Consider the following 113,382-nt stretch of genomic DNA (forward strand, 5'->3'; position numbering starts at 1 on the left):
AATCCGCCGGACTTCAGTTCGCACTTGGAAATGTAGTGAGGGGATTTCGCCCATCGCCGAGTGAGACTGAGTGTTGTCGGCGATTGGCAGCAGCTGTTTGCCTATTGAGATTTGCTATGACCTGCAAAGAGTTTCTTATTTCCCAGCCCGAGTGAAGCTTGGCTACTCCAATGACATGATTTCCGTATTAGGGTTGAGGTGAAACGGATGCTCGAACCTTCCGAATCCAAGAAGTCTTATCTCAGTTTCGTCGGTGGACGTGACGTGCCTGCCCAGTCGGGTGAGACGATCGAAGTCATCTGCCCGTCCAACGGCCGGGCCTTTGCGACGATCCCTCGCTGCCGCGAAGCTGATGTGGATTCCGCGGTTCGGACCGCCAGGAAGGCGTTTGACGAGGGCCCGTGGCCGCAAATGTCGGCGACCGATCGCGGCCGCGTTCTGGCGAAAATGTCGGAGCTGATCTTGCGCGACCGCGAGAAGCTGGCTCGCCTCGAGGCAATGGATGTCGGCAAGATCTATAAGTCGACGTTTTCCGACGTCACGGTTCTGGCGCGATATTTCGAATTCTATGCCGGCGCAGCCGACAAGCTGGGTGGCGATGTCATTCCGGTCGCCAATGGCTATACGGCCTTTACCTTGCGCGAGCCGCTGGGCGTGGTTGGCGGCATTCTGCCGTGGAACGCGCCGACGCAGATGTTCGGCCGCAGCGTCAGCCCGGCTCTGGCCATGGGAAACACAGTTGTCCTCAAACCAGCGGAGGATGCCTGCCTGACGACGCTGGAACTGGCCAAGCTGTTGATGGAAGCGGGATTGCCGGAGGGGGTCCTCAACGTTGTGACAGGCCTGGGCTCCGAAGCGGGCGCGGCCTTGTCGGGGCATCCCATGCTGGATTTCATCACCTTCACGGGCTCCCCGGAAGTGGGTGCGATGGTCCAGCAGGCGGCGGCGGCGAACCATGTCGGTGTGACGCTGGAACTGGGTGGCAAGTCGCCCCAGATCGTCTTCGCCGATGCGGATTTCGAGGCTGCGCTGCCAGTCATTGCCAATTCGATCATCGTCAATTCCGGCCAGACCTGCGTTGCCGGCAGCCGGCTTCTGGTCGAAGAAGCCGCATTGGGGCCGTTGCAGGAACTGTTCAGCGTCTATTTCAGCAAGCTTGCTGTGGGCTCCCATGACGCCGATTGCGATCTCGGGCCGTTGATCAATGCCAAGCAGCATCGCCGGGTGACAGGCATGATCGCGGCGGCGCGGGAGGACGGCATAGCCGTGCTGGCAGAGGGGTCGGTTGCGGCGGGCAGTTCCCCGGATGGCTTTTTCGTACGGCCGACCCTTCTCGGCCCGGTGCCGCGCGACAATGTCCTGGCAAGACGGGAAGTGTTCGGCCCGGTTCTCTCGCTTCTGCCGTTCAAGGACGAACGTGATGGCATAGCCCTCGCCAACGACACGCCCTATGGGTTGGCGGCCGGCGTCTGGACGCGTGATGTCGGCCGGGCGATGCGCACGGCCAAACGGGTCCGGGCTGGCCAGGTCTATATCAATGGCTACGGCGCTGGCGGTGGCGTCGAGTTGCCGTTCGGCGGGTTCAAGAAATCGGGCCACGGCCGTGAAAAAGGCATGGAAGCATTGCACGAGTTCTCGGCGACCAAGACCATCGTCCTGACCCACGGTCAATAGGTCACACATTGCCCATGACAGACGATTTCGAAACCCTGCGCGTCGACCGGCCGGCCGAATATATCGAGGTAGTCACGCTCAATCGACCGAATGCGGCGAACGCACTGAACACGCAGATGGGCCGCGATCTTGTCGCCTATTTCGAGGCGTTGTCGCTTGATCCGGGCCGGGCGCGCTGCGTGATCCTGACCGGGGCGGGCGACAAGTGCTTTTGCGCCGGCGGGGACCTGAAGGAACGCCGTGGCATGACGGTCGAGACGTGGAGCGCGCAGCATCTGATCTTTGAGCGCATGGCCAGAGCCATTGTCAATTGTCCGGTTCCAGTCATCGCCGCAGTCAATGGCGCAGCGTTTGGTGGTGGATGCGAGATCGCTGCTGCCTGTGATTTCATCTTCGCTTCGGAAAGTGCCAGATTCGCGCTCACTGAGGTGACGCTCGGCATCATACCCGGTGCCGGCGGTACCCAGACACTCGCCAGGGCAATTGGGACGCGGCGGGCAAAGGAACTCATCCTCACTGGTCGGCCGTTCTCGGCGGCGGAGGCGCAGGAATGGGGGCTCGTCAACGAGGTGCGTCCGGCGGCCGAATTGCTCGATGCCACGATTGCTGTAGCCTTGCACATTGCCAGCAATGCGCCGCTTGCCGCCAGACAGGCGAAGCAGGCGATCTCGCGCGGCGCCGAGATGTCATTGTCGGATGCCATGGCGTTCGAGATCGAAGCCTATAATCGCCTCGTGTCGACCGAGGACCGGGTCGAAGGGATCGAGGCCTTCAACCAGAAGCGCCGGCCAGTGTTCAAGGGGCAATGAGAGTGTTCGTCGAAGAGATTTTTGCTCTGTCGAAGAGCGCAGTTGGGGTGTCTGCAACTGGCAGGACCGAAATCGAGCATGCCTACATCGACACACTGGCGGTGATGTGTGCGGGATGGAACGAGCCTGTCACGCAAGCGATGCGCAAGGCTTTTGTCGACGTCACTCCGATCTGGCAGGCGAGAAACGCGATCGAGTCGGAAACCGCAGCGCTGGTCTGGGGGACCGCAGCACATGCGCTCGACTATGATGACGTGCACATGACGAGTGTGACGCATCCCAGTGCGGTGCTCATTCCGGCTATCGAAGCCGCCGCATGTCTTCACCCTGAGGCTGTGTCGCGGAAGGCATCTGCCTACGCGGTTGGCCTGGCGTTGAATGTCGGCCTCGGCCAGGCGCTTGGCTTTGGCCACTATGCACATGGATGGCATGCAACTTCGACAATCGGTGCCGTTGCGGCGGGGGCCGCCATTGCCCATTTGCTGGATCTAGACCAGGCTGGGTTCTCATCGGCATTGGCAATCGCGGCAGCCCAGGCCGCCGGCCTGCAGCGCAATTTCGGCACGATGACAAAGCCGCTTCAGGCCGGTTTGGCGGCCCAGGCCGCCGTGCGCGCAGGACGGCTCGCCCTTGCAGGGGTGGGAGGGGCTGAGGATGTGTTGGAAGGCACCAACGGCTTTTTGGCCGTCTACGGCGGCAACCCGGAAACGACGCTCACACTGGACGTTGAAGCAGCGCTCAAAGGCCTGTCGAAGAAACTGTTCGCCTGCTGCTACCTCGCGCATCGGCCGGTTGCCGCCGCCTTGCAGCTTCATGCCGAGGGTAGATGCTCTGCGCTCGAAGGAGCCGAAATAGACGTTCTCGTGCCGCCGGGATGCCTGAAGGCGCTGACGGTCGGCATTCCCTCGACGGGCATCGAGGCCAAGTTCTCGGGCCAGTACACAGTCGCCCATGCGCTGCTCCGCGGTGAACTTGGCCTCAGGGCATTTCTCGATTCGAGCGTGTGCGATCCCGCAGTGATCGAGCTGGCGCACCGGGTCGCTCTGCGGGAAAGTCCCGGAGAGCAGGCTGCGGAAATCGGCATCGATCGCGGCGAGGTCAGGATCACCATCCTCCGCAACGGTGTTGCCGAAGCGTTCGCCACCGTCACTCACTATCCCGGATCGCCTGCCTTGCCGATCACGGCAACCCAGCTTGCCGCCAAACTGGCCGATTGTGTCGCTCTGGGCGCTCCTGATGATACGACGCTGGAAACGCGTATCCGGGAGATGGCGCGGGACTTTGCCCGTCCGCGCGAGAACTAGGGCTGCGGCCTCGGCTATTTGAGTGTCACACCCTGCCACTTGCCTGAAGTCACGAGGTCATTGATCACTTCGATGATCAGTGCCTCGACGGCTTCTACGGGTCCCGAAGCCGGCTGAGCCGACGGCTTGCAGAGGACGATCGTCCGCTTGATCGAGGGCTCGACGATGTCGGCGACATGCAAACCATCAGCGTTCTCGCCGGCTGCCGAACGGGGCAGGATCGTCGCTGCCAGCCCCTGTCCGGCGGCGCCGCGAAGGCTTGATAGCGAGTCGATCTCGGCCACGAGATTGGGCGTCAAACCGTGCCTGGCGAAGGCGGCGTCGACAAGTGTGCGCAATCCATTGGAATGGCTGGGCAGGACCAGAGGCACGTCAGCAAGCTGCCTGACGGCAATGGTTTCGCCGGGCGTCGCCCGGATGAACTCGGCGCGGCTGACGATGCAGAGCCGTTCGACGAGAACCGGCTTGCGCAACAGCCCCTCGGCGCCATGGGTGCCATAGAGCAAAGCGATGTCGAGGCGGTTGTTGAGGATCAGTTCGCCAAGCATGCCGCTCATGTTCTCGGAAATCTGCAGCAGGATCTGCGGGTATCGCTCTCGTACAGCCTTGAGGATCGGCATGGCCAGGATCGGCGCGCAGCTGACGGGCAGCCCAATCGAGACATGGCCCGAGATGTGGTCTCCGGCTGACTTGATGTCGGATTCCATCTGCTTGAGTTGCCGCAACAGGCTCTGGGCATTTCTGTAGAGAGCCTGACCGGCGGGCGTGACCGTCACGCCCTGCCGACTGCGGAGCACGAGCTGCTTGCCATAGCTTGCCTCAAGCCCCGCGAGTTGCTGGCTGAGCGCCGGTTGCGCGATATTCATGCGCGCGGCGGCTCGTGTCAGGCTGCCACAATCCACGATGGCGATGAAGTTTGCCAGCCGGCGCGTTTCCATTGTGGAACTTCCATGCGTTACTATAAGTTCGCAGCATATAACCATCGAGAATGAATATTGTACATAAGATTTCCTTAGGCCTAGCTGTAGCTGGCCAGGGGGCCTGCACGCATGTTTCCCGCTTGACCGCGATGGGGGAACCATAGCGGCACCCGCCGGGAGGCGAGCGCCCGTTTTTGTCGGAATGACAGAGGCGGTAGCTCATGTGCTTGGATCGTTCTGGGAGGAACAAGATGGCCTACTTCGCCTCGTCCGACATCGGGGGTACGTTCACCGATACTGCCGTTATGGACCCGAAGGGAAATCTGCACAGGTACAAGGTGAGCACCGTTCCGGATGATCCGGTCAAAGGCATTCTTGCAACACTGACGCTTGCTGCCGCCGACAATGGCATCGAGCTTCGCGATTTCCTGTCACAGATTTCGATATTTTCCCACGGCACCACAATCGCCACCAATGCCGCGCTGACGCGTAAAGGTGCGAAAACCGGGCTTATCCAGACCGCCGGCTTCGGCGACACGCTGTTCATCAATCGTGGCTACAAGGCGACCGGCCTTGACGAGGCGACCAGCAAGAACTTTCGCTTGCTGACCAAGCCCGTCCCCTTCGTCGAGCGGACGCTCATTCGTGAAGTCAATGAACGCATCGACTACATGGGGCGGGTTCTTGCCCCGCTGGATGAGGTGCAGGCTCGCCAGATGGTGCGCGAACTTGTCGAACGAAAGGTCGACAGCATCGCCGTGTGCCTGCTCTGGGCCTTCAAGGTGCCGGACCACGAACGTCGCCTTCGCGAGATCATCCGCGAGGAGGCGCCCGACGTCTTCGTCACGATTTCGAGCGATCTGCTGCCGCGTCTTGGAGAACTGGCGCGCACCCAGACGGCAGTGATGAATGCCTTTCTCGGGCCCAAGGTCAAGAGTGCCATGCATTCGCTGGTCGAAAGCCTCAATGCCGAAGGCCTCCCGCGCGAACCACTGCTGATGCGCTCGAATGGCGGTCTTGCAGCGGCACGCAACGCCGACAAGGAAGCGGTTGGAATCCTGCTTTCGGGGCCTGTCGGCGGCGTCGTCGGTGCCCGGTTGGTCGGCCAGCAGATCGGCTCGAAGAACGTCATTTCGACTGATATGGGGGGCACCAGCTTTGACGTCGGGTTGATCATTGACGGTCGTCCGATGATCCAGCGTGAGACCTTCATCGAGCGCCAGGTGGTCGCGGTTCCTTCCGTGGCAATCGATACGATCGGCGCCGGCGGCGGTTCCATCGCCTCGGTGCAGAATGGCCGCCTGCGGGTCGGGCCTGAAAGTGCTGGCGCGGTGCCCGGACCGGCATGCTATGGCGCCGGCGGCACGGAACCGACCGTGACCGATGCCGACGTCGTTCTCGGCCTCGTCAATCCCGACCATTTTCTCGGCGGCCGGATCAAGCTCGATGCTGCCCTGGCGCGCAAGGCGATCGAGGAAAAAGTGGCAAAGCCGCTCGGCCTGAGCGTCGAGGACGCGGCCGAAGGCATCAAGCGCATCGTCGACAGCCAGATGGCCGATCTCGTTCGGCAGACCACCGTCTACCGCGGCTATGATCCCCGCGATTTCATCCTTGTCGCCTACGGAGGCGCGGGGCCGGTCCATGCCAGCAGCTATGGCGCGGACCTCGGCGTCGACAAGATCGTCGTTCCACGCACGGCCTCCATTCTTTCCGCGCATGGCATTCTGCTGTCGGATCTGGTGGTCGCGCGCGAAACGTCGGAAACGATGATTTGCCCGGCAGGCACGGACTCGTTTTCCGATCACATCCATGCCGAGGACGTCAATCGGGTGTTCGCTGGGCTGCAGGAATCGGCGCACAAGTCGCTTAGCGCGCAGGGCGTGGATATCGCCTCGGTGGAGTTCGAGCGCTACGTCGACGTCCGCTTCCGCCCGCAGATATTCGACCTGTCGATCGATGTGACCAAATTCCCGCTCCAGAAAGCCGATGTCGATACGCTGATCGAATACTTCATCACTACCTACGAAGCCCGGTTCGGCACAGGCTCGGCCTTCCGTGCCGCGGGCATCGAGATCAGCGCCTTCCGCATCGTCGCGCGGGCCAAGCTGGACCGATCGTCGACATCCGCCGCCGCAGCCCAGGGCGTTGCTGCAACCGACATCGCAAAGAGGAGGATCTATTCGGGCGGCGCCTGGCAGGAAGCAGCGGTTTATCGGGAACACACAATCAAGCCGGGTTTTGGCTTCGATGGCCCCGCAATCGTCGAATTCAACGACACGACGCTGGTCGTCGGCCCACGGCAGCGCGCCGAAGTCGACAAATACCTCAACGTCACCATCACCACGCAAGCCTGATCGGGAGAAAAGTCATGAATGCACCTATTTCCAGCAGCTCGCTTGCGCTCAGCCTGCGTGCGGTGGGTCCGCGCCCCGCGCTGAGAGGCGACGGTGAACTCGATCCCATCACCTATGAGGTGATCCGCCATCGTCTCTGGTCCATCAACCAGGAAGGCTCGACGACGATCATGCATGCGTCCGGCTCGCCGGTCGTGCACGCGACGGACTACAATTTTGGTATCTACATGCCCAACGGCGACATCGCGGTGTCGGGCACATTCTACATGATCCCGCTTTGTACGATGACGATGATGATCCAGATGATCAACGAGACGTTCGCTGGCGACATCGCCGAGGGCGATGTCTTCGTGACAAACGATCCCTTCATTGCCAGCGTTCACCAGAATGACGTGCAGCTCGTCGCACCCTATTTCCACGACGGCAAGCTCGTCGCATGGACCGGCTGCATGGCACATTTGCTCGATGTCGGCGGTAAAGAACCCGGCAGCTGGGTGCCGGATGCCCGGTCCTGCTTTGAGGAGGGACAGCGCATTCCTATCCTCAAGATTGTCCGCGGTGGCGCGCTCGACAAGGGGATCTGGGAAATGATCCTCGGCAGTTCGCGTCTGCCGCTTCTGGTTGGCAACGATTTCAGCGCACTGCTGGCCTCGCACCGCGTCTCGCACGAGCGCTTCCGTGAGGTCTGTGACCGCTATGGCGCCGATGCCGTTTACAACACGATGCTGCAAACCATCAACGACACGGAAAAGGAGATGCGGGCGCAGCTCGGCCGTCTGCCGGACGGAGAATTCCGCCACTCGATGTACTACGATCACGACGGGCACCAGAACAATGTCTTCCCAATTAGATGCACCATGCACAAGCGTGGTGATCAGCTGACATTCGACCTGAGGGATGCCCATCCACAGATCCAGGGCATGGGCAATGCTTCCAAAGCTGGAACTCTGGGTGCCATCGCCACTGCTCTCCTGGGAACTTTCGGGCAGGAACTCGACTGGAATGCCGGCCTGCTCGGTCCGATCTCCGTTTTGCTCGCCGATCGCACAATTCTGAGTGCGGAAGCGCCTTCGCCGATCAGCGGCGGTTCGGTGACCGCGAACTGGATCGCTTCCGCCGCCGCCACGGCCTGTGTCGCGAAGATGTTGGCGTTCTCGCCGGAATTTTCGGACTATGTCTGCGGTCCTGCCGATGGATCCTGGCTGCTCGCCCAGTTCGGAGGGCTCAACCAGGCCAACGAACCCTATGCGATCATGTATATGGACTCGCTCGGTTGGGGTGGTCCGGCATTCCGGTCGCGCGATGGCGTCGATACCGGCGGGTCGCTGATCGTGCCCGCGGGCGGGTTCAACGATGTCGAACTGCACGAGAAAACCTCGCCCATGCTCTACCTTTGGCGGCGCGAGTTGCCGGATTCCGGCGGCGCGGGGCAGTTTCGCGGTGGTAATGGCATCGAGTACAGCCTTGCGATGTACGATACCGAAGTTCTGTTCGGAACGCTTGCGAGCCATGGTGTCTCGTTCCCGGACCAGATCGGGGTGCTGGGCGGCTACCCAGGTTCGGTGTGCAATTACGACCTTGTCCGCAAAAGCAACTGGAAGGAACACCTCGCAAAGAATGGCAAGGTGGCAAAGCAGAGTGACCTCGTCGGCGAGCGCAAGCTTCTGGAAGCCAAGACGTCGATGCAGTTCTTCCCCGGTGATGTCGTCAACATGGTCGTCCAGAACGGCGGTGGATATGGCGATCCATTGCTACGGGATCCCACTCGTGTCGAGGACGACGTGCGGCGTGGCGCGGTGACGATCAAGACCGCCAGGGATCTCTATGGTGTCGTACTGAACGATGGATCCGTCGACGGGGCTGCCACCAAGGCTGCTCGCGAGGAGGTTCGTCGCAAGCGTCTCTCCGACGCGAAGATGCCCAAGGCGCGTTCCGCCGGCAATCAGACATCAGGTTCCGGCGCCATGACGTGGGGGGCGGCACTGTCGGTCGGCAAGAATGCCAGCGGACTGGTGATGCGCTGCGAAAATTGCGGCGAGGGGCTGGGCGATGCCGGGACGAACTGGCGCGATGGTGCGGCGGTGCGCAATCCGCGGGCCGAAGAGTTGGGGCCGCATATCCGCATCGATGATCGCTTCATCTTCGAACAGCTGGTTTGCCCGCATTGTGCGACGTCTCTTTGGGTCGATACGCGCAAGCGTGACGAGGCCTCTGCGGTCGATTTCCAGTTGGCCTGACATCAGCTTCGGGCGGCGCGTTTTTGCGCCGCCCTTATTCCCTATCCAAGAGCAAGAGTGAAATGGCATCAGGAATTCTCTCAGGTATACGGGTTCTGGACCTGACCCAGAATGTGGCGGGACCGTTCTGTACCCAGGTCTTGGCGGATTTCGGCGCGGAGGTGATCAAGGTCGAGCGCCCGCAGGGCGGCGACGACACGCGAGCATGGCTTCCCCCGGAAATCGGTGGCGAATCCGCGACCTTCCTGGCGCTGAACCGTGGCAAGAAGAGCCTTGCGATCGACCTTTCGGACCCGCGCGGCCAGGAGATCGTCATCCGTCTGGCCCAGGAAGTCGATGTTCTCATCCATTCGCTGCGTCCGGCGAGCGCCGAGAAAATGGGGCTCGGTTACGAGGAACTGGAAAAGCACAATCCCAGCCTCGTCTACTGTGCCATAAGCGCTTTCGGCGAAAAGGGTCCCTTGCGCGACCTGCCCGGCTACGATCCTCTGATCCAGGCGTTCAGTGGCATCATGAGCGTCACCGGCAACGAGGGCGACGCGCCGGTGAGGGTGAGCGTTTCGCTGGTCGACATGGGCACCGGCATGTGGTCGGCGATTGGCATCCTGGCTGCCCTTATCGGGCGTGGCGAGACCGGCCTTGGCACAAAGGTGGAGGCAAGCCTGCTCGACACGGGGCTTTCCTGGATGTCCGTGCCGATCGCAGGCTTTCTTGCGACGGGCAAGACGCCGCAGAAGCTTGGTTCCGCCATGGCCATGGCTGCTCCATATCAGCTGTTCCGGACTTTGGATGGCTATGTTTTCATTGGAGCGGGCAACGACCGGCTATTCGCGCGGGTCTGCCAGGCACTGGATGCCACCGAACTGGCCTGTGATCCGAAATATGCAACCAACAGGCAGCGTGTCGCCGCGCGGTCGCTGCTGCAGGAGGACATCGAGTCGTTCACGCAGAAGCGAACGACCGCCGATCTCGTCGCGGCGTTGCGCGCGGTCGGTGCGCCTTGCAGTGAACTTAACGAACTCCCGGACGTTCTCGCCCACCCGCAAGTGGCGGCTTCCGAGATGATCTTGCCACTGCCTACCAGCAATGCAGCCGACCACAGGGTCGTGGGGACGCCGCTGAGACTGGCCGGCCGGCGTCTGGCAGAAAGCGGTCCACCACCGAAACTGGGCCACGAAACGCGCGCCATCCTTACCGACCTCGGGATAGGCGAGCAGGAATTGGATACCTTGATCGGCGACGGCGTCGTCGCCCAGCACACCACGCTTGCGGAGCATTGAGATGGATTTCGAATACACTGCCACCCAACAGGAAATCCGGCTTGCGGTCCGCCGCATCTGTGACAAGTTCGGTCTCGACTATTGGCGCCAATGCGATGAAACGGAGGCCTATCCGAGCGAGTTCGTCCAGGAGATGACCTCTGCCGGCTGGCTCGGGGCGTTGATACCGGAAGAGTACGGCGGTTCGGGTGCAAGCCTTCTCGACGCGTGCGTCATCCTGCAGGAAATCAATCGTTCCGGAGCGAATGGCGCGGCGTGTCACGCACAAATGTATACGATGGCTGCTCTGCTTCGACACGGTTCCGAAGCGCAGAAACAGGCGTACCTGCCGCGGATCGCCGACGGCAGTCTCCGCCTGCAGGCATTCGGCGTTACCGAGCCCGACGCCGGCTCCAACACACTTGATATCCGCACCACCGCGCGCAAGGTCGATGGGGGCTACCGGATCAACGGCCAGAAAATCTGGACGTCGCGCTATCTGTTCTCGGATCTGTATCTGCTGCTGGCAAAAACGCCAACGGCCGAAAAGCCGGCTAAGAAAACAGACGGGCTCAGCCTGTTTCTCGTCGATATCAAGGCGGCCGGGGACTCCCTGAAGGCAACGCCGATCAAGACCATGCTCAACCACCATACTTGCCAGGTCTTCATCGACAATCTCTTCGTGCCGGAGGAGAACCTGATAGGCGAGGAAGGGAAGGGGTTCGGCTATGTCCTCGAAACGCTCAACGCCGAACGCCTTCTGGTCGCCAGCGAGTCGATCGGCGACGGCAAGTGGTTCATCGAGACCGCTTCGCGCTATGCTACTGACCGCGTGGTGTTCAATCGCCAGATCGGAGCCAACCAGGGGGTACAGTTTCCAATCGCCCGCGCCCACATCAACGTCGAGGCTGCCGAATTGATGCGCAACAGGGCTGCGGCCCTGTTCGACAGCGGAGCACCCTGTGGGCACGAAGCGACGACCGCAAAATACCTTGCGAGCGAGGCATCCTGGGAGGCAGCAGAAGCGACGATGACGACGTTCGGCGGCTACGGTTTCGCGGCCGAATTCCACGTCGAGCGCAAATGGCGCGAGGCGAGGCTTTTCCGTACGGCGCCGATTTCCAACAATCTCGTTCTGGCGCAGGTGGCCCAGCACGTCCTGGGTATGCCACGTTCATACTAGGGGCAGGGCCTATTGGTCCGATCGAAATGGTGTGGTCCATCTACAGATGGGCTCACACCATTTCGGTCAGACTAACAGGTCATGACTCCAGGGGTGGAGGTGGGCAGTCTGCGCATCCATCACCCAATGCCCAGCGGATCAACCGATATGTTCCGCTTGAGTGCACGCAGGGAGAAGGTCGTCCGCGAACTGCGGATTCCCTCGATGCGATAGAGGCGTTCCCGCAGGAACCGCTCATAGTCCGCCGTGCCGGCCACGGCGACCTTGACCAGGTAGTCGTATTCTCCCGTGACCAGATGCGCTTCCAGCACTTCGGGGATACGCGCCAGCGCCTCGCCAAACTGTTCCAGCACGCGCTCGTCATGATGCTGGAGAGTGATCTCGATGAAGGCGACATCGCCCAGGCCAATCGCCGCCTGGTCGATGACAGCCGTGTAGTGGTCGATGATTCCGTCTGCCTCAAGGCGCTTTACTCGCGTCCAGCAAGGAGACGGCGAGAGGCCGACCCGTTCGGCAAGCTCGTTGTTTGTCAGCCGTGCGTTGTCGCGAAGTGCTGACAGGATCTTGCGGTCGATGAGATCGAGGCGCGCAGGCAGGCGACGATTTCCGTAGGCAGAAGACATGTCGGCTCTCAATGCGAATACCAGAAGGATCCGCTGAAATTTCTATCACACAAGGAAAGTTCAGCACAACCTTTCAGAACTTGCAGAATATAGTCATTCACAGCGAGGAGGAGCCCGTGACAGACAAGAGCCAAACCGAACCCACACGCACCCTGACGGTGGCTGCTGTGGTGAATGATCCTTATGACGGGCTGATCCGCACGCTCTGCGAGGCCCAACGTTTCGGCTATGCGCTGGAGACCCTAAGTCTCGTGCCCCTGACCCCGCAGAGCTGGCAAATGGCTCTCAGTATCCGTGTGCCAGTCGAGTCCGACCCCAACTTCGTCAGATTGCGCCTGACCCGGCACGGCGCGGTCGTGGCAGCCAATGCCGAAATGGAGGTCGCATGACCATGCCCGGCGCCCCTTTTCCATCACTGCAGGTTCCCGAGCCACCGGCACGTCCCGGCGCCAAGGGAGACTATCGCCACCTGAAGTTCTCTGCCGCAGGCACGGTTGACCGGCCCGCGGTGGATGTCGATGTAGTTTCGCTAGCCGGCTATGCAAATACACTCGTCAGGGTGCTGGACGACGATGGCATTGCACAGGGGGCTTGGGATCCAAAACTCTCCGCTGATGCGCTCCGCGCCGGATTGCGGGCAATGCTCAAGACGCGCGCATACGACGCGCGCATGACGATGCTCCAGAGGCAGGGCCAGACTTCTTTCTACATGCAGTGCACTGGCGAGGAGGCGATTGCCTGCGCATTCCAGTCGGTCTTGCGCAAGGGCGACATGAACTTCCCGACCTATCGCCAGCAGGGCCTGCTCATTGCCCAGGACTGGCCGGTCGTCGACATGATGTGCCAGGTCCTGTCCAACTCCAGGGACCGCATGAAAGGTCGCCAGCTTCCGGTCTTCTATTCGGCGAAGGAGGCGGGCTTTTTCTCGATCTCCGGCAATCTGGGCACCCAGTATATCCAGGCCGTCGGTTGGGCCTTGGCAAATGCCATCCGCGGCGAGGACAGGATCGCGGCCGCCTGGATCGGCGACGGCGCGACTGCGGAAAGCGATGTCCACGCGGCGCTGGTGTTCGCCTCGGTCTATCGTCCCCCGGTTATTCTCAATGTCGTCAACAACCAGTGGGCGATATCGACGAACCAGGCCATCGCCGGCGGCACCCAGGCCACCTTCGCATCGCGAGCGCTCGGCTATGGCATCGCGCCTCTGCGGGTCGACGGCAACGACTATCTGGCCGTGCATGCTGCGACCGCTTGGGCTGCCGAGCGTGCCCGGAAAAACCTCGGGCCGACGCTGATCGAATGGGTCACCTATCGGGTGGCTCCGCATTCCACCTCCGACGATCCGTCTAAATACCGGCCGAAGGACGATCAATCGGCCTGGCCCCTTGGCGATCCGATCGAACGGCTCAAGCAGCACCTGATCCGGATTGGCGAGTGGAGCGAAGAGCGTCACCTGCAGGCCAGGGCGGAGCTGGAAGAAGAAATTGCCGAAGCTGCACGCGAGGCTCGAGGCTACGGAACGCTGCACGAAGGCAGCCGCGCCAGTCCCGCAACGATCTTCGAAGATGTCTACAAGGACATGCCGCGACACCTGCGCGAGCAGCGCCAGCAGATGGGATACTGAAATGGCCAGAAAAACCATGATCGAGGCGATCCGGGACGCCATGGACATAACCATGGAACGAGATCCCAACGTCGTCGTGTTCGGGCAGGACGTCGGCTATTTCGGTGGTGTCTTCAGGGCGACCGAGGGCCTCCAGAAAAAATTTGGCGCATCGCGCTGCTTCGACACCCCAATCTCGGAAACCGGAATCGTGGGAGCGGCCGTCGGCATGGCCGCAAACGGCTTGCGCCCGGTCGCCGAGATCCAGTTCGCAGACTACATGTATCCTGCCTACGACCAGATCGTGTCCGAGGCTGCCCGTCTGCGCTATCGCTCGGCGGGCGATTTCGTCGCTCCACTGGTCGTTCGTATGCCGTGCGGCGGCGGAATTTTCGGCGGACAGACGCACAGCCAGAGCCCGGAGGCCCTGTTCACCCATGTTGCGGGTCTCAAGACAGTCATTCCGTCAAATCCTGCCGATGCAAAGGGGCTCTTGATCGCCGCTATCGAGGACGACGATCCGGTGGTCTTCCTGGAGCCGAAGCGGCTCTACAATGGCCCGTTCGATGGCTACAATGATCGGCCGATCAGTCCGTGGTCGAAGCATGAATTGGGCGAGACGCCGGATGGTCACTATACCGTGCCGATCGGCAAGGCAGCGGTTCATCGCCAAGGCACCGAACTGACGGTTCTTTCCTACGGCACCATGGTGCATGTGGCTGGGGCTGCTGCCCTGGAGACGGGCATCGACGCCGAGATTATCGACCTGCGCACGCTGGTGCCGCTCGATATAGATTGCATCGTCCAGTCGGTCGAGAAGACGGGACGCTGCGTCATCGTTCACGAAGCGACGCGCACTTCAGGCTTCGGCGCGGAACTGGCCGCCGAGGTCCAGGAACGCTGCTTCTACCATCTCGAGACCCCCATCCTTCGCGTTACCGGCTGGGACACGCCGTATCCGCACGCACAGGAATGGGACTATTTCCCCGGACCTGCGCGCGTCGCGCGAGCATTCCGCCAAGCGATGGAGGCCTGACGTGTCGCTGCGAGTCGTAAAACTTCCGGATGTTGGCGAAGGAGTCGCCGAAGCCGAAATCGTCGAGTGGCATGTCAAGATCGGCGACGAGGTCACCGAGGACCAGATCCTGGCTGCGGTGATGACCGACAAGGCCACGGTCGAGATTCCGGCACCATTCACCGGACGCATCGTCGAACGCGGCCCCGACGTCGGTACAGTGATGGCAGTCGGTGCCAAGCTGGTGGCCATCGAGACGTCTGCTGCGGCAGTAGAGATGCAAGAGGTGGCCGCCGCTTCTGCCGAACCGCATGCGATCGCTGAGGCCCGAGCGGATGCAGCTTCGGCAGTCGCCCTCCCAAGGGAGGCCGGGCGCGACGCCGCCAGCGGGTCGCAGGCGTCTTTCGTGACTTCCCCCCTGACGCCGCCCGATAGGGAAACGCCTGTTCGCAAGGCTGGGGTAGACGCCAAGGCGGCAACGGCCAGACCGCTGGCCTCTCCATCCGTCCGGCGCCGCGCAATCGATCTCGGCGTCGATCTGAGGCTGGTTCCGGGTAAGGGGCCTGCAGGTCGTATTCGCCACGAGGATCTCGACGGGTTCGTCTCCGGTCATGGCTCCAGGCAATCGGTGCCCGTTAAGCCACGTGTGACCGAAGAGGTGAAGGTTGTCGGCCTGCGCCGCCGCATCGCGGAACGGATGGCCGAGGCCACGCGCCGGATCGCTCACTTCTCCTATATCGAAGAGGTCGACGTCACGGCGCTGGAAGAGCTGCGTCGTCATCTCAACGAGCGGCACGCTGCGACGCGGGGCAAGCTGACCATCCTGCCTTTCGTTCTGCGCGCCATCGTCATCGCGGTCGAAGATTTCCCGCAGATGAATGCGCTTTATGACGACGAGCGTGAAATCGTGACGCGGCATGGTTCCGTGCATGCTGGTATCGCAACCCAGACCCCCTCCGGACTGATGGTGCCGGTCATTGCCAACGCCGAAGCATTGGGACTCTGGGAGTGCGCTGGCGAGATCCGGCGGCTGGCGGCGGCGGTCCGGGACGGCTCGGCAAAGCGCGAAGAGTTGTCCGGCTCGACGATCTCTATCACCAGCCTCGGCGACCTCGGCGGTATCGCTACCACGCCCGTCATCAACCGGCCGGAGGTTGCGATCGTCGGCATCAACAAAATCGCGGTCAGGCCCGTCTGGCAGAACGATCGCTTCGCTCCACGCAGCATCATGAATCTGTCCTCGTCGTTCGACCACCGCGTCATCGACGGCCACGACGCCGCCCGCTTCATTCGTCGCATCAAGGAACTGATCGAGTTGCCTACGATGCTGTTCCTGAAGGACTGACATGGAAGAGATCGTCACCAAACTCATCGTGATCGGCGGCGGTCCCGGAGGATACGTCACTGCGATCCGCGCCAGCCAATTGGGTGTGCCGACCATACTCGTCGAAGAGACGCAACCCGGTGGCACGTGCCTGAACATTGGCTGTATACCTTCGAAGGCGCTGATCCACGTGGCGGAAGCCTACCACCAGGCCCGCAGCCGGGAGGCGCAATCGCCATTCGGCCTGAGCGTATCGGGTGCCCAGCTCGATTTCGGCAAGTCCATCGCCTGGAAGGACGGGATCGTCGCTCGCCTCACTTCCGGCGTGACCGGGCTTTTGAAGAAGTACAAGGCAGCCTTGCTGATCGGCCGCGCTGAACTGATCGACGGCAAGACGGTGGTCGTACAGTCGGCCACCGGAGCGAAACGTATCCGTGCCGAGCATGTCGTCATCGCCACCGGATCGCGTCCGGCCGCACTGCCCAACCTCCCCTTTGGTGACAAGGTGATCAGTTCGACCGAGGCCCTCTCGTTGAATGGTGTCCCGGCGTCCCTTGCGATTGTCGGCGCTGGCTATATCGGGCTCGAACTCGGAACTGCCCTCGCGAAGCTGGGTGCTAGCGTCACCGTGGTCGAGGCCACTGACAAGATCCTCCCGACATGGGACGCCGAACTGACCCGTCCGGTGGCGGCTCGGCTTGAAGCGCTGGGAATACGGGTCCTGACCGGCGCCCGCGCGCTCGGCCTATCCACGAAGGACGGTTCCCTGGAGGTTCTCGAAAACGGCGCAGTGCACGCTACCGCGTTGTCGGTGGACAGGATCCTGGTTGCGGTTGGACGCAGGCCTCGCACGGAAGGCTTCGGTCTCGATAGGCTCGATCTCGACATGGATGGCTCCTTCATTCGCGTCGACGACCGTTGCATGACATCGATGCGGGACGTCTGGGCGATCGGCGACGTGACCGGCGAACCCATGCTGGCGCATCGTGCCATGGCGCAGGGAGAGATGGTGGCCGAATTGATTGCAGGACGGCGCCGGCGCTTCGACCCTGCCGCCATCCCGGCCGTATGCTTTACCGATCCCGAAATCGTATCGGCTGGCCTGTCGCCGGCGGACGCGAAGGCTGCCGGGCACGAGGTGGTGGTCGCAACCTTCCCGTTCGTAGCCAATGGCAGGGCGATGACCCAGGACGACGATGCCGGATTTGTCCGCGTTGTCGCCAATGCCCTCGACGAGAGGGTCCTTGGCATTCAGGCCGTCGGTCGAGAAGTGTCGGAACTGTCGGCGACCTTCGGTCTGGCGCTCGAAATGGGAGCCCGCCTGCAAGACATCGCCGCGACCATCCATACCCACCCGACACGGGGCGAAGCCTTGCAGGAAGCCGCGCTGCGTGCACTGGGACACGCGCTGCATCTGTGAGGCGACACGGCTGCCGGTGCTCTGATTTCAGGCGACAATTCCGAGGGCGGAGATGACAAGCCTCCGCTGCCAACAGCCAAGGGCAGGTGCAGGCTTGTTCAGTCTCGAGCCAGGCACGCTGATACGACGCTCAGTTGCGTCAATGTCTGTCGGTATAGGCTCGCGCTATACGCCAATAAGAAGTATCACTCATTAAAAGTCCTAGTTCAGGCTCTGGTCGAATTGCCTAATCGGCAAACGGTGATATCCTGTTCTCCACCTGATCAGGAACCCTCTTTTGAGGAGGCAGGAATTCAACGTCTGCAAGGCCGCCTTGGAAGTGGCGCGAAATTTGGAAATAACTGAAATAATTCATAAGGTTGGTGTTTGTCATGTTTCTTGCGCATGCTAGCGTGGAAGACGATTCATCGACGGTGAAATCGGCCCGTCGTGCTCTCCAAATTCTGGAGTACATGAAAGAGATACGGCGCCCAGCGGGGACGACCGATATCGCAATGGCACTCAGTTGCCCGATATCTAGCACCTCGGCCTTATTGAAATCGCTCGCAAGCCTCGGCTACCTGCTCTTCGATCGACGGTCACGCACCTACCAGGCAAGTGTACGTGTCGGGCTTCTCGGCGGCTGGAGCTATGAAGGTGCCCTCAATCCGGTCGACGTCGACAACGTCATGGAGCGGCTGGCAGATGAAACGTCCTGCGCAGTGTTTCTGGCAACGCGCAATGATATCCATGTCCAGTATGTCAAGGTCGTGCCCGGCAGGCAGCGACTGGCACTGCCTGCTATCGGCACCAAGCTGTATCTGACCCAGACGGCTGCGGGCATGCTCATGATGACTGTCGAAGAGGACCATGTCATCGAGAAGATGGTGCGGCGGATGAATGCCGAGATGCCGTCCGAACAGGGAAAGATCGGAGTGCGGGAGACCGTCGAGCGTATCGGATCAATGCGGGCGAGAGGCTATGCTCAGGTCGCAGGTGAGGGCGCGCGTAGCCCTTGCGTCGTCGCAAAATTGATTGGTGCTCAGAGTACACAATTGCTGGCCATGGGCATCCTGGCGAGCAGGGAAGAGTTCTCCTCGAGGGCCCCCTCGTTGGTCAACGCGCTGGATGATGCGGTTTCTTCGTTGTCTCCGATGGGCCACCAGGACTTTCGCGTCGTTTCCTGACGCATGCTGTGAAGGTGTTTTGGGTGTCTTCTAGAGTGTTGTGTGTCCGGATGGACGCACAAAAGACGCTCTAAGTCTTTGAAACCGCACATAGGCCCGAAAATCGACTATGATTTTCGGGCCTATGTGCTGGGGCCCGGACCCCGGATCGAACCCATCGTCCAGCAGTTCATGCCATTCCCTGCCCGTAGGCGGCAAGGAAGTAGTCGGAATTTCCGAACTGTGCTTCGAGCACGCGCGCTCGCCGGTAGTAGTGCGAGACGGGCATCTCGTCGGTCATGCCCATTCCGCCGTGAAGATGGAGGCATTGCCCGGCCACAGAGCAAGCGACAGCACCCGCTTGCACCTTGAGCCCGTAGGCAGCTTGCGCGCGCGCGGCCGGGGCAGCTGACACGACCGAGAGCGCTCCGAGAAGCGATGCCCTCAGTTGCTCTATCTCGACGAAAATGTCCGCAAGCCTATGCTGCAGTGCTTGGAATTCGACCAGGGCCCGGCCGAATTGCTGGCGCGTCCTGAGGTATTCCTGCGTCTGCTCGAAAGCCGCTTCGCACAGGCCCAGGGCCTCGGAACCGATCGCCAGCAGCGCGATGAAGACGACGTTGGCCTTGGCAGCCTTTGCGCTCGCAGGCTCGACGACCAGTTCTCCAACGGCTCCATTCAGGTCCACGTCGGCTGCCCAGTCGTTGTCAATCGTACGCAGCGGATGGATGGCGACGCCAGCCTGCTGGGGATCGACAGAGAAAAAGGCCAATTCGCCGTCCAGAAGCGCGGAAACAAGAAGCCGGTCGGCGAACTGGGCTGAATGAACCAGGCGCTTCCTGCCGGTCAACAATGTACCGGCCGGGGATGGCGAAGCGACCGTCGATACGGCATCGAGTATGCCACGTGAACCCGGTTCGGCGTGCGCCAACGCAGCGCGAACTGAACCGTCCGCGATGGATCCCAGCAGTGCACTCCCATGCTCGGTCCCGGCTTCCCTCAACGCGGCAGCGCAGAGATTGGCCGGCAGGAAGGGTCCGACATAGAGCGCGCGTCCCATCTGCTCGGCGACAACAGAGAGTTCGATTTCCGAACCGCCCAGGCCGCCTTCTTCCTCCGGCAGCCAGACGCCGAGCCACCCGAGTTCAGACAGCTTGCTCCACATGCCGGGATCCCCGGGCGCTGTTTCCGCAATCAGCGCCCTGCGCCGATCGAATGCATACTCGTCTCGCAGGAAGCGTTCGGCGCTGTCCCGCAACAGCCTTTGCTGCTCGTCCAACCGCAAGTCCACGCTCATCTCCTCGAAAGTTGCTTGTAGATAATGCTGCGCTGAACCTCTGATGTGCCGGCATAGATGGTGCCTGCGCGCCGGTAGAGGAACTGCGCCATCAGCCCAGGCGCCTCACTGGAATACCAGGTTGGCAAGTCGGCGTCCGAACCGTTCGGTTCGGGATAGTAGGCGATCGCATCGGGACCGAGCGCGTCGAGTGCCAGCCCAAGAATGTCCTGCTGCAGCGAGCACCCCTTGAGCTTCAGCGCCGACGCCGCTGCGGCAGAATCCGGGCCGCTGCCGTACAGCATCGCCAAGACACCCCATTCGAGGGCGCGCAGATCGATCTCCAGCCTGGCGGCGCGACGTCGGAAATCCGGTGTGTCGAAAACCGGTACGCCGTCCTGGCGCGCTTCCTTTGCGATATCCATCGTGCGACGAAACGCACGCTTGGAATGATGGATGAACGAATTGACCGTCCGCTCGTTCTCGAGAAGGAATTTCGCGTAGCTCCAGCCCTTGCCTTCCTGGCCGACCAGGTCCTTGGCCGGCACGCGGACCTGGTCGATGAAGACCTCATTGACCGTATGGCCGCTGTCCAGCGTCCTGATTGGGCGAACGGTGATACCTGGATCACGCATATCCAGCAGCAGGAACGATATGCCTTCCTGTCGCATGGCTTCCTGGCTGGTGCGCGCAAGGCAGAACATCATGTCTGCGAAGTGGCCTTCGGTGGTCCAGATCTTGCGTCCGTTGACAACGTATGAGTCGCCGTCGCGCACTGCACGCGTCTGCAGCGAGGCCAGGTCGGATCCTGCCCCGGGTTCGGAGAAGCCCTGGCACCACAGCGTCTCAGCCGACAGGATCTTGGGCAGGTACTTTGCCTTCTGCTCGTCGGAGCCGAAGGTGTAGATGACGGGTCCCACAAGTCGGGTCCCGAACGGGCTGGTGGGTGGGGCATCGGCCGCCGCGCACTCGTCATCGAATATGAACTGCTGGAGCGGACTCCAACCCGTCCCGCCAAACTCGACCGGCCAGTGCGGCGCTGCCCAGCCGCGCTCGTTGAGGATGGCCTGCCAAGTTTGCAGGTCCTCCTTCTTCGGATGGTATCCACGGGCATATCGCTGTGCGATGTCGCCCGGCAGGTGCTTCCTGATGAAGTCGCGGACTTCCTCACGGAATGCGGTGTCCTCGGGGGAGAAATCAAAGTTCATCTTCTCTCAGCCGCCTCCGAATTCCTTGCGTTGAACCAGCCGATATCGACAGCGGCACCGTCGGTCCAGCACTAGCGGACCTGCCTCGGATACATTCCGCGTATGTGAAAACGTGCTGCAGCAGGTGGGGGAGTGGTGCGCGAGGGCCGGCTTTCGCGACCGTGGCCGGTAGGCCAACGACCGGCACTCCGGCAATTCATGTAATGGACATGGAAACGGGCACGTTAACGCAGCCTTTGCAGGCTCGGCTCTATGCGCCGATCTGGTTGTGCGGCTTGCTTATTAATGTCAGGATTCGGCGAAGGTGCGAGCGCTCGGCAACCAGAGCTGGCTCAAAGGAGATATTGAGGCGATGGCCGTGAAAAACCGCAGACGACGGCTGACGAAAGAGGTCCGGGAGAGCCAGATACTCGATGCCGCAGCGGAACTCTTTCGCGAGAAGGGTTATTATACTACTTCAACGAGTGAGATCGCGCAGAAGGCCGGCGTGGTCGAAGGGACCATCTTCCGGTACTTCGCAACCAAGCGTGACCTGCTTTTCAAGGTGGCCGAGAGTGCCTATCTGGAAACGATCGCCGACTACGACAGCCAGCTCCAAGGCATTGCCGGAACATGGAACCGGCTGCGCTACCTGATCTGGCGGCATCTCAAAGGCATCCACGACCAGCCGGCAATCCATCGGCTCATCCAATACGAGATCAAACACGATCCGGAATATCGATCGTCCCGAATCTTCCAGCTGAATCGCGCCTACACGCGGCGCACGACCGAGACCATCGAAGCTGCGATCAGGAGCGGCGAGTTCATTTCCTCAATTCCTGCAACTTTGGCGCGTGACGCCATATATGGTGCGATAGAGCACCATGTGTGGCGGTTTGCTCGCGGTGAAGCGCCGCTGGACATCGATGAGACAGCCGATCAGACCACGAACCTGATCTATCGCGCGCTGGTGGCACCGAGTAGTCAGACAGTCGCGACCGACTTGGTGGCGAGGATCGACGAACGCCTGGCGCGCATCGAAACAACGCTCGACCGTCAGGCGCTCGCAGCCGGCGACAAGTAGCTTGCAGGCGGCGGGGGCCTGCTACAAACCCTCATCGATCCGCCTGAAGCTGGCGAGCAGGCACTCGAGCAGGCGCTGCAGTGCCATCTGATCCTCTACCGTGAAGCTGCTTGCTGCGTTCATGTAAAAGTCCAGGATCGGCAGGGTTACCCGCTGCCAGCATTCGGTTCCAGCGGGCGTGAGCCTGAGTTTGCGGGAGCGGCCGTCATGCTCATCAACAACGCGTTCGACATATCCGCGCCTTTCGAGCCGCTGCAAGACGCCGGCGAGGTTCTGCCGGCTGACCATCAGGAAGCTCGCAAGCTCGTTGACCGCCATTCCCGATTGCGCTTTTGGCCGTGCCAGCGAGCCTATCACCGCCCATTGCGAAGCGGTGACGTCGTGCTGCTCCAGCGCGCGCGCTCCAATCTTGTTCATCATGTTCGACGCCTGGTAGAGGCGAAAGAACGTCCGGTTGGTCAGGTCTCGCAAAGTGGGGGCGAGCTCCGAATTTGAACCGCGGGCTGACTTCGGCATTTCCATCCCTGTGATATGTCAATCTATTGGCGCAAATTATCCTAGTGGCACAAAAGTTGACGGCAGCGCTAGCGGCCAGTGCAAGACTTGAAGTACCCACCACAGGCGTCATGCTCCCGTGGGGCGTCACATCGTCCAGGTCCACAAGGCCATCGTTTCCATCTTCTGACTATCGCGCTCCGGCGGAGGGAGGCGCTATGCGATGGATTTTGGATGGCGGCGCCACGACGGAAGATGCAATCCTTCGAACGATGCAGGAAGATTCAAGAGAGCCTGAGAGCGCTTTCGAAGTGATACTGCATTAGCCAGAAGTCAGTCGCCAAGTGGGACGGGCGGCCTTCAGTCATGTGCCGACTGGCCTATGCGATCGTCTGCTTCCACGCCGACTTTGCCACGGTGCGAGCCGCCGAGGGCAGGCAGTATCTGCTCGGGGGGCGCACCTGCGTCCGTCCGCAGCCGCTTCAAGATGAGATTTTCCGTCCGTCCTCGGCCATGAAGGCAGTGGCTTTTCTACACTCTTGAAAAGTTGCCAATCACATACGGCCTGACCCGATTTTTGAGGAAAATGAGCATGACTTCCAATCTTCGTTTGATACGGTGCGATACCCATGCGCGGCTAAGAATACGCGTAGGTATTTGGAGGAATCATGTTGCTGAAACGTATTAGGAACACTGTCCTTTCCGGCTGCGCAATGTCGCTGCTGGCGTTGTCTTCGGCCACGGTCGCAGGCGCCGAGGAAAAGTATAGTGGCGATGCCATCAAGATCGGCATCCTGAACGACATGTCAGGTCCGTACTCCGACGCCAACGGTATCGGCGTGGTGAATGCGGTGGAACTCGCGGTCGAAGAAATGGGCGGTAGCATCGACGGCCGACCGATCCAGATTCTGAACCTCGACACGCAGTTGAAAGCGGACATTGCCTCTGCCGCGGCCCGGAAATGGCTGGATGAGGACCATGTCGACGCGCTGATGCCGACAGCCGGATCGGGCATGACAATCGCCGCGCTGGAGGTCGGAAAGGACAAGAACGTCACCGTGCTCAACGCTGGCGGTATCAGTTCGGCCCTCTCCAACGAGTCCTGCACTCCGTTGTCCTCGCACTGGACGCTGGATACCTATGCGGCAGCAAAGCTTGCTGTGAAGGCCGGTATAGAAGCGGGTGCCAAGAAATGGTTCTTCATCACCGCTGACTATTCGTTCGGGCACAATCTCGAGCGCGATGCCACGGCCAACGTGGAGCAGATGGGCGGCACTGTGGTGGGCAGCGTGCGCGCGCCGCTCGGCACTTCCGATTTCAGTTCGTTCCTCCTGCAGGCGCAAAGCTCCGGCGCCGACATCATCGCATTCGCGAATGCCGGCGGCGACACCACCAACTCGCTAAAACAGGCACATGAGTTCGGCATCACTGCCGGTGGACAGAAGATTATTGGCCTCGTCACCAGCGTGACCGACGTCGTGGCCCTTGGTCTCGACGCCGCGCAGGGATTGATGGTTGCCGAGGCTTGGTATGCGGATCGCGACGACGCCAGCCGCGAGTTCACCAAGCGCTTCCAGGCGAAGGATGGCCGAAGCCCGACTTTGACGCAGGTCGTTTCTTATGCCTCGGTGCTCCATTATCTTCGGTCCGTGAAGGAAGCGAAGACGGATGACGCAGTGGCGGTGAACGAGATGATGCGCAAGCTTCCCACCAAGGACGCATACACCATTGAGGGCAAAATTCGCGAAGAAGACGGCCGTCTCATCCCCAAGTCCCTGTACATGCTGCAGGTCAAGTCGCCGTCTGAATCGACCGGAAAGTTTGATCTCTACAAGCTGGTCAGCACGGTCAGCGGCGATGAAGCTTACAGGCCGCTATCCGAAAGCAAGTGCCCGCTCGTAAAGCACTAACACGAGGCGATGCACGGCAGCTGGTCTGCCGCAAAGGACAGGACCTCCCCGTGGCGCCGACAGGCGCCACGGCTTTTTAGCAACCAGGACGAGACGGCCCATGCTGGAAGTAAGCCTCGAAGGCACTACGCTGATTTTGACACTGAACGATGCTCGCAGGCGCAATCCGCTATCGGGAAAGCTGGCCGCGCGCTTGCTCTCGGAGCTGGACGCAGTAGTAAACCGAAACGATGTGAGGGCAGTGGTCATCACAGGGGCCGGCGGTAACTTCTGTTCCGGCGGTGACTTTGATGACATGCCGGAACGCGACCTTGCTCAGTGGCGGGATCATTTCGAAGGTCTGATGCGTTTCGTCCGTCGCATTGTGACGTATCCAAAACCAACCGTGGCAGCGGTCGAGGGTTGGGCCGCCGGCGCGGGGCTATCCCTTGCCTGCTGTTGCGACATGGTTGTGGCAGCAGAGGATGCCCGGTTCGCCTACGCGTTCGACAAGATTGGTGTGCTTCCAGACCTGGGCCTTAGCTACACCTTGCCTGTGCGGGTGGGCGTAACACGGGCCCGCCAGATCATGATCTGGGGCGAGAATCTGGATGCGGCGGCTGCCAAGGCTGATGGCATCGTCGACAGGATTGCGCCCAAGGGCCGGGCGCTGGACGAAGCGGTGAGGCTGGCAACCACCGCAGCAGCAGGGGCTCCTCTGCCCATCGCCCATATGAAGCCGTTCCTGGCTAAAGACATGGAACGTGCGCTCGCCTTTGAGGTGGCCACCGCGCCAGTGCTGTTCCGTACGGCCGATCATGCCGAAGGCAAGGCCGCCTTCTTCGAGAAGCGCGCGCCGGTTTTCACCGGCGCGTAAGTTCTCACTGGCGAAGCTCCAGCTGCCCGCCGGTCAGGACAACCAAATTGCGTTCGACGGCGAGGCAGCGGAAATTCACCCTGTTCGGACCGTCGTGCCAGATATCGGTGCGGATGGTTTCGCCCGGATATACCGGCGCCGAAAAACGCCCGCGCATCGACTTTACTGCCGCGGCATCATAGTCGCAGACGGTGGAGAGCAGCGCGTGGCAGGCTACGCCATACGTGCAAAGCCCGTGCAGGATGGGCTCCTTGAAGCCCGCCCCGGTGGCGACCTCCGGCTCGATGTGGAGCGGATTGTAATCTCCGTTCAGACGATAGAGCAGAGCCGCTTGCGGCAAGGTCGGCAGGTCGACGGAAATATCGGGCGCGCGTTCAGGCAGTTCGACAACGGGCCGACGCGGTCCGGTTGGGCCCCCAAAGCCACCGTTCGTGCGCATGAACGCCGTGGCATAGACCGACGCGACCAGCGTATCGTCAGCGCTGTCGTGGAGGTCGTTTCGCGTCGTCAGGATTGCGCCCTTGCCTTCACCTCGATCGATGATTGACTCGACCTTCATGCGTCCAGTCATGGTGGCTTCCGCCGGGAGCGGCTTGTGGAGGACTATCTCCTGTTCCCCGTGCAGGGAGTTGGCCCAGTCGATGCCGGTGTCGGGGTGGCGCACCCAGAAGCCGGGGTTGGCAATGACGGTAGCCATTGTCGGCACTGCCTGGATCCATGGCTCATAGATGTAGTTCAGCTGCTGACGCGATAGGGGATTGGTACCGAAGCCTGTGCTGAGCGCATACAGCGACGAATCCTGCCATCGATAGGCGTGACTGATCTCATCGAAATGCCAATTCAGCAGCTTGTCATAGACGATCGCCATTTGTTGAGGTCCTCCCATGGGCCTAGCATCGACGCGAACGCGTCTACAAAGCTGCTGACTACACGGCGGCTACCGGGCGCTCCAACAGAAAGAGTTCAAGCATGTGAAAAGAGGATTGTGTCCCGTCGGTTCTGTCGAATCTGAGGCAGACGGGGGGCGATTACCGGTTTTGTTGCAGCGCTGACAGGGAGCGCCAGCAGCGCCTGAATCGTAGCCAGCTACGTGGCAAGAATTGCGAACTGCTCGGCCAGGGGATGATTCGGATTGAAGGCGTGTATCGCCTGCCGCTTGCGCATCATATGGACCATCTCGCTACCGGACAGGATGATCGTCGTTTCCGGGCAAATGCGGACGGGGCTCACGCCATCGGCAACCAGGCGACCGGCGATCTGCTCCGGCGACCAATGCGCCTGCGGTCGATCGATCACGAACACGCGCAGATCGGGATGCCGCCGGAGCTTGCGCAAGCGCCGTCGCCGTTCCTTGGCGATGTCGTCGGCAATGGTGCAGTAGTAACCGCTGTATTCGGGAAACTCGGCATCTTGAAACGTGTTGCGTCGCAGCTCGCGATAGATCGTCGAGCGGTGACGGCCAAGCAGGCGTGCGATCTCGCCAACAGGGACCTTGCGTTCCTTCAGATGATGAAGTCGCCGGCGATCGGGCAGGGAAAGCTGCGCGTAGCAAAGCGACATGCGAAATATCTCCAAGGCGAAACCATTGTTTTTATTGGCATGTCGCACTTGGAAATAGAATGTACCGTGTTCCGCTGGGTGGTCCTGATGAGCGTGCAGGGCGTGCCGAAATACGGCGCCGGCCTCTATCTCTACACAATGCCGTTGGGGCCGGACGGTCTCCTTGGAATGACCGGCATCTTCGGCCTGTGCGCGGCGCGGATCGCGATCACGACTGCCGGCCTTTCGATCCTGCCCCGCAACCCGCGCCTGCAAGCCCAGGCCAACTCCCCGGTGAGGTAAGCTGATGAGCAAGAATGACGCCATCAAGAACGACGGCAAGCAGGCCGAAAACGATCAGCCCGGCATGCTCGACCGGCATCGGCTGCTTCTCAGCGGTGGCATTGCCGTCGGCGGCCTGACAGCCTTTGCCGCCGGCTACGGCCAGACCGTCACGCGCGCCGTCCAGTGACTGGCAACCGGAACGGCCGGCCAGCCGACGGCGCACGCCGTGCGCGGCAATTCGCTGAAGCCGGAAATGTCCATCAATCCGCAGACGGGTGAGTTGGTCATGGCCAGCGATCATGTCGTTTCGCCCTCCATGTGCCTTGGCTGCTGGACATGCTGCGGCATCCGCGTGCGCGTCGACCAGAAGAATGAACGCATCGTACGTGTGGCCGGAAACCCCTACCATCCGCTGGCCACGACCAGCCCCGCGGCCATGCAAAACAATGTGCGCGACGTCTATACCCGCCTTCGCGGCGACAGCGGGCTGGAAGGGCGGGCCACGGCTTGCGCTCGCGGTTCCTCCATGTTCGAGAACCAGGACAGCAAGTACCGCTTGCTGCAACCGCTCAAGCGCGTCGGCAAGCGCGGCGAAGGCAAGTGGCAGACCATCTCCTTCGAGCAGCTGATCGAGGAAGTCGTGGAGGGCGGCGACCTGTTCGGCGAAGGCCATGTCGACGGCTTCCGCGCCGTCTACGACCACCGGACCCTGATCGATCCGGACAATCCTGAATATGGCCCGCGCGCCAACCAGCTGGTGGTCACGGAGGCCGCCAACGAGGGCCGCACGTCGCTGGTTCAGCGCTTCGTCAGCCAGTCTTTCGGGACCGTTAACCTGGCCAATCACGGCTCCTATTGCGGCCAGACCTACCGCGTCGGCACGGGCGCGGCCTTCGGCGATCTGAAGGGTATGCCGCATGGCAAGCCCGACTGGCAGAATTGCCGCTTCGCCCTGTTCATCGGCACGGCGCCCGCGCAGGCGGGCAACCCGTTCCAGCGCCTCGGCCGCCAGCTTGCGCAGGCCCGTGTGCGGGCCGAGGACGACGGGTTCGAATATGTCGTGGTGACGCCGGTGCTGCCGGCGACCTCTTCGAAGGCCGTCGGGGCCGGGAGCCAGTGGATCGGCGTTAAGCCTTCCACCGACCTCGCCTTTGTCATGGCGATGATCCAGTGGATTCTCGCCAACGAGCGCCACGACGTGAAATTCCTGGCTCAGCCTTCGCCGGCGGCGATGGCCAGCGCCGGCGAGGCGAACTGGTCGAACGCCACCCATCTGCTGATCGCCGACGAAGACCATCCGCGCTTCGGCAGCTTCCTGCGGGCCGAGGAGCTGGGGCTGGCATTCGAGCCGCCCGCCGTCGCCGAAGGCGAGGAGCCGATGCCAGTCCATGTCGTTCAGGACGGCCGCGGCGAGCTGATGCCGTATCTCATCGAAACACCGGCCGACCTGTTCGTCGAGCGACATGTCGCAATCGGTGGCGAGAGCGTGCTGGTCAAGTCGTCGCTCGCCATGCTGCGCGATCATGCAAACCGCATGACTCTGGCGGAATATGCCGAGATCTGCGGCATTCCGGCTGCGACGATCGTCGACGTGGCACGACGCCTGACATCATTCGGCAAGCGCGCCGCCGTCAATTCCCATGGCGGCACCATGAACGGCAGCGGCTTCTACACTGCCTATGCCATCGCCGTGCTGAACACGCTGATTGGCAACCTCAACGTCAGGGGTGGGCTCACAATGAGCGAGGGCGCCTTCGGGCCGTTCGGCAAGGGGCCGCGCTACAACTTCGCAGCGTTTGCGGGCAAGCGGGAGGGCAAGGGCGTGGCGCTGTCTCGCCATCGCTCTATGCGCTACGAGAAGTCGAGCGAATACGCCCGCAAGAAGGAAGCGGGACAGTCGCCCTATCCGGCCAGGGCTCCATGGTATCCGGCCGCAGGCGCGCTTTCGTCGGAGCTGATCGCTTCGGCCGTCGCTGGCTATCCCTATCGGGCGAAGATCTGGCTCAACCATATCTCCAACCCGATGTATGCGCTGAACGGCTTCCGCAACACGATCGGCGAGAAGCTGCGCGACCCGAAGGTCCTGCCGCTGATCATCTCGGTCGATCCCTTCATCAACGAGACCTCTGCGCTGGCCGACTATATCGTGCCGGACACGTTGACCTATGAAAGCTGGGGCCACGCAGCGCCCTGGGGCGATGTGGTGCAGAAGGCATCGACGGTGCGCTGGCCGGTGATTAGGCCGCGCGTCGCGACCGATGCACAAGGGCGCGCCGTCGATATCGAGAACTTTCTCATCAGCGTCGCGCTGAGGCTCGGCATGCCGGGCTTCGGCGAGGGGGGATCACCGACGCCGCAGGCAATGCCCATGATCTGCTGACCAAGGAGGATTTCTACCTGCGCGGCTTCGCCAATGTTGCCTATGCTGGGGGCAATGCCGTGCCCGATGCCAGCGACGACGACATGGCGCTGACGGGGGTCGAGCGCCATCGCGATCTTCTGCTAGGCAAGCTCAAGGATGAGGAATGGCGCAAGGTCGCCTTCGTCATGTCGCGCGGCGGTCGCTTCGGCGACGAGGCGAAGTCTTGGCAGAGCGATGTGCAGAAAAACACCTACAAACCGGCGCTCACGGTCTGGAACGAGGGTCTGGCCGGGATGCGGCATGCAATGACTGGCGAAAACTTCACCGGCTGCCCAACCTACTACCCGCCACGCCTCGCCGATGGCAGTGCCGTGCGCGAGGCTTTCCCGCAGGACGAGTGGCCGTTCATGGTATCGTCGTTCAAATCGAACCTGATGAGCTCGATGTCGATCAACGTGCAGCGGCTGCGGCAGGTGCATCCGCACAATCCGGTGATCGTCAACCGGCACGATGCCGCCGAACTCGGCATAGCCAACGGTGACGCAATCGCCATCGAGACGCCGGGCGGACGGATCGAAGGCGTGGCGTTGTTGCGCGACGGCATCGTGCGCGGCGCCATCGCAATCGAGCATGGCTTTGGCCACTGGGAGATGGGCGCGCGCGCGCATGACGTCGACGGCGTCGCCACGCCGGTCGACACAGGCGCTCGCGCGGGCGTCAATATGAACCTGCTCGGCTTTTCCGACCCGACCCGACCCGATGCCGCCAATGTGTGGATCGACTGGGTATCCGGAGCCGTGGTGCGCCAGGGCCTGCCCGCTCGCCTAAGCCGTGTGGTTGGATGACAGCAATACTATCGGTCGCGACGGCCACGGCGCTTTGATCGGCTTTTGTTGACCACAAGCGCCGTGGCCGGATGCGCTTCGCAGCCTAGACTTCAACCAGCGTCAAACACATGCCCACCACGGGCCAGTGCTTCTCGGCCGTACGGTCGGCCACTGGGGCTCAGGTGAGACGTCCCGACCCAAGCGAAGTTCAAAGGTCCGCACGAACGCCACCGCATGCCAACCATCATATCCAGAGATTTCTCCGATCACCTGTCTATAGGACACGGCAAGCAAGCTCGATTCCTTTAGGCCTTTTTTGCATGGCATTTTGCCGAAATTGAATTGGTCACCTGCCGGGCGATACTTCAATTGTGGCTTCCTGACGATCACGGTGAGGACCAAATGGGCCGAATTGTATTTATCCATGGCCGTTTTCTCCCGGAGGAGGAAGCCCGGATTGGCCTGTTCGATCGCGGCTTTCTGTTCGGCGATGCGGTCTATGAGGTGACGGCGGTTATTGGTGGGCGGATGATCGACAATGATCTGCATCTTGCCAGGCTCGAACGCTCGCTTGGAGAGCTTGGCATCCCGGTTCCCCATTCCCGCACCGAGATCGAGGCCATCCAGTCGAAACTGATCGCCCTCAACGGTCTCACTGACGGCACTGTCTATCTTCAGGTCTCGCGCGGGGAAGCGGACCGTGATTTCCTTTATCCCGAAACGATGACGCCAAAACTCGTCGGCTTCACGCAGGCGAAAATGCTGACAGGCACAAAGGCCCAGCGCGAAGGCATCGCGGTTGATCTGGCTGACGATCCGCGATGGCATCGCCGCGACATCAAGACGGCTATGCTGCTCGGACAGGTCATGGCGAAGCATGCGGCCCGCGTCCGCGGCTTTGATGACGTCTGGTTGGTCGAGGCAGGCCTCGTCACCGAAGGCGCGTCCTCCACGGCCCATGTTATCACCGCCGACGGGCGCATTCTCACCCGCGCCGCCTCACAGGCGACCTTGCCGGGTTGTACGCAGCGCGCAATTGCGCGGCTCTGTGAAGCCGAGGGGCTGCGCATCGAGGAGCGGGCTTTCACGCCGGAAGAAGCACAGGGTGCGGCAGAAGCGTTCCAAACATCGGCCTCCAGTCTCGTCATGCCGGTCGTGCGCATCGGCGGCCGGGTGATCGGCGACGGCAAACCCGGCCCGAAGACGCGACGCCTCCAGTCTCTTTATCTGGAAGCGGCCGGGGTGCCGTACCAGTGAAGGCCTCCACCCCTGTCTTGCCGACCGATTGAAGGAGAACCCAATCCCATGAAAGTGTTCATCTCAGCCGATATCGAGGGCACAGCCGGCATTGCCCATTGGGACGAGGCCGAGCGCACCCATCCCGACTGGGCCGAGTTTCGTGCCCTGATGACCGCGGAAGTGGTCGCTGCCTGTGAAGGCGCGCGCGCCGCGGGTGCTACGGAAGTGGTGATCAAGGATGCGCACGACAGTGGCCGCAACCTGATCCTCGACCGGCTGCCCGACTATGTACGGATCGTGCGCGGCTGGTCCGGCCACCCTGATGTCATGATGTTCGGGCTGGATGAGAGTTTTGCTGCGGCAATCTACACGGGCTATCATTCCAAGGCGGGCAGCGAGGCCAATCCGCTCGCCCATACCTCCAATATGCGTATTTCGCGGTTGCTGCTTAACGGCGAGGTCGCGTCCGAATTCACAGTCAATGCGCTGTGCGCGGCAGGCTACGGCGTGCCTTCCGTTTTCCTTGCCGGCGACGAAGGCATTTGCGCGGAGGCGCGCGCGATGGTGCCGGGCCTCGCGACCGTCGAGACGCTCGACGGCAAGGGCCGCGCGTCGACGTCCATCTCGCCCGCCTGGTCGCGGCGCCTGATCCGCGAAGGGGTCGCAGCAGTGCTCGCGGGCGATTTCGCGCAGGCGTTGCCCGCGAAAGCTGAGCACTACGAGTTGGTCATCGAGTTCAACAATCCGACCGATGCCTATCGCGCCGGCTGGTATCCCGGCGCCCGCGCGCACGGCCCCCGTGCAGTTGCCTTCGAACACAGGGATTTTGCAGAGATCCTGCGGGCGTTGCTCTTCCTCAAGGTCTGATCAGGCCGGCGCGCGCTCCAGGACTTGCCGCGCCGTCCGCCAAAGATCCTCGACCTTCCTGTTGCGGCTCGCGGCATGGCGATAGAGGCGGATTTCGAGGTCGAGGTTCCAGCCCTCGTCCAGGGATGCGGGCACGAGGCGGCCCGCCTCCATTTCATCGCGCGCCAAGCTTTCGGGCAGCCAGCAAACGCCCGCGCCCGTCACTGCCATATTCATTTGCCCGGCGCTGATTGTGTTTTCGTGCGTCGTACGGCGCCGGAACGGCGGGCGGCGCAGGAAAAGGCGCGACAGCGCGACCCCGAAGAAGGAATTGAAGCCGTAGCTGAGGCAGGGAATGGCTAGCCGCGGCTGCGCGACGGCGCGGTCGATGAGGTTGCGTCCCGGCTGTGCGGTGCCCGACAGCACGATCTCCGGCGAAACCAAGGGAATCAGTCGGTCATGGGCAACGGTCAGCGAGGCAAACTGCCCGCGATCAAGGAGGAACGGCACCTCCGGGTGGGCATAGGTCAGGAAGAAGTCCGCCTCGTCGTTCACGAGCGCGTCGAGGTTTGCCTCGATGCCGCCGCGGTCCGGGATGAGCGAAGTGCTGAATGCGCTGCCCGCCTTTTCCAGCGCCACTACCCACCGCGGGAAGAAAGTGACCGTCAACGTATGCAGGGCAGCGAAGCGGATGAGACCGGGCTCGTGCGAGGGGTGCAATGCCTCGCGCGCGGCATAAAATGTGCGGATGGCTTCCTGAGCGACCGGGAGGAAATTGCGCCCAGCAGGCGTGAGTTCGGCCGGCATGGTGGCGCGGCTGATCAGCGTTGCGCCGAGCCAGCTTTCCAACTGCTTGATCCTTCGGCTGAAGGCCGGCTGCGTGACGTTGCGCAAATCCGCCGCCCGCGAAAAACTGGACGTATCGGCGAGCGTCACGAAGTCCTCCAGCCACTTGATCTCCATAACCGGCTCCCCTCCCGATCCCGCTCTGAAAACGATCATAAGTTACTCAACCGAAATAAGTATGCCGATTCTGCATGAGGTGTTGCCAAAAGCGAATTGGCCAAGCCAGCCGCAACCTTTCACGTTGCGTCAGGAGGAAATAGGCGCCGGTTCGCCGGTGCCTACAGGGGGAACTGTGAATGGCATTGCGAATTGAGGCCGATCTTATCCTGCACAATGGCCGCATCTGGCGCGGCCGCGAGGAGGGCATCGGCGAAGCCCTTGCCGTGTGGCAGGGGAAGGTTCTCGCAACCGGCAGCAATGCCGATATCCTGGGCCTGAAGGGGCCGTCGACCGAGGTCATCGACCTTGAAGGCTGCTTCGCAAGCCCCGGCCTCATCGACAATCACCTGCATCTCATCGCCACCGGCATCGCCATGGGCTTCGTCGATGCGACGCCCGCAGCCGCGCCGACGCTTGCCGCCCTCATGGAGCGGATTTCCGAGCGTGCGGCGACGACGCCTGAGGGTACCTGGGTCCGCGGCCGCGGCTACGACCAGGTCAAGCTCGACACGGGCCGGCATCCGACGCGCGAGGATCTCGACCGCGCGGCGCCGGATCATCCGGTTCTGCTGACGCGGGCCTGTGGGCATGTTTCGATCGCCAACTCCCGGGCGCTTGAGCTTGCCGGCATCACAGAGGCAACGCCGGTGCCGGATGGCGGGGTGATCGGCGTCACCGACGGGCGGTTGAACGGCTTGCTTGCGGAAAACGCCCAGAACCTCGTCAAGGCCGCGATGCCCGAGGCGACGACCGAGGACCTGATCGACGGCATCGAGCGAGGGGGCAAGCACCTACTCGCCTTCGGCATCACGAGCTGCATGGATGCGGCCGTCGGCCATGTCGGTGGCTTTGCCGAAATCCAGGCCTATGAGATGGCCAAGCTCGCCGGCCGCCTGCCGGTGCGTGTCTGGCTGACGCTGCTTGGCGATCCCGGCGTCTCCATCGTCGAGGATTCCTGGCGCGCGGGGCTGCTGTCCGGCTCCGGCGACGACATGCTGCGGGTCGGCGGCGTAAAGGTCTTCCTCGATGGCTCGGCCGGCGGGCGCACCGCCTGGATGACCAAGCCCTATGAGGGCGAGCCGGACAATATCGGCGTGCAGATGCTGCCCGACGACGTGGTCTATGCGGCCGTCAAGGACTTCCACGACCGGGGCTATCAGATGGTCTGCCACGCCATCGGTGACGGGGCGATCGAGCAGCTCATCACGGCCTACGAGAGGGCTCTGGCCGACAATCCCGACCCGGATCGCCGCCACCGCATCGAGCATTGCGGCTTTTCCACCCCGCAACAGCATGAGCGCATGAAGGCGGCGGGTGTCCTGCCGGCACCGCAGATGGCCTTCATCCACGATTTCGGTGACAGCTACATTGCCGTGCTCGGGGAGGAGCGCGGCCGGCCGTCCTACCCGATCGGTACCTGGATGCGCCTTGGCCTGAAGCCCTCGACGGGGTCGGATTCGCCGGTCTGCTCGCCCGATCCGTTCCCGAACCTGCACGCCATGATCACGCGCCAGACCGGCAAGGGCACGGTGATGGAGGCCTCCGAAAAGTTGAGCCGCGAGGAGGCGCTGCAGGCCTTCACCGAATACGGTGCCTATTCCCAGAAGGCCGAAGCGGTGAAGGGCCGGCTCGTACCCGGCCAATGGGCTGATATCGCCGTCTTCGACAACGATCTATTGGAGGCCCCAACCGATACCATTCTATCAGGCACGCGCTGCCTGCTGACCCTGCTTGCAGGCCGCATCGTGCATGATGCGCGCTGAACGCCTGCCGGACTGAATACGAAATGATGCCGAAAACGGCACGAGAGGGAGAACGAAATGTTGAAAAGACTGACACTGGCCGCAATGCTCAGCCTCGGCGTGGCTACCGGGGCGCTGGCCGCGGGTGAACGCCACGGCGGAACGCTCGTCTTCACTGCGCCCTACGGCTCGAGCTTCGCGACGCTCGACGTCCAATCCAGCCCCAATACGCAGGAAGAGTTCATCACCCAGGCCATCCAGCGTGCGCTCTACAGTTGGGATTCCATCCAGAACAAGCCGGTGCTGGAGCTGGCGGATTCGGAAGACGTCTCCGACGATGGCACGACCCATACCTATCATCTGCGCAAGAATGCCGTGTTCCACAACGGCAAGCCGCTGACGGCCGACGACTTCATCTACAGCTACAAGCGCATCGCCAATCCGAAGAATGCCTTCCCTGGCGCCAGCTACATCGCGAACATCAAGGGCGCGGACGACTATATCGCTGGCAAGGCCGATGAAATTTCTGGCCTCAAGAAGATCGACGATCACACGCTCGAGATCACCTACAAAGGGCCGATCAATCCCGGCTTCCCGCTGATGCAGAACACGACGGTCATCTATCCGTCGAATGTCGAGGACGAGTCGAGCTTCGGCAAGAACCCTGTCGGTCTCGGCGCTTTCGTGTTCAAGGAGCACGTGCCCGGCTCGCAGGTCGTCGTCGAGAAGTTCGACAAGTACTACGAGGAAGGCAAGCCCTATCTCGACCGCATCAACATCGTGCTGATGGCGGAAGACGCCGCGCGTGACGTCGCCTTCCGCAACAAGGAAATCGACGTCTCGGTCCTCGGCCCGACCCAGTACCAGGCCTATCAGGGCGAGGAGGCGCTGAAGGATCACCTGCTCGAGGTTGCCGAGGTCTATACCCGCAACATCGGCTTCAATCCCGCCTTCGAACCCTTCAAGGACAAGCGGGTCCGCCAGGCGATCAACCATGCCATCAACGCGCCGCTGATCATCGAGCGCCTCGTCAAGAACAAGGCCTATCCGGCTTCCGGCTGGCTGCCGATCTCCTCGCCGGCCTTCGACAAGGACAAGGCGCCCTATGCATACGATCCGGAAAAGGCCAAGGCGCTGCTGGCGGAAGCCGGCTATGCCGATGGTTTCGAATTCGAAGTCACGGCGAGCCCGAACGAAAGCTGGGGCGTGCCGATCGTGGAAGCCATCCTGCCGATGCTGAAGAAGGTCGGCATCACCGTGAAGCCGAAGCCGGTCGAAAGCTCCGCGCTCGGAGAGGCAGTGTCGTCCAACAACTTCCAGGCCTTCATCTGGTCGAACCTTTCCGGTCCAGATCCGCTGAACGCCCTGCGCTGCTACCACTCGAAGACTGCGCAGTCGGCCTGCAACTACCCGAGCTATTCGAGCCCGGAATTCGACAAGCTCTATGAGGCCGCCCAGCAGGAACGCGACCCGGCCAAGCAGAACGACCTCCTGCGGCAGGCCAACAACATCGTGCAGGACGACGCGCCGGTCTGGTTCTTCAACTACAACAAGGCCGTCATGGCCTACCAGCCGTGGATCCACGGCCTCGTTCCGAACGCGACGGAACTGGCAGTCCAGCCTTATGACGAGATCTGGATCGACGAGAACGCTCCGGACTCGCGCAAATAAGCCTTGAGGGGTTCGGGGGCGGCGTCTTCACGCCGCCCCCGCATTGATTGTCGCGCCCGCAAGGGCGGCCAACACGGAACCACTCATGCTTCGTTTCACCCTGCGCCGCATCCTGCAGGTCATCCCCACGGTCATCGTGGTGGCGCTGCTCATCTTCGTCATCTTCTCCGTGGTGCCCGGCACCTTCGCTGCGAGCCTCTTTGCCGACGGCAAGCGCGCCGCCGACCCACAGATGATCGCTCGCCTCAACGAGGAATTCGGGCTGAACAAGCCGCTCATCGAGCGCTTCGTGACCTATGTCACCGACCTCGCGCAATTCGACCTCGGCACCTCCTTCCGCACCCGCCAGCCGGTGATCGACCTGATCAACGACCGCATGTGGGCCTCGTTGAAGCTGGCAATCGCCGCCATGGTCTTCGCCCTCGCCGTCGGCGTGCCGCTCGGCTTCCTCGCAGCACTCCGGCCCGGCTCGGTGCTCGACACGGTAACGATGATCGGCGCGGTCTCCGGCCTCTCCATTCCGCAGTTCTGGCTGGGCCTGCTGATGATGTATCTTTTCGCCCTGCAACTGAACTGGCTGCCGAGTTTCGGCTACGGCGACGGATCGTTCCGCAATCTCATCCTGCCCGCCGTCACGCTGGGCGTCACGCCGCTTGCGCTTCTGGCGCGGACCACGCGGGCGGGGGTGCTCGACGTGCTGAACGCTGACTTCATCCGCACCGCCCATTCCAAAGGCATGAGCGAGACCAAGGTGGTGCGCTGGCATGTGGCGCGCAATGCTCTGGTGCTGATCGTCACCACCGTCGGGCTTCAATTCGGCTCGCTGATCGGCCAGGCCGTCGTCATCGAAAAACTCTTCGCCTGGCCTGGTATCGGCTCACTTCTCGTGGACAGCGTCGCGATCCGCGACATTCCCGTGGTGCAGGGCACGATCCTCGTCATCGTGCTGTGGTTCCTTGTCATCAACACTGCCGTCGATCTGATCTATGCCGCGATCGATCCGCGCATAAAGCAGGAGTGACGGGAATGCGTCTCGGTTTCAACTTCTGGCTCGGTGCGGGGCTGACGGCACTGGTGATCCTCGCCGGCATCCTCGCCCCCTGGATCGCGCCTTTCGATCCGGTGCTCGACGCAGACCTGATGAACTCCGAACTGCCGCCGGATTCGACCTTCTGGTTCGGTACGGACGCACAGGGGCGAGACGTCTTCAGTCGCATCCTGTTTGGCGCACAGATCTCGTTGACGGTCGGCATCGTCTCGCAGGTGATCAATTCGATAATCGGCGTCACGCTCGGCATGACTGCCGGCTACTGGGGTGGTTGGTGGGACGATCTGGTGAACGGCCTCACCAATGTCATGCTTGCCATTCCCTCGCTGATCTTCGCGCTTGCCGTGATGGCCGTGCTGGGACCAGGCCTGCCATCGCTTTTGGTTGCGCTCGGCCTCACCAACTGGAGCTGGACCTGCCGCATCGCCCGCTCCTCCACGCTCTCGCTGAAATCACAGGGCTATGTGCAGGCGGCCCAGACGCTCGGCTATGGTGATTTGCGCATCATGTTCACGCAGATGTTGCCCAACATGATGGGGCCGATCCTCGTCATGGCAACGCTTGGCATGGGGTCGGCGGTGCTGTCGGAAGCCGCACTCTCCTTTCTCGGCCTCGGGATCCAGCCACCGTTTCCGAGTTGGGGTTCGATGCTGACCGATGCACGCCAGCTCATTCAGCTCGCGCCCTGGGTGGCGATCTTTCCCGGCCTTGCCATCTTCTTGTCGGTCCTCGGCTTCAACCTGCTTGGCGACGGCCTACGCGACGCGCTCGACCCGCATATGAGGACGCGCAACCCATGACCGCGCCACTACTCGATATCAGGGATTTGCACCTGGGCGTGGCGCGAGGTCGTTCGGCCCACTATCCGCTGCTCAAGGGCGTATCCTTCCAGATCATGCCGGGAGAGGCCTACGGTCTCGTCGGCGAGTCCGGTTCCGGCAAGTCGGTGACGTCACTCGCAGTCATGGGCCTTCTCAAGAAGCCGCTTGCCGTTTCCCGCGGCGAGATACTGCTCAAGGGACAGAACCTGCTTGCCCTGCCGAAGCGGGAGATGCAGCGGCTGCGTGGTAACCGCATCGCCATGATTTTCCAGGAACCGATGACGGCGCTCAACCCGCTCTCCACCGTCGGCCGGCAGATCGCCGAGATGTTCGTGCTGCATCAAGGCAAAAACTGGGGCGATGCGCACGAACTCGCCGTCGACGCGCTCGCCAGCGTGCGCGTGCCCAATCCCGACCGGCGGGCGAAGAACTATCCGCACCAGATGTCCGGGGGGCTGCGCCAGCGCGTCATGATCGCCATGGCGCTCGCTTGCAATCCAGACCTTCTGATCGCCGACGAGCCGACGACGGCGCTCGACGTGACCGTACAGGCCGAGGTGCTGCGCCTGATCAAGGAACTCTGCGCCGAGCGCGGCACGGCAGTCCTGTTCATAAGCCACGATCTCGGCGTCATTGCCAGCATCTGCCAGCGTGTCGGCGTCATGTATTCGGGTTGCCTCGTTGAAGAGAACGAGACGCAAGCGCTCTTCGAGAACCCCCAGCATGAATATACCCGCGGTCTCCTCGGCGCCTTGCCGCGCCTCGGCAGCCGCAGCCAGCACGGCCGCCAGCGGCTGGTCGATATCGACAGCATCATCGCCGACCGCTCGAAGCTGACCGAAACCCGCTTCATTGCACCGCGCGGGCCGGAAGGGAGCCAGCCATGACAGCGCCCCTGTTGCAGGTGGACGACCTCCACGTTCGCTTTCCGATTTCCGGAGGTCGGATGCTACACGCCGTCAACGGCATCAGCTTCTCGCTGGCCAAGGGCGAATGCCTGTCGATCGTTGGCGAATCCGGCTGTGGCAAGTCCACGACGGCACTTTCGATCCTCGGCCTGCAGGAGCCGACAGAGGGCACGATCCGCCATCGCGGCCAGCCGCTTACCGGTGTCGGCGCGCCGGGACGCATGCAGCGCGCGAAAGTGGTGCAGATGGTGTTCCAGGACCCCTATGCCTCGCTGAATCCGCGCCAGTCCGTGCGCAGTTCGCTCGCTGCGCCGCTACGGCTGCACGGCATCACCGCAGCTTCCGAGATCTCAGACCGCATCGAGGCGATGCTCGCCAATGTGGGACTCACGCCCGAGCAAGCTAGCCGCTTTCCGCACGAGTTCTCAGGCGGCCAGCGGCAGCGCATTGGCATTGCCCGCGCGCTCATACTCGAACCGGAGATCGTCGTGCTCGATGAGCCGGTGTCGGCCCTCGACGTGTCGATCCGCGCGCAGATCATCAACCTGCTGCTGGATCTGCAGGACAAGCTCGGCCTTTCCTACCTGATGATCAGCCACGACCTCAGCGTAGTGGAGCACATGAGCGATCGCGTGCTGGTCATGTATTTTGGCCAGGTTGTGGAGGAGGGGGGCTGGAAGCAGATCTTCGAGAAGCCTACACATCCTTATACTCGCCGGCTGATTGCGGCCATTCCCGATCCGAATGCCGCGCTCAAGTCGCAGGCAAGCCAGCGCAGCTCTACCGAGGCGCCGCCCCTCGGCTACCGCTTCGTCTCCGACGGCACCGTGGCATCAGACGTCTTTTCCGCGCCAGCACCGTCCGAATTGATTGAAATAGGCAAGGGCCATCGGGTGCGATACGCTGCGGCTGCCTAGGTCGGTGAGAATTTCCGGTTGTAGAGAGCGAGGCCTCAGTCGTAACTCCGCCCTTGGGTGCGGATGATGGTCGGGCCCTCCTACAGTGATGTCGCCCATGCTTGTTCGATAAACTTCCAGAACCCAAAGTAGGAAAAAAGATGAAGCGCAAGCCTACTATCGCAGTGATCATGGATGAAAACAACAGTGCCGGTAGAGACCTATACGAAACCTCGAAAAACTACTTTTCCGCCATCGGCCGTGCCGGAGCCCTTCCGGTTGGCATCCCATATGTGCCTGAACTGGTCGACCAAGTGGTTGAGCAGTTCGATGGGTTCTTGAGCATCGGTGGGCGTATTGAATTTCCCGAGAAATGGTACGTCGAAGGCGATCAGTCCAAATATCCGCCGTCTGATCGCCTCGCTGTGGAGATTGCGCTGATGGAAGGGTTCCTTGCTCGCGATAAGCCCGTACTCGGTATCTGCAACGGCATGCAAATGCTCGGATGTCTGAATGGCTGCCGGATGGTTTCAGATGTGCATTCCTCATGGCCAGGCGCGCTGAATCATGACCAGAGCAACGTACTCCACGATGTAAGCATTCAGGCCGGCACACGAATGGCAGACATCTTCGATGTCCCGACGTTCAGCGTGAACACGTTTCATCGGGAGGCGATCGTTGAGGTCTCCAGCAGCGTGATGGTTACGGCCCGTGGACCAGATGGCGTGGTCGAAGCGATTGAGGTGCCCTCGCATCCTTTTGCCATGGGTCTGCAATGGCACCCCGAGAAGTTCGACTCCAAAAGACACCCCAGCGCCCGGATTTTTGACGCATTCGTGGAAGCTGCAGGCGGGTGATCGTAACGTTGGAGCTGCGGGAGGGCCATGCCAGCCATAGTGATCGGCGGTGCGCCACAACCAGCCAAGTTGATGTGACATCGCCCGCAGGATCCATGGACCAACGCCCGACGAGACGAAAAAGCCGGCGTTCGAGACGCCGGCTTCCAATAGGGCTTTCGATAGGATGTTGCTTAGCGGTTGGCTTCGGCGCCTTTGTCGGCATCCAGAATTGCGTCGATCGCAATCAGATCCGGCATCTTGAGCGCCTTGGCACCGCCGCGGGTCATGAGCAGGTATACGAGGTAGACGGCACCGATCACAAACATGACGGCCACATAGAACCACGGCTTGGCAAACGAAGCATCACGGAAGATCGCCAGTTCGAACGCGAGCCATAGGAAGGCAACGAGCAAGACGGGGGTCTCCCAAGCTCCGAGGCGGAAGCCCTGGCTTGGCGGCAGCTTGTTGCGCTTGAGCGCGTAGATGACAACCGTTACCGCGTAGATGATCGCAGGCAGCAGTGTCGCTGCGGAGAAGAGCGCGAACAGCGCGTCGGTCTGCTGCGAAAACAGCGCCAGGATCACTTGGCCGATCACAGCAACGAAGATCGTGGAATTGACCGGAGTCTTCAGTGTCGGATGGATGCGGTGCCACAGCTGCCAGCCGGGGAAGCGCTCGTCACGCGACATCGCCCAGACGAGACGGGTACCGCTCAGAAGGATCACCAGGCCGCAACTGAAGATCGAGATGACGACCAGCACGAGCAGCAGGTTGCCGAGGATCGGTCCGAGGACACGATTGATCACGTCCGCGACCGGAGTGGCCGAGCCTTGCAGCGCAGCGGGATCGCCCAGAAGTGCGGTCACGGCAATCAGGAACAGCATCCCGATGACGCCAAGGCTGAGCACCGCCTGCCACATGGCCTTGGGGACGACCCGAGCCGGATCACGCGTTTCTTCGGCCAGGTTCGCCGCGGACTCGAAGCCCACGATGGTGAACGCGCCGAGAAGCGTGCCCATGATCCATGGACCGACGCTCGTCAGTGTTCCGAAAGAATAATACCCTTCCTGGGCAATACTGCCCGTGCTGAACAGGTTCGAAAAGTCGAGTTCGTTGTTGAACGCGCCTACAGCGAACAGCAGCACGACCAGGCCAATCATGCCAACGAGCTGGATCGTAACTGCAACCGCGTTGAACTTCTGCGTGAACCTGGTCGAAAATGCGATCATCAGCGCCTGCATGATGATGATCATGCTGGTGATCCACCAGGCGTTTTCGGCGGTTCCCTCGTAGCTCAACATCACCGGCAGAACCGTTGACGCGATCGTGTAGTCCACGGCGACGAGAACGACCGCAAGGAACGTGAACCCAATCCAGCCCATGATCTTGCAGGATCGCTCCCGGCGCCGGCTGAAGCCGATCCGGATCCGCAAGAGTAAATACCTGAATAACCGGATCGAACAGGACCATCAGCGCATCAAGCGCCGCGTCCGGCCGATGCTTGGCTTCAAATCACCAGCATCAGCCGCGATCATCCTGTCCGGTATCGAAATGGTCCACATGATACGCAAGCGACAGGCGAGATATGCCTTCAATCCGAATCCGTCCCTGGCCGAGCAGCTCGAAATTCTTGCTGCATAATTGACCTCGGATCGTGCCGCTTTGCGCTTCCAGTCAGCCGTTGTAACAAGACCCTTTCGGCCTGATCTGGTCGGCGATACTGCGCCGCTGGGCCCTGGCGGCTTTCGGCGTGTCCCGGGCGAAGGCCATGGCGATGAAGGCGGAGACGACACGCCTGCCGCTTGGCGACTTCTGATCCGGCTGATGAAGAAGCAGGGATACCTGCCGAAGTGCATCGCCACCGACAAGCTTCGTTCCTACGACGCGGCGCGGCGGCAGATCGTGTCGACGGTCGAGCATCAATTCCATAAAGGGCTGAACGATCGCGCCGAAAATTTGCATCTACCCATGCGAAAACGGAGCGACCGCCGCCGGCGAAACGCTTACACAAAGTTGTGTTCAAACGCCGATTGTTACCATCGTTGACCGCACTAGTTCTGTCGCAACACTTGGCAAGCTGGCAGCAATCAAGAAGCGAGGTCGCCATGACACGTTTCGATCTGGCGTTGGCGGCTATCTCGGTAAGTATTTTCACGGCCTTCACAACGCTTTCCGCAACCGCCGTCCAGGAACCGCAGGGGGCGCCCGACGCCGCGGTTGCCGGCACCTCGGCGGCGGCACCGCTCACCGAAGACGAAATGGAGGTCCTGGTCGCGCCGATTGCCCTTTATCCGGATGAACTGGTCGCCGTGATTACGCAGGCGGCGCTCTACCCTCTCCAAATCGTCGAGGCCGAGCGCTATCTGGAGCGAGCCGCCAAGGACAAAAGCCTGAAGCCCAGCGCCGACTGGGACGGCAGCGTCATCTCGCTGCTCAACTATCCCGATGTCGTCAAGATGATGAGCCAGGATCTCGATTGGACTCAGCAATTGGGCAACGCGATCACCTATCGACAGAAAGACGTGCTGGTGGCCATCCAGCAATTGCGTGACGAGGCGGTCGCCAAGGAGATCATCAAGACCGACGACAAGATCAAGGTGACTACGGAGGGCGACAACGTCGTCATCAGCTCGGCGAACCCCGAAATCATCTACGTGCCGCGATACGAGCCGGAAATGCTCTACGTGGCCGACTATCCGATCGAACCGATCTCCTATTATTCCGAAGGCTACCCTTCCTACTGGTATCCGACGGCGCCCTATTTTGCCGCGGCAGCGACGGGATTGGTCTGGGCTGCCGCCATCGACTGGAACGACTGGGGCGTCTGGGGCGGCCGCTGGGGCAATGACATCGACGTCGATTGCAAGAATTGCTTCAACAACCGCGAATTCAACGGCCGGGTGAATTTCAACGATGTCGACTGGCGGAACGTCGACCGTTCGAAGATCGACATCGACCGGAATCAGCTTGCCAAGTTCGACCAGACGCATGTGCGCAACAGCCTGGAGCGCGACAGCACCAACAATATCCGCAACAAGACCTCGAGCATCAAACACCAGCGCACGGCGGCGACCAGGGACAAGGCCTCTGGCGTGGCGGATGTCCGCAAGAGCACCCTCGAAGGGCTGAAGAAACAGCAGTCGGGTCCTGGCAATGCGGCCAACCTCAAGCAGGCAAATGCCGCCAAAGCCAAGGCCAACGCCAACAGGCAAGGTTCTGGGAAGAAGGTCGCCGCCAACAAAGCGGGCTCGGGGAAGGCCAGCGCCAACAGGCCCAACGCCAAGAAGCCGACAAATGCCAATCGGTCGTCCGGCAAGGCGAAACCGGCGGGACGGGTCGACAATCGACCGAAGCATCCGTCCGGACTTGGCAATGTCGGGCCCGGCAAGACACAGAAAGTCGCTTCGAGCCGCGGTGCCCAATCGATGGGCGGCGGCGCACGGGGTGGTCGTTCCATGTCGGCAGGTGGGGGCGGACGCCATATGGCGGGCGGCGGCCGCGGTGGTCGCGGTGGTGGTGGCGGGGGCAGGCGGCGCTAAGCCCGCGGAGGAGAACAGGACCATGAAGACCAGGAGGATTCTCCGTCGTTCCCTGGCAGCCTGCGTTGCGGCGGTGTTGGTGCTGGGCCCTGCAGTGGCTATCCCGGCGGAGGAGGTCCCCGGCATAGAGGCCTTCGCGGCGGCCACCGAACCGCCCGTCTTCGACACCGCGGCCGCAGCCATCAACCGTTTCAAGGCATTGGTTGGGGCCAACGACTTCGACGGACTGGCCAGGTTGCTGGGACTCGATCCGCAAAAGCTCGCCGCCGATGGTAGCGCCAAGGACACGTTCCAGGAGATTCGCGAGGGGGCCGCTAGGCAGGTGGTCGTCGAGGATCTCGGTGATCGCCAGTTGCTCGATATCGGCGAAAGGCTGTGGCCGTTCCCGTTCCCGATCGTCAAGGGCGAAGACGGGAAATGGGCCTTCGACACCGATGCCGGACTGCAGGAGATCGTCAACCGCCGCATCGGCGAGAACGAACTCGAGGCGATCGCCACGATGCGCGCCTATGTCAATGCACAGGAAGAGTACGCATCGCAGGACCGCAGCGGCGAAGGCGTGCTCGAATATGCGCAACGGATGGTCAGCACCCCGGGCAAGACGGACGGGCTCTATTGGCCTTCGGACCAGGGCGACGGTGAGAGCCCGGCAGGCGATTTCGCCGACCAGGCGGCGTTGGAGAAGGCCAGGCAGGGAGATGGCTATTTCGGCTACCGCTTCCGCATCCTGACCGGCCAGGGCGACAATGTTGCCGGCGGCCGCTATGACTATGTCATCAACGGTCACATGATCGCCGGCTTCGCGCTGATTGCGTGGCCGGTCAAATATCGTGAGACCGGCGTCAATACCTTCCTCGTCAGCAAGGCGGGCATCGTCTACCAGGCCGACCTCGGCAGGCAGACGGAAACGATCGCGAACGGCATCAAGCGGTTCAATCCCGACAAGAATTGGTCGATCGTCACGGAATGAGATCAGAACCAATTGTCGCCCTCCTCCCCCAGCTCTAGCCCCGCGACAATAGCCGCAAGGCGGTGAAGTGCCGTCCGCCGCATCATTAGCGGACGGGCAGCTTTCGGGCTTCAGACCTCAAAAGCGGTCTTTTAGGTCTGCGCGAGCAGATACAGGTCGAGTCAATCGCCTCGGCGCAAAAAGCCGGCTTCACAGAAATCTATAATGTCGTCGATGAGCGCGCTGTCGCTGACGTGTTTCTGGATGCTCTCAAGGCCGGGCATGCGACGGGCATTCGGGTCGAGGTCGGCCACGATGTGGAGGATTGCGCCGCGGATATACTCGTAGCGCAGCGCGATCTGCACCTCGCTCAGATGGGGCGCCAAACGCTGTAGCATCGCTCGTGAGCGACGGTGGAGTTCGTCGAACTGTTCGGCCAAGATCTCGTTGGTCAGCTTGCGGGGCAAGGCCTTGGTTTGCAGCATCAGGCGGATCGCTGCGCGCCCGCCGCGCTCGTCGAGACTGAGTTCGACGAATGGGGCCACGATCGCTCGCAGCACCAACCACAGGCTAGGGCGCGGGTCTTCCTCGCATTCCGCGATCGCCTTCAGGCGCGCAGCATTGAGCGGGCCGAGGCAATGTACAAGCGTCAGGCGCAGCAACTCGTCCTTGGTGCGGAAGTGGTAATTGACCGCGGCAATATTTGCCCCGGCCACGCGGGTAACCTCCCTCAACGTGGCCGCGTCGAAACCACGGTCAGCGAACACGAAGGTGGCCGCGCGCAGCAACGCGCCACGCGTGTCGCGATCGTCTTGCTGGCCGATTGTGTCTTCAATTGCCTCCATCCACCCCTCATAGCCGAAAGTTGGCACAGGCGCTCGCTCGATTGGCATCAAATCTGAGGATATGCGCAGATCAGACGCCGATGCCCGGAGAAGCCCAGCAGACGGGTCTGCAGAGCCGCGGCCACCAGGTCAACGAGCCAGGCGATAGCCGTAGGCCTTGTCGAGGTCGAGTTCGCGAATGATGCGGATACCGTCCTCCAGCAGCTTGGGGTCTGCCGCACGAAGTGGCTTGCGCAGCGGTCCAGCCGGCAGGCCGACAGCGGCCATTAGCGACTTCATCGACACCGGATTGACGGCCGCATAGGCGAAATGCAGCATCGGCAGGTTTCGTAGCCAGGCTGCGCGGCACGCGAATGCGTCTTCGCCCGTCTCCCACGGCTTGGAGATGACCGCCATCTCGCGCGGAATGATGTTGCCGGTCATGTTGGCGGTGCCGTCGCCGCCCAGCGCCATAGTCGGGATCACGAGGCCCAGATTGGGCGAGCAGCAGCACATGACGGAAAGGTCGAGCTCGGCGCGGCAGACCTGCGCCACCTGTCCGACGCGGGTGGTCGATTCCTTGAGCACGACCATGTTGGGATGAGCTGCAATGCGTTGGATGTCGGTCCAATGCAGGTCTGTCTTCACACGCGGCGGATTGTTGTAGAAGCCGATCGGATGGTCGACCGTATCGCAGACTTCCAGCACATATTCGACGATGGACTCGTTGTCCGCGCAGATGTAGGAGGGCGCCGCGATTATGGCTCCGTCGCCGCCTTCGTTCTTGGCGTATCGCACGAGGTCTATGGTCGCTCGTGTGTCTTGGCCCGTGCAGCCGAAATATAGGAGCATGTCGCCGCGCGGCATCTTTGCCGTTTCGGTGATGATCATACGCCGCTCTTCCGGCGTCAGCATCGAGACTTCTCCGGTTGACCCCATGATCAAGATCGCCTTTGTGTCGTTCTGGCGGTGAAAATCCAGGAGGGTGCGAAACCCTTCGAGATCGACGGAGCCGTCTGAGTTCATCGGCGTTATCAGTGCGACAAACGACCCATGCGGTTTGATATGCAAGGCACCCCTCCATTGTTCTGGGACACTTCGCCGAATTCGAATGCCCGTTTGAAACCAAAATTTCAAACATATGTTTGAGTTTTTGGGCCCATGATGTCAATAGGTTGTGCTCTTAGCTAGGCGTACAATCGCAATTTCATTGATTTTCCGCAGTCATCACCTCGCAGACTGGCAAGGATCACTGGGACGCGCCCCTGCGATCGAAACACAGACGTATTTTGTCGTAATGGCCACGCCGGCCCTGCCGTTGCCAACGGCGACGAACACGCTTGCTACGGCCATTCCGTGGTTGCGATCCTTAGGGCATACGGAAGCGTTGGCGGCGGTGGATCGCCATTGCGCTCCGTCCTGGCGCCTTGAAACCGGACTTCGCCGCTGGTCGGAAGCGTGAAGGCGGCAAGCCGCAACAGCATCGTCGATTTGCCGCAACCGGACGAACCGACCACGCAAAGAAACTCGCTTTGACGTGCCATAGCGGCCCTTCGCCCAACTCACAAATGCGGTCATGGGAAATCATCGCACGGCCTCGTCGTAAGCGGCGACGAAATTGTCATTCCGGGCTTATAGAGGGCGGTGCCAATGCCAAAGCCGTCGGCACCGGCGGCAATCCAGTCAGCTAAATTGTCCGCACCCGCTCCGCCAACCATGAAAATCCTGGTTTCAGACGGCAGAACGGCTCGGATGGCTTTCAAGCCGTCGGCGCCGGCCTGCAAGGCAGCAAAACACTCGCTCGGCGCCAAAACGCCGAGAAAACTCTGCGTTCCAAGCGCTTTGGTGGCGGCGATGACCTCGACGTTGCAATTGGGCGAAACCACCAGGCGACCGCCGGCATCATGGACCATGTGGACGTCTTGCGGTGCCAAAATGGTACCTGCGCCGATCAGCGCCCGGTCGCCAAAAAGGCGCGCCATGGTGCCGATGCTGGCCAAGGGCTCGGGCGAATTGAGCGGCACCTCTATCTGGCTGATGCCGGCGTCGATAAGTACCGCGGCGGCGTCTGCTGCTTCAGGCGGGGTGATGCCGCGCAAAATGGCGAAGAGCGGGCGGGCCATCAACGCGTCTCCAGTGCCTGGTAAATGGCAAAAAGACCAGCTTTGGTCGCGGCAGCCGCATCATGGCAGCTGGCGTCGACAGCAATCTCATCGTTGCATTTGTCAGTTAAGCTGTCAGATGTGCTACTTTATGGCAATCTGGATTGTACGGGGGTTCGCGCCAACGGACACCAACCGCGCGAACTTGCGAACACCGCCTAGCCTCTCATTTCAATGGCTGACCTGTGGACGCGACCCTCACCGAATTGGACGGCGTCACCCCGCTCACAGCCATATGCGTTCAGCCGGACCTGCATCAGCGTGCTGAATCGATGACCGCGGATCGATTCAATTTAGTCGTTGGACGAGGGACAGCTGACATCAGATGCTGCACGTCATGGAGCCCATCAACCAGCCGCATCATTTCCGTCGCATCGACGCCAGTCGCAACATGGCACGGTTTTACGTGCTTTCGGTGGAGCCGATGCTGTTCGGTGGTGCGTCGATGCTGCGGCATTGGGGCCGCATCGGCACGCGCGGACATCAGAAGATCGAGCTGTTCGACAACGCCTCGGAAGCCACTGCTGCGCTTGGCAAGTTGGCATCGGCAAAGCGCAAGCGTGGGTATGCCTGACATGGCTGAGCGTTCGTCCCCAGCAACTTTTTTGAGAGCCGGGGCCTTTGCTAAGCCACGCTTACGCCACACCCCAACAGTTGCTTACCGAGTTCAAGTTGTTGACATCTGCGCACCGAGATCATAACGCGTTTTACTTCAATTTACCGAAAAAATTTGCTGATGCCGGCAACAAGGGTTTTGTCCGGTGATCATTGCCGGGCAAGAGCGGCCCCTGAAGGGGTTGACGTACCAACAAGGGCCTGACCCGGATCTGTTGCAACGGCTGAATGCAAGCGCAAATGGGTCCGATACTGGGTCGATCACGCGGCCAGAATTTCGAACTGCTCGGCCAGGGACGAATTAGGATTGAAGGCGTATCTCGCCTGTCGTTTGCGCATCATCTGGACCATCTCGATGCCGGACAGGATGATCGCGGCTGATGTTGGTGATTTGAAGCCAAGCATTGGCCGGACGCGGCGCTTGATGCGACGATGGTCCTGTTCGATCCGGTTATTGCCGACAGCAGGTCACGCTGCTCGCTGAACCAGAATTCGACTGTGTCTCCGACACTGTCGATGGCGCGGCAAAGGTACATCCACTGGCCGCAGACCTTGATGTACGTTTCGTCGATATGCCATTTGCCGGTTACGCTCCGCTTGCGTCGGTTGAAGCGCTCCGACAACAGCGGCGCAAAACGAACAGTCCAGCGGTGAATGGTCATGTGGTCGACGGCAATGCCCCGCTCGGCCATTATCTCTTCCAGATCACGCAAGCTCAGACAATAGGCCAAGTACCAGCGCACACAAAGCAGGATCACCGACTGGTCGAACTGGCGGCCCTTGAACATTTAATCCTCCGAAAATGTCAGGGGCTCTCCTACCACAGTGCCGCTATTTAAAACGTTGCAACACAACCGCCGCAACATGGCACGGTTTTACGTGCTTTCGGTGGAACCGACGCTGTTCGGTGGTGCGTCGATACTGTGGCATTGGGGCCGTATCGGCACGCGCGGGCACCAAAAGATCGAGCTGTTCGACAACGCCGCGGAAGCCACTGACGCGCTTGAAAAATTGGCATCGACAAAACGCAAGCGCGGCTATGCCTGATATGGCCGAACGTTCGCTCCGGACACTCTCTTGAGCGCCCGTGCTTTTGCCAAGCAACGTCTGCCATAACCACAACCGTTGCTGAAAGTCTTCAAATTGTTGACATTAACGCGCCGAGATCAGGCCGTATTTTATTTCAGTTTACCGAGAGATTTTTGCTGATGCCGGCTTGAGATCCACTACGGATCCTGCAACAAAGGCTTTGTCCGGTGATTGCCGGGCAAAGACGGCCCCTGAAGGTGTTGGCGCACCAACAAGGGCCTGACCCGCAAACCTTGCCTTAGAAGGAAATTGGGTTATGCGCAGCATTATTGCGTCTTTCCCCATGATGTTAGCCTGCGTTCGGATTTTGAACGCCGACCGGACCGCATTTGTCGGGGGCACGGTGTGCTGCTGACGACTGCGTCTGTCGCCAGCTGATCGGGCAGGGCGGAACCGGCCTCAGCATCTGAATGATCGGTTGCTACGCATCGTGACGTGGCTCGGTAGCTGCCATTGCGTTGCTCGCCACGCGCTGACGCAACCCGCTGCAGCGCGCGATGAGACATGAGCTCCACGCAAGACTGCGGCGGTCGCGCTTCAGCCTGGGTTGTCTCGCGCCCGGGACCTCCAGTCATGACAGCAATCGCCCCCTCACGCATCGAGTTGGGGAAGGACGGTGCATGTCGAACAACACGCGGCATCGTCACCGATGCCAGGAAGGCATGAACATTGGTGAAAAGGGTTTCCAAAGAACTCCATGTGACGTTGACACGATGGGCGATCGTCAAAAGCCACGATGCGCGCCAGCTACATTTTGTCGGCATAAAAGCCAACGGCCAGGGCAGGGTCTCCAGCACGATCGTCGCCTTCGATCTTGCTAGAGCAATTTCGCTGAACTCGGAGTCGATAGGCTGTATCTGATTCATTGAACCTCGTGATTTGCGGGGAGAGTGACGATGACACGCAGCCTGAGCGCGGACTTTCGCGGGCGAGTGATTGTGGCAGTCGAGGAAGGGCTGTCGACGCGGGAGGCGGCACGGCGTTTCCGGGTCGGGATCTCAACGGCGGGCAACTGGTATCGCCGCTATCGCCAGACGGGCGAGAAGACGGCCCGCAAGCAGGGCCAGCCGTCACGTTCGAAGCTCGATCCGCATGAGGTGTTCATTCTTGGCCTGATCGAGGCGACGCCGGATACCACCCTTGCCGAGATTGCCGAACGACTGGCCGGCGAGCACGGCGTGCGGGTGGTTCCGTCGACGGTCTGGGTGTTCCTCGATAGGCGCGGCGTCACGTTCAAAAAAAGACGGCGCATGCCTCAGAGCAGCAACGTCCCGACATTCTGCGTGGCCGCAGAGCCTGGTTCGAGGGCCAACTCGATCTCGACCCCGAGACGTTGACCTTCATCGACGAGACCGCCGCGTCCACGAAGATGGCGCGGCTGCGCGGGCGGGCCAGACGCGGCGAGCGATGCCGAGCGGCTGTCCCTCATGGGCATTGGAAGACCACCACCTTCACCGCCGGGCTGCGACTGAACGGTCTCGCCGCGCCGATGCTTCTCGATGGTCCGATGAACGGCAATACCTTCCTGGCCTATGCCGAGCAGATCCTTGCGCCAGAGCTTCGGCCCGGCGATGTCGCGGTCATGGACAATCTGCCGGCACACAAGATCAGCGGCGTGCGCGAGGCGATCGAGAAGGCAGGCGCGCGACTCCTCTTCCTGCCGCCCTATTCACCAGACTTCAACCCAATCGAGATGGCGTTCTCCAAACTCAAGGCCCTGCTCAGAAAGGCCGCAGCCCGCACCATCGATGAACTCTGGGCAGTCATCGCAAACTGCTTGTCCGCATTCACACCAGACCAATGCCGAAACTACTTCAACGCAGCCGGATATGACCCGGAGTAAATCGAATCTCCTAGCATGAGTGGACGGACTAGGAGCGGACGGCACTATTCGCTCGAAGGCACATCCGAAACGGATCCGTCGTTCATCTTGATGATGATCGCCAGGGCCTGGGGTCCCGATATGGCCAGGCACGTGACCATCGTTTCGGCAGAAGACGCGGCCATCGATGCTCCCGCGATAGGACGGGCATGACGGGGTGTGCAGAAGACCCGCACTGTCGTCGCGGCCGACATCCGGCGTGCCCGATGCCAGTCATGCCGGACAACACACGACCCACTCCGTGGCCGGGTTCACAATGGAAGTGGTTCGCCGCCGTGCCCACCGCCACGCAACGTTGGGCTACGTCGCCGAACCAGTCGGCAACATGGATGGCGACCGACCGCGCCGTTGTGTTCGACGCCTCGACCAGAACCTGCAACCTGGCGAACCACAACAGGGGAGGGGAGCGCCACAGACCCCCTGCATAGCGCGCCGGTCCACACGGTCGCAGACAGGCCCTTTCCGGTCGCCGGTTTCCAGAGCGACATCGTTTCATTTTTCATTGAGGAGCCCCCATTGATGGATCTGTCCGACGTTTCCGCTGTCCCACGACAAGCAAGCAAGGGCCGTGGCCGCGCGTCATCGCCTGACTTGGCAGCCTGGGCACGCCAATCTGCACCACGCGGTGTTATCACCGCCCGTATGGCCAAAATCTCGCCGCAAGATCTGGCTGCCGACCTCTGTGTCGTCGCCGACAAGGCGGTGGCGACGATTGCCGCCAGCACGCCGCTGCCCGATGAGGTATTTGGGCATTATGTCGGCATCGCCGCCACGGCCCGCTCGATCTGCTTCCATGACGGCAGGCTTTTGAAGCACGGCATAGCTCGCGTTGCCCAGGAAAATCCCGATCTCAGAGTGTTGTCGCACAGCATCAGGCTGCCGATCGTTCCAGCAGCGCTCGATGCATTGTCGGCCAATAGCTGGGAACGCCTCGAAGGCCTCAGCTTCGACGCTACAACGCGGACACGCCAGAGCTACGCGCCCGACCTTGTCGTCGTCAATCAGCGGCACCGCTGCGCCCTGATCCTCGAGCTCAAGCGCTCCCCTTCTTCTTACGGCGAAAGCACCCGCCTCGATGAACTGAAAACGAAGATGATGGCGACAGCCCTTGTTTCGCCGGACTGGCTCTACAAAGAGCACAAGCGACTGCCGGTCGACACCGTAGGGGTCGCGATCATCGACGGCATGAGCCGGACAAGTAATCATGATGACGGCGTCTGGTCGCTTTCGGAAATCGACTCTCTTCTCGAGATCGACGGTGCGGCGGCAGCGATGGCCGAACTGACAGCCTTGTTCGCGACAAAGGTGCAGAAGCTGCTCGAAGCCGAAGCACGCGCAGCATTGGAGACCGCACCTCCGCGACAGGGCCGCGGCAGACCGAAAAGAACTGTCGACATCTCGTCAATTGCCGACATCGAAGATCTCGATGCTCTGGAAGCAATGATCGACCGGGCCAACAGCCTCGGAACGGACACCGGAACGCGCGGACACCCGTCAGCAGCGGTGCACATACCGCGACGTATCAACGTCGGCTATGCATAGAGATGCCCTACCTGCGGCATTTCGCCTTCGCTCCCACGAAACGATCGAGTCCGTGTAATTCCAAGGGCCGCGGAAAACTTCTGTTCAGTCTTCTTGGATATTGGGGGCCCGCCATTGAATGGTACAACGTAAAAGGAACCATGAACGCGATATTTGATAAGTATCCGTGGAACGCTATTCCATACGATCCGGAAATGATGGCCTGCGTTCGCCTGGGCACCAAGGAAGCTGAAGCCATCGATCAGGAGATCAAGCCAGGCAGTCGCCGGATCCATTAAAGCGCCTCATGGAGCTTCTGAAACAAAATGTAGAGAAAAACCGTGCTGCGGAAGCTAGGCAGAACGACTACCAAAAAAGGCAAATGGAGGAGCAGGCTGCCATTCTCGGCGATCCGGCCAATTGGCCCGTTGCAAGTCCGATACCGGTCAAGTGGGCATCCTGGCTCGTGAACCAACATAACAAAAGTTCATTGGGCCTCATCTATGCCGATGAGCCGCTGGTTGTCATCAACCGGAAGGACGGCAGCAGATATGAGTATTCATCTATTGAAGAGCTGGTGCAAACCTGGACGGTAGACTGAGCGTCCGCTCTGGAAATCAGGGCTGCGCATTACGTCGGATGAGATTCCCGTCCATAGCGACGAGGATCATGTCGTGAGATACGTCGATGCGCTGCTCATGATCGCCCATCGCCGGCGACTGAACCAGCGATGGGCCAGAATATAAGCCCCCGCCAAAACTGACGAAATCAGCCAAGTTGATCTGGCAGTTTGGGAAACTCAGGCAGTTTGGGATCCTTGTCTTTCAGCACCTCATATCGCTTGCGCGTGTTTCGTCTGTATTCACGATAAAGCTCTAAAACTGGTAGGAGCCGATCATGCGCCTTCTGTCGTGCTCTCCGGTTCTTTTCCTCGTCATCGAGAACGCACCATATTTTCGCTCGAAATCCCAAAGCAAAATCGTTCGTTACATGAAAACCTGTCCTCCCCCGGGATAGGTAGCACCGTCGGGCTTTTGTAGCCGAGGCATTTGCGCGGTGTTGCATTCAGGCGAACAGTGACGCAACTGCGGCTGACACGCCGTCGCTGGTAAAGCAACATGAAGCACAATGACCCATTCCTGGCCGCACTGACAAAGCACGTCGCCTTGTTGGCGGATTCGGAGCCTAAGTTCGGAGCGGCGGCCGCACTCTTGCGCTACGGTCAAGAGTTCGAACCCAAAGGAGAGCTACCGTCCTGGATTCAGCGCGGAGCACCGAAAGAGTGCTTTGCCAACACCGCTCGGGCCCTGCTCGCGCGCATAGGGAGCGGACGCCGCGACATCCGCTACGCTGAAGGCTACGCGGTCGATCGTGTTGGAATCCCTCTTCCCATCCAGCACGCCTGGCTCGTTGACGTAAACGGATTTGCAATTGACCCAACCTGGTCCGACGGCGCTGACCACCTTTACTTCGGGATCGCGTTCAAAACGGATTTCATTTTGGCGATGCTGCGACAAACAAATGGCGAGTGCGGTCTTCTCGTCAACCCGCCTCTCATGCGCCGACATTTTGGCAGTGCCGAGTTGTTTGAAGCAGCAATCGGCTAAAGCGCCGGGCAACATACGGGAGATGGTGAAGCTGAACGCTCGCCACCGCCGCGGTCGTTCACCTGTGTCAGTTCCATAATTTAGATTACGCGATTTACATCTATTGGCGCAAAGTTGGAATGTCTTGATTCTGCAAAGTAGGAATGTCGCCCTGCTCGTCGACGAGCGCGAGAGACGGCAGAATGGGACTGATGCTGATGAGCGAGCGCGAACTGCAACGCATCGAGGTGCTATCGAAGGTTCTGAAGCGGCGCATGACGGTGGTGTCGGCCGCCCACGTGCTTGATCTGACGACGCGCCAGGTCCAGCGGCTATTGAAGACGTTCCAGGCTGAAGGCGCGGCAGCGCTCCGGCACAAGGCGCGAGGTCGGCCATCGAACCATCGCTTCAATGGCGGCGTCTCGGACCTGGCCGTCCAATTGATCCGTGACCACTACCTCGATTTCGGGCCGACCTTGGCGGCCGAGAAGCTGGCGGCAAACCACGGCCTTGTGGTGTCGCGCGAGACGCTGCGCAAATGGATGGCCGAGGCCGGGAACTGGCTGTCACGGAAGCAGCGCCGGACCTTCCATCAGCCGCGGTTGCGCCGGGAGTCGTATGGCGAGCTGGTGCAGATCGACGGCAGCGATCACCGCTGGTTCGAAGAGCGGGGCGATCCCTGCACCCTGCTCGTCTTCATCGATGACGCAACCAGCACGCTTCAGCAGCTGCGCTTTGTGAAGTCCGAGAGCACATTCAGCTATTTTGGAGCGCTCGAGCTTTATCTGAAGGCACACGGCTGCCCGGTGGCGTTCTATTCCGACAAGCATACGGTGTTTCGGGTGGCGAAGGCCGAGGCTCGCGCCGGCCGTGGCATGACCCAATTCGGCCGGGCGCTTGCGGAGCTCGACATCGAGATCCTGTGCGCCAATTCGAGCCAGGCCAAAGGCCGCGTCGAGAGGGTCAATCGGACCCTGCAGGACCGTCTTGTGAAGGAACTGCGGCTTGCCGACATATCGGACATCGCGGCGGCCAATGCTTTCCTGCCGGCGTTCGTTGCCGACTTTAACGCGAGGTTCGCCAAGGCCCCGGCCCGGTCGGACAATCTGCATCGCGCCTTGGACATGCCGCCGGATCGGCTGCGTGACGTGCTGTGCAAGCGTGAGCAGCGCCATGTCGGCCAGCAATTGTCGTTTTCCTATGACCGGCGACAGATATTGCTGGAAAGAAACGAGATCTCGATCGGCCTGGTCGGCCAGTATGTCGATATCCATGAGTTTTCCGACGGTCGCGTGGACGTTCGCTGGAAGGCGTGCTCCTTGCCCTACGCCGTTTTCGACAAGGAGCAGCGCGTTACGCACATGGCCATCACCGAAAACAAGCGGCTCGGCGAGGTGCTGTCCTGGATCAAGGCCCGGCAGGATACGGCGCGACCGGCGCCGAAGATCAAGACCAACAGTGAGCAGCACGCCTACAGGAAGCGCGGGACAAAGCCGGGAAGACGGACTGATTTCCTGAATGATCCGGCTGTCATTGCGCAGCGAGAACAAGCGCTGGCGCGGCTGGCTGCTGCCGAATGACAGCGGGCTCTCAAGGCTAAAGTCGGGGAGCTTGCCTGGAGCGCCCCCGATCGGGCTCTGCAACCCTGACCAGCTTGCGCCCGATCGGGGGCTCACGTCTGTGCCAAGAAGCCGTGTCACCGGCGCATTTCCAGTTGCTCTAGTTGCGCCCTGCCCTTTGAGCCGCATCGCGACATTTCTTCTTTGCAGAACCGGCGACATTTCAACATCGCCGCCACAACATCGACCACAGGATCGAAAGGGGGGCTGCTTGTAATTTTTCGCCGAACGGCGTCACGCGATCATGGTCATGCAGGCCGCTTAGAGCGGATAGTGGCGGTGGCCGCTCTGGATCGTGATCCAGCGCAGCTCGGTGAACTCGGCAATCGCGGCCTTGCCGCCGAAGGGCATCTACGCCTCGTCGTGAACCGTCGGGCCGTTGATGTGGTTTGTTGCAACGGCTGATTGGAAGCGCAAATTGGCCTGGTCCGAGGCCAATTATACGACAAGAATTTCGAACTGTTCGGCCAGGGACGGGTTCGGATTGAAGGCGTATCTCGCCTGTCGTTTACGTAACATGTGGACCATCTCGATGCCGGACAGGATAATCGCGGCTGATGTTGGTGATTTGAAGCCAAGCATTGGCCGAACGCGGCGCTTGATGCGCCGATGGTCCTGTTCGATCCGGTTGTTCAGGCATTTACTCTTGCGGATCCGGATCGGCTTCAGCCGGCGCCGAGAGCGATCCTGCAAGCGATTTGTGGTGTCACAGCAAACGATAGCCTCCTGGTTGGTCTGGCTACCATCAATGACGACGCGATCGGGGCGGCCATGACGTGCCAACGCCTTTCGGAAGAACCGTTTGGCTGATCCAGATCACGCAAGCTCAGACTGCAGGCCAGCTACCAGCGCACACAAAGCGGGATCATCGACTGGTCGAACTGGCGGCCCTTGAACATTCAATCCTCCGACAATGTCAGAGGCTCTCCTGGCACAGTGCAGGCGTTCAAAATGTTGCAACACATCCGGCAGAGACCCGGGGTGGTTTTTCAAGATGTCACGCTCCTCGGTGACGCGAGCCAGTTCCTTCTTCAGCCGACGGATCTCCGAAGTATGGTCCTCAACGCTCGAACTGGACGACGGCGAGAACTTCTTCTTCCACGCGTAGAGCGAGTGCTGGCTCACACCCAGCCACTTCGACACCTCCGCGGCAGGATAGCCCCGTTCGGTGATCTGCGCGACAGCATCGCGCTTGAACTCCTCACTGAAATTGCCGCATGAGCGAATGCGACAAGCGAGATTTTCGACTGAAGCCGTTAAGTTTACAGTGCCGACAACACCGTTCGAGGCGGCGAACGCCGCCTGAATTGCGTCCAATAATGCACTGTCATTCGACACGGAACCATTCGGCAAAGTCGACATTCAAGAGGCGGCCGTTTTTCTGCAGCTGCGCAAGAATGTTGACATCGACCCAGACAAGCTTCGGTAATCCCGCCATTCCCGGGGCGCCTTTCCTCGAAATTAGCCGCGCAGTGCTTCCTGGTGAGCTTTCGCGAGATCGGCCATGCTGTTGAAGCGGAAGTCGTACTTCGGCATGTTGCCCGGATGCATCGTAGCCCCGAAACCCGCCTGGTCGTAGCGGCGGTAGATCCAGCAGGAAGCGAGGCCGTGACGATTTGCCGGGCCATGGTCGTGGAACATGCTTTCCGCGGTGTGCAGGATCTCGTGCTTCTGGATGCCCAGCGTCTCGAGATTCTTCAGCATGTACTCGAAGTTGCGGTCGGACGGTTTGTAGGAGCCACAATCTTCGGCAGTGTAGATGGCGTCGAATTCGACCTGGAGCTTTTCGTTGCTGGCGGCGAAGCTCTCATTGTCGACGTTCGACAGGATGACGAGCTTGTAGTGGCGCTTCAGGTACTGGAGAGCGCCGACGGAATCGGTGAATGCTGGCCAGTTCCTCACCGACTGGCCATAGGCGATGCACTCTTCCCAGGAAACAGCGATGCCCCATTCCTCTGCCAGCCGCCTGTAAACGATCGGAAGCAGAGCGCGATATTTCTTGCCCGGCGTTTGGAGCTGCTGCGACGATTCATGCCGCGCATGTGCCTCAAGCACATGATCGCGCAACATCGGTGTACCAAGCCGGCTGGTCAGCGGCTTGAGGCCCTCGAATATACCTGATTCCCAGTCGATGAGCGTACCGTAGCAGTCGAAAGTGAGGGCTTTGAAGTCAGTCAGCTTCATTGTCATGATCCTTGCTATGGAGGTGCGGGCGGCGTTCCTTAATTTCGGTCTGCAGCGTGCCAAGGCGAGTAAGAGAACCTCGAGCGGGCTTCATCGAGATGCCTCTTCGTTGCCGGCCTAAGATTTCGATCTTGGAGCAACGTTTCTTTTATGTCGCATCAACTCTATCCATCCGAATATTGCGGGCGCGCCAACCAAAGAACAATGTGACGGCACCAGAATAACACTACGGATATTTCCTAGAATTGCTATTTATCGTGCGGTGAAACAAGCCTGGCCTGGGAGTACAGGGCCACCGCCAGCAGGGTCAGTAAACCAATAAACCAATACTGCCAGGCCTGCGACAATCCCAGGAAAACCATGGACGAGTTGATTTCCGGTATGAGAACAGCTGCGAGCAACACGCCAACAAAGCTCCCCCTGCCTCCGAAGAGACTGGCTCCGCCAAGAACCACCGCTGCGATACTGGCCAAGGTGTACTCGATGCCCTGGTTCGGATCCCCGATGCCGAGCTGCGCCGTTACGATCAGGCCACCGAACATTGCGAGCAGGCTCGAGGTGACGAAAGCGCCGACGACCATCATCCCGCTGCGCACGCCTATTCGTGCAGCCGCGAGCTCATCTGAGCCCACCGATCTGATGCTCATCCCAAGGCGAGTGTACCGGAGTGTCAGTTCGAGAATGATACCGAGCGCAACAGCAAGTATGAAAACAACCGGTATGCCGCCGATCGAGACCTGGATCGCGGCCATGACTTCGGCGGAGATCGGTCCATCCGGATAAGGGCGCAGCAGCACGGATACGCCTTGCAAGATGATGTAGGTGCCAAGTGTCGCAGCAACAGCAGTGAAGTTTCCAAACCGGACCAGCCCGCCATTCACCAGCCCAACCAAGACTGCGGCACCGACCATGGTTGCGACGCCCACAAGGGCCGTTCCGCCGCCGGCACCGTCATTGAGGAAGAACGAACTTATGACCACCGTCAGACCCACCAATGGGCCCGCGGAGAGATCGATACGTCCTGTTAGTACGACGCACAGCTGCCCGAATGCAACGAACGCAAGTGCCGATGACAACAGAAGCGTCTTCTCTACATTGAAAGCCGAGATAAACCGGATGTTATGCGCCGAAGCATAGACAGCAAGGAGCAAGATCAGCGCCGAGAGGACGACGAGAGGCGAATAATCGTTCGATAACAGAGTCCACAGACGAGGTTGCAGTCGCTCTGAATCAGCCACCCCCTTGTGGTGCGTGACGGCCGTCACAATGGCGCGACCAATCTCTTGTTCGCGAACCGCGTCCCCCACCAATTCCTCGGTAATCTGGCCTCGCGAAAACACCAATACGCGGTCACAGAGGCCTTCCACCTCGACAAGGTCGGAAGAGACGATGACGACGGGTTTGCCGCTGGTCGCAAGATCGCGCAAAATTCGGTAAATTTCCGCCCGCGCCCCGATATCAACCCCCGCAGTTGGTTCCTCCGCGAGCACGAGGGCCGGATCGGCCAGAAGCGCTCTGGCAAGAATCGTTTTCTGCTGGTTTCCGCCCGATAGCGTGGCCATGGGCTGCTCGATGGAACCGGTACGGATGTTCAGGTTGGAGCGCTGCTCCTCGACATGCATCCGTTCTATTGTTCTGTTCACCAAGCCGAGCCGCACAAAGCGCGACAGCGATGAAATCGTCGCATTTTCGCGCACAGACAAGCGGAGAAAGGCACCTTCCTTTTGGCGATCCGAGGAAAGATATACGATTCTGGCGGCCCGCGCCGCAGTCGGATCGCCCGATTTCACTGTCCTGCCATCAAGGGCTATACTCCCTTCGGACGCAACCAAGCCTGCCAGGGCGCGGAGGAACTCGCTTTGACCGTTGCCGGAGATGCCAGCGATACCAACGATTTCACCGCCGTGCGCCGACATCGATATGTTGTGAAACCCGGCTCCGCTCAGAGAGTTGACGACGAGTTGTTTCGTCTCGCCGGTGTTGCCGACCCATTTGGAAGGAAAAGTTTCGGTTACTGCACGACCGACTATCAGCTTCAAGATCTGGTCATCAGTGACTTCGTTTATGGGCGCGGATCCTTTCAAAGCCCCATCGCGCATCACACTAATTCTGTCGGCGATCTGACGCACTTCTTGTAGTCTATGCGAAATATAGACAATCGCCACGCCACGGCTTGCCGCCTCGCGAATATTTGCGAACAGGATCTCCACCAAGTCAGTGGTGAGCGCGGCGGTGGGTTCATCCAGGATCAGCACCTTCGGCTCAACCGCAAAAGTCTTGGCCAACTCGATGAGTTGGATCTGGACCAGATCAACGTCGCAGAGGCGAGCCGAAGGGCTGACCGTGGCGCCAACGCGCTTCAACTGCGTCGCTACCCAGTCGTTTGCCGAGCCTTCATGTCTGCGGAATTGTTGCGGTACGGCCAGCAGCATATTTTCGCGGACCGTAAGTTCGGGAAGGACAGCCGCATGCTGATGCGCGATAGCCAGACCGAGGCGCTGAGCGTCGCTGGCGCTGTGCCGCGCCAGCTTTTCGCCACCGATCACCACAGTGCCCTGATCTGGTGCCAGGTCGCCTGAGGCAATCGCCATCAAAGTGGATTTTCCGGCACCATTTTCTCCAAGCAGCGCGTGGACTTCCCCGCGCCGGACCACCAGGGAGATGTCACGCACAGCAGCCGTCTTCCCGAAATATTTGGTAACGCCGGCAAGTTCGAGCCCAACGTCGTGGTTTCCTGTCGCTGCCGCGAATTTTTCGACCTCTGCGTCGATCTCCACGAGTGATGCCAATTCATGCCCCTCCGAAAGTGAACCAACCGTCAAAAAGCTGAAGCCGGCTCCATTGGTGGAGCCGGCTCCACAGGGGCGATCAGAGACCGCCCTTCAGCGCAGCCAGCACTTGTTTGTCCGTCAAACCAGTGCCGTTGCCGGCGGATTCCGGCAGGTTGGCGTTGCAAAAAACGGTACCTTCGAGAGAATCCTCAAGCGTGAAGTTCTTGGCCTCCTTCGAACCCGCCTCCGCAACGATGTGTTCCTTGCCGTTCGGGTCCTTGATGATCAGCGGTTCATCCATCGTGCCGCCAGCCGCCGTTGCGATTGCCCATCGCACCGCAAGTCGTGCGTGCCACTGTTGTGCGCTGTTGGTTGCGTACTGGAACGTGGCGTTCGGATCACCCTTGTGCAACTCGTTCCAGGTGCAGCCGAAAACATTGGCGTCCTCTCCGGCGATCATCGGCAAGGGCCGGCCTGCTCGCTGGAAGGCGCCCGAAGTAACCACACCCATGCTGAGATCCGCGATGACGCCGTCGATCCGCGGGTACTTGGCAATAAGTGCGGTGAGCGACGTTGCCACGAGGCTCGAATCCCAGTTCGTCACTTCGAAGGGAACCAGCCCGATTTGCACCATTCCCGGGTGATCCTTGAACGCAGCAGCGATGCCTTCCGCCCGTTCGCGGCTCTTGCTGGTTCCTGCGGGTCCGCCGAGATAGGCGACGTTTCCGTTGCCGTTCAGGGCTTTGACCATCCAACGGCCCCAGTCGAGCCCATCCTGATAAAGGTCCGCAGAGACAAAGGACGAGTAGTCCTCGCCCTCCTTTCCGCCAACGGCGGCGCTGTAGGGCACCACGGTGCTGCCTTGCTTGAAGGCATCGCGGATAGCCGGCAGCATGGCCGGTCCGGCATCCGGGAACACCACGATCGCTTCGACACCGCTGGCAGCCAGTCCGTTGAGGTCGGAAATCGCCTTCTGGGTGTTGCCCTGGCCGTCGGTGTGGTGCCAGCCAACGACATTGGGGCATCTGCTCGCCTCGTTGATTGCCGAGGCCGTCGTCATCTGTCGCCAGGGGTTTTGTGCGAAGCCGTCTGCAAGCGCAACGGTGATTTCCTTGGTGCCGCAAAAGTGCGGCGGCGTCTCGGCCGGTTCTGCGCAAAACACGCCGTCGGCGATGCCGTTGCACCACTGTGCTTTCTCGCCGGCCAAGGCGCCGGCGGCGGGATAAAGAACTCCCGTTGCAACGCCGAGCGTCAGAATCGCAGCGCCGGTATGCAATGTCAGTTTCTGTTTCGACATCAGATTGTTCCCCTTCTTTTTTGGATGGTTCGCTTCATTTCCCGATGCGGTACGTGATGTACGGACATCGATTTCGAGGCGCGCGCGCACGCTTGTTTTTAGCCAAGCACTCCCCTCGCGAGCTTGCGGAAGTTCAGGCTGTAGATCCCGACGCCGACCAGAATTGCTGCGCCCTGGAAGACGTATTGAATGCCGATGCCGGCTCCTGTCGTCCGAACGAGTTGCTGTAATTGTGTGAGAAAAAGTGCTGCGATGACCGTTGCAGCAAAGTTTCCTCGGCCGCCCAACAGGGAAGTCCCCCCAAGGACGACAGCTGCGATCGACGGCATCAGGTAGGCATCGCCCTGCTGCGGGCTTGGCAACTGCATCAGGCCGCCAAGGACGATGCCCCCGCTGGCGTAGAGCATGCTCGCGCAAACATAGGCGAAGATCTGGTATCGGCTGGCGGTGATCCCTGCCGCCCTGGCCGCACGAGCATTGGAGCCGACGGCCTTGAAGCGGCGACCGAAAGGGGTCGCCTTAATAAGGATAATCAAGGCCGCCGCTGCTAGCAGAACAACAGCCGCAAGCTGCGTGATTCCGAATATTGTTGCGTTGGAAAATGCCGAAACCGAACCGGGCATAGCCACTGGTGTACCGCCCGAAATCCTGACGTTGACGCCATAGAGCAACGCATTCACCCCGATCGTCGCCACAATCGGCGCGACGTTCACTCGGCTCACCAGCAAGCCATTGATCAGGCCGGACATTGCGGCGACGGTGAAGGTACAGAAGAGCGCAAACGCCACGCTCATGTGCGGCTGCTGGGACAAGTAGCTGACAACCACCGCGCTGATGGAAACCACGCCTGGTACCGACAGGTCGATGCCGCCCTGCTGGATCACAAGAGTCTGGCCAAGGGCCACCAGCGCCAGGACAGCGGCGAAAGGCAACATGCCAGCAAGAGCATCGCTTCCAAGACTGTTGGGCGCGATGATGCCGCCGACGAGAAACAAGACAATCGTCGCCGCCGCGATACCGCCGGTAGGTCCACTGAAGGGGTGCAGCCAAAGCTGCCTCTCGCGATGTCGGGGCGGAGAAGCCGCCTGCATTCGTTGAAGCTTCATGTGCGATACCCTGGAACTCGTTCGTATGAGGAGTGGTCTTAGCCTTCCGGGCAGATCGCAAAGCAGCGCGCAGGAAATCCCGATCCGGACTTTGGCTTCGGCCAGGTTGCAACCATTACGCTGCCGCTGGGCGGCACCTTGCCAAGATTGGCGAGCAGCTCGATCTGCCATTTGTTCTGGCGAAGCCAATAATCTTCGAGAGGCGCCTGGCCTGCTCCGACCACAACGCCAGGATCCGTATCTGTCGTGTCGTGGCCGATCGCCACAACATCGCGCTCCTCCGCAAGAAAACGAAGCGCCTCTTCACCCCAGCCGGGGAAGTGCGGGATTCGCCTGTTGTCGCGATTCATCATCAGCTCGTGATTTGGCCAGAAACGATCCCAGCCAGTCCTCAACGCGACGAAAGCGCCACCTGGGATACGTCCATTGACCCGTTCCCAGTCCTCGATATCCAGCTTTTCGCAGGTGGCGTCGGCGTCCAGTACAGCCCGGGCTGAAATATCGACTACGGCCAACGGCAACAGCATCTCGAAGACCGGTATCTCATCGAGATGACGCAAGCCTCGGACGAAATGCGCCGGCGGATCAGCATGTGTTCCCCATTGGCCGACGTGCCGGTATTCATGGGCGAGGAACCCGCTGCCGTTTGTGCCGACACCCTCGTCATAGTGATAAAGTGTCGTGCATTGCGCGGAATTGAAGCTCTCGCAATGTGGAATATCCCCATCAAAGGCATGGGTGAGATCGACAAAGCGAGCTTGTTTCAAAGCCGCTAGAGCCTGGAGCGGGGATATGACAGCCATGACTACGATACCCTGTCGAGAACGCGAACCGTGCGTTCATTCTCTACATTGCCGGTGTTGAGGGTCGTCTTCGGCTCCAGAAGGATGACTTCGCAGTCCTCCGTCTCTGCGATCGGCAGGTGCTCTGTCATACGGCGAACGATGATGAATTCGCCGGCATTGAGGCGGACGTCGCGGTCGCGGAAGCGCATCAGGAGCGTCCCGCGATGGACCAGGAACAGCTCGTCCTCATGTTCATGGTGATGCCAATGAAAGGCGCCACGAAACTTGGCCAGCTTGATCTGCATGTCATTGACGTCGCCGACGATCTTCGGCGCCCAGAAATCGGAAAACTTGCTGAAGGCCGAAGTCAAATTGATCTTGTCAACTTTGTGCTCCCTCGCCTCGGCCATGATCCGATCTAGTGCACTCACGACGGTCTCGATCTCGACCTGCAGATCCGCGCTACCGGAAAATGCGCCGTTGAACGCGGCCGTTCCGATCGTGAATCCGGAGGCACCAGACATTGCGACCGTCTCGAGCCTCTCGGTGTTGTCGATAGATCCGGCAATGACGACTGGCTTGTCGACTGCCTGGCACACGCGCGCCATCAGCTCCTCGACGTTTCCGTCGAAGCGATAGGCCAGGAGATCGATACCGCTGACACCATCGATGGCTGTCAATTGACGCGCGCTCTCGACGATAGTTTCGATCGTTCCTTCGAGTTTGCTTGGATGGCCGACGATCTTTCCCGGAAAAGGATAATAACCGATCTTCTTATCTGCAATGATCGGTAGAACGACCTCCGGGCGGGTGCCCCCCATCAATATGTCGACGCCGAGGTCGACCGCCGCCTGTGCCGATTTACGCTCACTCTCTTCATCGAGGCTGACCACTTCAAGGTAGAGTGTTGCTCCTGCCGCTTTGATAGCTGCAGAAAGGCTGACGAGTTCATTGAAAGGCAGACCGATATCCTTGAACCCTACATGCATGACGCCCGCTGCAAGCACATCCTTGAGGCGCGCGATCGCATCAACGACGGTTCGGTCCTGGTTCGTGAGCATGAAAATGAAGTCTGGTGAATTCCGAGACATGAAGAGCGCTCCTAGACTGCGTTGAGAAGCAGCGCCTGATCGAAGGCGTAGCGAAGAGAGGCATGGTCAGCCTTGCCCTGCCCCGCGATATCGAATGCGGTGCCATGGTCGACACTGGTGCGAATGAAGGGGAGGCCGATCGTGACGTTGACGCCGTTGTCGATACCCAGATATTTGACCGGGATCAGACCCTGATCATGATATTGCGCAACAACGATATCGAATTCACCTTTGCGCGCGCGCATGAATATCGTGTCGCCCGGCCAAGGGCCGGAAGCGTTGATCCCCTGCTCACGCGCCCGTCCAATCGCCGGAGCGATGACGTCGAGATCCTCACGTCCGAACATACCGTTCTCGCCCGCATGGGGATTGAGGCCGGCGACTGCGATGCGAGGTGACGCAATGCCGTAGGCCTTGCCAGCCTTGTGTGCGAGTTGGATCGTCCTGAGAACAGATTCCTGTGTCACGAGTTCGATAGCTTGGCGTAATGAAACATGAATCGTCACCAGGACGACGCGCAGTTCCTCGTTCGCCAGCATCATCGCGAACTTGTCGGTGCCCGAACGCTCCGCAAGGATTTCCGTATGGCCGGGATAGTTCAGCCCGCCCTTCTTCATGGCTTCCTTGTTGATCGGCGCAGTTACAATCGCTCGGATCCTGCCTTCCAGAGCTTCGTCAATCGCTCGCACCACGTAGTCATAGCTGGCGCGGCCAGCGCGACCGTCCACCTGGCCGACCGGCAGGTCATCCGGGAGGTCAGAGACATTGAGTACTGGTATGGATTTGCCATCCAAGGCTGCATCAGCAACAGATGCGATAGGTTGCACATGAAGGGGAAGGTCAAGTGATCGGATGGCACGCTCCATCACCTTGGCGTCACCAATCACCACCGCCGGTTCCGGCAGTCCGTCGGAAAAAATCCTCGCGACGATTTCGGGTCCGATCCCGCAGGGATCACCCATCGTTATTCCGACCGGCTTTTTCATTTCTTTTCTCCAAGCCAGAGGCCCCGAAGCACTTCGGCTGATTTTTGGAGGACGTGCGCCGAACCAAAGCCGCCGGCCTTTGTGATGATATGAATGGGATGTGCTCCGGTCGTTCGGCCGATGGGAATTCCGGGTTCAACTTCACCCAAGAGCTCCAGCGATCCGATTTCGAGCTCACCCAGCACCGTTTCGGCGGTGTCTCCTCCCGTGAGGAAGAGCCCCGTTACGGGATGATGTTTCACGAGTTCCCGCGCTGCATGACCGAGGGCCGTTGCGATGGTTCGGGGATTGACCGCCGCGGGGCCGCTGGACGTCGTGAGAATGATAGTCCCCGGCGAGCCGGACCGGCTCTCATGCAGAGCGATTGCATTGCGGGCAGCCAGAACCGGAGAGCGAGATGCTTCCTCGGCATCGATTATGATCGACCAAACATCTGATGCGCCTACCAGCCGCGTGTATTGTTCCCGACTCAAAGGGTTGACGCTACCAATGACGAAGAGATTGAGCGGCCCCTTGCTGGCAGGATCGTCGGCCGCCCAGCCGATGTGCTTTGCCAGTGCAATCGCCAGTCCCGGAGAGCCGCACCACAGAATAGACTTTGGATCCTTGGCTGATTGCACCAACAAGGCCAGGTCGTCCTGTGTTACGGCGTCGGCGATCAGCAGCGTCCGACCATCAGCAGCAAGATCGCCAGACTTCAATGCGTGGATCTCCGACAACCCCATGACGCGCACATCAATGTCAGGGATATCGGGAAAGAGCGTGCGAATGTGCGAATTCCCAACCGGATGCAACGGATCGCAAGCGAATTCTGTATTTTCCAACGGCACGCCACGAAGAAGTTGACGCCCGCCTTCGGTGGTTCGCCCGCCTTCCGGAAAAGCGGGCGCAAGAACGGCAAGAGACCGACCGGACGCCGCAAGTGCGGACGTTATTTCCACGGCAAGATGGCCCCGAATGGTCGAATCAACCGTGTTATAAAGAATGTCTGCGGATGCCAGATCTGCTGCTGCTTTTGCCGCGCGTTCTGCCGCCTCCTCAAGTGATGCTGTGCGGCTCGCCTTGTTGACCGAGACGATCGCAACTTCACCTGACAGCGACTGCCCGTAGTCGGCAAATACAACACATCTGTGCCCCATACTCACGAATGGCGCGGCGCCATCCGTTGCGCTGGTCAGATCGTCGGCAAGGATACCTACCTTCAAAATCGCAGTTCCATCTATTGCCGTTCAATAAAAGGAAAACTAGCGCTATTGCGTCGAGCATAAAAACGATGATTATTGACAGAAATTGGTTCTTTAAACTCACAGATATGGTCAAACGACTACCCTCGCTATCCGCTCTTCGCGCCTTTGAAGCCGCTGCACGTCATTTGAATTTCGGGCGCGCGGGAGATGAGCTGCATGTCACCCATAGCGCGATCAGCCGGCAGATCCGGTCTCTTGAAGACGATCTGGGACTGGCATTGTTCGAACGGCGAAACAGAGCCGTTTTTCTAACCGAAGCGGGACGGTTGCTGCTAACCACGACAAGCGATGTGTTTCGTCAGATAGGCGATTGCTGCGATGAATTGCGAGCAGGCGCTTCCGCTGCCCTGGTGGTTTCATGCGAACCGACATTCACGCAGCGCTGGCTTATTCCGCGCCTGCCGCGATTCAACACTTTGTATCCGGATATCGAGATTCACGTGCTTGCCGCTGGGGGGCCGGTGGATTTCCACAAGAGCCATATCGATCTTGCCCTGAGGAGAAGCGACTTTTCCTGGTCGCCGGAAATTTTCGTGGAAACGGTAGTCGAGGAACGTGTCGGTCCGGTCTGTGCTCCTCGTCTATTGCCTTCCGGCGGCGAAAGTGTCCTCTCCCTTTCCCGCATCCACTCAGCCACGAGACGGGGGGCCTGGCAGCGATATCTTTCGGACAATCAGATCGACGACCCAAATCCTGCAGGCAGTCACGTTTTCGAACACTTCTACCTTAGCATCGAAGCGGCGATCGCCGGGCTTGGAGCTGCGATTGGGCCTGAGCCAATGGTCGTCGACGCCATTGAAAGCGGACGGCTTGTGGCTCCGCTAGGATTCACCAGCAATGGCTATCGATACATTTTAATGAGCCGTCTTCCGTTTGAAGGTGACTCTAGGAGGTTGGCATTTCTTTTGTGGCTTCGATCGGAGTTCGGGGCACACTGACGGATCGAACGTCTTTGCCGGCGTTATCAACTTAACTCGCGTTCAGGGGCTTGGGGCATAGACGCTGCGGCATTTACAGCGTGACCATGAGCTACAATCGCGATCGTTTCCCGCCGCGGCGATGTCACGCTTTCTGCATGTGAAGGCTTTGGTCTTAGGGCGGTTCCGTTGCAAACTTTCCGGTAATGCGGGTCTGGCATGAGATGGGCCCCCTTGGGGAGATCGTTTCATGTTCAAAGGCCGCCATTTCGACCGATCAGTGATCCTGCTGTGCGTTCGCTGGTATCTAGCCTGTGGCTTGAGCCTGCGGGATCTGAAGGAAATGATGGCAGAGCGCAGCATCAGCATCGATCATTCGAGAATCCATCGCTGGGTTGTCCACTTTTCGCCCGTTCTTGGGAAGCGATTCAATCGCCGGAAACGGTCGATTGGCAGCAATTGGCATATGTGACCTGCCACTGAGAATTTCCTCCATAATGGATTAGAGGCCGGTGCGAAGGCGGCGGACCTGTGCCGCAAGCACGGAATTTCACAGGCGACTTTTTACAACTGGAAAGCCAAATATGGCGGCATGGAAGTCTCTGAGGCGAAGCGACTGAAGGCGCTCGAGGAAGAGAATGCCAAGCTGAAATAGCTGCTCGCCGAGCAGATGTTGGACGCCGCCGCACTTCGCGAGCTTCTCGCAAAAAAATGGTAGGGCCTGCCGCCAAGCGCGACGCTGTCGCGCATCTGTAGGCCGTCATGGGTCTTTCGGAGCGGCAAGTCCGCCATGGTCGTCTTTGACCACGGAACGGAGTTCATCTCGAATGCGATCCTTGCCTGGTCGAAGGATCACAAGGTCGAATGGCACTACATCGCGCCGGGAAAGCCGATGCAAAACGGCTATGTCGAGTCCTTCAACGGCCGGATGCGTGACGAACTGCTCAACGAAAGCCTGTTCTTTGGCCTCGATAATGCCCGAAGCGCCATTGCTGAGTGGGCAGACGCCTACAACCATTTCCGGCTGCACTCATCGCTCGGATACCAGACCCCGGCAAACTATGCCGGGACCATCGCCGCAACCGGCTCCAACGCTGCGCAAGATGAACGCTTCGCGTTTGCGCCGGTTGCTCACACCGCGCCCATCGGCGTATTCAAAACCGCTGAGGCTCCAATCGCAGCCGAATGAAAACTCTGTGGCAGGTCAGTGGTGTAACAACCATTTTGAGAAGTTTGGAGAACGACTTGGGCATGAGCATATGTCGGACTTGGCGCTTAATGTTCCAATGATCCTGCTCGAATAGATTGTTCATGCATGGGCAAAAATTGCTGGATAGTCAGCAACACATCGCTCTCCCGCGTTCTGCAAAAAAGGCACGCGGACAATGGTCGAACCATCGCTCGCACGCCTTGATGTGGAGTTGCGCAGGAAATGCCGGGAACTGAAGATCTAGAATACCTTTTTGATCTCATCTTCGGCCTTTTTCCAGAACGAAGCCTTCGGCTCCTTCTGGCAGGCTTCGACGATAAATGGCGTAATCTTCTCGATTCCGGCGATGTCGACCGCCACGTCATCCGGTTTCTTCTCTCCTTGCTTGTAGCCGGCCGCCCAGGCGATTACCGCCGGCTTGAAGGTCTCTTCGACACCGTTGAAATCCTCGCAAGTAATCTCGGCGACGGCTTTCTTCTTCAGATCCTCCTTGGAGGTGGGCTTCGCCGCCTCCGCCAACGCAAAATGGGCCGCCGAAAGGACCAGCAATGTCGAGACAATCGATGCGCCTGTTATTTTCATAAGCATCCGAACTCTCCATGGTTGGCGTTCACTGCTTTCCCCTGCACGAGCCAGATAGGGCAGGACAACGAAGCATCAACCCGGTCGGCTCAAGACCGGTTCATCTGCATTCCCTGGGGGGCGCCTGGAGAATGCACCGTCTCATGCCGGCGAGCGGTACGAGGAGGTTCACAGAAACGGGTCGGGTTGGGCGTCGTGCATCGGCACATCGGAAACGCCCCAACTGCGCTTGGCGATGTGGACGTGAACATCGCTTGCGCCGTGGCGACGCAGGATTTCCAGCACTTGGGCGTCACGTTCCTTGTCGGGCAGGTGAACCCAGAGTAGCAGGCCGCCCCTGGCGATCTGATCCTGCACGCGTTCAGCATGATGCCGTCCGAACACGCGGGCCAGGAGCAGGCCCACGGCGCCGGCCGCAAGGCCGCTGCCGGCAACGATGGCAATCGCCGGGATCAAGGCTGCGGCGCCACCTGTCGCCGCCACCGCCGCCACGCCGGCCCCAGCGACATAGATTGGCACACCGACCAAGGCGGCGAGACCTTCGGTGCGCGATTCAGGAGAGACGACGTCCTCACGCTTGGTGAGATCTTCGTCGGCTTCCTCCTCGGCAGTGACACCTCGCCCGGGTACGGACTTCGAGTCGACCAGAAGGCTCAGATCCTCCCGGCGCATCCCGATCTGCATCAACTCGTCGATGGCCGAGTTGAGCGATGCTTCGTCCTGAAAAATCGCGACAGCCTCGCGTTCCTCGTAGATCTGGTCGCCTTCGGGCTCGGTCTTGTTGTCTTCCATGTCGTCCTCCTGCAGAAGTCGCGCCAGACACAGCCGATCCATCGCAGTATCTAGGCTTCACAAGCCAGAGGACAACCGTCTCCCGAAAACATGCCGTCTGTCCGGCCACCGCCTCCGATGCGCAACAAGGCGCAGCTCATGCGCCAATCGTTCCTCCGCGAACATGGACAGATCGGTCAATCGGATGCATCCTGCGTGACCTGGTAGGCGTGGCAGTCTGACGAAGCGGAGGGAAGGTTTCTTTCCCGGTCATGCTCAAGCTCAGCCCCGATATCTGGAAGGCAGGACTGCGGACCGCGGCAGCCGCGGGAGTAGCGCTGGCCGTCTCGGAATTGCTTTCCCTGCCTCAGGGCTATTGGGCCGTCATTACGTCCATCGTGGTAATGCAGGCAAATCTCGGAGCATCGCTCGCAGCGGCGGGGGACCGGTTGGCCGGAACGCTCGCCGGCGCGGCACTCGGCTTCATCATAGCTTACCTGACTCCCGCGACAGGGCTTGGAACGCTGTCAGGGCTCATGCTGGCAACAGGCCTGCTTGCCATGCTGGCAGCGCGTAATCCTAGCTTTCGCATCGCTCCCGTGACGGCGGCGATCTTGTTGATCAGCGACCCCAGCCATGTCGATGCCTCGATTTCAGCACTGCACCGCGTCACGGAAATCGCCCTCGGCTGCTTCATCGGCATCGCGGTATCGTTGCTGGTGGCCCCGTCGAGGGCAGAGTCACGCCTGAGGAACGAGGTCAGCCGAACGCTTGCCCTGCTAGCCAATCTGATCAGCGCCGAGATGGCGGGGCCAAATGACAAGGCCGGTGACGCAGCCATCACCGCAATAAGCGACGATATCTACAGTGCTTACGACACCATCAACAAATTGACCAAGGAAACGGAGCAGGAGCACGCCAGTCGCCTCGCCCGTAGCGCGTTCGATGCCAAACGCCTCAGGCATTGCCTGCGTCATCTGCGCACCAATGTTTTCTTTCTTCGACGCATAACAAGATTGACCTGGCCCGCTGCCCTCGGCGATGCGCTGGTTGGGCCTTCCGCTGCGGTCGCACAGGTCACGCGCGACTACCTTTTGGCGCTTGGCCCGGTCGTCGCCGCCGGCAATCCCGCCCCTCCACTTGACGAACTGAATCGCGTTTTCGCTCAGTTCGCCACGGAAGCCGCCGCCGCCGCTCGCCAGGTTGAGGTCGGGCATGAGCCCGAGGGATCAGGCGCGGATCAGCCCTCACCTGCTGCGAACGGCGATGCGGTTGCTTTCGCCTCGTCCTTTTCATTTGCGCTGGAGCAGGTCCGGTTTTCGATCGAGGAGCTCGTCGAATGCGTGAACGACATGTCGACTTCGGCCGACCAGTCCTAGTTTCAACTTTCAGGGTGATCACAATGACTGCATTGGATGTTCTATGGGTCGGCGTGGGCGGAGGCCTCGGCTCCCTGTTGCGCTGGTGGATCGGGCACTTGGTCGGCGAGCGATACCATGGCTCCTTTCCGCTCGGCACCTTCCTGATCAACGTGTCGGGCGCCTTTGTCATCGGCTACCTGTCCGTGTTGTTCATCGTCGAATGGCATGACCGCTACGGCACTGCACTCAAGGCCGGCATGCTGACAGGCGTGCTTGGCGGCTACACCACTTTTTCGAGCATGCAACTCGATGCGGCCAAGCTGTCCGGCAAGCAAGGCGGCCGCGCCGCCGCGTTCTACCTGTTGTCGTCGGTTGTGGCGGGACTTGTAGCGGCCGCACTTGGTGCTGCCCTTGCCCGCGTGCAGGGATGAGGAGGGTTCATCATGATCAACATCATCATACTCGTGATCGTCGGTGGCGCACTCGGGGCCATGTTGCGTGAGTTCACCATGCTGATGGTGCCGCATCTTGCATATGGGTTTCCGCTGGACATCCTCGTTGCCAACATCGTCGCGGCATTCTTGCTCGGGCTTGTCACCGCCTTGCACACCCGCAAGGTGCTGTCCGACTCGGTAAACACCATGGTTGGAACCGGCGTCATGGGCGGGTTGTCAACCTTTTCGAGCTTTGCCTATGGCTCGGTCGTGCTGATGGCGGCATCGACGGCGAGCGCCCTCGTTGCCTTGGCCTATGTCGTGATCAGTGTCGTGGTGGGATACCTGGCGGTGATTGTCGGCTTGAAGCTCGGCGGCCAAAGTTCCGCATGATCCGGTTTACCTTACGCAGCGATGGAGGCCTCGATGACATCCAATTTTGCATTGGCCGGTGAAGTTGCCATCGTCACCGGGGCCGGCGCCGGCATCGGACGGGCCATTGCCATGACCTTCGCGGCTGCCGGCGCAAGCGTTGTGGCAAGCGACCTCCGATCCGACGTAGCCCAGTCCGTTGCAAACGAAATCGCCGCAGCCGGAGGCCAGGCCATCGGCCTCGCCTGCGACGTCACCAAGGAAGATGATCTCGCCGCCTTGGTGGACGCCACGACCAAACGGTTCAACAAGCTTACCATCCTAGTGAACAATGCCGGCGGCGGCGGTCCCAAGCCGTTCGACATGCCTATCGACGACTTCATCTGGGCATATCGTCTCAACGTCTTCTCGATCTTCCGCCTCAGCCAGCTTTGTTCCGCCCACATGGGCGAGGCCGGCGGCGGCGCCATTCTCAACATCAGCTCCATGGCCGGCGAGAACAGGAATGTTCGCATGACGTCCTATGGCTCGTCCAAGGCCGCCGTGAACCATCTCACCCGCAACATGGCCTTCGATCTTGGTCCGAGGAACATAAGGGTCAATGCGATCGCCCCCGGCGCGATCAAGACCGATGCGCTTGCCAGCGTGCTGACACCCGAGGTCGAGAAGGCGATGCTAAGGCACACCCCGCTCGGCCGCCTCGGCCAGCCGGACGACATCGCCAATGCCGCACTTTTCCTTTGCTCGCCGGCCGCCGCCTGGATCAGCGGCCAGATCCTGACCGTCAGCGGTGGCGGCGTTCAGGAGCTGGATTGAGCCCCGGGGTGAATTGCCGGCCGCCTATGTGGCATCGGACGCATCGCCGGGCGCCAGTTCATGCAGATGCACCTGTTCCGTCCACTGCCCATGCCTGTGCAGCATCGCCGGAATCAGGCGGCCGCCGCGCAAGATGACGGCGCGATCGGTGAGGTGCTCGAGCAGCGCCCAGTCATGCGACACGATGATCATGGCAATCGGCAGGCGGGACAGGATGTCCAGCATCCGCTCCAGATGCGCTTCATCGAGCGCGTTGGTCGGCTCGTCGAGAAGCAGCACCTGCGGGCGCATGGCGAGGACCGCGGCGAGCGATACCAGGCGCTTCTCGCCGCCGGAGAGGCGGTGAGTGATACGGTCGGCGAGATGGCCGAGGTCGAGTTCGCCAAGGATCGTGCGGGCCAGATCCATCGCCTCCTGATGGAGCATACCGAGATTGAGCGGACCAAAGGCCACGTCATCGATGACGGTCGGACAGAAAAGCTGATCGTCGGGATCCTGGAACAGGTAAGCGGCCTTGGCGCGCACCTGGCGAAAATCGGCCTCGCTGCGGCAGTGCATGCCAAAGGCAAGAATCTCCCCGGTAGCGCGCTGCAGGCCAACTATGGTGCGCAGCAGCGTGGTCTTGCCGGCTCCGTTGCTGCCGATCAGGGCGAGCCTTTCACCCGCTTCGAGCGTAAGGGAGAGATCATCGAGCACACACCGGCCGTCCCTGACGACGCAGACATGTTCAAGGCTGATCAGCGTGTTCATGCGGCGAACTCCACGACCAGCAGCCCGACGATGGCGCAGAGGAAAAAGGATGCGAAGGCGACATCGTAGTGCCTGACAGGTCCAACTGGCACCGTCGGCATGTTTCCGGCAAAGCCGCGGCAGCGCATGGCCTCATCGACACGCTGAGCCCGCTCGAGCGAGCGCACCACCATGGTGCCGGCAAGGTTGCCGAACGTGCGCCAGGTGTGGAGGTTCGAGCGGGGCCGGAAGGCGCGCGCCCGCATCGCTTCGGCAAGACGGCTGGTCTCATCGCGAAAAACCGAGACATAGCGGACGGTGAACAAAAACAGCTTCACGAGTTTTGAGGGAACGCCGAGCGTCATTGCGGCCTGGCCGATGCGCACCGGATCGAGCGAGCCCAGCAGCGCAAATACGGTCAGCGTGCAGATGTTGACCTTGATGACCACGGTCAGTGCGCGGATCAGGCCCTCGTTCGTTGCAACGATTGGCCCCACCGCGAACAGAGGCCGGCCGGGCACAGTGAACGGCAGGAGGGCAAGAAGGACGATCATGAAGCCTTCGAGGTGCAGCAGGCGATGGCGCAGATCGGCCGAGGGCAGCCGCGCAAGCAGCACAAGCACCGCCGCCGCGATGAGTGCCGTGCCAAGAACCACCGGGCTGTGCACGATCGTCGCGAAGACCAGTACAGCGAGCGTGGCGACAAGGCGCGTGTTCGGATGAAGCTTGTCGATCGGACTGTCGGACAGACTTTCGGGGTTGTGGCCTCGCGTCATGGCTGGTTCCGCTGTGCGGGCGGTACCTCACCTGGCCGCCGCCGTGACCTGGCCCACATCAGCAACCCGGCCAACCCGATGATCATGGCGATGCCGCTGACAACGTCGGTAAAGCGGGCGCGGCCATCGGCCTCCGCATAGGCTTCGAGCAGGGGGGCAATCTGACGCGAGACCGCACGATCGACACTGCGGTCGACAAGGGCTGCCAGTTCTTCCGGCGACTTTGCCGCAGCCGGCACGAAGGTGGGCGCCACCGGATCCAAAGTTGCCGCCGGAGCCTCGCCCGCCGCTTGCGCAACCCCAACCGCATCCAGTGTGCCGCCCTCGGGGAAGCGATCGGCCGCGATATGGGTGTCGGCAACATGGCCGTCGCCGGCATTGATGGTCAGGAAGAGATCGGAAGCAGCCGCCGGCTTGAAGGTGAAGCTGCCGTCGCGCCCGGTCGGCCCGCGATAGAGCTCGACGCCTGCCTTGTTCCGGATCAGCAACTGTGCGCCGCTCGGGCGCCCGCCGCCGATGAAAAAGCCGTAGCCCATCACCACCCCGTCCTCGACGGTGGCGAACAGCTTCAGCCGATGCGCCTCGGCTGCGAATGTCAGGCAGGCGATCGTCGCAACAATGGCGATGGCCTGGGTGCACATCCTGCGCATCATGTCGGGTTCCTTTCGCCGAGGGGCGGAACGCCCAGGGTTTCAGGTCTCACGCGCTTGAGAAAGGCGACGGCAAAGCCCGTGATCAGCCCCTCGCCCAGCATAAGCGGCACATAGGTCGCGCCGATGATCTTGGCTGAGGGCACGAAATCGGACGAGGACAGCATCAGGGCAAGTGCGACGCCTATGCCCGTGCCGGCGACCGAGAAGGCAGCGCAGAAGAAGCCGGCCACCCCGGCCGAGGCCGGCTGCAGTCGCCGGACCAGCGGCAGGAACAGCCAACCGAACACGACGCCCGGCAAGGCGATGTTGAGCGTGTTGATACCGAGCGTGGTCAAGCCGCCGAAGCCGAACAGTAACGCCTGCAGCAGCAGACCCACCATCACAGCTGGAAACGTAGCAAGCCCGATGGTGAGCCCCATCAAGCCCGACAGAAGCAGGTGTACGCTCGATGGTCCGACAGGGACCGCAAACAGCGATGCCACGAAGAACATCGCCGACAGGATCGCAATCTCGGGAATGCGGTCGTCTTCGAGCCAACTCAGCGCGAGCCCGACGCCGGCTGCCGCTGCGATACCGCCGCCCACAAGAACGGGAATGGACAGCAGGCCGTCAGGTATATGGGCCATCGGCACCTCGGCAAAGTTCGGCATTGCGAAACGGCGCCTTGGCCTCCCGCAAGCCCACGCTCATTTCATGTCGGTAACCTTCACCCAGATCAGGCCGCCGACCTCGACCGGCGCCATGCCGCCGTCCGGCGTCTTCATTTTTTCATCACCCTCGGTCAGGGCTGCAAAACCCCACCAGCCGGCGCGCGGCATGGCATAGGAAAACTTGCCTTCGGCATCGGTCTTGATCACCTGCGTGGCGAAGGCCGGGTTCGGCACGCTCACCGAGCCATCGTTGAGATATTCGACTTCGACCTTGGCATTCGGCACCGGCTTGCCGTCCTTGCGGACGATGCCAGTGAAAATATTGCCGGTCCACAGACCGGTGGGGCGAGTCAATGGTTCGATCTCGACGGGCAGACCCAGCAGCGTGTCCCAGTTCTCACCGGAGGCGAAGCCATCCACCAGGACCTTGGCGTATTGGAGGATGAACTTCTTCTCGGCCGGATCCCAATAGGGCTGCGGCTGAACGAAATAGATCGCCGCGCCCGGCTCCTTGAGCTCGTCCTTGACCCGCCATGCGCTCTTGCCGTCGACTTTATGTTCCTCCAGCCGGTCGGTCAGATCGGTAACCGTCTTGCCCTGCTTGACACCGACATGCTCGGGCTTTGCCATGTCCATCGTCGGTCCCCGGTCCATCGGATGGGTGAAAACGAGGTCCAGTGTTACCGGCCCACCATCGGCTAGCACGTCGTCGGACGGAATGATTTCCTGGAAATGGGCAGAGGCGGCCGACGACAGGCCGAAGGCGGCGACAACCATCCAGAGCATCTGCATCTTCATGGCAAATCTCTCCCACAGTGGCGCTGTGCGCTCAAAACACCGCTCGATTCTCAGCTTGTGCCCTTCATCGCAGCAGTGTTGGCGTGCGCCACGACCCAAGGCACTTCGACGGGCATCAACGTCGAAGCTGCAATATGGTGAATGCTCTTTTCATACTCGGACCTGAGCGCGACGAGTGCATTGCGGCATTGCTCCTTGTCTTCCCTCACCGGCAAACCGATCTCGACCAGTTTGTCGTAGAGCGCGTCGAAACCGGCGATCAGTTTCGGATTGTCGGACTGATAGGTGTGGAACTGGCCCGGTCTATTTTCATCGAGTTCCGTCGCAATGAGCCGGATAGCGGTAACACCGGTCTCCCGGCAGACGCGAACAGCGTCGGTCTGCTTGCTGTCGAGCGTGGACAAGATCACGGAGGCGGTGTCCAAAACGGCGGCGGATGCCCCCACCCAGCTCGTGCCGCGATAGACCGATGGCACGTAGGCGAGCATCGGTGAGAGAGAATGGGTCTCATGTATGCCGCGAAACCAGTTTTCCCAGTCCTCCCAAACGGCGGGATCGTCGACCGGGCCGGCCTTCTTGAGCGCTTCCAGCAGGGTCACGCAGTTTGGATGCCTGCCCGTGCGCGCGAACAACCAGCCGACCTTGCGTTCGCGCGCCTGGATTGCGGCCTGATATCCGGGCACGAAGGTGAAGATCAGGATGACGATAGCCAAGCCGATCGCCGCCTCGTAGACTGCGAGGTACTCACCGAGCAGGGTCGAAGGCGTCAGGTAGCCGAGTGTACTGAGTGCGGAACCGCTCGAACTGAACGCGCGCGGCCAGCCCTCTTCGACATGCAGGCCCCACAGAACGAGGCTGAATGAGGTTTGGACCAGCAAGAACCATGACGTTACCAGCAGGAATATGAAGATCGGCAGGATCCACGCCTGCGCGCGTTGCACGTCTTCATAGTCATGCCTGCCGCCGGCGAGAGCATGGACAATCTTCACCGCGAGGCTGCGGACGCAGCGCTCGATGATGTCGGGCTCCCGGCGATTGAGCAGCATCACCCGCACGATCGACTGGAAATAGATGAAGACGCCGAAAGCGCCGATCAAAACGGCAACGATGCCGATCAACGTCGCCATCAGGATCTCCCGTCAGATGCGGTGCCCGAGGGATGCGCGGCGGGTTGCGCTCCATCCTTTGTCATGACGCCGTTCTCGATCGGGGCGTGCGGATGCGGCTGCAGCTTGGCCTTTGGCAGCAGGAACAGCCAGGTGACGAAGACGAACGGCGCGGTGAAGGTCGGAATGCCGAGAGGCGCAAGGGAGGCATCCATGGCGCCCTGGACGATCACGGTGAAAACTGTTCCCAGCAGTGCAAACAGCGTAACGCGCCAGGACGGCGGATAGAACACGCAGCCGAGACCGACAGCTGTCAAAACCGGACTGAAGCCGAAAAGTCCGGCTTCGATGCTGGCGAGACTGGCGCCCAGCCAGAGCGAAATCAGCAGCGCCACGCCCGAACCGATCAGTGCGAACAAGGCGGCCCAGGCCGAACTGGCAAGCAAACCGAGCACGACAAGGATGCCGCTGACGGCATTGTTGATGAGGAAGACCTGAGCGGGTCCCTTGAGCCAAGCCTCGGCCAATGGCCAGATTTTGGGCCGAAAGCCCGTCACTGCATCGGTCACCGGATGAGGCAGTACCGGCTGCCCCATCGAGCCGATGAGCAGGTGTCCGAAAGAGTAGGCGCCTAGCACAAGGAACCACGTGGTCAAGACGAAGGGGAAGGTCAGGGCCGGCGCCCCCCACGTCTTCATGACGTTGGAGACGGCGAGCATGACCACGGTCGAGACGGCGGCACCGATAGCCAGAATGAGCCACATCGAGGCGTTGGCGACGAGGAAGGTCGGCACCGCTGCGCCGACGAGGACGCCGTTGAAGCCGAACAATCCCTGCCGCAAAGAAGCTTCGTCGACGTCGAGCAGCATCGCGGTGATCGTCGCAACCAGAAGAGCGACGACAGCGCCGATGATGACCGCCGGCTGGTCCGCCTTAAGCGCGCCCCAACCGATGGCGGCGAGGAAGAAAAGACCGGTCAGCGGGTTGTTCTGGAAAATGACCTGACCGGCACCACGCAGATTGATGTCGACAAACCTAACGACAGCGTTGCCTTCCACCAACCTCGTCCATGCAGAGCTCGTGTCCGGCATGGCTTGCTCCTAAGCCCAGAGAAAATTGTCAGGCACGCGTGCGCCAACCACCTCCTGCCGTGCGAGTGACCAGAACTGGCGGATCGCATCGCGAACCGGCGCCGTCTCCATGCCCAGCACCTTGAACAAGAGGCCAGCGTCGTAGGGCAGCCGGCTGATCCCTTTCGCAAGTCCCGCCTTCTTGTCGAAAGCCGGCGCAACTGCGTCGAACAACCGGTCGGCATTTGGCTTGGGCGTCAGCAAGACAACATTGCCGAAGACGTGGAACGAGCCCATCGCACCGAGACGCGAAACGCTGGTGCGATACGGTTCGATGACGAATTTCTCGGTGAACAGCGAAGCGCCATCGGGCCGCGCGGCGTGAACGGTCGATGAGAACAGGTCGTAGTGGAACAACTCGCCCAGGCCGTAATATTTGCGCCCGGGCATCAGCACCTCGGAGTAGATCAAGGTCGCCGTCGGATCGATCGTGACGTCGGTGCGCTGGACGAACCGAGCGTGCTTGTGCGGGATCACCGGATGGGGAATGTATTCGAGGTAAGCCTCCTCACCCAAAACCAGGTGCTGTGTTTGGGTAGCGTAGTTAGCATCCATTTCGTGGATGCGTGTTGCCGACTGGGTCGTCACGTACGCCTGCGCGCCCGGCGCCAGATCGATCTCAATGGTGTTGCGGTCGCCCTGCAATATACCGCCGGCGTTCGAGATGATGGAAACGCAAGGCAGCCCCGGCATCTCCTCGTCCCAATAAAGCGCCTGCTGCACGATCAGCGGCGCGCGCCGATGCAGCGTCGAAAGCACGGTCCGGTCGGCGCGTGGCTCGAAGCCGAGGCGCAGGAAAGCGTTCTTGCCGAACGAGCCGCTCGGCAGTTGCTTCGGCTCGTCCTGATAGGCCGCCAGTTCCCGCGCATTGGCCAGCATCACGCACTTTCCCTCTGGATATCGCTGTCGAACAGGACATTCTCGCGAATGAGCCGGACGAGCTCGGGGATGCCCTCGCCGGTCTTGCAATTGGTGAAGACGAACGGTTTCCTGCCGCGCATCAATCTGGAGTCATCGTCCATGACCTTCAGGCTCGCGCCGACATAGGGGGCGAGGTCGATCTTGTTGATGACGAGGATGTCGGACTGGGTGATGCCTGGGCCGTTCTTGCGCGGGATCTTGTCGCCGGCGGCAACGTCGATCACGTAGATGAAGAAGTCGATCAGGGCCGGGCTGAAGGTCAGCGTCAGGTTGTCGCCACCGCTTTCGAGCAGCACGAGATCGGAATCCGGGAACTTTGCCTCCATTTCCTCGACAGCGGCCAGGTTCATGCTGGGGTCTTCCCGCACGGCGGTATGCGGGCAACCGCCCGTCTCGACGCCCACGATGCGCTCTTCGATCAGGATACCGCGCAAGGTTCGCTGCACGTGCTTGGCATCCTCGGTCGTGACCACGTCGTTGGTGATGACCAGAATGCTGAAGCCGAGATCGACCAGGACCGGCGTGATCGCCTCGATGATTGCGGTCTTGCCGGAACCGACCGGACCGCCAATGCCAATGCGTGGAATTTTCTTCATGTGATCAATCCCAGCTAGTTCATGAACATACGAATGTGACCCTTGACGTGCATGGCCGCGAGGATGTCGGTCATCGGCGCAAAGCTCGCCATGTCCTCGATGGCGGCGTCCGCTACGTCCTCGTAGGTAGCCGCAACCTCGGCCGTCGCTTCGAGGAGGATTTTCTGGGTGTCGACGAACGAGACGCGCATCAGCCGCAACGCCGCCCCGAGGATCGTCGTCGCCACGCCATATTGTTGCACCCCGAATGCATCGCGGCCTTCGATTCCGAGGGCCGCAAACACAATTGCGAGGCTAACCGGGTGGGTTCCAGCGGTCTCGGCACGCTGGATGCGGCCGAGCCAGTCGCGATTGAGCTCATCGCCGATGATGGCGACGGACAGTTCGCAGAGCTTGCGCCCCATGCGCACCGTCATCAGCCGGGTCTCTTCGTTCAGCTTGCGCTCGAAGCAGGCTCGGTCGATGCGCATCAGAGTCGCCCTGTCCTGCACTTTTGCGGCACGATGCGCGCACAGCAGCGCAACCCCATCTCCGGTGGCGGTCTGGCGCATGGCGGTCAGCACGAACTCGCGCAACGTACCGGGGTCGTGGACGATGTTTTGCTGGACGGCGGTTTCGAGGCCGTTGGAAAAGGAAAAGGCGCCGACCGGCAGCGCGGAGTCCCCGAATTGCAGCAGATGCAGCAATTCGGGCAGGCTCCGATACGAGCAGTTCAGTTCAGTGATCGTGGCTCTCGTCTTGGCCATGGTCATGATGGCGATGCCCATGTTCGTGGACGTGCGAATGCGGTGTGGCGCCCGCGCCGCCAAAAAGCCGGCGCGCCTCATGCGGCGCCATGTAGGGGATCACGTCGGCGCCCGGCGCGAAGTCGTAGCGCACGCCAGGCAGATTGTGCGTCTTCATGACCGAGGCCATGACCTTGCGATCGACTGTCAGCGGCACGAAGACGCGCGTTCCCTTTACGACTGCCGGCCAGTGCTGGTTGCCAAGCGCGTGGCCGAGCTCGAACACGGTGCGCACGATTGCGTCCTTGTCTTCGCCGATCACCGCTGCAAGATCGATGACCATCACCTCCTTGAGATCGATACGCGCCACGACGGCCCGCCTGTGGTCCTCGTCCCAGAGCAGGATGTCGCCATCATGCAGATGGGTGTTGCGGTCGAGCGACAACGCCAGTTCGACATCCTGTTCCGTTGCCTTGCGCAACCGGCTCTTCTGGGCTTCCCACTGATCAAGGGTGAGCCAGTCGATGTCGGCGCCTTCAAGCCGGGCGCGCCATTGAGGCTCATTCGAATTGCCGACAATCCCCTCGATGATGATCATTCAATCCTCCGCGGCGTGCGTTGGCGGTCAGCTGAAGAAGTAGAGCTGGTTGAGGGCTATGGTCTTTGGCGGCTTCACTGTCGCATGTACGCCGTCGACCTTGACCGCGAAGGTCTGCGGATCGACCTCGATGTTGGGCCTGTAGCTGTTGCGCACCATGTGGGCCTTGCCGAGCACGCGCGTCTGCGACACCGGGCTGATCACCCGCTGCAGGCCATAGTGACCGGCAATATCGTTGTCGTAGGCGGCACGCGAGACGAAGGTGATCGAGCCCTTTGGCAGGGCCGATCCAAACGCTCCGAACATGCGACGGTAGTACATGGGCTGCGGCGTCGGCAGCGAGGCGTTTGGGTCGCCCATATTGGCCCAGGCCACGAAGCCGCCCTTGAGCACCATCTTGGGTTTGGCGCCAAAGAATGCCGGCTCCCACAAAACCAGGTCGGCAAACTTGCCCGGTTCGATCGAGCCCACCATGTCAGCAATGCCGGCAGTCAAGGCAGGGTTGATCGTCACCTTGGCAATGTAACGCAAGACGCGGAAATTATCGTTTCCGGGGGCATCCTCCGGCAGCGGGCCACGGGCCTTCTTCATGGCATCGGCTGTCTGTATGGCGCGCAGGAAGGTTTCGCCGACACGGCCCATCGCCTGCGAGTCCGAGCCGATCATCGAGATCGCGCCCATGTCGTGCAGGACGCTTTCAGCCACGATGGTCTCGGCGCGCACCCGGCTTTCGGCAAAGGCGACGTCGGAGGGGATCTTGGGATTGAGGTTGTGACAGACCATGATCATGTCGAACAGCTCGGCCACCGAATTCTGCCCGCAAGGCAAGGTCGGGTTGGTGGAACTGGGCAGGATATTGCTCTGTCCGACCACCTTGAGCAGGTCGGGGGCGTGACCGCCACCGGCACCCTCGCTGTGGTAAGTGTGGATGGTGCGGCCGTCGAAAGCGGCGATCGTGTCCTCGACATAGCCCGATTCATTGAGCGTGTCGGTATGGATGGCCACCGAGACATCGTAGTCGTCGGCGACCGAAAGGCAGGACCTGATGGCTCCCGGGGTCGATCCATAGTCCTCGTGGACCTTGAAGCCTGCCGCGCCGCCTTCGAGCTGCTCGATCAGGGGACCCTTGCCGGATGAATTGCCCTTGCCGAGGATGCCGAAATTGATCGGCAAGGCTTCGATGGACCGCAGCATCATTTCCAGGTTCCACGGTCCATTGGTCGAGGTCACGCCATTGGTGCCGTCCACCGGGCCGATGCCGCCGCCCCAAAGGGTCGTGATGCCGTTCGACAGCGCAGCATCGACCTGCTGGGGCGAAATGTAGTGCACATGCGTGTCCATGCCGCCGGCGGTCAGGATCAGGTGCTCGCCTGAAATGGCATCGGTCGAGGTCCCCGTAACCAGGCCGGGCGTCACGCCTTCCATGGTCGAGGGATTGCCGGCCTTGCCGAGGCCGACGATCCTGCCGTCACGTATGCCGACATCGGCCTTGACCACGCCCAGCATGGCATCGATCACGGTGACATTGGTGATGACCAGGTCAAGGCACCCTGCTTCCTGCGTCAACTGGTTCTCTGAACCCATGCCGTCACGCAGTGTCTTGCCGCCGCCATATTGCAGCTCGTCGCCATAGCGGCCGCGCAGGTCATGTTCGATCTCGACGATGAGATCCGAATTGCCCAGCCTGATCTTGTCACCGACTGTCGGTCCGTAGAGGTCTGCATATTGCTGACGGGAAATCTGCGTCATGGTCCTGCACCTCAAGTTTGAATGGTCTGCGGGGCAGTACGCCGGCTATTTGGCGTTGGCCTTGCCCGCTGCGCGGGACTTGAATCCGCGTTTGTTGGCGCGTTCGATCGCGGCCTCGCGGTTCGGCCGATAGTCCGGCTTGGGACCGTCGCCGGTCCAGCCGTCGACCAGATTGTTGAAGCCGTAGACAAAGGACTTGCCGGCATAGGGCACCAGCGTCACCTCCTTCTCGTCGCCCGGCTCGAAGCGGACGGCCGTATTGGCCGGAATATCGAGACGTTGGCCGAATGAGGAAGGTCGATCGAATTCGAGATAGCGGTTGGTTTCGAAGAAATGGAAGTGCGAGCCCACCTGGATCGGCCGGTCGCCGGTGTTGCGTACCGTCAGTTTGGTGCGCGGCCGCCCGACATTGATCTCGATCGGGTCCTTGGCGAGGATGTAACCGCCGATGGGGCGAACGAACTTGTGTACAGTTTTGGTGTGTTCAGGCTGAGGATGAATTGGCGCTGGCTGTTCTTTGGCCACGGGAAATCCTCCTGCATTTGCGATGTCGAATGAACTTCAGCGTCAGGTGCGGGGCGACCAGATATCGGATGATCGACTGTCAGGTGATTGGATTGTGCAGGCTCACGAGCCGGCTCCCGTCGGTGAAGACGGCCTCGACCTGGATCAGCGGCACCATGTCGGCCACCCCCTCCATCACATCATCCAGTTTGAGCACCTTGCGCGCTGCGTCCATCACTTCCTCGACGGACTTGCCCTCGCGGGCGCCGTCAAGGACATAGGCGCTGAGAACCGCCACGGCCTCGGGATGGTTGAGTTTCAAGCCTTTGTTTTTGCGCTTGAGAGCGACTTCGGAAAGCATGTGGATCAGCAGCTTGTCGAACTCGCGGGGAGTGAGATGCATATCCGTCTCCTATGGGCATTGAATTCGCAAATGGCAAAAGGAGTGAAATGCTGAACCGACAGCTAGCGCGCCGGCATTCGCCTTCAAGGCTGGGTAACTCGCTAAATCGTGTAAGCTGCAGGCATACCGACCCTGCCCTGCCCAGGCATCCAATCCAGAACAGCGGAAATGGAGGGCCTCTCCGAGCATCACGAAATGGGTCGTGGGCGCGGCCAGCATCACGAACTGGATGTTTCCAGCATGCTCTCGCACAGTGATGTCGGGCCAACTCGGCCGTGGCAGATTTCCGATGCGATAGCGCAGCGGCGTTCGGTACCGACGCCCATGGCGCTGACGGTTATCCCGAAATCAGGCATAGGGAAGCTGACGTGACAGAGATCACGTCAGCTGTTTTCACAAGATGTATGGGGCAACTCCTCAGGAGAGCCAGTCAGGCAGGCGCTCCGGAACATGCCCGGTCAGTGCCGCAGTCACGCAATCGGCGAGGTTGCCGAAGCGCACTGCGCGACCGGAGAGGCCGGGACCGTAGTGGGCATACTTGCCGGAATTCGTCATCAGCGACCGGGTCCGCTTCGGGAACACCGGTTCAGAGATCGAGCACCAGCAAAGGTCGGGCAGCACCTGCACGCCGCTTTCCTCCAGGCGCGCCAGCGTGCCGTCGGAGCGGGCATCTGATATGACCTGGTGGCCGGCGGTGACAATCACCGCGACTGCAGGGTGCCGCTTGCGTCCGTCGAGTGCGGCGGCCAGCATCCGGCATTCGTCAAGCGACGCGTGCGGGCTGCCGATAGCGACGAGTTCCACCTGCTCGGGCCCTGCGTTCAGGATCTTCCACGCGGCAAGCATGTCGGCCCGAGTGATGGTTGCGCGGTCGGCATCGTCGGCAGCCGCACTATCTGCTTCGGGCGTCACCCCTTCGACATGTAGCATGGGTGCCGCCGAGGTCGTGCCGAAGGCCGCGCACAGCGCCTTGAGGTCGTCGCGCGTGGGTCGAGCCGAGGCCAGTCCGCGCAGGAGCGGGATGCGATCGGGTGCCGCACGGCCGGCGAGGTAGCCAACCAACGGCCAGAAGGCATCGTCGACGGCCTCTGGCAGATCGACGTCGATGACGCGTCGGGCCTTGCGATGGATGTCGAGATAGACGCCCGACAGCGGCGCGCGCCCCGTGAGCGCAATGCAGAGGTCGAGGAAGTCAGGATGCTTGGCCGTCCGCGCGCCGAGCACGGTGTTGGCAAAGATGACGGCGTTGGATTCCGCCCAGGCGATCGTTTCGCCCCGTTCGGGAGCGCTGTCGAGCAGATAGGGCGAGCAGGTGAATGTCGGCCGGCAGCCCATGCGGACATAGGCGTCGGCCAACCGCGCCGCCGGGCCACCGAAATCGTCCGGCACGCCTTGCGCCTGCCAGTTGGCGCGATCGACCGAAATGGCGTTCATCGTCGACGGCACACGGACGCGCGCGCCCATGTCGGCCATCTTTTCGGCAAAGGTCAGGTTCGCCGGGCTGGCATAGATGCAGCCATCGATATGGACCTGCGTCACATCAACCAGCCCACGCGCGCCCTGTTGTGCCGCCATGGCCGAGATGATGCGCATCGCCTGCTGCACGGCCACGCCGTCGCGGCCATCGAGCATGGCGCGGTCGGCCTCGGTAAGTTCGAGTTCGGAAGTAGCCGGCGGACTGACCGATAGCACGAGGCCGTCGGCCTCAATGGCAGTGTCGGTGATCCGCGCCGATTTCGCACGCGACAGAGCCTTATAGGCCTCGGGCGCCAGCCGCAGCACCGGCAGAGGCTTGCCGAACAGCTCGGAAGCAATCAGCGCACCAAGCGTCAGCACGTCCTCGGCTTCTGAAAACACCAGCGCCGTCGGCGCACGACCGGTCAGCACGAGGTCCAGAAGCACGCCCGAGCCGGTGCAGGAGCCGCGGCTCGACGGCATCATCAGGATGCTGCCGGTGAGGCACGTCCCGTGCAGCGGATGGTGCACGTCGATGACGCTACCGGTGGCGGGGTCGACCCCGCCCCAGAAGCTGAGCGCCTCCCTGGACGCGATTATCGGCCCGCTGGCCGTACCGCCCAGGATGCTGCGCGCGGGCGCTTGCTGGCTCATTTCACCACGAAGCCGTGCGCGAACGGGTCGCGGTCGTCGATGAAGATCGTGTTGATACCGGTCTGCCGCGCCCAGCCCGCGATGGAGGGGATGATCGCGTCGCGATCGGCGACCTTCGTCGCGGCCTCGACCCGGCCCTTGAAGATCGAGCCGATGATCGATTCATGCCAGAACTCGTCGCCAACCTTCAGCTTGCCCTTGGCGGCGAGCTGCGCCATGCGGGCCGAGGTGCCGGTGCCGCAGGGCGAGCGGTCGATGGCCTTCTCGCCATAGAACACGGCGTTGCGGGCGTGCGCCCCTTCGACCGTCGGCTTGCCGGTCCACTGGATGTGGCTGAGGCCCTGGATTTGCGGGTGCTCGGGGTGGATGAATTCGTATTTTTCGTTGAGTGCTGCGCGCAGCTTCGGGCTCCAGCCCACCAGCTCGCCCGCCGTGTGATCGGCCATATCGCGAAAGTTCTTCTGCGGCTCGACGATGGCGTAGAAATTGCCGCCATAGGCGACGTCGACCACGATCTCGCCCAGACCCTCGACCTCCGCGGTCAGGCCTTCGGCATAGAGGAAGCCCGGAACGTTGGTGAGGCGCACTTCCTCGACGAAACGACCCTCCTGGCGATAGGTGATGTCGACCTTGCCGGCGGGCGCGTCGATCGACAGCTTGCCCGGCTCGCGCGGCGTGATCAGGCCGTTCTCGATCGCCATGGTGATGGTGCCGATCGTGCCGTGGCCGCACATCGGCAGGCAGCCCGAAGTTTCGATGAACAGCACGGCGACGTCGCAGTCGGGCCGCGTCGGCGGATAGAGGATCGAACCAGACATCATGTCATGGCCGCGCGGCTCATACATCAGGCCAGTGCGGATCCAGTCGAACTCGCGCAGGAAGTGCGCGCGCCTTTCCAGCATGTTCGCGCCCTCAAGGCGCGGGCCGCCGCCCGAAACGAGGCGGACGGGATTTCCGCACGTATGTCCGTCGATGCACGAGAAAGTATGGTTGGCCATGGTGGAGACCCCTGTCAGAATCTTTGAGGCGAGAAGGATGCAATGTCGATGGCGGGCGCCTTGCCGGTCAAGAGGTCGGCGACGATCCGGGCGGTGCCCGCCGATTGGGTCAGGCCGAGATGGCCGTGGCCGAATGCGTAGATGATGCGTGGCGTGGCGCGGGCCTGGCCGATGGCCGGCAGGCTGTCGGGCAGCGACGGGCGGAAGCCCATCCATTGCACCCCGCCGCCCGGCTTGAGACCGGGCAGGAAAGCCTGCGCCTTTTTCAGCATGGCCTCCGAGCGGCGGAAATTCGGAGCCAGCTTCAGGCCGCCGAGTTCCACCGCCCCGCCGACGCGGATGCCGGTGGACAGGCGGGTGACGACGAAGCCATGGCCGCCAAACGTGACCTGGGTGCGCAGGTCGAAGGCATCTGATGGCAGCGTGGTGTTATAGCCGCGCTCGGTTTCCAGCGGGATGCTCTCGCCCAGCGTCCTGGCGATGCGATGCGAGAAGGCACCGGCCGACAGAACCACTTTTGCGGCACGCCGGGTGTTGCCGTCGGCCGATACGATCTCGACTCCGCTGTCGAGCGGCCGCAGCGCCGTCACCTCGGCGCGTTCGATGGTCCCGCCCGCTGCGCGGAAATGCTCGGCCAGCGCCAACGTGTAGAGCTTCGGATCGGCAATCGAGTACCAGCCGGGCGTGAACGTGCCATGGGTGAAGCGCGGCGCAAGACCGGGCTGAATCTCAGCCATGTCGGCCGCGTTGAGGTGATGGAACTCGATCCCATGCTCCTCCCGCACCTTCCAGCCCGGCAGCGATGCCTTGAGCTCTGCCTCGCCCTCATAAACCTGGAGATTGCCGTTCTTGCGCAGCATCGGCATCGTGCCTGTCTGCTCAAGGAAAGGCTCGAGTTCCGCCTTCGACAGATCCATCAGCGCAGTCTGCGCCGTGGTCGAATGCGCCACGCGCTTCGCCGAGCAGGCTCGCCAGAAGCGGAACATCCACGGCGCGATCTGCACGGCGTAGGCGGGCGGTACCGACAGCGGGCCGAGCGGATCGAGCAGCCATTTCGGTGCCTTCCGCAGGATGCCCGGCGACGCCAGCGGCAAAATGTCGGTGAAGGCGAAAGCCCCGGCATTGCCGGCGGAAGCACCAGCGGCCGGACCCTCGCGATCGAGCACGGTGACCGAAAGACCGCGCGCCTGGGCGGCAATCGCCGCCGAGAGCCCTACGACCCCTGCCCCGATGACGATGACGTCGGCCTGTTCTTTCATCATGCCCTCAATGCGTCGCGGCAAGGAACTTCTTGGTCTCGGGATGCTGGGGCGCGTCGAACAGCTGCTCCGGCACCGCGATCTCAGCCATGACGCCCTGATGGAAGAAGGCCACGCGGTCGGAGACCTCGCGCGCGAACTTCATCTCATGGGTCACGCAGATCATCGTCATGCCTTCGGAAGCGAGCATGCGCAGCGTGTCCAGCACTTCGCCGACCAACATCGGATCAAGCGCCGAGGTCACCTCGTCGAACAGCATATAGGTAGGCGACATGGCGAGCGCACGTGCGATGGCCATGCGCTGCTGCTGGCCGCCCGACATGCGGTTCGGATAAACCAGAAGCTTCTCGGCGAGGCCGACATGGGTCAGCTGCTTCACCGCAATCTCCTCGGCCTTGTCCTTCGACAGGCCGAGCACCTTGCGGGGCGCGAGCATCACGTTTTCAAGCACGGTCAGATGCGGGAAGGCATTCCACTGCTGGAAGACGATGCCCACCTTCTGGCGCAGCTTGTTGAGGTCGGTGCTCCTGGCATGGACCTCGGTGCCGTCGATCACGATGCGGCCCGAATCGATCGGCTCCAGCCCGTTGATGCAGGTAAGCAGCGTCGACTTTCCGGAGCCCGAGCCGCCGATGATGGTGACCACCTCGCCCTTCTGGACGGTAAGGTTGATACCCTTGAGGACCTCCAGCGAGCCGAAGGATTTGCGGACGTTTTCGATCTCAATCATTGGGGGACCACCGTTTTTCGAGATACCCGCCAAGTCGGGCGATGGGGAAGCTGAGGAGGAAGTAGATGGCGCCGCAGATCAGCAGGATGAACAACGGCTCCTGCAGGCGGGTGACGAGAATCTGCGAGGCGCGCAGAAGTTCGATCAGTCCAAGCCAGAGTACGAGCGCGGAGTCCTTCATGACGCCAAGCGTCAGGCCGATCCACGAAGGCAGCGAAACGCGGATGGCAAGCGGCGCCACGATATAGCGCATGTCCTGCCACCAGGTCATGCCGAGCGAGCGGGCCGCGCGACGGGTAGTCCCCGGCACGGAGTCGATGCCGCCGCGAACGATTTCGGTGCAATAGGCCGCGGTATAGAGCGACAGCACCACGCAGGAGGTCGTGAACGGTGGCCAGCCCAGCTTCATGATGGACTGCAAGGCATTGCCCAGTACGAGCTGGATCAGCAAAGGGACCGAGCGGAACACGTCGAGGACGAAGGTCAGGGGCGCGGCCCAGTATGGGCCGAACTGGAAGCGGATGACGCCGAACAGGACACCGAGCACGGTGCCGGCGGCGACAGAAACGGCGGTGACGGCAAGCGTCATTCCGGCGCCTTGCGCAAGGAAGGCGAGATCACTCCATGTAAGGGCAGTGTTAAACATCTCTCACCTGTCTCAGTAGCGGAACATGCGCGAGGCGAAGGCCCGGGCAGCCAGCGTCACGGCCTTGGCGATCAGATAGTAGATCACCGCAGCCAGGGCGAAGAATTCGAAGGTGCGGAAGGAGCGGGCATTCAGTTCCTGCGTAACCCCGGCGAGATCGGTATTCATGCCGACGGTGACGCCAAGCGAGGTCATCAGGATCGCCCAGACCATCTGGTTGGTGGCCGGCAGGAAGGCAACGCGCAGCATCTGCGGCAGCACGATCAGCCGGAAGGCCTGCAGCGAGGTCATCCCCAGCGAGCGCCCGGCGCGTGTCTGGGTCTCCGGGATGGCCTTGAGCGCGCCACGGAAATTCTCGGCCAGGTAGCCTGCATTGTTGAAGGCGATGCCAATCAGGAGCGACGTGAACGGGCTCAGGTGGATGCCGAAATTGCCGAGCCCGAAATGGGCCATGTAGATCTGGAACAGCGCGGGCGTATTTCGCGCCACTTCGACCCAGGCGGTAGCGAAGCCGCCGAGAATGCGGTTGCCGGACAGCCGGAACAACGTGAGCGCGATGGCCAGTGCCAGGCCGATGGCCATGGACAGAAGCGCTACCTGTAGCGTGACCAGCGCGCCGTCGAGCATCTGAGGCAATGCCTTGAGCGCCTGGTTCCAATGGAAGGTGTAGTTGAACATTACCGTCTCACCTTACGAAGGATCAACGGCGCGAGGTGTATGCCTCGCGCCGTCGGGAAAACGGTCAGATTAGCGGTAAACGCCGTTAACCGACAGGGACGGTAGCTCGCCGCCGACCCACTTTTCATAGAGTTCGGCATAGCGGCCGGTGCGGACCTGCTGGTTGATGAACAGGTTGAGGTAGTTGATGAGGCCGTATTCCTCACGATTGGTGAAGAGGGCGACATAGTCGATGTCGAAGGGTGCCTTGCCGACCACCGAGATGCCGGCGAACTTGCCGGTCTTCACATTGGCCTGCGCGACGGTCGAAGTGGATACGGTAGCGTCGATCTGGCCCTGGCTGAGAGCGAGGAACACATCGGCCTGCGTCTGGTAGGGGCGGAACTCGCCCACGCCCCATTCCTTGACCTGCTTCTCGAGCGCGATGGCCTCGAAGGTGCCGGCGGTTGCGCCCACGATCTTGCCCTTCATATCCTCGAAGGACTTGACGCCCGACTTCTCGTTGGCGGTGACCGCCATCTCGAAGGCGAAGTAGGGAATCGACATGCCCACGGTCTTGGCGCGCTCGAGCGTGTCGGAGGTCGAGGCAACGCCCACGTCGACGCGGCCCGACATCAGCGCCGGAATGCGCTCGGGGAACGGCGTCTCGACGATCTCGGCGGTGACGCCGAGCGACTTGGCCAGATCGTTGCAGTAATCGACGTCGAAGCCGATCGGATTGTTGTTCTCGTCGCGCGAGCCCATCGGCGCGAAGTCGAGAACGACCGCGCAGCGCAGCGTACCCGACGCGATGATGTCGTCCAGCTTGTCGGCGTGAGCCTGGCTGGTCAGTGCGGTAGCGGCCATGAGGCCGAAGGCGAGGACCGAGGTTTTCATGTTGCACTCTCTCCCTGAGTTGTCTTGGTCTGTCGGTTGACGGCGGCGCACTAAATCGCGTCGGAGAGCGTAAATCAACGTAAAAATACAAGGCGTATACAAAAAGTATATGACGGAGCGTCATTTCCGTGACGCAGAGAGCGGACCTTCCCTTATGTAAGGCCCGCCCTCGCAAGGTCGAGAGTGTGGCTCAGCCGAAGAAGTCCTCGGGCAGCAGGCCTTCAGGCATGTTCTGGTAGGATACAGGGCGCAGGAACCGGCGGATGGACATCGTGCCGACGCTCGTTGCGCCGAAGTTGGTCGAGGCCGGATAGGGTCCGCCATGCACCATCGAATCGACCACTTCGACCCCGGTGGGGAACCCATTGACCAGCACGCGGCCTGCTTTCCGCTCCAGCACCGGGCGGAGGCGGCGTGCTGCTTCGAGATCGCCCTCATCCATATGGATGGTTGCGGTCAGCTGGCCTTCGAACCCGCGCGCGATCTGCTCCATCTCGTCGAGCGAGCCGACCCGGACGACCATGCCGAGCGGCCCGAAGACCTCCTCGCCCAAGGCATGGTCGGCAAGAAACTGCGCGCCCGTCGTCTCGAACAGGTTCGGGGTGGCGGCACGGCCGGACGATTCGGTCACGAGCAGCGGCTTGACCGTGTTTCGCATGGCAAAGCGTGCCTGGCCGTCGTGATAGGCCTTGGCGATGCCGTCGGTCAGCATGGTCTGCGGTCCCACCTTGGCAAGTTCCTCGACCGTGGCTCCGACGAAGCGGTCGGCATCAGCGCCATCGATCACAACCGCGATGCCGGGATTGGTGCAGAACTGACCTGCACCCATGGTGAGCGAACCCGCCCAGCCCTGGCCCAGTGACTCGGCCCGTGCCTCCAGCGCCTCGGGAAGCAGCAGCATCGGGTTGACCGAGCCGAGCTCGCCAAAGAACGGGATCGGCTCCGGTCGCGCCGCGCAGAGATCGAAGAGCGCACGACCTCCGGCAAGCGAGCCGGTGAAGCCCACTGCCTTGATCAGCGGATGCTGCACCAGCGCATGACCGACCTCGCGGCTGCCGCCCTGGATCAGCGAAAATACGCCAGGGTGCACGCCGGTCCTGGCAATGGCAGCCTCGATGGCCTGGGCCACGATCTCGCCGGTGCCGGGATGCGCCGAATGGCCCTTTACCACGACAGGGCAGCCGGCTGCTAGCGCAGCCGCGGTGTCGCCACCGGCGGTCGAAAAGGCGAGCGGGAAATTCGAGGCGCCGAAGACCGCCACCGGCCCCACCGGCCGCTGGGCAAGCCTGATTTCCGGGCGCGGCGCCGGCTGGCGGTCGCGCATTGCCGCGTCCAGGCGGCGATCGAGATAGTCGCCCTTCTCGATGTGGTCGGCAAACAGCCTGAGTTGGCCGGTCGTGCGGCCTCGTTCGCCCTGCAGCCGCGCCTCGGGCAGGCCGGTTTCCTGGCTGCCGATCTCGGTGATGTCAGCGGCGCGGGCTTCGATCTCCTCGGCGATGGCGCGCAGGAAAGTGGCACGCTCCTTGCGCGAGGAATAGCCGTAGCTCCAGAACGCATCTTCGGCAGCCTCACAGGCGCGGTTCACCACTTCCACAGTGCCGGCGGCAAAGTGATGCACCGGGCCGTGCGCGGGGGCACTCGCGAAGGTACCGGCGCCATCGAGCCATTCGCCCGCGACGAGGTGTTTTCCTTTGGGGGTGAAGGCCATGGGAGGTTCCTTTCTGAATGACCCGGCGCGCCGCTCGGCGTCGAACGGCCCGCAGTCGAATTGCACTTGTCGAATATTTGTATACTCTATGTATGCAGAATTTCAACCGCACCGCCCGTTCCGGTCGGACCCAGGCATGAGAGAGACAAAATGAGTGAGACCACCACCCTGGCAATTAGCGCGCTGCATGAGCGCGTCGAGGCGATCTTCCGCAAGGCAGGGCTGAACGCCATCCAGGCGGGGGCCGTCGCCCGGGTGATTGTGGCCGGGGAGCGCGACGCCTGCAAATCGCACGGCATCTACCGGATCGAAGGCGCGCTGCGCACGGTCAAGGCAGGCAAGGTGAAGCCGGACGCCGTGCCGGAGCTCGTGCAGCAGGAAGGCTCGGCGATCGTCAGGGTGAACGCCAGGAACGGATTTGCCAATCCCGCCTTCGAACTCGGCGTGCCGGTACTCGCCGAACGCGCCCGCTCTTGCGGCCTTGCGGCCCTGGTCATCAACGACTGCACCCATTTCTCCGCCCTCTGGCCGGAGGTGGAGGCACTGACCGAACAGGGTCTCGCCGGAATCGTCATGTGCCCGAGCTACGCCTCGGTGGCGCCATCTGGCGGCAACAAGCCGCTGCTCGGCACGAACCCCTTCGCCTTCGGCTGGCCGCGGAAGGACAAGTCGCCCTATGTGTTCGACTTCGCTACCTCGGTCGCGGCGCGCGGCGAGATCGAACTGCACCGCCGCGCCGGCAAGCCCTTGCCCGAAGGCTGGGCGATCGATGCGGAAGGCCATCCGACGACCGATCCGGAGGCCGCGCTCGCCGGGGCCATGCTGCCCTTCGGCGGCCACAAGGGATCGGCCATCGGCACGATGATCGAGCTGTTGGCCGGGATCATGATCGGCGACCTGACCAGTCCGGAAGTGCTCGAATATCTTGGCACCACGACGCTGTCGCCACCCCACGGCGAACTCATCATCGCCTTTTCGCCCGAAGCCTTCGCTGCAGGCCGCCCCGGCGATCCCTTCGCCCGCGCGGAGACGCTGTTCGAGGCCATCGCCGGCCAGGGCGCCCGCCTGCCCTCGCAGCGCCGCTATGTTGCGCGCGCGAAGTCGGAGGCCCAAGGCATCGTGCTTTCAGCTGCCGAGATGGAACAGCTCGACCGCCTTCTCGCACTCGGCCTCCACGCCGTCTCGTAAGCCTTCACCGCCACTTCCCGGCACCCGCTTCAACCTCCGGCCCTGATCCAGGGGCGGAGGTTTTTTTGTCGCCCGGTGGCCGAGCGCCCCCTCCCCCGGACAAGCAAAAGGCCCTCCCGCTGGGAGAGCCTCCAACAATGCGCCCGCCAGAGGCGGCCCGCCTTGCGTCATCCCGGTCCTAATCCGGGGGCTGCGGCACCGTTTGCGCAAAAGAAAAGGCCCTCCCGGTGGGAGGGCCTTCTCGAAGGCGAAGGTACTGTGCGATCAGCCTTTGTACTTCTGCACGGCGCCCGGGAGCTTGCTCCACTCGGCATACCAGGTGTCGAACAGCTTGAGCTGGGCTTCGACATAGCCGCGCTGGCTTTCAGAGAGCGCGTCGGTCTCGTTGAAGTGCAGCGTGTATTCCTTATCGCCCTTCAGCACCATCATGTGCTTGAAGTAGAGGACCAGGTCCGGGCCTTCGTCGAAGGAAGAGAGGACGGCGAGCGCCTGCTCCAGTTCGAGCGCGCGCTGGCGGGCCTCCGCATCACCGGCGGCGGCGGCGCGTGCCAGATTGCACATGTGCAGGACTTCCTTCGGCAGCACGACGCCGATACCGGTGATGGCGCCGGTCGCGCCGCAGTTCACGAAGCCCTGGAACACGCAGGTGTCGACGCCGATCATCAGGAGGACGTCGTCATCGCGGCTGGTGATGTGCTCGGCCGCATAGCGCATGTCGGCCGCACCACCGAACTCCTTGAAGCCGATGAGGTTCGGGTGCTCGGCGCGCAGCGCGAAGAACAGGTCGGCGCGGGTGGCGTAGCCGTAGTAGGGGCTGTTGTAGATGACCGCCGGCAGGTCCGGGGCGGCCGACAGAATGGCCTTGAAATGGTTCTTCTGGGCAGCGACGACCGTAGCGCGCGACAGGACGCGCGGGATGACCATCAGGCCCTGCGCACCGACCTTCTGGGCATGCGCGGCATGCGCGACGGCCGTGGCGGTGTTGACGGCACCGGTGCCGACGATGACCGGCACGCCGGCCTTAACCAGGCGTTCCACGCCTTCCATGCGCTGTTCGTCGGTCAGCAGCGGCCAGTCACCCATCGAGCCGCAATAGACGACGGCCGACATTCCCTGTGCAATCAACTCCTTGCCCTTGCGGACCAAGGCATCGAAGTCAGGGCTGCGGTCCTCTTTGCAAGGGGTCATCAGTGCGGGAATTACGCCAGTGAAAATCTCGGTTTTCATCTCAAACTCCTTTTGGCCTGTCGCATCGGCAGAGACCGCCACGCCATATCAGACGCCCGAGTCCGTGCCCTCGCCTCGAATTATACTCTTTGGATTTTATTTGTCGACAAGAAATCGACAAGGACTCACAACGCCACCTCCAGCCGCTCGTTTCGGGTAAATAGCTTCTGGATCTGGTCCACGATCTGCTCGGCATGCGCCTTGGCCAGGCGATCGGCCGCCTCGACGTCGCGAGCTGCTATGACCGCGATCATTTCCTCATGCTCGTCGACGAAGCGCTGCGGCAGCCGGTCCTCATAGGACTGGTAGTAAAGCCTGAGGATGCGCCGCCCCTCGTCGAGGAGCCGGTTGAAGAGGCTGGTGAAATACGGATTGCGGCCGGCTTCCGAAATCGCCTGATGCAGGGCCGCATTTGTGGCGATCATGGCCAGCGCATCCTGAGCCTGCACGGCGGCGGCGAATTCAGCCTGGTGGGCGCGGATCACCTTGAGGTCCTCTGCGCGGTGATGCTGGGCCGCCAGCCGCGTCGTGACGCGGTACATCAGCACCAGCGCGTCGAAATAGGTGTGCATGTTCAGGAAGTCGATGTTCGACACCATCGTCGAGCGATTGGGCAAAGTGGCAATGAGCCCTTCACCCGCCAGCCGCACCAGCGCCTCGCGAATGGGCGTGCGCGACATCTTGAAGCGCTCAGCCAACTGCACCTCGTCGATCGGGCTGCCGGGCGGCAGCACCAGATCAAGGATCTCGTCGCGAAGAAGGTCGTAGACCACCTTCACGCCCGAGCCTCGCTTGCGTTCAGGAATGGACTTGGCTTGGGTATTGCTCATCTGGGAATCCTTTTGTCGACAAGAGGAATACTTTTCCTCGCCAATTGGATCAACAGATTCCGGCAGCGCTGATGGACCGAGGCACGGGAAACCTCGCAAATACACCTCATGTGCCGGCCACGCGCGGCACTGTAGACTTGTTGGATTGCGCGCAACTCAATCGCCGGGTCACCCGCCATGCCGGCTTGAGCGCGGACGAGGAAGATGTCGGAAAGCTCCGCCGGCCGGTCGTGGCGCATGGAGCGCCGAGGCGCGGCAAACCCGGCCGCGCCTCATATTCCGTTTTCAGTGCCGGACCATGCCAGCGTCGACATTCAGCGTCTGGCCGGTGATCCAGCGCGCATCGTCCGAAGCGAGGAACGCAACCACGTCGGCGATATGCTCAGGCTGACCCTTGCCGGGCATCGCCTGAAGCATCTCGACGAAACCGAACGCCTGGTTGTGCGGGCTGTCCTTGATGCCATCGCTCTCGATCAGGCCCGGTGTCACGGCATTGGCGGTGATGTTGTATTTGCCGAGCTCGGTCGCCAGTGCGCGTGTGAAGCCGATCACCCCGCCCTTGGCGGCAACATAGGCAGCCATGTTGGGCGTGCCGGCAAAGAAGGTGTTGGAGGAGATGTTGATGACGCGGCCCGGCTTTTTGGCTGCGCGCATCTGGTCGGTCGCGGCACGGGTTACGAGGAACGTCCCCGTCAGATTGACGTCGATGATCTTGCGCCAGTGATCCAGATCCACATCGTCCCACGCTACGAAGGGCACGATACTGGCATTGTTGACGAGGATGTCGACGCCGCCCAACGTCTCGAGCTCGGAAAAAAGGGCCTTGACCGAGGCCGGATCCGAAACGTCGGCCGCAATGGCGCGCGCCTTGCCGCCGATGGAAGCGGCCGCGGACTTGGCGCCTTCGGCATTGATGTCGCTGATCACGACGGTCGCGCCGTCGGCCGCCAGACGCTTGGCGATTGCCTTGCCGATGCCTTGTGCCGACCCGGTAACCAGGGCGGTCCTTCCTGAAAGCCGTTCACTCATGACCAATCTCCCTCAAATCCTGTTTTGTGAAAATTCATGCGTCTGCGTCGATGACTGCAAGGGCTGCGTCGATGCCCTTGCCGACGGCCAGCTTCTGCCCCATGGCGTTCAGTGCGCCGCCAAGTGCGGTTAGTGCGGCCACCGCGTAGATCGGTTGCGCGGTCGGGCCCATGTGGCCGATGCGCGTGAGTTTGCCGAGCGTCTCGCCACGTCCCGACGAAAAGACCACGCCGTAGCGTTCGCGCACGGCCTGCCGCAGCGCCCCTTCGTCTACGCCTTCTGGCTTGCGTATGGCGGTGGTGGTGGGCGAAGCGATCTTCTCGTTTGCCGCCCAGATCGAAAGCCCCATCGCCGCCGCACCGGCGCGCGTTGCCTTGGCGGTCAGCGCATGGCGCGCCCAGACAGCTTCCGGACCTTCTTTGAGATAAAGGTCAAGTGCCACGTCGAGACCGTTGATCTCGGAAACCGAAGGCGTGAACGGGAAAGGCTTGTCCTTCGACCAGGCATGCTCCCAATCGAGAATGCTGAGCACGGAGGCGCGCGGCGCTGCCGCATTGGCCTTCATCTTGGCCCAGGCGCGATCACTCACGCCCATCATTGTCAGCCCGGGCGGCGCGCCGAGGCACTTGTTCGGGCCGGTCACGTAAAGATCGGCCTTGCAGTCCTCCGGATGGGTCTTCATGCCACCGAAAGACGACACCGCATCGACAATGAAATAGGCACCATGCGCCGCGACGATCGCTCCGATCTCGTCGATCGGGTTGATCGTGCCCGACGGCGTGTCGTGATGGCAGACGGAGACGATTGTGATCTCCGGATGCTTCTTCAACATGTCGGCAACCGCCTGCGGATCGATCGCCTCGTTATATGGCGTCTCGATCTCCAGCAGGTTGTGCGAGTAGCGCTTCGCCCAGTAGCCGAAACCTTTGCCGTACACGCCCGATGCGAGGTTCAGCACGACATCATCGCGGGTGATGAGCGAAGCGGCTGCCGCTTCCAGCCCCATCACCGGTTCGCCCTGCAACAGCACAGGCCGGGTCGACAGGCGCATCGCCTTCTGCGTCTTGGCAACGACATTTTGGTAGAAGAGCTGGAACGCCGGATCGTAATCGTAAAGTACGGTGCGCCCTAGTCCGCGCAGCACGTCCGCATAGGCGTTGACCGGACCCGAGGTGAGCGTAATCACCGGGTCGGCGTTGTCACTGTATCGCATTGTCCTGCTCCAATTCGCCCGCTCGTCAGCCGTAAAACTGCGTGCCGGTCCTGTAGGTTTTGAAATTGTCCATGTCGTGCGAGTACATCAGCTCGGCACCGTGATCCTCGGCGAGCTTCCTTACCCGCCGCATCGAGCTAACGCCCGCCACCGGGTCGATATGAAAGGCCGCCTGGCACAGGGTCTCAAGGCTCTTTTGTGTGTATGCGGCGTCGATCGTGAAAAGGATTGGCTTGCGCTTGGCGAAATCCACCATGAGGCTGTAGTGGCCGATGGAATGGCCCGGCGTCGAAATCAGCCTGACGCCCTTGGCAAGCTCGACGTCGCCCTCGATACCTTCAAAGGTGGAGTTCGCCCGCGTGGTGCCTTCCATCAACTGATCAGTAGCGCCCCGCGCCTCGGCGGCCTCTGCCGAAAAACTCAGATCCGAATAGCCGAGATGTTCGAAAGGCTGCGGGTTGCAGGCCTGCGGCACTTCGCTCTTGTGGCAGAGCTTCTTGGCATGCGGGAAATATTTGTTGCCGCCGCAATGGTCGAAGTGGAAATGCGAGTTGACGACCACGTCGATGTCCTTCGGCTCCAGTCCCAGCAGCGCCAGAGCGCCCGGAATCGTCTGGTCCTTGCTTTGGATCGGCTTTTCGAAGGGCAGGACCTTCATGACGTGGTCATAGTCGAAGCCGGTATCGATCAGGAATCGGCCTTCGGCATGTTCGACCAGGATCGAGTAGACCGGAAAACGCACTTCCCCGCCCGGCCCGCGGTTCCAGTAGACATGGTAGCCGTCGAGCACCAACGAACCGCCGTCGAGCAGATAAACCTTCGTATCGGACATCCTTACCTCCTGTTTGCGCCGCGGCTTCTCCACCGCGACTGGATCGTCACTCGTCTCTTGGTCAGCGCGCACCGCGCTCATAGGGAATGCCAAGCGCCGCAGGCAGGCTTGCCTTGCGACCGAACAGGATGAGCATGACCATCACCGCCAGGAACGGCAGCATCTGGATCACGTCGGTCGGAATATTGATGCCCGCGACCTGCATTGCCGTGGTCAGCGACAGGCAGACGCCGAACAATAGCGCGCCGAACAGCACCCACAGGGGGCGACCGCGCGCCAGCATCGCCAGCACGATGCCGAGGAAGCCTGCGCCGTTTGTGATGAAGGGAATGAAGATGCCGGCGCCGACATTGGCGAGATAGGCGCCGCCCAGACCGGCCAGCGCGCCGGTGGTCAGCACTGCGATTGTGCGGGTACGGATCACATCGATGCCTGCCACGTCGAGCGCGGCTGGCTTGTCGCCCACAGCCTGCAAGTTGAGGCCCAACTGCGTGCGGCGGTAAATGTAGATCATCACGAACACCAGCGCGACCGCTAAATAGACGATCAGATGGTGCTGGAAGAGCGCGGGCCCCAGCACAGGAATGTCGGCGAGAAGCGGAATCGGCGTCTTGTCGGCCGCAGGCAGGCGCGGATAGCTGCGCGAGAACTGGAAATGGTGCAGAAGCGCCGTCAGCCCCTCGAGCCCAAGCGTGAGCGCAATGCCGATCACGATCTGGTTGAGGCCGAGGCGCACGCAGAGCAGCGCCATCACCAGCGCAACCGCCATGCCGCCAAGTGCGCCGACGAGAAAGCCAACCCACAGCGACCCGGAATAAAAGGCACCCACGAAGCCGAGATAGGCCCCGAAGATCATCATGCCCTCGATGCCGATGTTGAGCACCCCTGCCTTTTCCGACATCTGCTCGCCAAGCCCGGCAAGAAGCAGCGGCACGGCGGCGGTGACGGCCCCGAACAGAAGCGCGGCAAGAAAGACTTCGCTGAAAAGTCCAGACATGGCTCAGGCCTTCCGCGATTTGATGAAGTGGTGGTCGATATATTCGGCGACCGCCAGCATGATGAGCACGACGGAAACGAGCACGAGCGTGAAGTGGTGCGGCACCCCAAGCCGGCGCGCGGCGCTTTCGCCGCCGATCGACAGGACCGAAAGCATGAACACAAAGCCGATGGCCGCAAAGCCGTTCATGCGGGCCAGAAACACCATCGGAATGACCGCCATCCCGTAGGCCGGGTTCCAGTCGGCACGGACATTGCCCTGCACGCCGAGAATGTCGACGGCGCCGGCCAGGCCCGCAAGCCCAGCGGAAATCGCAAAGACGGCGATCGTGAGCTTCGGCACGCCAAGGCCGGAATGTACTGCCGCGCGCGGATTGGCGCCTACCACCTGCAGCTTCAGGCCGAAGGCCGTGCGTGTCATCACCAGATGCACGGCGATGATGGCGACCAGCCCCAGCAGCAGACCGCTCGAGATGGTGGTGTCGAACAATCGCGGCAGGCGATCCTCGACCGGCAGCGTCCGCGTCTGCGGAACCGTGGTCGACGGATCGAGGAAGACCAGCTTGACCAGCACATTGGCAAGGGACGTGCCGAGGAAAGTCATCATGAGCGTGGTGATGATCTCGTTGACGCCCTGATAGGCGCGCAGCAGCGCCGGCAACAGCGACCACAGCATCGCCACTGCCGTAGCCAGCAAGAAAGCGCAAGTCAGCGCCAGCCACACCGGCAGAAACTGGACGAGAAACGGGCCGGCGGCAGCCGCGCTCACAGCACCGAGCAGGAATTGCCCGTCGCCACCCAGATTCCACATGCCAGCGCGGAAGGCCACGATGAGGCCGGCAGCCAAAAACAACAGCGGCGCCATGCGTGTCAGCGTCTGCTGCACTCCGAGCGGCGACAGCAGGCCGCGCTCGATGACGAAGCCGTAGTAGGTCAGCGGGTTGACGCCGACCGCCAGCAGGATACAGCCGGCGATGACCAGGGCCGCCAGGATTGGCCCGAGCGTCATCGCAAGCCTGCGCAGCAGATCACTCCGGCCGGCTTCAGGAACGGATGGTTCAAGCGCAGTGGCGCTGGCCTGTGTGGTTTCGACGCTCATGCCGCGAGTCCAATCATAAGGCGTCCGACCCTGGTGCGGGCGTCGCCGGAATTCTCGACCACACCGACCAACGCGCCACCGGACATGACGGCGATGCGGTCGCACATGCTCAACAATTCCTCGAGATCGGTGGAGATCAGGAGTACCGCCATGCCACGCGCGGCGATATCGTGGACGCGCTGTCGCGTCGCCAGCGTATTGGCCAGGTCCAGCCCGTAAGTCGGCTTGTTGAAGATGACCGCCTTCACGCCTTCGGCGAGTTCGCGCGCGATCAGGATTTTTTGGATGTTGCCGCCCGAGAGCCGCCCGATCGGTGTCTTGATGCTCGGCGTACGAACATCGTATTCGCGCACCAGCTCGCCGGCGCGGCGGTCGATCTCCTGCCGCTGCTCGACGCCGTTGCGCCAGAACGGCGAGGTTCCGATCTGCTTGAGAAAGAAATTGATCGACACCGGAAACGTGCTGACGGTGCCCTCGCCCAGCCGGTCGTCGGTCAGATAGCGCAGCCCTTTCTCGCGCCGTTCACCGACTCCGAGCAGATCAAGGCTCTCGCCTGCCAGTCGAACCGATCCACCGCTTGTCGCCAGTTGCCCAGCCAGCGCCTCGGCCAGCTGTTTTTGCCCATTGCCGTCGATACCGGCGATACCAAGCAACTCGCCGGGGCGTATACTGAACGAAATGGAGGCAAGTCCCGGCGCCGTCGCGGTTGCCGGCACAACGAGATCGCGCACCTCCAGAAGCGGGGCAGCGTCAGCAGGGAAGCTGCGCACGACGCGCTCCTGCTCTCCCGGATCATTCTCCTTCTTGCCGAACATCAGTTCCACGATCTCGGCGATGATCTCGCTCTCTCCGAGGGCGCGGAACCGTTCCGGCGTGATTTCGCCAACCTTGCGCCCAAGCTTGAGCACCGAGATGCGATCGCCGAAAGCGGCGGCCTCCTTGAGCTTGTGGGTGATGAAGACGATCGCCAGCCCCTGTTCGACCAGGCGGCGCATCAACGCGCCAAGGTCATCGATGCCTTTGGGCGTCAGCATGGAAGTGGATTCATCGAGGATCAGCAGGCGGCTGTTGCGTAGCATCGAGCGCAGGATTTCCACCTGCTGCTGCTCGCCGAGCGACAACTCCGAAACCTTGGCGTGAAGATTGACAGTGATGCCGAGTGTGCGGCTGATCTCGGCGACGCGTGCCTCCAGTTCTTCGCTCTTCGGGCGCTGCCACCATGAGCCGCCAAGCAACAGATTTTCCGCCACCGTCAGCGTCGGCACCAGCATCATGTGCTGGAACACGGTGCCGATACCCAGCGCCAGCGCATGACGCGGCGAGGTAATCGGCGTCGGCACGCCGTCGACCAGGATGCGCCCTTCGCTCGGCTGCTGCAGGCCCGACAGCATGCTGATGAGGGTGGACTTGCCGGCGCCGTTTTCGCCAAGCAGCACATGCACCTCGCCGGCGCAGATCGAGAGATCGACGCTGTTGTTGGCGACGATGCCGGGGAAACGCTTGGTCACCCGCTCGAGCGTGACGATATCCGGCTTTGCGGCCGTCGGAGATGAAGAAACACTGGTCATGAGAATGCCCGCGGCTCGCCGCCAATACAGATCGGAGGGGCGAGCTGCCCGCCCCTCCGCGAACCCAACCGTTTGACTACTCGGTCACGTTCGTCATCAGCTTGCGAACGGCTGTCGCCTCGAAGATCGGCTCAACCTTGGTCTTGCCCGAGATGATCTCCTCGCGAACCGCCTGGATTTCGGACCACACATTGTCCGGAATGGCCGACGTCTTCAAAAGCTTGACCGAGTCGTCCTTCAGGCCGATCGAGTAGCTCTTGGTGCCGAAGGTATCGGCCTTCAGGTCGTTGATCATGGCCGTGTAGACCGGGGTAATGTCCCAGACCACCGACGAGAGCAGGAAGCCCTTGTCGATGGGCGACTTGTCGCCGATCACGTCGATGAAATGGACCTTGCCGCCATCGGCAGCTTTGGTGGTCTCGACCGCCTGCAGCATGCCGAAGCTTGAACCGTTACCCTGTCCGAAGATGATGTCGGCGCCAGAGGCGATGACGCTTTCGGTCACACGCTTTCCGCCGGCCGCGTCGCTATAGGCGGCGGGTCCGATCACGGCATAGGTCACCTTCACTTCGGGGTTCTCGGCCTTGACGCCCTGGGCGAAAGCAGCCGACTGCGAGTTCCAGGACGGCGGCTCCCCCGAGACGACGATGCCGACTGCCTTCGAGCGGCTCATCTTGGCGGCGAGACGGCCGGCCAGATAGGCGCCTTCATGACCGCTCAGCGTGTAGTCTGCGATCAAACCCTTGCTAAGCGCGTCGGGCGTATCAACGATAGCGACAGGAACTTTCAGCTCCTTGGCGATTTCCGGAGCCGAGGTGTTGTAGCCGCTGGCATGCGCTATGAGAAGGCTTGCGCCCTCCGACGCCAGTTCCCGCAGCGTCGGGCGAACGTCGCCGTAGCCGAGGCCCTGTGCCAGGATTACTTCCACGCCGGTCGCCTTGGCAGCTGCCTTGGCAGCCTCGACGCCCTGCTGGTTCCAGCCATAGTCCGTGCCCTCTTCGGGCGTCAGAATTGCAATGGACTTGACGTCGGCGGCAAAGGCGCCGCTTAGCATGAGGCCACTAAGCAACAATGCACTTACACTGCATTTCAAATTCTTCAACATGTTACCCTCCTTTGTCGAAGTCTTCCAAAGTATTATTGTTATTCGATCAAAGTCTGATATCGTATTTCAGACATTGATAGAGGAATACTTGATTGCTTACGAGAACAATTTTGCCGGCGTTGCTGGCGCTCACGAACACCGCCGCAGCAGTCGAGTTGCACCACATCACGGTCCGAACAGGCACCGACGGTCTCGCACCAGTGACGCTGACGGTGACCGATGCCGCAGGCGAGGCAATTGCCTGCCATGCCGACATCGCCCACTGGTATTCGCTTGAGCTTGCCCAGGCCGCGCCCGGAGCCGAGTTGCACATCGAACTCTGGTTCGACCCACAGAGCGGCACATATGCCGCACTAAACGACAAGCGCGAGAACTTGCCTGTCGAACGCCTGTGGTGCGGCTTTGCAGGACGCGCATATGCGACGCGCGCGCTCATCCCGCTCGACCGGCGCGCTGAAAAGCTGCCCGCCGTCGCACAGGCGTTGGCCTGCGCGGAGAGCGACGGACGGCTAGTCTGCCGATGAGCGGAGGTGGCGTTCATCACGGCGCCGCCTTCGATGCCACGAGCGCCTTCAGCTTTTCATACTCGGCCTTCACGGCCGGGTCGGTGTTGACCAGCGTGTCGGCGAGCTTGTGGAACTCGTCCTCCATCTTGGCCTGCTCGTCGGCCGACAGCTTGTTGACGACACCGCCATTGTCGGCCCAGACCTGATAGGTCTTCTGGACGTTGGCGACACCCCATGGGAACACCGAGGTCTCAGCTGCGCGGCCGGCTTCGATGATTGCCTTGCGGATGTCTTCACTTTGCGACTGGAACCAGTCCTCGTTGACGACCGTGACCGACACGATCTCGGCAAAACGCAGGTCGGTGATGTTCTTGCCGACATCGTAATACTTGAACGCAGTCAGGATCGGCATGCCCACCAACATGCCATCGAGGCCGCCGGACTCGAGCTGCGGGATCACTTCCGTCAATGCCAGCGGCAGCGGCGTCGCACCGGCGAGTTCCATCGGCTTGATCTGCATGGGCGAAGCGAAGGTGCGGATCTTCAGGCCCTTCAGCTCTTCAAGCTTGGTCACCGGCTTCATTGTGAAGACGACAGTTGGGCTGTTGTAGATCGCGCCGATCACGCGCAGGCCCTTGTCGAGGAACATCTCTTCCAGATGCGCGCGGTATTCGGGATCGTGGATGGCGTTGTCGACGTCCTGCGGGGTCTTGAACAGGCCCGGCACGTCGAAGGCTTGGAAGCGCGGATCGACATTGGTCATGAAGGAGGTCGGCGTGGTGAAGGCTTCAATGGTGCCGAGCAGAACTCCTTCGGCCATGCGCGGGATCGCGCCGAGTTGGCTCGCCGGATAGATCTCGGTCTTCACCGCGTCGCCGACGCGCTTCTTGAGTTCGTCGGCGAACACCTTCTGCCATTCGTGCTGGACGTCATTGATGGTGGCGGAGGCAAGCTTCATCGTCGCTTGCGCCGCCGCCGGCTTGGCCGACATGGCCAGCGGCAGCAGGGCAAGGGCGGTGCCCAATGCCGCAGCCTTGAAGATTGAAGAAAGCATCAACGTTCCCCTTTTTTGTTCTAAAGCGACTGTCCGAGTGCCAAGGAAAGCGCCGGCACATAGGTGATGATGAGCAGCGCTGTGATCTGCACGGCGACGAAAGGCAGGACGCCGCGATACAGCGCATGCGCCGGCAGGCCGGTGACCGACTGGGCAACGAAGATGTTCAGGCCGAAGGGTGGCGTGAACATGCCGATTGCCAGATTGACCGTCATGATGATGCCGAAGTGGATCGGGTCGACACCGACCGAAATCGCGATTGGCACCAGAAGCGGCGCGAACACCAGGATGGCCGAGGTCGGATCGAGGAAGCAGCCAATTACAAGGAGCACGATATTGACCGCGAGCAGGAACATCACAGCGCTCATGTCGAGGGACTGGATCCACGCAACGATGGCCTGCGGCACGCCCTGCGTTGTCAGCACCCAGGTAACGACGCCGGCCGTGGCCACGATCACCAGGATCTGCGCTGACAGCATCGCCGAATTGCCGGCCGCCCGAACGATGTCGCCCCAGCTCATGGTGCGATAGACGAAGCGTGCGACGATGATGGCGTAGAGGCAGGCGAAGCCCCCGGCCTCAGTCGGCGAGAACAGGCCATTGTAGATGCCGCCGAGCACGAAGACCGGCATCAATAGCGCGGCAACCGCGTTTTTCGTTGCGGCCCAGGCGATGGCCGGATCGAATCGGCCGACGACAGGAATCTTCAGCACGATGGCGACGACGATCACGAAAGCGCACATCATCAGCGCCATCAGAAGGCCCGGAAGCACGCCCGCCATGAACAGGCGCGGAATGGATTGCTCGGCCGCCAGACCGTAGAGGATCATGGCGATGCTCGGCGGGATGACGATGTCGATCGCACCGCTGGAGGCGAGCAGTCCGGCCGAGCGCTCCTTGCCGTAGCCGGCGCTTTCAAGTTTCGGGTAGAGCGTCTTGCCGAGCGCGGCAACCGCCGCAACGCTGGAGCCGGAAATGGCACCAAGTACGGTGGAGGCGCCGACCGTCGAGACCGCAAGGCTACCGGGCAGCCGCCCGACCAGCGCAAGGACCCATGCGATCAGCCGCGAAGCAATACCGCTTGTACCCATCAACTCGCCGGCAAAGACGAAGAACGGAATAGCGAGCAGCGCGTAGTTGTCCATGCCGCCAAAGAGCACCTGATGCAGCGCAATCGGCGGCGTCGGCAGCACGAAGTAGAAAGTAACCGCGACCGCCGCCAGGAACACGAGGAAGACGGGCGTGCCGAGTGCAAGCAGGACGATGGGGAGAACGGCGAGCGACCAGGTCATGCGCCCTCCTCCTCATCCGGGGCATTGCGCAACAGCGCATCGACATCGCGGACAAGCATGATCGTGGCGACGATCGTCAGGCCGGCGAAACCGAAGAGCAAGGCTGCATGCGGCACGGACATCGGCACGCCGAAGCCCATGCTTGTCGTGCCGAGCCGGCTGATCTTGCCGACGAAAATATTGGAAGCGTATGTCGCGTAGGCGCAGGCAAACACCGCGGCTGTATTGTGTATGACATGCAGGAAATGCCTGGAGCGACCCGTGGCATAGGACGGCAACAGGTTGACGCTTATGTGGTCGCGCTTGGCGAGCGACAAGATCGCGCCGGCCATGACCACCCAGATCAGGGTGTAGACCATCAGTTCGTCCGTACCGGTCATCGAGTAGCCGAACAGATAGCGGCCACTGGCGTTGACGACATTCACGCCGACGACGAAAAGTAGCGCGACGCCGAGGACCGTATGCAGCAGATTGCCACTCATGCCGGCAATCCGCGAAACCTCCCACTTGTTTGTCATCCGGCCCTGTCTCTCCCCCACAGCCGATCGCATCGCCTACCCCCGGTCTTCCAGGATCCGGCGGATGGCCACGAGTTTCCTCGCCCTCTCGCCTTGCAGCTTACCGATCCCTTCCGGCGTATAGGCAAACATGCCCTCGCCTGACTTGATGCCGAATTTCCCGTCCTTGGCCTTGTCCAGAACCAGCTGCGCAATGTCCTTGCGGTCGGCCAGATCGGCATTGAGGAAGGAGGAAACGGACTTGTAGATATCGAGCCCGGCCATATCGAGCAGCGCCATCGGGCCGACCACGGCAATCTTGTAGCCGATGCCCCAGGACACGCAGGTGTCGAGATCCTCGGGCTCGATCACGCCGCGCTCGACCAGGTCGACCGCCTCGCGCAGCAGCGCATAGAGCACGCGGTTCTCGACGAAGCCCGGCACGTCCTTCTTTACCACCACTGGCAGCAGCCCAAGCGACCGGATGAGATCGCGGATCGTGGCGACGGTCTTTGGCTCGGTCCTTTCGCCGCCGATCACCTCGATCATCGGAATGATGTGCGGTGGGTTCGACCAATGCATGCCGACGAAGCGCTCGGGATGCGAAATATGCGCCTGCAGCTTGGTGATCGGAATGCCTGACGTATCTGACGCGACGATCACTGAAGGGCCGATCAGCGGATCAAGAGCGCGATAGGTCTCGGCCTTGATGTCGATGTTTTCCGGCACGTTCTCGATGACGAGGTCGGCGCCCTCGACGGTTTCGGCAATGGTGCCGGCGAAGCGGACCGAACCGGCGCCGCCTGCAGGAGCTGAAATGCCCAGCTGGTCAAGCACGCCACCGGCGGCGTCGAGCATGCCTCGGGCGCGCTCGACCGCCGCAGGCGAAACGTCATACGCCGCGACTTCCAACCCACCGCGCGAAAGCCGCGCGGCAATGCCGGGACCCATCGTGCCCAGTCCGATGAGGGCGACGCGCCTGATCATCAGGCTGCCTTCGACGACTGCGCCACGCCAGTGGCGACCTGGAAGGCCTGACGCTTCGCAATTTCCGCCACCCAGCGCTCGAGGTTCGGCAGCGCCGGGCGCTCGATCTTGAAGTCGACGCAGCGCTTCAGGATCGGCGCGCAGGCGATGTCGGCGAGCGTCAGCTTGCCGAGCGCCAGGAACTCCTTGCCGTCCAGATGCGCATCGATGATCTTCAACTGCGCAACGAGATCCTTGACCTGATCCTTGTATTCGGCGGTCTGTTCCTCCGGCGGCAGCTTCGAGCCCTTGAAAGCAGCGAGGTAGCCGGCGTTGACCGCGGCCAGCAGGAAGTCCATCCAGCGCTCCACCTCGGTCTTCTCGGCGGGCGTGGCTCCAGTCAGATGCGCGCCGCCGAATGCCGCGAGATAGCGCAGGATCGTGTTGGACTCCCACACCACCGTATCGCCATCGATCAGCGTCGGCACCTTGGAGGTCGGGTTCAGCGCCTTGTATTCGGCGGTCTGGGTGTTCTCGAACTGGCGGCCATAGTCCTCGCGCTTGTAGGTCGCGCCGAGCTCCTCGAGCATGAAGAGCACTTTCTGAACGTTGCCGGAAGTCTGGCGGCCTAGCAGTTGGTACATGTCTGGATCTCCTCGATTTTGTTTCCGCTCAGGCCTTGGGCAGCGGCTTGTAGATGATCGCGTCCATCTCGATCTTGGTGTTGATGACGGCTCGCGCCTCGACAGTGGTGCGGGCAAGCACGGCATCGCCGATGCCTTCCAGGAATGCCTTGTTGTAGCGGCCAAAGTCGCGCGTATCTTCGAGATAGGTGGTGATGCGCACCACATCGGAGAGCGTCGCGCCCTCATGCGCTATGACGCGCTCGATGGTCTTCAGCGTCGCCAGGGTTTCTTCCTCGATCGTGCCGCTGATCATGTTGTTGTTTTCATCCTTCGGCACCTGGCCGGAGACGAAGATGAAGTCGCCCGCCCGCACCGCCGGATGAAACGGCAGGTTCGGGTTCTTCTTGCCGATGGCGTAGTGGGTTTCGGATTTCCTGGTGCTGTCGTTCACGGTCGACCTCCTAGAAAACGCTCGTTTCGATGATGTCGACACCACGGATACGGTCAATCAGATAGATGATGCCGCGATCGTCGATGGTCACATCGTTGGACGAGGCCCGGTCCGCCCCGGCCGGTGCGTCGGGGAGGAAGTGCCCGACCTCCTTTGGCGCAAACGGGTCGGCGAAATCGACGAGGCGCAGGCCCTGCGCAAACCAGGCAAATGGAACGATACTGCCCTTGAAGCGCTCGGACGGTTGGTGGCAGCCGGTCATCGGTGGCTGCGGCGACCCGTCAAGATCGATTCCCGGAACCTGGAAGGTAGAGATCGGCAGCGGGTTGGTCTCGTCGGTGATGTCGTAGACCCAGGCGAAGGATGGCGCCGACGGCCTGAGCTTGGCCACGTCCTCATCCGCCACGATCATGACGTTGCGGCCCTTCAGCGGCTGCGGAATCGGCAGGCATGTGTGCGTCGGGTGCGGGAAGGCCGGGCTGGAATTCATGTGGCTGACCAGCTTCGGCTTGCTCATGTCCGAAATGTCGAGAATGAACAGGCCGTGGTGCCAGTAGCTGACATAGAGCCGGTCGCCCATGCGCAGCGGGTGGTGGCAGCGCGGGGTGACATAGTCATGCCATGGATATTCCTCGCCGCCAGCGGTCCACTGGCCCGGAATCCACCAGCGCCCGACCTCGACCGGGTTCACTGGATCGATCAGATCGAGGATCATGACGATGTTGCCGACATAACCTTCGGCTGTCGGCGAGATATATGCGTAGCGCCCGTCATAGTCGTAGCGATGAACGCCCTTGCCTCCGGTCAGCCACTTGGAGATGAGCTTCGGCTGTTCGGGCTTGCTGGTGTCATAGATCGCCAGACCGCCGCCGAAATCTGCGGGGCCTTCGCTGCCGAAACGCTCGTGGTTGATGATCATCAGCCCATCCTGGGCGCGCACCTTGTGCGAATGCCAGCCGACCGGCACGTCGATCGTGGTGATCTTCCTCGGGTTCCGCGGGTCAGAAATGTCGACAAGCGTCGTGCCGCTCGGCGGACGCATATGGCCGATGTAAAGAATGTTGCCGTCGACCCAGACCTGGCCGCCGCCCGGGCAGTCGATATGGCCGATATGCTTGGTATTGAACGCGGAAGCCAAA

The 113,382-nt window shown here is 61.5% G+C and carries 104 protein-coding genes and 10 pseudogenes (1 of these 114 only partly in view); 49 read left to right on the forward strand and 65 right to left on the reverse strand.

The genetic code is table 11. The features are described from left to right. From ABSY17_RS02040 to ABSY17_RS02055, 4 genes are all read left to right on the forward strand, one after another. Positions 1-36, forward strand: partial view of a LysR substrate-binding domain-containing protein gene (locus tag ABSY17_RS02040; protein ID WP_378941693.1) — the end only. 996 nt of this gene lie to the left of the window's left edge; the window shows 36 of its 1,032 coding nt (coding positions 997-1,032); its start codon lies off the left edge, out of view; the stop codon is at positions 34-36. A gap of 171 nt (positions 37-207) precedes the next feature. After that, on the forward strand, positions 208-1,674 hold the full coding sequence (locus ABSY17_RS02045) for an aldehyde dehydrogenase family protein (protein ID WP_378941695.1): 1,467 nt from the start codon (positions 208-210) through the stop codon (positions 1,672-1,674). A 14-nt stretch (positions 1,675-1,688) separates the two neighbouring features. Beyond that, a complete protein-coding gene (locus ABSY17_RS02050; RefSeq protein ID WP_378941697.1) occupies positions 1,689-2,483 on the forward strand; it encodes an enoyl-CoA hydratase/isomerase family protein in 795 nt (264 codons plus the stop codon). Continuing rightward, a complete protein-coding gene (locus tag ABSY17_RS02055) occupies positions 2,480-3,787 on the forward strand; it encodes an MmgE/PrpD family protein (RefSeq protein WP_378941699.1) in 1,308 nt (435 codons plus the stop codon). The genes ABSY17_RS02050 and ABSY17_RS02055 overlap by 4 nt, the downstream gene beginning before the upstream one ends. Before the next feature lie 14 nt (positions 3,788-3,801). Here ABSY17_RS02055 and ABSY17_RS02060 read toward each other — a convergent pair whose 3' ends face one another. After that, a complete protein-coding gene (locus ABSY17_RS02060; protein ID WP_378941701.1) occupies positions 3,802-4,725 on the reverse strand; it encodes a LysR substrate-binding domain-containing protein in 924 nt (307 codons plus the stop codon). A gap of 233 nt (positions 4,726-4,958) precedes the next feature. Between ABSY17_RS02060 and ABSY17_RS02065 the strand changes: the two genes are divergently transcribed. From ABSY17_RS02065 to ABSY17_RS02080, 4 genes are all read left to right on the forward strand, one after another. After that, positions 4,959-7,061 carry a hydantoinase/oxoprolinase family protein gene (locus tag ABSY17_RS02065; protein WP_378941147.1) on the forward strand — a complete coding sequence of 701 codons (2,103 nt, stop codon included), beginning with the start codon at positions 4,959-4,961 and terminating at the stop codon, positions 7,059-7,061. A gap of 14 nt (positions 7,062-7,075) precedes the next feature. Then, positions 7,076-9,298: a hydantoinase B/oxoprolinase family protein gene (locus ABSY17_RS02070; RefSeq protein ID WP_378941149.1), complete on the forward strand. Its 2,223-nt coding sequence runs from the start codon at positions 7,076-7,078 to the stop codon at positions 9,296-9,298. A gap of 62 nt (positions 9,299-9,360) precedes the next feature. After that, positions 9,361-10,578, forward strand: a complete 1,218-nt coding sequence (locus tag ABSY17_RS02075; protein WP_378941151.1) for a CaiB/BaiF CoA transferase family protein — start codon at positions 9,361-9,363, stop codon at positions 10,576-10,578. A gap of 1 nt (position 10,579) precedes the next feature. After that, positions 10,580-11,740 (forward strand): acyl-CoA dehydrogenase family protein, encoded by a 1,161-nt coding sequence (locus tag ABSY17_RS02080; protein WP_378941153.1) that lies wholly within the window; start codon positions 10,580-10,582, stop codon positions 11,738-11,740. Between the two features lie 119 nt (positions 11,741-11,859). Here the strand turns inward: ABSY17_RS02080 and ABSY17_RS02085 are convergent, their stop codons facing one another. Beyond that, complete coding sequence (locus tag ABSY17_RS02085) at positions 11,860-12,363, reverse strand: Lrp/AsnC family transcriptional regulator (RefSeq protein WP_378941155.1); 504 nt, start codon at positions 12,361-12,363, stop codon at positions 11,860-11,862. Between the two features lie 116 nt (positions 12,364-12,479). On the opposite strand from ABSY17_RS02085, the gene ABSY17_RS02090 reads away from it, so the two are divergent. From ABSY17_RS02090 to ABSY17_RS02115, 6 genes are all read left to right on the forward strand, one after another. Then, on the forward strand, positions 12,480-12,752 hold the full coding sequence (locus tag ABSY17_RS02090; protein ID WP_378941157.1) for a hypothetical protein: 273 nt from the start codon (positions 12,480-12,482) through the stop codon (positions 12,750-12,752). Further along, positions 12,749-13,987 carry a thiamine pyrophosphate-dependent enzyme gene (locus ABSY17_RS02095; RefSeq protein ID WP_378941159.1) on the forward strand — a complete coding sequence of 413 codons (1,239 nt, stop codon included), beginning with the start codon at positions 12,749-12,751 and terminating at the stop codon, positions 13,985-13,987. The genes ABSY17_RS02090 and ABSY17_RS02095 overlap by 4 nt, the downstream gene beginning before the upstream one ends. A gap of 1 nt (position 13,988) precedes the next feature. Next, entirely contained in the window at positions 13,989-15,002 is a 1,014-nt protein-coding gene (locus ABSY17_RS02100) for an alpha-ketoacid dehydrogenase subunit beta (RefSeq protein WP_378941161.1), read from the forward strand. A gap of 1 nt (position 15,003) precedes the next feature. Further along, a complete protein-coding gene (locus ABSY17_RS02105) occupies positions 15,004-16,326 on the forward strand; it encodes a dihydrolipoamide acetyltransferase family protein (protein ID WP_378941163.1) in 1,323 nt (440 codons plus the stop codon). 1 nt (position 16,327) lies between these two features. Beyond that, the gene (gene lpdA / locus ABSY17_RS02110; RefSeq protein ID WP_378941165.1) at positions 16,328-17,725 is read left to right on the forward strand and encodes a dihydrolipoyl dehydrogenase; all 1,398 of its coding nucleotides are present in this window, start codon (positions 16,328-16,330) and stop codon (positions 17,723-17,725) included. A gap of 371 nt (positions 17,726-18,096) precedes the next feature. Continuing rightward, positions 18,097-18,891, forward strand: a complete 795-nt coding sequence (locus ABSY17_RS02115) for an IclR family transcriptional regulator (RefSeq protein WP_378941167.1) — start codon at positions 18,097-18,099, stop codon at positions 18,889-18,891. A gap of 169 nt (positions 18,892-19,060) precedes the next feature. On the opposite strand, the gene ABSY17_RS02120 is transcribed toward ABSY17_RS02115, so the two are convergent. Together ABSY17_RS02120 and ABSY17_RS02125 are read right to left on the reverse strand one after the other, a co-directional pair. Then, the gene (locus tag ABSY17_RS02120; protein WP_378941169.1) at positions 19,061-20,161 is read right to left on the reverse strand and encodes an acyl-CoA dehydrogenase family protein; all 1,101 of its coding nucleotides are present in this window, start codon (positions 20,159-20,161) and stop codon (positions 19,061-19,063) included. 2 nt (positions 20,162-20,163) lie between these two features. Beyond that, the gene (locus ABSY17_RS02125) at positions 20,164-21,354 is read right to left on the reverse strand and encodes an acyl-CoA dehydrogenase family protein (protein ID WP_378941171.1); all 1,191 of its coding nucleotides are present in this window, start codon (positions 21,352-21,354) and stop codon (positions 20,164-20,166) included. 352 nt (positions 21,355-21,706) lie between these two features. Between ABSY17_RS02125 and ABSY17_RS02130 the strand changes: the two genes are divergently transcribed. Beyond that, positions 21,707-22,417, forward strand: a complete 711-nt coding sequence (locus ABSY17_RS02130; RefSeq protein WP_378941173.1) for a TetR/AcrR family transcriptional regulator — start codon at positions 21,707-21,709, stop codon at positions 22,415-22,417. 21 nt (positions 22,418-22,438) lie between these two features. Here the strand turns inward: ABSY17_RS02130 and ABSY17_RS02135 are convergent, their stop codons facing one another. Beyond that, positions 22,439-22,837, reverse strand: coding sequence for a MarR family winged helix-turn-helix transcriptional regulator (locus ABSY17_RS02135; RefSeq protein ID WP_378941175.1), 399 nt, complete (start codon positions 22,835-22,837; stop codon positions 22,439-22,441). 743 nt (positions 22,838-23,580) lie between these two features. Here ABSY17_RS02135 and ABSY17_RS02140 point away from each other — a divergent pair. Both ABSY17_RS02140 and ABSY17_RS02145 read left to right on the forward strand, forming a co-directional pair. After that, positions 23,581-24,822, forward strand: coding sequence for an ABC transporter substrate-binding protein (locus tag ABSY17_RS02140; protein ID WP_378941177.1), 1,242 nt, complete (start codon positions 23,581-23,583; stop codon positions 24,820-24,822). Between the two features lie 100 nt (positions 24,823-24,922). Then, complete coding sequence (locus tag ABSY17_RS02145) at positions 24,923-25,678, forward strand: enoyl-CoA hydratase/isomerase family protein (protein ID WP_378941179.1); 756 nt, start codon at positions 24,923-24,925, stop codon at positions 25,676-25,678. 4 nt (positions 25,679-25,682) lie between these two features. Here ABSY17_RS02145 and ABSY17_RS02150 read toward each other — a convergent pair whose 3' ends face one another. Both ABSY17_RS02150 and ABSY17_RS02155 read right to left on the reverse strand, forming a co-directional pair. Further along, positions 25,683-26,546: a MaoC/PaaZ C-terminal domain-containing protein gene (locus ABSY17_RS02150; protein WP_378941181.1), complete on the reverse strand. Its 864-nt coding sequence runs from the start codon at positions 26,544-26,546 to the stop codon at positions 25,683-25,685. Positions 26,547-26,878: 332 nt separating this feature from the next. Further along, positions 26,879-27,238 (reverse strand): annotated as a pseudogene (locus tag ABSY17_RS02155) (transposase); the annotation flags it as partial. A 286-nt stretch (positions 27,239-27,524) separates the two neighbouring features. On the opposite strand from ABSY17_RS02155, the pseudogene ABSY17_RS02160 reads away from it, so the two are divergent. The 3 genes and pseudogenes from ABSY17_RS02160 (at position 27,525) to ABSY17_RS02170 (ending at position 32,797) form a co-directional block, all read left to right on the forward strand. After that, positions 27,525-30,709: pseudogene (locus tag ABSY17_RS02160) on the forward strand (molybdopterin dinucleotide binding domain-containing protein). A gap of 384 nt (positions 30,710-31,093) precedes the next feature. After that, positions 31,094-31,948 (forward strand): D-amino-acid transaminase, encoded by an 855-nt coding sequence (locus tag ABSY17_RS02165; RefSeq protein ID WP_378941183.1) that lies wholly within the window; start codon positions 31,094-31,096, stop codon positions 31,946-31,948. A gap of 48 nt (positions 31,949-31,996) precedes the next feature. Further along, complete coding sequence (locus ABSY17_RS02170; protein ID WP_378941185.1) at positions 31,997-32,797, forward strand: M55 family metallopeptidase; 801 nt, start codon at positions 31,997-31,999, stop codon at positions 32,795-32,797. On the opposite strand, the gene ABSY17_RS02175 is transcribed toward ABSY17_RS02170, so the two are convergent. Further along, positions 32,798-33,739: a LysR family transcriptional regulator gene (locus tag ABSY17_RS02175; RefSeq protein ID WP_378941186.1), complete on the reverse strand. Its 942-nt coding sequence runs from the start codon at positions 33,737-33,739 to the stop codon at positions 32,798-32,800. It abuts the gene before it with no gap. Between the two features lie 179 nt (positions 33,740-33,918). Between ABSY17_RS02175 and ABSY17_RS02180 the strand changes: the two genes are divergently transcribed. The 7 genes from ABSY17_RS02180 (at position 33,919) to ABSY17_RS02210 (ending at position 41,724) form a co-directional block, all read left to right on the forward strand. After that, the gene (locus ABSY17_RS02180; RefSeq protein WP_378941187.1) at positions 33,919-35,544 is read left to right on the forward strand and encodes an amidohydrolase; all 1,626 of its coding nucleotides are present in this window, start codon (positions 33,919-33,921) and stop codon (positions 35,542-35,544) included. Between the two features lie 57 nt (positions 35,545-35,601). Next, the gene (locus ABSY17_RS02185) at positions 35,602-37,194 is read left to right on the forward strand and encodes an ABC transporter substrate-binding protein (RefSeq protein ID WP_378941188.1); all 1,593 of its coding nucleotides are present in this window, start codon (positions 35,602-35,604) and stop codon (positions 37,192-37,194) included. Positions 37,195-37,279: 85 nt separating this feature from the next. Then, complete coding sequence (locus ABSY17_RS02190; protein WP_378941189.1) at positions 37,280-38,215, forward strand: ABC transporter permease; 936 nt, start codon at positions 37,280-37,282, stop codon at positions 38,213-38,215. Between the two features lie 5 nt (positions 38,216-38,220). Beyond that, positions 38,221-39,042 (forward strand): ABC transporter permease, encoded by an 822-nt coding sequence (locus tag ABSY17_RS02195; protein ID WP_378941190.1) that lies wholly within the window; start codon positions 38,221-38,223, stop codon positions 39,040-39,042. Then, positions 39,039-39,950 (forward strand): ATP-binding cassette domain-containing protein, encoded by a 912-nt coding sequence (locus ABSY17_RS02200; RefSeq protein ID WP_378941191.1) that lies wholly within the window; start codon positions 39,039-39,041, stop codon positions 39,948-39,950. Before ABSY17_RS02195 ends, ABSY17_RS02200 begins: the two co-directional genes overlap by 4 nt. Next, positions 39,947-40,888, forward strand: a complete 942-nt coding sequence (locus ABSY17_RS02205; RefSeq protein ID WP_378941192.1) for an ABC transporter ATP-binding protein — start codon at positions 39,947-39,949, stop codon at positions 40,886-40,888. The genes ABSY17_RS02200 and ABSY17_RS02205 overlap by 4 nt, the downstream gene beginning before the upstream one ends. A gap of 140 nt (positions 40,889-41,028) precedes the next feature. Then, positions 41,029-41,724, forward strand: a complete 696-nt coding sequence (locus ABSY17_RS02210) for a gamma-glutamyl-gamma-aminobutyrate hydrolase family protein (protein WP_378941194.1) — start codon at positions 41,029-41,031, stop codon at positions 41,722-41,724. A gap of 173 nt (positions 41,725-41,897) precedes the next feature. On the opposite strand, the gene ABSY17_RS02215 is transcribed toward ABSY17_RS02210, so the two are convergent. Then, complete coding sequence (locus ABSY17_RS02215) at positions 41,898-43,088, reverse strand: APC family permease (RefSeq protein ID WP_378941195.1); 1,191 nt, start codon at positions 43,086-43,088, stop codon at positions 41,898-41,900. Positions 43,089-43,092: 4 nt separating this feature from the next. Between ABSY17_RS02215 and ABSY17_RS02220 the strand changes: the two are divergent. The 4 genes and pseudogenes from ABSY17_RS02220 to ABSY17_RS02235 form a co-directional block, all read left to right on the forward strand. Next, positions 43,093-43,347 (forward strand): annotated as a pseudogene (locus tag ABSY17_RS02220) (DDE-type integrase/transposase/recombinase); the annotation flags it as partial. 147 nt (positions 43,348-43,494) lie between these two features. After that, positions 43,495-43,704, forward strand: a pseudogene (locus ABSY17_RS02225) (DDE-type integrase/transposase/recombinase); the annotation flags it as partial. Between the two features lie 107 nt (positions 43,705-43,811). Beyond that, a complete protein-coding gene (locus ABSY17_RS02230) occupies positions 43,812-45,245 on the forward strand; it encodes a DUF3300 domain-containing protein (RefSeq protein ID WP_378941196.1) in 1,434 nt (477 codons plus the stop codon). A 22-nt stretch (positions 45,246-45,267) separates the two neighbouring features. Then, the gene (locus ABSY17_RS02235; protein WP_378941197.1) at positions 45,268-46,215 is read left to right on the forward strand and encodes a DUF2950 domain-containing protein; all 948 of its coding nucleotides are present in this window, start codon (positions 45,268-45,270) and stop codon (positions 46,213-46,215) included. 161 nt (positions 46,216-46,376) lie between these two features. On the opposite strand, the gene ABSY17_RS02240 is transcribed toward ABSY17_RS02235, so the two are convergent. The 4 genes from ABSY17_RS02240 to ABSY17_RS02255 form a co-directional block, all read right to left on the reverse strand. Beyond that, on the reverse strand, positions 46,377-47,039 hold the full coding sequence (locus ABSY17_RS02240) for a TetR family transcriptional regulator (RefSeq protein ID WP_378941198.1): 663 nt from the start codon (positions 47,037-47,039) through the stop codon (positions 46,377-46,379). 129 nt (positions 47,040-47,168) lie between these two features. After that, the gene (locus ABSY17_RS02245; protein WP_378941735.1) at positions 47,169-48,044 is read right to left on the reverse strand and encodes a dihydrodipicolinate synthase family protein; all 876 of its coding nucleotides are present in this window, start codon (positions 48,042-48,044) and stop codon (positions 47,169-47,171) included. A gap of 317 nt (positions 48,045-48,361) precedes the next feature. Further along, positions 48,362-48,562, reverse strand: coding sequence for an ATP-binding cassette domain-containing protein (locus tag ABSY17_RS02250; RefSeq protein ID WP_378941199.1), 201 nt, complete (start codon positions 48,560-48,562; stop codon positions 48,362-48,364). 30 nt (positions 48,563-48,592) lie between these two features. Then, complete coding sequence (locus ABSY17_RS02255; RefSeq protein ID WP_378941200.1) at positions 48,593-49,141, reverse strand: 2-dehydro-3-deoxy-6-phosphogalactonate aldolase; 549 nt, start codon at positions 49,139-49,141, stop codon at positions 48,593-48,595. 364 nt (positions 49,142-49,505) lie between these two features. On the opposite strand from ABSY17_RS02255, the gene ABSY17_RS02260 reads away from it, so the two are divergent. Further along, the gene (locus ABSY17_RS02260; RefSeq protein WP_378941201.1) at positions 49,506-49,754 is read left to right on the forward strand and encodes a WGR domain-containing protein; all 249 of its coding nucleotides are present in this window, start codon (positions 49,506-49,508) and stop codon (positions 49,752-49,754) included. A gap of 302 nt (positions 49,755-50,056) precedes the next feature. Here ABSY17_RS02260 and ABSY17_RS02265 read toward each other — a convergent pair. Further along, positions 50,057-50,583: pseudogene (locus ABSY17_RS02265) on the reverse strand (IS6 family transposase). A 37-nt stretch (positions 50,584-50,620) separates the two neighbouring features. Between ABSY17_RS02265 and ABSY17_RS02270 the strand changes: the two are divergent. From ABSY17_RS02270 to ABSY17_RS02300, 7 genes are all read left to right on the forward strand, one after another. Continuing rightward, positions 50,621-50,842, forward strand: a complete 222-nt coding sequence (locus ABSY17_RS02270) for a WGR domain-containing protein (RefSeq protein WP_378941202.1) — start codon at positions 50,621-50,623, stop codon at positions 50,840-50,842. A gap of 938 nt (positions 50,843-51,780) precedes the next feature. Next, a protein-coding gene (locus tag ABSY17_RS02275) for an IS630 family transposase (protein ID WP_378941203.1) occupies positions 51,781-52,727 on the forward strand; the annotation gives its coding sequence in 2 pieces (ribosomal slippage) (positions 51,781-52,120 and positions 52,120-52,727; 948 coding nt in all). A gap of 387 nt (positions 52,728-53,114) precedes the next feature. Further along, entirely contained in the window at positions 53,115-54,308 is a 1,194-nt protein-coding gene (locus tag ABSY17_RS02280) for a hypothetical protein (RefSeq protein ID WP_378941205.1), read from the forward strand. Positions 54,309-54,448: 140 nt separating this feature from the next. Beyond that, on the forward strand, positions 54,449-54,586 hold the full coding sequence (locus tag ABSY17_RS02285) for a hypothetical protein (protein WP_378941206.1): 138 nt from the start codon (positions 54,449-54,451) through the stop codon (positions 54,584-54,586). Between the two features lie 8 nt (positions 54,587-54,594). Further along, on the forward strand, positions 54,595-54,888 hold the full coding sequence (locus ABSY17_RS02290; RefSeq protein WP_378941207.1) for a hypothetical protein: 294 nt from the start codon (positions 54,595-54,597) through the stop codon (positions 54,886-54,888). A gap of 517 nt (positions 54,889-55,405) precedes the next feature. Beyond that, positions 55,406-55,894, forward strand: a complete 489-nt coding sequence (locus tag ABSY17_RS02295; protein ID WP_378941208.1) for a hypothetical protein — start codon at positions 55,406-55,408, stop codon at positions 55,892-55,894. 182 nt (positions 55,895-56,076) lie between these two features. Then, on the forward strand, positions 56,077-57,453 hold the full coding sequence (locus tag ABSY17_RS02300) for an ISNCY family transposase (RefSeq protein WP_378941209.1): 1,377 nt from the start codon (positions 56,077-56,079) through the stop codon (positions 57,451-57,453). A 300-nt stretch (positions 57,454-57,753) separates the two neighbouring features. Here ABSY17_RS02300 and ABSY17_RS02305 read toward each other — a convergent pair. The 11 genes and pseudogenes from ABSY17_RS02305 to ABSY17_RS02355 form a co-directional block, all read right to left on the reverse strand. Then, positions 57,754-57,879, reverse strand: a pseudogene (locus ABSY17_RS02305) (salicylaldehyde dehydrogenase); the annotation flags it as partial. 51 nt (positions 57,880-57,930) lie between these two features. Then, positions 57,931-58,302, reverse strand: a pseudogene (locus ABSY17_RS02310) (DDE-type integrase/transposase/recombinase); the annotation flags it as partial. Between the two features lie 177 nt (positions 58,303-58,479). Beyond that, positions 58,480-58,719, reverse strand: a pseudogene (locus ABSY17_RS02315) (transposase); the annotation flags it as partial. Positions 58,720-58,953: 234 nt separating this feature from the next. Beyond that, positions 58,954-59,676 (reverse strand): haloacid dehalogenase type II, encoded by a 723-nt coding sequence (locus tag ABSY17_RS02320; protein WP_378941210.1) that lies wholly within the window; start codon positions 59,674-59,676, stop codon positions 58,954-58,956. 248 nt (positions 59,677-59,924) lie between these two features. Next, positions 59,925-62,465, reverse strand: coding sequence for an ATP-binding cassette domain-containing protein (locus ABSY17_RS02325; protein ID WP_378941211.1), 2,541 nt, complete (start codon positions 62,463-62,465; stop codon positions 59,925-59,927). A gap of 79 nt (positions 62,466-62,544) precedes the next feature. Continuing rightward, complete coding sequence (locus tag ABSY17_RS02330; protein WP_378941212.1) at positions 62,545-63,834, reverse strand: substrate-binding domain-containing protein; 1,290 nt, start codon at positions 63,832-63,834, stop codon at positions 62,545-62,547. A gap of 8 nt (positions 63,835-63,842) precedes the next feature. Beyond that, positions 63,843-64,850, reverse strand: coding sequence for an ABC transporter permease (locus ABSY17_RS02335; protein ID WP_378941213.1), 1,008 nt, complete (start codon positions 64,848-64,850; stop codon positions 63,843-63,845). A gap of 38 nt (positions 64,851-64,888) precedes the next feature. Continuing rightward, on the reverse strand, positions 64,889-65,653 hold the full coding sequence (locus tag ABSY17_RS02340) for a cyclase family protein (protein WP_378941214.1): 765 nt from the start codon (positions 65,651-65,653) through the stop codon (positions 64,889-64,891). Positions 65,654-65,655: 2 nt separating this feature from the next. After that, entirely contained in the window at positions 65,656-66,726 is a 1,071-nt protein-coding gene (locus ABSY17_RS02345) for a cupin domain-containing protein (protein ID WP_378941215.1), read from the reverse strand. Between the two features lie 11 nt (positions 66,727-66,737). Next, positions 66,738-67,712, reverse strand: coding sequence for a 4-hydroxythreonine-4-phosphate dehydrogenase PdxA (gene pdxA / locus ABSY17_RS02350; protein WP_378941216.1), 975 nt, complete (start codon positions 67,710-67,712; stop codon positions 66,738-66,740). After that, positions 67,709-68,917 (reverse strand): four-carbon acid sugar kinase family protein, encoded by a 1,209-nt coding sequence (locus ABSY17_RS02355; protein ID WP_378941217.1) that lies wholly within the window; start codon positions 68,915-68,917, stop codon positions 67,709-67,711. The genes pdxA and ABSY17_RS02355 overlap by 4 nt, the downstream gene beginning before the upstream one ends. Before the next feature lie 68 nt (positions 68,918-68,985). Here ABSY17_RS02355 and ABSY17_RS02360 point away from each other — a divergent pair, with 68 nt between their 5' ends. The 3 genes and pseudogenes from ABSY17_RS02360 to ABSY17_RS02370 form a co-directional block, all read left to right on the forward strand. Then, positions 68,986-69,897 carry a LysR substrate-binding domain-containing protein gene (locus tag ABSY17_RS02360; protein ID WP_378941218.1) on the forward strand — a complete coding sequence of 304 codons (912 nt, stop codon included), beginning with the start codon at positions 68,986-68,988 and terminating at the stop codon, positions 69,895-69,897. Between the two features lie 229 nt (positions 69,898-70,126). Continuing rightward, a pseudogene (locus tag ABSY17_RS02365) lies at positions 70,127-70,345 on the forward strand (IS6 family transposase); the annotation flags it as partial. A 36-nt stretch (positions 70,346-70,381) separates the two neighbouring features. After that, positions 70,382-71,065: pseudogene (locus ABSY17_RS02370) on the forward strand (integrase core domain-containing protein); the annotation flags it as partial. Between the two features lie 261 nt (positions 71,066-71,326). Here ABSY17_RS02370 and ABSY17_RS02375 read toward each other — a convergent pair. Together ABSY17_RS02375 and ABSY17_RS02380 are read right to left on the reverse strand one after the other, a co-directional pair. Further along, positions 71,327-71,674: an HdeA/HdeB family chaperone gene (locus tag ABSY17_RS02375; protein ID WP_378941219.1), complete on the reverse strand. Its 348-nt coding sequence runs from the start codon at positions 71,672-71,674 to the stop codon at positions 71,327-71,329. Positions 71,675-71,836: 162 nt separating this feature from the next. Then, complete coding sequence (locus ABSY17_RS02380) at positions 71,837-72,460, reverse strand: hypothetical protein (protein ID WP_378941220.1); 624 nt, start codon at positions 72,458-72,460, stop codon at positions 71,837-71,839. A gap of 251 nt (positions 72,461-72,711) precedes the next feature. Between ABSY17_RS02380 and ABSY17_RS02385 the strand changes: the two genes are divergently transcribed. From ABSY17_RS02385 to hdhA, 4 genes are read left to right on the forward strand one after another with little or no spacing between them, the layout of a single operon-like run. Continuing rightward, complete coding sequence (locus tag ABSY17_RS02385) at positions 72,712-73,818, forward strand: FUSC family protein (protein WP_378941221.1); 1,107 nt, start codon at positions 72,712-72,714, stop codon at positions 73,816-73,818. Positions 73,819-73,841: 23 nt separating this feature from the next. After that, positions 73,842-74,231 (forward strand): fluoride efflux transporter FluC, encoded by a 390-nt coding sequence (locus ABSY17_RS02390; protein ID WP_378941222.1) that lies wholly within the window; start codon positions 73,842-73,844, stop codon positions 74,229-74,231. A 12-nt stretch (positions 74,232-74,243) separates the two neighbouring features. Beyond that, the gene (locus tag ABSY17_RS02395) at positions 74,244-74,627 is read left to right on the forward strand and encodes a CrcB family protein (RefSeq protein ID WP_378941224.1); all 384 of its coding nucleotides are present in this window, start codon (positions 74,244-74,246) and stop codon (positions 74,625-74,627) included. A gap of 21 nt (positions 74,628-74,648) precedes the next feature. Then, positions 74,649-75,422 (forward strand): 7-alpha-hydroxysteroid dehydrogenase, encoded by a 774-nt coding sequence (hdhA, locus tag ABSY17_RS02400; protein ID WP_378941225.1) that lies wholly within the window; start codon positions 74,649-74,651, stop codon positions 75,420-75,422. Between the two features lie 24 nt (positions 75,423-75,446). Here the strand turns inward: hdhA and ABSY17_RS02405 are convergent, their stop codons facing one another. The 14 genes from ABSY17_RS02405 to ABSY17_RS02470 form a co-directional block, all read right to left on the reverse strand. Continuing rightward, positions 75,447-76,172 (reverse strand): energy-coupling factor ABC transporter ATP-binding protein, encoded by a 726-nt coding sequence (locus ABSY17_RS02405; protein ID WP_378941226.1) that lies wholly within the window; start codon positions 76,170-76,172, stop codon positions 75,447-75,449. Beyond that, positions 76,169-76,927, reverse strand: a complete 759-nt coding sequence (gene cbiQ / locus ABSY17_RS02410; protein ID WP_378941227.1) for a cobalt ECF transporter T component CbiQ — start codon at positions 76,925-76,927, stop codon at positions 76,169-76,171. The genes ABSY17_RS02405 and cbiQ overlap by 4 nt, the downstream gene beginning before the upstream one ends. Further along, positions 76,924-77,577: a cobalamin biosynthesis protein CbiM gene (locus tag ABSY17_RS02415; RefSeq protein ID WP_378941738.1), complete on the reverse strand. Its 654-nt coding sequence runs from the start codon at positions 77,575-77,577 to the stop codon at positions 76,924-76,926. The genes cbiQ and ABSY17_RS02415 overlap by 4 nt, the downstream gene beginning before the upstream one ends. After that, positions 77,577-78,206, reverse strand: coding sequence for a cobalt transporter CbiM (gene cbiM, locus ABSY17_RS02420; protein WP_378941740.1), 630 nt, complete (start codon positions 78,204-78,206; stop codon positions 77,577-77,579). The genes ABSY17_RS02415 and cbiM overlap by 1 nt, the downstream gene beginning before the upstream one ends. Positions 78,207-78,266: 60 nt before the next feature. Next, on the reverse strand, positions 78,267-79,022 hold the full coding sequence (locus ABSY17_RS02425) for a DUF4198 domain-containing protein (protein WP_378941743.1): 756 nt from the start codon (positions 79,020-79,022) through the stop codon (positions 78,267-78,269). Positions 79,023-79,078: 56 nt separating this feature from the next. Then, positions 79,079-80,155, reverse strand: a complete 1,077-nt coding sequence (locus tag ABSY17_RS02430) for a hypothetical protein (RefSeq protein WP_378941229.1) — start codon at positions 80,153-80,155, stop codon at positions 79,079-79,081. Continuing rightward, positions 80,155-81,225: an urea transporter gene (gene yut, locus ABSY17_RS02435; RefSeq protein ID WP_378941230.1), complete on the reverse strand. Its 1,071-nt coding sequence runs from the start codon at positions 81,223-81,225 to the stop codon at positions 80,155-80,157. The genes ABSY17_RS02430 and yut overlap by 1 nt, the downstream gene beginning before the upstream one ends. A 9-nt stretch (positions 81,226-81,234) precedes the next feature. Next, on the reverse strand, positions 81,235-82,143 hold the full coding sequence (locus ABSY17_RS02440; RefSeq protein WP_378941232.1) for an urease accessory protein UreD: 909 nt from the start codon (positions 82,141-82,143) through the stop codon (positions 81,235-81,237). Continuing rightward, positions 82,143-82,781 (reverse strand): urease accessory protein UreG, encoded by a 639-nt coding sequence (gene ureG / locus ABSY17_RS02445; RefSeq protein ID WP_378941233.1) that lies wholly within the window; start codon positions 82,779-82,781, stop codon positions 82,143-82,145. The genes ABSY17_RS02440 and ureG overlap by 1 nt, the downstream gene beginning before the upstream one ends. A 14-nt stretch (positions 82,782-82,795) precedes the next feature. Continuing rightward, positions 82,796-83,527 carry an urease accessory protein UreF gene (locus tag ABSY17_RS02450; protein WP_378941745.1) on the reverse strand — a complete coding sequence of 244 codons (732 nt, stop codon included), beginning with the start codon at positions 83,525-83,527 and terminating at the stop codon, positions 82,796-82,798. Further along, a complete protein-coding gene (gene ureE / locus ABSY17_RS02455) occupies positions 83,499-84,104 on the reverse strand; it encodes an urease accessory protein UreE (protein WP_378941235.1) in 606 nt (201 codons plus the stop codon). Before ureE ends, ABSY17_RS02450 begins: the two co-directional genes overlap by 29 nt. 27 nt (positions 84,105-84,131) lie before the next feature. Further along, positions 84,132-85,853: an urease subunit alpha gene (locus ABSY17_RS02460; protein ID WP_378941236.1), complete on the reverse strand. Its 1,722-nt coding sequence runs from the start codon at positions 85,851-85,853 to the stop codon at positions 84,132-84,134. A 45-nt stretch (positions 85,854-85,898) separates the two neighbouring features. After that, positions 85,899-86,378 (reverse strand): urease subunit beta, encoded by a 480-nt coding sequence (locus ABSY17_RS02465; RefSeq protein ID WP_378941237.1) that lies wholly within the window; start codon positions 86,376-86,378, stop codon positions 85,899-85,901. A 79-nt stretch (positions 86,379-86,457) separates the two neighbouring features. After that, entirely contained in the window at positions 86,458-86,760 is a 303-nt protein-coding gene (locus ABSY17_RS02470; protein ID WP_378941238.1) for an urease subunit gamma, read from the reverse strand. A 168-nt stretch (positions 86,761-86,928) separates the two neighbouring features. Here ABSY17_RS02470 and ABSY17_RS02475 point away from each other — a divergent pair, with 168 nt between their 5' ends. Further along, complete coding sequence (locus tag ABSY17_RS02475) at positions 86,929-87,132, forward strand: hypothetical protein (RefSeq protein ID WP_378941240.1); 204 nt, start codon at positions 86,929-86,931, stop codon at positions 87,130-87,132. A 45-nt stretch (positions 87,133-87,177) separates the two neighbouring features. On the opposite strand, the gene ABSY17_RS02480 is transcribed toward ABSY17_RS02475, so the two are convergent. The 8 genes from ABSY17_RS02480 to ABSY17_RS02515 all read right to left on the reverse strand — a co-directional run bounded on the left by ABSY17_RS02480 (position 87,178) and on the right by ABSY17_RS02515 (position 95,764). Beyond that, the gene (locus tag ABSY17_RS02480; RefSeq protein ID WP_378941241.1) at positions 87,178-88,869 is read right to left on the reverse strand and encodes an aconitase X; all 1,692 of its coding nucleotides are present in this window, start codon (positions 88,867-88,869) and stop codon (positions 87,178-87,180) included. Then, the gene (locus ABSY17_RS02485; RefSeq protein WP_378941243.1) at positions 88,866-89,867 is read right to left on the reverse strand and encodes a 4-hydroxyproline epimerase; all 1,002 of its coding nucleotides are present in this window, start codon (positions 89,865-89,867) and stop codon (positions 88,866-88,868) included. Before ABSY17_RS02485 ends, ABSY17_RS02480 begins: the two co-directional genes overlap by 4 nt. A gap of 14 nt (positions 89,868-89,881) precedes the next feature. Further along, positions 89,882-91,129 carry an NAD(P)/FAD-dependent oxidoreductase gene (locus ABSY17_RS02490; RefSeq protein ID WP_378941244.1) on the reverse strand — a complete coding sequence of 416 codons (1,248 nt, stop codon included), beginning with the start codon at positions 91,127-91,129 and terminating at the stop codon, positions 89,882-89,884. A gap of 4 nt (positions 91,130-91,133) precedes the next feature. After that, a complete protein-coding gene (locus ABSY17_RS02495) occupies positions 91,134-91,856 on the reverse strand; it encodes an amino acid ABC transporter ATP-binding protein (protein WP_378941245.1) in 723 nt (240 codons plus the stop codon). Further along, the gene (locus ABSY17_RS02500) at positions 91,849-92,502 is read right to left on the reverse strand and encodes an amino acid ABC transporter permease (protein WP_378941247.1); all 654 of its coding nucleotides are present in this window, start codon (positions 92,500-92,502) and stop codon (positions 91,849-91,851) included. Before ABSY17_RS02500 ends, ABSY17_RS02495 begins: the two co-directional genes overlap by 8 nt. A gap of 12 nt (positions 92,503-92,514) precedes the next feature. Then, positions 92,515-93,180 carry an amino acid ABC transporter permease gene (locus ABSY17_RS02505; RefSeq protein ID WP_378941248.1) on the reverse strand — a complete coding sequence of 222 codons (666 nt, stop codon included), beginning with the start codon at positions 93,178-93,180 and terminating at the stop codon, positions 92,515-92,517. A gap of 69 nt (positions 93,181-93,249) precedes the next feature. Then, positions 93,250-94,056: a transporter substrate-binding domain-containing protein gene (locus tag ABSY17_RS02510; protein WP_378941249.1), complete on the reverse strand. Its 807-nt coding sequence runs from the start codon at positions 94,054-94,056 to the stop codon at positions 93,250-93,252. 190 nt (positions 94,057-94,246) lie between these two features. Further along, entirely contained in the window at positions 94,247-95,764 is a 1,518-nt protein-coding gene (locus ABSY17_RS02515) for an aldehyde dehydrogenase (NADP(+)) (protein ID WP_378941250.1), read from the reverse strand. A gap of 150 nt (positions 95,765-95,914) precedes the next feature. Here ABSY17_RS02515 and ABSY17_RS02520 point away from each other — a divergent pair, with 150 nt between their 5' ends. After that, a complete protein-coding gene (locus tag ABSY17_RS02520) occupies positions 95,915-96,952 on the forward strand; it encodes an Ldh family oxidoreductase (RefSeq protein WP_378941251.1) in 1,038 nt (345 codons plus the stop codon). 264 nt (positions 96,953-97,216) lie between these two features. On the opposite strand, the gene ABSY17_RS02525 is transcribed toward ABSY17_RS02520, so the two are convergent. The 9 genes from ABSY17_RS02525 to ABSY17_RS02565 form a co-directional block, all read right to left on the reverse strand. Next, positions 97,217-98,179, reverse strand: coding sequence for a dihydrodipicolinate synthase family protein (locus tag ABSY17_RS02525; protein WP_378941253.1), 963 nt, complete (start codon positions 98,177-98,179; stop codon positions 97,217-97,219). 125 nt (positions 98,180-98,304) lie between these two features. Further along, on the reverse strand, positions 98,305-99,009 hold the full coding sequence (locus ABSY17_RS02530) for a GntR family transcriptional regulator (protein ID WP_378941254.1): 705 nt from the start codon (positions 99,007-99,009) through the stop codon (positions 98,305-98,307). Between the two features lie 285 nt (positions 99,010-99,294). Further along, positions 99,295-100,038, reverse strand: a complete 744-nt coding sequence (locus tag ABSY17_RS02535; protein ID WP_378941255.1) for an SDR family NAD(P)-dependent oxidoreductase — start codon at positions 100,036-100,038, stop codon at positions 99,295-99,297. A 34-nt stretch (positions 100,039-100,072) separates the two neighbouring features. After that, a complete protein-coding gene (gene ppaT, locus ABSY17_RS02540; protein ID WP_378941257.1) occupies positions 100,073-101,251 on the reverse strand; it encodes a pyridoxamine--pyruvate transaminase in 1,179 nt (392 codons plus the stop codon). A 25-nt stretch (positions 101,252-101,276) separates the two neighbouring features. After that, entirely contained in the window at positions 101,277-102,083 is an 807-nt protein-coding gene (locus ABSY17_RS02545) for an N-acyl homoserine lactonase family protein (RefSeq protein WP_378941258.1), read from the reverse strand. A gap of 61 nt (positions 102,084-102,144) precedes the next feature. Next, positions 102,145-103,080, reverse strand: coding sequence for an ABC transporter permease (locus ABSY17_RS02550; RefSeq protein ID WP_378941259.1), 936 nt, complete (start codon positions 103,078-103,080; stop codon positions 102,145-102,147). Positions 103,081-103,083: 3 nt separating this feature from the next. Next, positions 103,084-104,178: an ABC transporter permease gene (locus tag ABSY17_RS02555; protein WP_378941260.1), complete on the reverse strand. Its 1,095-nt coding sequence runs from the start codon at positions 104,176-104,178 to the stop codon at positions 103,084-103,086. Next, positions 104,175-105,746: an ABC transporter ATP-binding protein gene (locus tag ABSY17_RS02560; protein WP_378941261.1), complete on the reverse strand. Its 1,572-nt coding sequence runs from the start codon at positions 105,744-105,746 to the stop codon at positions 104,175-104,177. The genes ABSY17_RS02555 and ABSY17_RS02560 overlap by 4 nt, the downstream gene beginning before the upstream one ends. Before the next feature lie 76 nt (positions 105,747-105,822). Next, complete coding sequence (locus tag ABSY17_RS02565; protein WP_378941262.1) at positions 105,823-106,851, reverse strand: BMP family protein; 1,029 nt, start codon at positions 106,849-106,851, stop codon at positions 105,823-105,825. 92 nt (positions 106,852-106,943) lie between these two features. Between ABSY17_RS02565 and ABSY17_RS02570 the strand changes: the two genes are divergently transcribed. After that, positions 106,944-107,375, forward strand: coding sequence for a hypothetical protein (locus ABSY17_RS02570; protein WP_378941263.1), 432 nt, complete (start codon positions 106,944-106,946; stop codon positions 107,373-107,375). Between the two features lie 16 nt (positions 107,376-107,391). Here the strand turns inward: ABSY17_RS02570 and ABSY17_RS02575 are convergent, their stop codons facing one another. From ABSY17_RS02575 to ABSY17_RS02605, 7 genes are read right to left on the reverse strand one after another with little or no spacing between them, the layout of a single operon-like run. Continuing rightward, positions 107,392-108,411 carry a TRAP transporter substrate-binding protein gene (locus ABSY17_RS02575; protein WP_378941264.1) on the reverse strand — a complete coding sequence of 340 codons (1,020 nt, stop codon included), beginning with the start codon at positions 108,409-108,411 and terminating at the stop codon, positions 107,392-107,394. Positions 108,412-108,431: 20 nt separating this feature from the next. Continuing rightward, a complete protein-coding gene (locus ABSY17_RS02580) occupies positions 108,432-109,703 on the reverse strand; it encodes a TRAP transporter large permease (protein WP_378941266.1) in 1,272 nt (423 codons plus the stop codon). Next, on the reverse strand, positions 109,700-110,221 hold the full coding sequence (locus ABSY17_RS02585; protein ID WP_378941267.1) for a TRAP transporter small permease: 522 nt from the start codon (positions 110,219-110,221) through the stop codon (positions 109,700-109,702). The genes ABSY17_RS02580 and ABSY17_RS02585 overlap by 4 nt, the downstream gene beginning before the upstream one ends. Before the next feature lie 36 nt (positions 110,222-110,257). Next, a complete protein-coding gene (fhmpcd1, locus tag ABSY17_RS02590; protein ID WP_378941268.1) occupies positions 110,258-111,187 on the reverse strand; it encodes a 5-formyl-3-hydroxy-2-methylpyridine 4-carboxylate 5-dehydrogenase in 930 nt (309 codons plus the stop codon). Next, the gene (locus tag ABSY17_RS02595) at positions 111,187-111,810 is read right to left on the reverse strand and encodes a glutathione S-transferase family protein (protein WP_378941269.1); all 624 of its coding nucleotides are present in this window, start codon (positions 111,808-111,810) and stop codon (positions 111,187-111,189) included. The genes fhmpcd1 and ABSY17_RS02595 overlap by 1 nt, the downstream gene beginning before the upstream one ends. Before the next feature lie 28 nt (positions 111,811-111,838). Further along, positions 111,839-112,243 (reverse strand): RidA family protein, encoded by a 405-nt coding sequence (locus tag ABSY17_RS02600; RefSeq protein WP_378941270.1) that lies wholly within the window; start codon positions 112,241-112,243, stop codon positions 111,839-111,841. Positions 112,244-112,253: 10 nt separating this feature from the next. After that, positions 112,254-113,381 (reverse strand): LVIVD repeat-containing protein, encoded by a 1,128-nt coding sequence (locus ABSY17_RS02605; RefSeq protein ID WP_378941272.1) that lies wholly within the window; start codon positions 113,379-113,381, stop codon positions 112,254-112,256. Position 113,382: the final 1 nt, after the last annotated feature.

It is taken from the genome of Mesorhizobium sp. ANAO-SY3R2 (genome assembly GCF_042466635.1).
Taxonomy (GTDB): Bacteria; Pseudomonadota; Alphaproteobacteria; order Rhizobiales; family Rhizobiaceae; genus Aminobacter.

Coding starts and splice junctions, on each gene's coding strand:
- ABSY17_RS02045 (WP_378941695.1), top strand. CDS start 208: ATGCTCGAACCTTCCGAATCCAAGAAGTCTTATCTCAGTTTCGTCGGT.
- ABSY17_RS02050 (WP_378941697.1), top strand. CDS start 1,689: ATGACAGACGATTTCGAAACCCTGCGCGTCGACCGGCCGGCCGAATAT.
- ABSY17_RS02055 (WP_378941699.1), top strand. CDS start 2,480: ATGAGAGTGTTCGTCGAAGAGATTTTTGCTCTGTCGAAGAGCGCAGTT.
- ABSY17_RS02060 (WP_378941701.1), bottom strand. CDS start 4,725: ATGGAAACGCGCCGGCTGGCAAACTTCATCGCCATCGTGGATTGTGGC.
- ABSY17_RS02065 (WP_378941147.1), top strand. CDS start 4,959: ATGGCCTACTTCGCCTCGTCCGACATCGGGGGTACGTTCACCGATACT.
- ABSY17_RS02070 (WP_378941149.1), top strand. CDS start 7,076: ATGAATGCACCTATTTCCAGCAGCTCGCTTGCGCTCAGCCTGCGTGCG.
- ABSY17_RS02075 (WP_378941151.1), top strand. CDS start 9,361: ATGGCATCAGGAATTCTCTCAGGTATACGGGTTCTGGACCTGACCCAG.
- ABSY17_RS02080 (WP_378941153.1), top strand. CDS start 10,580: ATGGATTTCGAATACACTGCCACCCAACAGGAAATCCGGCTTGCGGTC.
- ABSY17_RS02085 (WP_378941155.1), bottom strand. CDS start 12,363: ATGTCTTCTGCCTACGGAAATCGTCGCCTGCCTGCGCGCCTCGATCTC.
- ABSY17_RS02095 (WP_378941159.1), top strand. CDS start 12,749: ATGACCATGCCCGGCGCCCCTTTTCCATCACTGCAGGTTCCCGAGCCA.
- ABSY17_RS02100 (WP_378941161.1), top strand. CDS start 13,989: ATGGCCAGAAAAACCATGATCGAGGCGATCCGGGACGCCATGGACATA.
- lpdA (WP_378941165.1), top strand. CDS start 16,328: ATGGAAGAGATCGTCACCAAACTCATCGTGATCGGCGGCGGTCCCGGA.
- ABSY17_RS02115 (WP_378941167.1), top strand. CDS start 18,097: ATGTTTCTTGCGCATGCTAGCGTGGAAGACGATTCATCGACGGTGAAA.
- ABSY17_RS02125 (WP_378941171.1), bottom strand. CDS start 21,354: ATGAACTTTGATTTCTCCCCCGAGGACACCGCATTCCGTGAGGAAGTC.
- ABSY17_RS02130 (WP_378941173.1), top strand. CDS start 21,707: ATGGCCGTGAAAAACCGCAGACGACGGCTGACGAAAGAGGTCCGGGAG.
- ABSY17_RS02135 (WP_378941175.1), bottom strand. CDS start 22,837: ATGATGAACAAGATTGGAGCGCGCGCGCTGGAGCAGCACGACGTCACC.
- ABSY17_RS02140 (WP_378941177.1), top strand. CDS start 23,581: ATGTTGCTGAAACGTATTAGGAACACTGTCCTTTCCGGCTGCGCAATG.
- ABSY17_RS02145 (WP_378941179.1), top strand. CDS start 24,923: ATGCTGGAAGTAAGCCTCGAAGGCACTACGCTGATTTTGACACTGAAC.
- ABSY17_RS02150 (WP_378941181.1), bottom strand. CDS start 26,546: ATGGCGATCGTCTATGACAAGCTGCTGAATTGGCATTTCGATGAGATC.
- ABSY17_RS02165 (WP_378941183.1), top strand. CDS start 31,094: ATGGGCCGAATTGTATTTATCCATGGCCGTTTTCTCCCGGAGGAGGAA.
- ABSY17_RS02170 (WP_378941185.1), top strand. CDS start 31,997: ATGAAAGTGTTCATCTCAGCCGATATCGAGGGCACAGCCGGCATTGCC.
- ABSY17_RS02175 (WP_378941186.1), bottom strand. CDS start 33,739: ATGGAGATCAAGTGGCTGGAGGACTTCGTGACGCTCGCCGATACGTCC.
- ABSY17_RS02180 (WP_378941187.1), top strand. CDS start 33,919: ATGGCATTGCGAATTGAGGCCGATCTTATCCTGCACAATGGCCGCATC.
- ABSY17_RS02185 (WP_378941188.1), top strand. CDS start 35,602: ATGTTGAAAAGACTGACACTGGCCGCAATGCTCAGCCTCGGCGTGGCT.
- ABSY17_RS02190 (WP_378941189.1), top strand. CDS start 37,280: ATGCTTCGTTTCACCCTGCGCCGCATCCTGCAGGTCATCCCCACGGTC.
- ABSY17_RS02195 (WP_378941190.1), top strand. CDS start 38,221: ATGCGTCTCGGTTTCAACTTCTGGCTCGGTGCGGGGCTGACGGCACTG.
- ABSY17_RS02200 (WP_378941191.1), top strand. CDS start 39,039: ATGACCGCGCCACTACTCGATATCAGGGATTTGCACCTGGGCGTGGCG.
- ABSY17_RS02205 (WP_378941192.1), top strand. CDS start 39,947: ATGACAGCGCCCCTGTTGCAGGTGGACGACCTCCACGTTCGCTTTCCG.
- ABSY17_RS02210 (WP_378941194.1), top strand. CDS start 41,029: ATGAAGCGCAAGCCTACTATCGCAGTGATCATGGATGAAAACAACAGT.
- ABSY17_RS02215 (WP_378941195.1), bottom strand. CDS start 43,088: ATGGGCTGGATTGGGTTCACGTTCCTTGCGGTCGTTCTCGTCGCCGTG.
- ABSY17_RS02230 (WP_378941196.1), top strand. CDS start 43,812: ATGACACGTTTCGATCTGGCGTTGGCGGCTATCTCGGTAAGTATTTTC.
- ABSY17_RS02235 (WP_378941197.1), top strand. CDS start 45,268: ATGAAGACCAGGAGGATTCTCCGTCGTTCCCTGGCAGCCTGCGTTGCG.
- ABSY17_RS02240 (WP_378941198.1), bottom strand. CDS start 47,039: ATGGAGGCAATTGAAGACACAATCGGCCAGCAAGACGATCGCGACACG.
- ABSY17_RS02245 (WP_378941735.1), bottom strand. CDS start 48,044: ATGAACTCAGACGGCTCCGTCGATCTCGAAGGGTTTCGCACCCTCCTG.
- ABSY17_RS02250 (WP_378941199.1), bottom strand. CDS start 48,562: ATGGCACGTCAAAGCGAGTTTCTTTGCGTGGTCGGTTCGTCCGGTTGC.
- ABSY17_RS02255 (WP_378941200.1), bottom strand. CDS start 49,141: ATGGCCCGCCCGCTCTTCGCCATTTTGCGCGGCATCACCCCGCCTGAA.
- ABSY17_RS02260 (WP_378941201.1), top strand. CDS start 49,506: ATGCTGCACGTCATGGAGCCCATCAACCAGCCGCATCATTTCCGTCGC.
- ABSY17_RS02285 (WP_378941206.1), top strand. CDS start 54,449: ATGAACGCGATATTTGATAAGTATCCGTGGAACGCTATTCCATACGAT.
- ABSY17_RS02290 (WP_378941207.1), top strand. CDS start 54,595: ATGGAGCTTCTGAAACAAAATGTAGAGAAAAACCGTGCTGCGGAAGCT.
- ABSY17_RS02295 (WP_378941208.1), top strand. CDS start 55,406: ATGAAGCACAATGACCCATTCCTGGCCGCACTGACAAAGCACGTCGCC.
- ABSY17_RS02300 (WP_378941209.1), top strand. CDS start 56,077: ATGGGACTGATGCTGATGAGCGAGCGCGAACTGCAACGCATCGAGGTG.
- ABSY17_RS02320 (WP_378941210.1), bottom strand. CDS start 59,676: ATGAAGCTGACTGACTTCAAAGCCCTCACTTTCGACTGCTACGGTACG.
- ABSY17_RS02335 (WP_378941213.1), bottom strand. CDS start 64,850: ATGAAGCTTCAACGAATGCAGGCGGCTTCTCCGCCCCGACATCGCGAG.
- ABSY17_RS02340 (WP_378941214.1), bottom strand. CDS start 65,653: ATGGCTGTCATATCCCCGCTCCAGGCTCTAGCGGCTTTGAAACAAGCT.
- ABSY17_RS02345 (WP_378941215.1), bottom strand. CDS start 66,726: ATGTCTCGGAATTCACCAGACTTCATTTTCATGCTCACGAACCAGGAC.
- pdxA (WP_378941216.1), bottom strand. CDS start 67,712: ATGAAAAAGCCGGTCGGAATAACGATGGGTGATCCCTGCGGGATCGGA.
- ABSY17_RS02360 (WP_378941218.1), top strand. CDS start 68,986: ATGATTATTGACAGAAATTGGTTCTTTAAACTCACAGATATGGTCAAA.
- ABSY17_RS02375 (WP_378941219.1), bottom strand. CDS start 71,674: ATGCTTATGAAAATAACAGGCGCATCGATTGTCTCGACATTGCTGGTC.
- ABSY17_RS02380 (WP_378941220.1), bottom strand. CDS start 72,460: ATGGAAGACAACAAGACCGAGCCCGAAGGCGACCAGATCTACGAGGAA.
- ABSY17_RS02385 (WP_378941221.1), top strand. CDS start 72,712: ATGCTCAAGCTCAGCCCCGATATCTGGAAGGCAGGACTGCGGACCGCG.
- ABSY17_RS02390 (WP_378941222.1), top strand. CDS start 73,842: ATGACTGCATTGGATGTTCTATGGGTCGGCGTGGGCGGAGGCCTCGGC.
- ABSY17_RS02395 (WP_378941224.1), top strand. CDS start 74,244: ATGATCAACATCATCATACTCGTGATCGTCGGTGGCGCACTCGGGGCC.
- hdhA (WP_378941225.1), top strand. CDS start 74,649: ATGGAGGCCTCGATGACATCCAATTTTGCATTGGCCGGTGAAGTTGCC.
- ABSY17_RS02405 (WP_378941226.1), bottom strand. CDS start 76,172: ATGAACACGCTGATCAGCCTTGAACATGTCTGCGTCGTCAGGGACGGC.
- cbiQ (WP_378941227.1), bottom strand. CDS start 76,927: ATGACGCGAGGCCACAACCCCGAAAGTCTGTCCGACAGTCCGATCGAC.
- ABSY17_RS02415 (WP_378941738.1), bottom strand. CDS start 77,577: ATGCGCAGGATGTGCACCCAGGCCATCGCCATTGTTGCGACGATCGCC.
- cbiM (WP_378941740.1), bottom strand. CDS start 78,206: ATGGCCCATATACCTGACGGCCTGCTGTCCATTCCCGTTCTTGTGGGC.
- ABSY17_RS02425 (WP_378941743.1), bottom strand. CDS start 79,022: ATGCAGATGCTCTGGATGGTTGTCGCCGCCTTCGGCCTGTCGTCGGCC.
- ABSY17_RS02430 (WP_378941229.1), bottom strand. CDS start 80,155: ATGGCGACGTTGATCGGCATCGTTGCCGTTTTGATCGGCGCTTTCGGC.
- yut (WP_378941230.1), bottom strand. CDS start 81,225: ATGCCGGACACGAGCTCTGCATGGACGAGGTTGGTGGAAGGCAACGCT.
- ABSY17_RS02440 (WP_378941232.1), bottom strand. CDS start 82,143: ATGCTGGCCAATGCGCGGGAACTGGCGGCCTATCAGGACGAGCCGAAG.
- ureG (WP_378941233.1), bottom strand. CDS start 82,781: ATGAAGAAAATTCCACGCATTGGCATTGGCGGTCCGGTCGGTTCCGGC.
- ABSY17_RS02450 (WP_378941745.1), bottom strand. CDS start 83,527: ATGGCCAAGACGAGAGCCACGATCACTGAACTGAACTGCTCGTATCGG.
- ureE (WP_378941235.1), bottom strand. CDS start 84,104: ATGATCATCATCGAGGGGATTGTCGGCAATTCGAATGAGCCTCAATGG.
- ABSY17_RS02460 (WP_378941236.1), bottom strand. CDS start 85,853: ATGACGCAGATTTCCCGTCAGCAATATGCAGACCTCTACGGACCGACA.
- ABSY17_RS02470 (WP_378941238.1), bottom strand. CDS start 86,760: ATGCATCTCACTCCCCGCGAGTTCGACAAGCTGCTGATCCACATGCTT.
- ABSY17_RS02475 (WP_378941240.1), top strand. CDS start 86,929: ATGGAGGGCCTCTCCGAGCATCACGAAATGGGTCGTGGGCGCGGCCAG.
- ABSY17_RS02480 (WP_378941241.1), bottom strand. CDS start 88,869: ATGAGCCAGCAAGCGCCCGCGCGCAGCATCCTGGGCGGTACGGCCAGC.
- ABSY17_RS02485 (WP_378941243.1), bottom strand. CDS start 89,867: ATGGCCAACCATACTTTCTCGTGCATCGACGGACATACGTGCGGAAAT.
- ABSY17_RS02490 (WP_378941244.1), bottom strand. CDS start 91,129: ATGATGAAAGAACAGGCCGACGTCATCGTCATCGGGGCAGGGGTCGTA.
- ABSY17_RS02495 (WP_378941245.1), bottom strand. CDS start 91,856: ATGATTGAGATCGAAAACGTCCGCAAATCCTTCGGCTCGCTGGAGGTC.
- ABSY17_RS02500 (WP_378941247.1), bottom strand. CDS start 92,502: ATGTTTAACACTGCCCTTACATGGAGTGATCTCGCCTTCCTTGCGCAA.
- ABSY17_RS02505 (WP_378941248.1), bottom strand. CDS start 93,180: ATGTTCAACTACACCTTCCATTGGAACCAGGCGCTCAAGGCATTGCCT.
- ABSY17_RS02510 (WP_378941249.1), bottom strand. CDS start 94,056: ATGAAAACCTCGGTCCTCGCCTTCGGCCTCATGGCCGCTACCGCACTG.
- ABSY17_RS02515 (WP_378941250.1), bottom strand. CDS start 95,764: ATGGCCTTCACCCCCAAAGGAAAACACCTCGTCGCGGGCGAATGGCTC.
- ABSY17_RS02520 (WP_378941251.1), top strand. CDS start 95,915: ATGAGTGAGACCACCACCCTGGCAATTAGCGCGCTGCATGAGCGCGTC.
- ABSY17_RS02525 (WP_378941253.1), bottom strand. CDS start 98,179: ATGAAAACCGAGATTTTCACTGGCGTAATTCCCGCACTGATGACCCCT.
- ABSY17_RS02530 (WP_378941254.1), bottom strand. CDS start 99,009: ATGAGCAATACCCAAGCCAAGTCCATTCCTGAACGCAAGCGAGGCTCG.
- ABSY17_RS02535 (WP_378941255.1), bottom strand. CDS start 100,038: ATGAGTGAACGGCTTTCAGGAAGGACCGCCCTGGTTACCGGGTCGGCA.
- ppaT (WP_378941257.1), bottom strand. CDS start 101,251: ATGCGATACAGTGACAACGCCGACCCGGTGATTACGCTCACCTCGGGT.
- ABSY17_RS02545 (WP_378941258.1), bottom strand. CDS start 102,083: ATGTCCGATACGAAGGTTTATCTGCTCGACGGCGGTTCGTTGGTGCTC.
- ABSY17_RS02550 (WP_378941259.1), bottom strand. CDS start 103,080: ATGTCTGGACTTTTCAGCGAAGTCTTTCTTGCCGCGCTTCTGTTCGGG.
- ABSY17_RS02555 (WP_378941260.1), bottom strand. CDS start 104,178: ATGAGCGTCGAAACCACACAGGCCAGCGCCACTGCGCTTGAACCATCC.
- ABSY17_RS02560 (WP_378941261.1), bottom strand. CDS start 105,746: ATGACCAGTGTTTCTTCATCTCCGACGGCCGCAAAGCCGGATATCGTC.
- ABSY17_RS02565 (WP_378941262.1), bottom strand. CDS start 106,851: ATGTTGAAGAATTTGAAATGCAGTGTAAGTGCATTGTTGCTTAGTGGC.
- ABSY17_RS02575 (WP_378941264.1), bottom strand. CDS start 108,411: ATGCTTTCTTCAATCTTCAAGGCTGCGGCATTGGGCACCGCCCTTGCC.
- ABSY17_RS02580 (WP_378941266.1), bottom strand. CDS start 109,703: ATGACCTGGTCGCTCGCCGTTCTCCCCATCGTCCTGCTTGCACTCGGC.
- ABSY17_RS02585 (WP_378941267.1), bottom strand. CDS start 110,221: ATGACAAACAAGTGGGAGGTTTCGCGGATTGCCGGCATGAGTGGCAAT.
- fhmpcd1 (WP_378941268.1), bottom strand. CDS start 111,187: ATGATCAGGCGCGTCGCCCTCATCGGACTGGGCACGATGGGTCCCGGC.
- ABSY17_RS02595 (WP_378941269.1), bottom strand. CDS start 111,810: ATGTACCAACTGCTAGGCCGCCAGACTTCCGGCAACGTTCAGAAAGTG.